A 115,343-nucleotide genomic window follows, 5' to 3' on the forward strand; every position below is an offset into this window, starting at 1 on the left:
CTCAACGGCAGCAACTGCACGTGGGTTTGCCGTAGCGGGCAGCTGTCGAGGGAGCCGAAGGGTTTCTTGGAGGCTGCGGCGGCGTCGAGGATGGCCGGGTGTTGCTTCATGGCCGCCACCTTCTGATGGCACCTCTGATTGCGACGGGATGGGCCGCGATAGGCATTCACATGTCCTCGTGTCTTTTCAGACACAGGACTTTGCATGGGTCAGCAGATTGCTACAGTCGGGCGAATCGCTTTTGTGTGTAGGACGTATCCGGGAAGCCGGATCAGGAGGCGATGACAGTCACAGAGAAAAAGGCAGGCTGGCCTGTTATCGCAGAGTAGCCTGCCGACGTTCGGGATTATTGGCCTTTGCTTCAGATCTGACCCTTGGCCTGCTGCTCCAGGTGCACCTGCAATTGCGGGTCAATTTTCAGCGCAGCGGCCAGTTCGTCCAGATAGTTGCGTTCGGCGTCCTGTTGGTCGTCCACCAGAATCACGCTGACCAGATACATTTCGGCGGCTACGGCCGGGTCGCCGTTGGCCGCCTGCGCGACTTCGCTCGCATCCAGCGGTTTGGCGACTTCAGCGTTAAACCATTGCTGCAATCCTGGATCATCGGTGTGTTTGCCAATCTCTTCATCGATCATTTGCCGTTCCCGGGCGTCGATCTCACCGTCAGCCTTGGCTGCCGCGATCAGCGCCCGCAGCACAGCATGCCCGTGCTCCTCGACTTCGGGCCCGGCCAGCAGATTTGCGGTTGGCGGAATCTGCTGCGGGGCCGCCGATGCCTGGCTGCGTTGCCAGGCCTGATACGCCTGGAACGCCATCATCCCCAGCGAGGCCAGTGCCGCATAATTGGTGCCCCCGGAACGGCTTTGCGTACCGCCGCCACCGAGTGCCCCGCCCAGTGCGCCGCCCAATCCACCGCCGCCACCGCCGCCAAGCAAGCCACCCAGCAATCCACCCAAACCACCCAGCCCGCCGGACTGCGCGCCACTGGCCCCTGTGCTCGCGCCGCCGCCCAACAGGCTACCGAGCAAGCCGCCCAATCCACCCAGACCCGCGCCAGCCGAGGCGCCACTTTGTTGTCCCGCCGAGGCCTGGCCCCGCAGCAGTTGTTCGAGCAAATCGCTGGTGTTCATGATCTTGTCCTCAGGCATTGGCAATAACTGCGTCAGGCAACGATAGACCGCCGCAGCCATCGCGCCAGCACCGTCTGGCTGACGCCGACTGCCGCTGGCGGATTTCGCCGAGGTATTTTTTGTGCGGCCAGCTAAGATTCAAAGGAGGTGAACCTTATCCCGGCAAAACCGGTCGATAGCAGCAACCCCGACCCGGTTGGCCGGCGCCCTTTTTGCCCAAGGGTGATAACCGGCTTGCTTCATTTATCTGGAGAACGCCCCTGTGATATCGACCGTACACATCGCCAGGCTCAAAGCATGGGGCGCCCATGGTTTTACCGCGACCGGCGTGGTCACCGCATTTCTGGCAACCCTCGCCCTGCTGGAGAACCAGCCGACCCATTGCCTGATGTGGCTGGGCGTGGCATTGATCGTCGACGGGCTCGACGGGGCGCTGGCGCGCAAGGTCAACGTGCAATCGGTGCTGCCGAGTTTCGACGGTTCGATCCTCGATCTGGTCATCGACTACCTGACCTACGTGTTCATCCCGGCGCTGTTTATCTATCGCTACATTCCCCTGCCCGACTACACCCTGCTGCTGAGCGTGTCGCTGATTCTGGTGTCATCGCTGTTCTGCTTCTGCAACGTCAACATGAAGAGCAAGGACAACTACTTCGTCGGCTTCCCCGCCGCGTGGAACGTGGTTGCGCTGTGCCTGTACATCATCAATCCGGGACCGTGGATCACCTTGCTGACCATCATTGGCCTGGCGCTGCTGACCGTTACCCGCATGAAGTTTCTCCACCCGTTCCGCGTACGCCGGTTCATGCCGATCAACATCGCGGTGACGGCGATCTGGCTGCTGTGCAGCTTGTCGCTGGTGCTCAATCACCCGGTGATCAATCCGCTGGTGATGGGTTTGTGGCTGCTGATGTCGGCTTACTTCCTCGGCATCTGCGTCTGGCGCACGGCGCTGGAATGGTTTGATCGGGCGCATTTGAAATAGCGCCAGCCCGGGCAAGCGCGAATACCTGTGGGAGCTGGCTAGCCAGCGATTTCGGACTGACAGTCGACATCGTTTTGACAGGACGGCCGCCATCGCTGGCAAGCCAGCTCCCACAGGGTTTGGCATTGTTCCGACATTCAGCGTTTGGTTATGACCACCTCCAGATACTCGCTCGGCACCACCAGCGACTTCTCTCCCACCCGGTTCGAGCGGTTCAGCAGATCCGCCAGATCACTCTCCAGCGCCTGCCCGCTTTCCGGCGGCAATGCCGCGAAGGCTTTGTGCACCGGCCCGTACCAATGGCGAAAGATGTCGATGAAATGCGCCGCCGAGCGATAGCGGAAGTTGAACGTGCGGCGGGTGACCTGCAGCAGGAACTGGCGTTCGTCGAAGTGGCTGTGCAGCCAAGCTTCAGTGCCCCAGTTCGACGGCGGCTGAGCCACGGCGGGCGGAGGTACATGGCGCCCGAGAACTTTGAACATCTGGCCGACGAAGCCTTCCGGCGTCCAGTTCGCCAGGCCGATCCGCCCGCCCCGCCGACAGACCCGCGCCAGTTCCGCCGCAGCCGTGGCCTGATCCGGGGCGAACATCACACCGAAGGTCGACAGCACCGCGTCGTAACTCTCGTCGGCGAACGGTAACGCTTCGGCATCGGCGACCTGAAACATCACGTCCAGATGCTCGGCCCGCGCCCGGTCCTGTCCGCGTTCCAGCAGCGCCGCGACATAGTCGGTGGAAGTGACCAGACAACCGCGCCGCGCCGCCGCCAGCGTGGCATTGCCGTTGCCGGCGGCGACGTCCAGCACCTCTTCATCGCAACGCAGGTCGCAGGCCTCGGCAAGATTTTCGCCGACGATCTGCAAGGTCGTACCGATCACTGCGTAATCGCCGCTGGCCCAGGCGACTTTCTGACGCTCTTTCAGGCCCGTCAGATCAATGGGCGTGCTCATCAATCGTGCTCCGCAGCAGGTTGGGGACTGGCCCACTCGCCCCACTATCGCGCCGAGGGTCGACGGCGTCCCGGTCAATCGTCCGAAGCACCGTCAAAACAGCGACCGGGCCGATGAGCGGCAGGATTTTGTAAAGCCCTCGAAACACTGTCGGGATTGCCATGGGCGGGGGCAATCGGCTCTTATGCCTTCCCGTCTTCCGCGAATGGACTCCCACAATGTCCCTGCGTCTCGAATGGCTCGTCGATCACCTGCAGCACAGCGACAACTACGCCGAATGGATTCACCGGCAATTCGCCTATGAATACGCCGAGCAACCCCTGGCCGAATGGCAACACGAGTTCGCTGCCGGCCAGCGCAATGGCGACTGGTCGTGCCTGATTGCGCTGGACGGTGAGCGTTTGCTCGGCGGTGCAGCGCTGGCCCGGGCGGATCTGGCGCTGCGCCCGGATCTCGGCCCGTGGCTGGCCTGCGTATACGTCAGCCCCGAAGCCCGTGGTCAGGGTCTGGCCGAGCGGTTGATCGAAGGCATCAGCGAGGAAGCGAAACGACGCGGCTTCGCGCGTTTCTATCTGCATACCCAGAACAAACAGGACTACTACGCCAAGCGCGGCTGGACACTGCTCGAGGGTTTTCGCGCCTGGGACAACGAGCAATGGCTGATGGTGCGCGACCTGTGAGCGGGCGGCGACTGGCGCTGAACGGCGGGATGGAGCATCACAAATCCCCTGTGGGAGCGGGCTTGCTCGCGAATGCGCTGTGTCAGTCAACTAATAGGCTGCTGACACAGCGCATTCGCGAGCAAGCCCGCTCCCACAGGGGGATTGTGTGAGTCACAAAATCGGCAGCTTGTCCCGGCACGGCTAGACTGGTTAATGACCCAGTCGAGGGGGAATGCAGGACGACGTCAGCTGTGCCCTGCCCACTTCTGTGACCACCGCCCTGCGGCCCATGCCTCGACAATGTTTTGCCATCGGACGGTGATCCTGTATCAGGAGCACTCGTGATGGACGAAACAAGACTCAACGCCTTCATGGGCAAACTGGTCAACGACATGGGCGGCGCCGCGATGCTGGCGAACGTCATCGTTGGCGAAGAACTCGGGCTGTACCGGGCAATGGCCGACAGTCAGCCGATCACCCCGCAAGCCCTCGCCGAAAAAACCACCTGCAACCCGCGGCTGGTGCGCGAATGGCTCAGCGCCCATGCCGCCTCCGGCTACATGGAACATCACGATGGCCAGTTTCGTCTGCCGGAAGAACAGGCACTGGCGCTGGCCGTTGAAGACTCGCCGGTCTACGTCGCCGGCGGACTCGGCGTGGTGGCGTCGTTTTTCCATGACAAGGACAAACTGGTCAAAGCCATGCGCGGCAACGGCGCTTTGCCTTGGGGCGATCATCACCCGTGCATGTTCACCGGCACCGAGCGCTTTTTTCGCCCCGGCTACAAAGGGCACCTGATCGCTGAATGGTTGCCGGCGCTGGACGGCGTGATCGCCAAGCTGGAAAACGGCGCCAAAGTTGCCGACGTCGGCTGCGGCCACGGCGCCTCGACGGTGATCATGGCCCAGGCGTTTCCCAACTCGCGCTTTGTCGGTTTCGACTACCACGCGCCGTCGATCACCGTCGCCAACCAGCGCGCCGAAGAAGGTGGTGTCAGCGGGCGGGCGCAATTCTTTCAGAGCACCGCCAAAAGTTACCCCGGCAGCGACTACGACCTGATCTGCTACTTCGACTGCCTGCACGACATGGGCGACCCGGTCGGCGCTGCGCGGCATGCCTTTGAATCGCTCAAGGACGATGGCACGGTGTTGCTGGTCGAGCCGTTTGCCAACGACGCGCTGGACGACAACATCAACCCGGTCGGACGGCTGTTTTACGCGGCCTCGACCTTTATCTGCACACCGAACTCGCTGTCCCAGGAAGTCGGCCTCGGGCTCGGCGCACAGGCCGGTGAAATGCGTTTGCGCAAGGTATTTGCCGAGGCCGGGTTCAAGCACTTTCGCCGGGCCACGCAGACGCCGTTCAATCTGATTCTGGAGGCGCGCAAATAAGCACTGACCAGACCTGAACCTGTGGCGAGGGCGCGGGCTCTCGTCACGGCGTCAGTCCTTGCGGCGCACGCCATTCTGGCTAAAAACGAATAAGAACTGCGCCCCTTATACCTGTCATAAATGACAGTATCGCCACCTGTAGCGACTTCCTAGAATGGTTTTCCGCCACCGGAACCCCCCTCATCTGACAGGAAGCACGCCCATGGACACGCTCACGCAGGCTCCCAAAGGAGCAATGACAGCAAAAATCAAGGATCAACCAGAGTTCATTGCCAACCAGCCAATTGAGGTTCAGCGCACTGAGAAGCACTGGCGGATAGACGCGCATCATCAATCTGAGACCGGCAATCGAAGCCTGTACTTTCTGGTTCCGTTGAGCCTGCCTGACAACGGTGACAAGCGAATCTATGCACTCAGCACCAGCGATAATCCGGATCACGCGCTGATCTACTACTTTGGCCAGGACTACTTCATTCCTTCGCGCAGCGGAACTTTGTCGATTCAGTACAACGCGGACAGTCAGCAAATGCTTGCCACGTTTGATTTCACGGGACAATTTGGAGGGTTTGAACTGGACGTGAGTGACGGACACTTTGACCTGGAAGGCATTGACCCAACGGTCGTCAACACTGCCCAATCGTTCACTGCCGACCTCGCTGAAGTGGCGCCCTCGAAATTTCTTGCCGACACGGTAAACGTCGCCAAAACCGAAGGCCACATTGCAATGGCCGCCGATCAAATCACCTGGGAAATCCTTCCTCCCCGACTTCAGCAGGTCAGGCTGTTCATCGATCATGGAATCGGCCAGGGCGAGCATCGTTTCGGCAAATCCGACGATCCTGTGCGAGCCTCCTACATCACCAGTGGCGGGGCTGACTCCGGCATTTATCTTGCGACTGCCGGGACGCTCACACTGACCGAGAATCCGTCTACCGATCGCTTGCTCGGAGAGCTGAAATTTGAAGGTGAGTACGGCGACAAGGTGGTTACTCTGACCAAGGGAGTTATCGACTACACAAAGGCATAGCGACTTGAGTCACCGCTGGCCTGGCAAGTGCCTGTTATCGGGGCGCTGGCGCTCTCGCCACCGAGTCGGTGCTAACCTGCAAGGCACTCACCTGCCCCGGAGCGCTGACCATGCTCGACAGCCCGATTCGCGAACACTTCGCTACCTTGCACCAGGCCATGGCCGACGGTGATTTCCTGGTGCTGACCGGTGCCGGTATCAGCACGCCGTCGGGCATTCCGGATTACCGCGACAGCGAGGGTGTGCGCCGTGGCCGGCAGCCGATGATGTATCAGGAATTTCTCGCCGCCCCGGAATCACGTCGTCGCTACTGGGCGCGGGCTATGCTCGGCTGGCCGCGGGTGCGTCAGGCGCAGCCGAATGCGGCGCATCAAGCGCTGGCCGATTTGCAGCGCCGGGGACTGATCAGCGCCTTGATCACGCAGAACGTCGACACCCTGCACGATCAGGCCGGCAGTCACGATGTGATCGAGTTGCACGGCAGCCTGCACCGGGTGCTGTGCCTGGATTGCGGCCAGCGCAGCGCACGTGACCAGATTCAGCAACGCATGGTCGAGCAGAATCCGTATCTGGCCGGGGTCGATGCGGTGCAGGCGCCGGACGGCGATACGCTGCTCGATCCGGCCTTCGAAGCACGCTTTCGGACCCCGCAGTGCCCGTATTGCGCCGGTGAGCGGATGAAGCCGGACGTGGTGTTCTTCGGCGAGAACGTGGCGCAACCGACAGCGGCGCGGGCCATGGCGGCGGCGGAAAATGCTGCAGGGTTGCTGGTGGTGGGTTCGTCGCTGATGGCCTATTCGGCGTTTCGTCTGTGCCGGGTAATCGCCGATCGGGGCAAGCCGTTGCTGGCGATCAACCTCGGCAAGACCCGCGCCGATGATCTGCTGGATCTGAAGATCGAGGCGTCATGCGAGCAACTGCTGCCGCTGCTGGTGCAACGCTTGACTTCCTGAATGCCGAAAATCCCCTGTAGGAGCTGCCGAAGGCTGCGATCTTTTGACTTTGTTTTTTAGAAGCAAGATCAAAAGATCGCAGCCTTCGGCAGCTCCTACAGGGATGGGATCGCAGTTCAGTGTTCAGTGTTCAGTGTTCAGTGTTCAGTGTTCAGTGTTCAGTGTTCAGTGTTCAGTGTTCAGTGTTCAGTGTTCAGCTTTGAGGATATCGAACAGTGCCTGCGCCGCTGCCGACAGTTCATTACCCGGCTCCGTGAGTACACCAATCGCCCGCTCCACCGAATCATTCAGGGTCAGGCAACAGGCGCCCAGTTCCAGCATCTGCTCGGCACACAACGCCGGCACCGCACTGACCCCCAGCCCGCTGGCGACCATGCGTCCGACCGTTGCCAGTTGATGGCTTTCGAATTCCACCGGCAGTTTCAGGCCCCGGGCCTGCAAGTGCTCCTCGAGCATCACCCGCACCGTCGACGGCCGTTGCAGGGTGATGAACGGTTGCTGCAGCAAGGTCTGCCAGTCGATTTCGCTAAGCCCGGCCAGCGTTGAATCCTGTGGCACCACGGCGACAAAGCGGTCCATGTACAGCGGGGTAAACGTCAGCGAGGTGTTTTGCATCGGCTCGAAGGCCACGCCCAGTTCCACTTGGCGGTCGCGGACCATTTCCAGCACTTGTTCGTTGATCACGTCGTTGACCGTGACGTTGACGTTCGGATAGCGCGCGCGGAACGTCTTGAGGATCGGCGGCAGCAGGTTGCCGGCAAACGACGGCATCGCCGCCAGCGTCACCCGCCCGCGTTGCAGGCTGAAGCGCTGGCGCATTTCGTCTTCGGCGTTGTCCCAGTCGGCGATCAGGCGCCGCGCCAGCGGCAGCAGTGATTCGCCCTCGGCGGTCAGTGCCACGTTGCGCGTGTTGCGGCTGAACAGCCGCCCGCCAAGGCCCTCTTCCAGCGCCTTGATCGTCAGGCTCAGCGCCGATTGCGACAGGTGCAGACGCTCACAGGCCACGGCGAAGCTCAGGCTCTGCGCCACAGCGAGAAAGGCGCGGATCTGTTTGATGGTCATACTTTATACCCTACCGTTTCAACGTCGTACCCACTGTAGGAGCTGCCGCAGGCTGCGATCTTTTGATCTTGATCTTAAAAACAACATCAAAAGATCGCAGCCTGCGGCAGCTCCTACACAGAGTAACAACCAACACTGTTGAGTTTTATCTATCAATCAACCTTAAAAATCAACTTAACAAATATATCCTCCAGCGCGACACTCCAGTCATTCGGCTAGCCAGCCGCCCGACAAACAATAAAAGAGGTGCATATGGCAGGTTTCGACAAGCGCGTGAGTTCCTACGAGGAAGCTCTGGCCGGTCTTGAAGACGGCATGACCGTGATCGCCGGCGGCTTCGGCCTGTGCGGCATCCCGGAAAACCTGATCGCCGAGATCAAGCGCAAGGGCACCCGCGACCTCACCGTGGTCTCCAACAACTGCGGCGTCGACGGTTTCGGCCTCGGTGTGCTGCTGACCGACCGCCAGATCAGCAAGGTGATTGCCTCTTACGTCGGCGAAAACAAACTGTTCGAAGAGCAACTGCTCAAGGGCGACATCGAAGTCATCCTGACCCCGCAAGGCACCCTCGCCGAGAAAATGCGCGCAGGCGGCGCCGGCATCCCGGCCTTCTTCACCGCCACCGGCGTCGGCACCCCGGTCGCCGAAGGCAAGGAAGTGCGTGAATTCAACGGGCGCAAGTACCTGATGGAAGAATCCATCACCGGCGATTTCGCCATCGTCAAAGGCTGGAAAGCCGACCATTTCGGTAACGTCATCTACCGCCACACCGCGCAGAACTTCAACCCGCTGGCCGCCACCGCCGGCAAGATCACCGTGGTCGAAGTCGAAGAAATCGTCGAGCCTGGCGAACTGGATCCGTCGCAGATCCACACCCCCGGCATCTACGTCGACCGGGTCATTTGCGGCACGTTCGAAAAGCGCATCGAACAGCGCACCATCCGCAAATAATTCAGGCTGACGGAGAATAAAAACATGGCACTTACCCGCGAACAAATGGCTCAGCGCGTCGCCCGCGAAATGCAGGACGGCTACTACGTGAACCTCGGCATCGGCATTCCGACCCTGGTCGCCAACTACATTCCCGAAGGCATGGAAGTCATGCTGCAATCGGAAAACGGTCTGCTCGGCATGGGGCCTTTTCCGACTGAAGAAACCATCGACGCCGACATGATCAACGCCGGCAAACAGACGGTGACCGCGCGCATCGGCGCATCGATTTTCAACTCCGCCGAATCCTTCGCGATGATTCGCGGTGGCCATGTCGACCTGACCGTGCTCGGCGCGTTCGAAGTCGACGTCGAAGGCAACATCGCCTCGTGGATGATTCCCGGCAAACTGGTCAAGGGCATGGGCGGCGCGATGGACCTGGTGGCCGGTGCCGACAACATCATCGTGATCATGACCCACGCGTCCAAGGACGGTGAGTCCAAGCTGTTGGCCAAGTGCAGCCTGCCGCTGACCGGCGCCGGGTGCATCAAGCGCGTGCTGACCGACCTCGCCTATCTGGAAATCGAAAATGGCGCTTTTGTCCTCAAGGAACGCGCACCTGGCGTCAGCGTCGAGGAAATCGTCGCCAAAACCGCTGGTAAACTGATCGTCCCGGATCACGTACCGGAAATGCAGTTCGCTGCCCAGTGAGGAATTCGAAAATGCAAGACGTCGTAATTGTTGCCGCCACCCGCACCGCGATCGGCAGTTTCCAGGGTTCGCTGGCCTCGGTGTCCGCCGTTGATCTGGGCGCTGCGGTGATTCGCCAGTTGCTCGAGCAGACCGGCCTGGACGGTGCACAGGTCGATGAAGTGATCATGGGCCAGGTGCTGACCGCCGGCGCCGGCCAGAACCCGGCGCGTCAGGCGGCGATCAAGGCCGGCCTGCCCCACGCCGTGCCCGCCATGACCCTGAACAAGGTCTGCGGCTCGGGCCTGAAAGCCCTGCACCTGGGCGCGCAAGCGATCCGTTGCGGCGATGCCGAGGTGATCATCGCCGGTGGTCAGGAGAACATGAGCCTGTCCAACTACGTGATGCCGGGCGCCCGCACCGGTCTGCGCATGGGTCACGCGCAAATCGTCGACACCATGATCAGCGATGGCCTGTGGGATGCGTTCAACGATTACCACATGGGCATCACTGCCGAGAATCTGGTCGATAAATATGCGATCAGCCGCGAGCAGCAGGACGCCTTCGCCGCCGCTTCACAGCGCAAAGCTGCCGCAGCGATCGAAGCCGGACGCTTTGTCGATGAGATCACCCCGATCCTGATCCCGCAGCGCAAAGGTGACCCGGTAGCGTTCAAGGTCGACGAACAACCGCGCGGCGACACCACCGCCGAATCGCTGGCGAAACTGCGTCCGGCGTTCAAGAAGGATGGCAGCGTCACTGCCGGCAACGCATCGTCGCTGAACGACGGCGCCGCGGCGGTGATCCTGATGAGCGCAGAGAAAGCCAAGGCCCTGGGCCTGCCGGTGCTGGCAAAAATCGCGGCCTACGCCAACGCAGGTGTAGACCCGGCGATCATGGGCATCGGCCCGGTCTCGGCCACCCGTCGCTGCCTCGACAAGGCAGGCTGGAATATCGGCCAACTGGACCTGATCGAAGCCAACGAAGCTTTCGCTGCGCAATCGCTGGCAGTGGCCAAGGATCTGCAATGGGATCTGGACAAGGTCAACGTCAACGGCGGCGCCATCGCTCTCGGTCACCCGATCGGCGCGTCGGGTTGCCGGGTGCTGGTGACGCTGCTGCACGAGATGATCAAGCGTGATGCGAAGAAAGGTCTGGCGACCCTGTGCATCGGCGGCGGTCAGGGTGTGGCGCTGGCGCTGGAACGCGCTTAACCCAAGAGTTCGCAGCGGGCGGTGGATCCACGACATCCGCTGCTCGCTGGCAACAAAAAACCCGGTGTGACTTGCGTTGCACCGGGTGTTTTTTTGTCCTTTGAAATTTGCAGTGAATGTTCCTCCCTCTTCGCGAGCAAGCCCGCTCCCACAGGGGAATGCATTCCAGGGTGGGAGCGGGCTTGCTCGCGAAGGGGCCAACTCAGGCAACAGAAAAACCAGGCTCACACCGCCATCTGCAGAATCAACCACGCATTCGCCCCACTGATCACCGCAAACAAGCCCCACGCCAACACCCGGGTCGGCAGCCGATTCACGAACGGCCCCATCAGTTGCTTGTCGCTGGTCATGCGAATCAACGGGTACAGCGCAAACGGCAGTTGCAGGCTCAACACCACCTGACTCAACACCAGCAACTTGCCCACCGCGTTATCGCCCATCAGCCACACGCCGATGAACGCCGGGATCAACGCCAGTCCGCGAGTGATCACACGCCGCTGCCAGCAGGGAATCCGCAGGTTCAGATAACCCTCCATGATTACCTGCCCGGCGATGGTCCCGGTGAACGTCGAACTCTGCCCCGACGCCAGCAACGCGACGCCGAACAGCACACTGGCCAGCGCGCCGCCGACCAGCGGGTCGAGCAGGTGATAGGCGTCCTGGATGTCGACCACGTCGGTGTGCCCGGATTGGTGGAACGCAGCCGCTGCCAGAATCAGAATCGCCGCGTTGACCAGCAGCGCCAATGCCAGCGAACCGATGGTGTCGATGCGCGCCAGATTCACCGCGTCCTGCTTGCTGGCGAGGTCTGTGCCGATCATCCGCGTCTGCACAATCGAGGTGTGCAGGTAGAGGTTATGCGGCATCACCGTGGCGCCGAGGATGCCGATCGCCAGATACAACGGCGCGGCATCGCTGATTGCCGAGAGCGACGGTTTGAACCCGGCGAACACGTCCGGCCAGTAGGGTTTGATCAGCACCAGTTCGACGAAGAAACACACGCCGATGGTCGCCACCAGCACCAGCATGATCGCCTCGAGTCGACGGAAACCACGGTTCTGCAGAGCCAGCACCAGCAGCGTGTCGAAGGCGGTCAGGGCGATGCCGAAGGTCAGCGAACAACCGAGCAGCAAGTGAAAAGCCAGCGCGCAACCGAGCACTTCGGCCAGATCGGTGGCGATGATCGAGATTTCCGCCAGCACCCATTGCAGGCGTGCGGCCGGCGTGCTGTAACGCTCGCGGGACAATTGCGCCAGATCGCGACCGGTGGCGATGCCCAGCCGCGAGCACAGGCATTGCACGACCATCCCCGCCAGACTCGCCAGCAACACCACAAACAATAGGCTGTAACCAAAACGCGAACCGGCCTCGATGGCGGTCGCCCAATTGCCCGGGTCCATGTAGCCGATCGACACCAGCAAACCAGGCCCGGCAAAACGCAACGCGCGTTTGAAAAACGACGCGCGGGGATCGACTTCCACACTGCCGGCCACTTCTGGCGGGCAGAACGGCGCGGTGGCGATTTTGGGTAAGCTGAATTTCACGCACACATCCAGAAACAAGTCGGAAAGACGCAGCTTAGACGTTTCAGTTGAACCCTTGAAGAGCAAAAGATCGCAGCCTTCGGCAGCTCCTACATTGAAATGCGTACCTTGTAGGAGCTGCCGCAGGCTGCGATCTCTTGATCTTAACGACCCACACCGAGTAACTGCTGACGCAACTCGGGATTGCGCGTACGCGGATCCAGCCAGATATCAAAAAACGCCCGAGCAAATCGCGGATCATCAATCTCATGCTGCAGTTGCTGACCGACAAAAAACCGCGCGCCCTGCCCCGGCAAATACACGCCAGTAATCCGCGTACCGGGCTGCACGTCGATAAACGATTGCTGCATCTGCGCTTGCCACTTGGCCAGTTGCGCAGGACTGACGCCCGAGCCGGACAGCCGTTTGATTTCATCGACGCTGGCCTGCACCAGATCATCCCGGGAGATCTTGCGCCGGTAGATCAGTTCCAGCGCGAAGGGCTGTTCGGTCGACAACGGGCGTGCCGCGCTCCACAACCGAGCGTTGTAGACGTCGAAGCCGAACACACTGAAATCGCCGCTGCCGATGATTTGCGCGCCGGGCACGGCGTCCTGCCAATTGGCCCAGGTCGGCGTGAGTAACAACGCCCACAAACCGATGCCACAGCACCCGCGCAGCAACTTCGATGGTTTGCTCATGGCAGCAGCAACTCCCGGTTAAACCCTGATAGCCAGAGCATAGCGGATATCCGCACGAGGCTTTGTATACAAGAATTGTCGATCAATGCGCCAATCGGTTACCTTGGCCACTTCCCTCCCGGAGGCCTCCCGTGTGCTGATCCTCAAACTGCTGCTGATCCCCGGTTTTCTGCTGCTGATTTCCCTCGCCGGCAAGCGCTGGGGGCCAAGCGTCGCCGGTTGGCTGTCGGGGTTGCCGGTGGTGGTAGGGCCGATTCTGTTGTTCCTCGCCATCGAACAGGGGCCGCAGTTTGCCGCGCAGTCGGCGGTCGCGGCGCTGTCGGCGATGTTCGCCATGATTGCGTTCTGCGTCACCTATGCGCAGGTGGCGCAACGGGCGAACTGGCCATGGGCGCTGACGGTTTCACTGTCGGTGTGGGCGCTGTTGGCGCTGGGGTTGTCGCTGATTCCGCCGTCGCTGCCGTTCTCGATCGCTGCGGCGGCGACTGCCCTGCTGGCGGCGCCGCACCTGTTTCCCCACGTGCAGCCGGTGTTGAAGGGCCCGGCGCCGAAGTCGGACAAACTGATCTGGCGAATGCTTGCCGGCGCGGCGCTGACCCTGCTGGTGACCATGCTCGCGAGTACCGTGGGCGAGCGCTGGAGCGGTTTGCTCGCGGTGTTCCCGGTGCTCGGCAGCGTAATGGCGGTGTTCTCTCAGCAGACTCGCGGCCCGGCGTTTACCGCGGCACTGTTGCGGGCGACGGCGATCGGCATGTACTCGTTTTCGGCATTTTGCCTGGTGTCGGCGCTGACCCTGCCAGGCATGGGCCTCAGCGGATTCATCGCCGGTGTCGCGGTGTCGGTGGCCATGCTCGGGGTCACCCGCAAACTGCTGGCCCGACCAGCTCCATTCAAAAATCCACAACCCCAAGGCTGAAACAGCCAGACAAACCGCGCTGGAATGCCAGGCATGCTCCATGGGATCATCGCCGCCCTGGCGCGACCATCCCTCGGAGATTCACATGTCATTGCTCAGCAAGAAAGCCGTCGTCCTGTTGCTGGCGGCGGTCGCCGGTTTCGGCGCCCTCAATGCCCAGGCGGCCAAGCCCAAGGAAAAGGCCTCGACCAACAACGTGTCGATGCTCGACGGCAAGTTCAGCTTTGTCCTGCCCAAGGGTTTCACCGCCGACCCGCTGCCGGCCGGACCGACCGGTGCCAAGGGCACGATGTACACCAATCAGGCGACCAAGACTGTGGTCATCGCCGCCGAAAACCAAATCGCCGGTGGCGCCAGCGTGAAGGACAACGACAACGAATTTCTCGATGGCAGCCTGGCGAGTTTCATTGATGATCAACGCAAGGCTCTGCCGGATTTCAACAAGCTCAGCGAAAAAAGCCTGACCCAGAAAAGCAGCGGCCTCGGTGTGCGTCAGGTCGACAGCACCGCCACTCAGGGCGGCGGCCAGACACTCAACACCACCCTGCTCGCCGCCTCCGGCAAGCGCATGGCGCTGGTCCAGGTGATTTCCCGGGCCAGCGACAAGAGCGGTCACGATGCGCTGGTGAAAACCATCCTCAAGGACAAGTGATCGTCACGGATTGAGCTGCTGCAGCCAGGCATTCAGGTCGCGAAGCTCGGCCGCGCTGATGCTGTGGCCGACGCCGGGATAGGCGTGAAACTCGGGTTTGTAGCCAAGTTTTTGCAGCAGCGCATTGGCCGCGGTGCCATCGCGGTACGGCACCCGATCATCGGCGGTGCCGTGGCCGATGAAGATCTTCAGCGGCAACGGTTGCTGCTCGGCCTTGAGCTCGGTTTTCAACACCGGCAACAGGCGTCCGCTCAACGCGGCGATGCCGCCAACCGCCACCGGCGGCCGCAAGCCCACCTCGTAGGTCATCATCGCGCCTTGGCTGAAGCCGATCAGATACACCTTGTCCGGGCTGGCGTGATACTTCTGCGCCGCCTGCGCGACAAACTCCCGCAACTTCTGGCCGCTGGCCTGCAGATCATCGGTCTCGCCGTTGTAGGCCCCTTCGCCTTTCTTGCGAAACCACTGGAAACGCCCTTCGCCCAACGCCAGCGGCGCCTGCACCGACAGGTAGTTGTACTGCGCCGGCAGCTGAAACTTCATGCCGATCAGATCGGCCTCGTTACTGCCGTAGCCGTGCAGGAAAATCACCAGTGGCCGGGTGTTCGCGTCAGGGTGAACCTGTTCGATGTACTTCAGCGGCAAGTCGCTTTGCAGCGTGGTCTGCGCGTGAACAGCGCTGGACGCCAGCAGGGTTAACAGGGCAAACGCCTTCAACATAAAGCCTTCCTTCACAGGGTGTCGGGTTCGTCGGTGGAGCCTAACAGGCTTAACCTGCCTCACCCAGACCTGTAGGAGCTGCCGCAGGCTGCGATCTTTTGACTTTGACTTTTAAAAGCAAGATCAAAAGATCGCAGCCTTCGGCAGCTCCTACAGGGGGGGTGAGGTCTGGATTCAGTCGTTGATCAGCTTGCCCACTCGAATCGGCTCACGCCCCGCCACCTTGGCCTGCCATATCCCCGGCTGGGTGTAACGCCCACGATCAATCGCGAACAGCACGCCGCTGGTGCCGGCGCGGACGGTGGTGAGCCGGTCATTCAACGGATCCACCACCTCGAACAGCGCATCGCCCTTCTCGACCCACTCCCCGGCATTGCGCAGGAAGCTGACCACACCATGGTGCGGCGCGAACAGGTATTCGGTGCCTTCGAAGGGCATGCCTTCGCAGCACTCGGCCGGTGCCACTGGCCATTCGCCGCTGATGAAGCCCTGCTCGGCGAGAAAACCGAGAATCGCTGCGCAATTGGCCTGCGCCTGATCGACCCGGGTGTCGCCCATGCTGCCCAGTTCCAGGGTGGTGGCAAGATTCGCCGGAGGAATTGCCGCGTCCGGGAACGCCCGCGCCAGGCGCAGCCACGGTGACGAGCACGACTCGTCAAACGAACTGCCACCGGAGTCTTCACACAACAGCGCCACGCCAGCCTTCAGTCGCGCTGCCAGCGATTGCCAGCGCGGCCAGTGCTGCGGCAGTGCGTAAATGTGAATCGCCGCTTCAAAATCGCAATGCAGATCAAGGGTAATGTCGGCGTCGCAGGCATGGCGCAGCAGCAAGCGGTGCAGCGCTTCCAGTTGCGAAGCCGGGGCTGGCAGCTCATCGAGCACCTGGCCCATGGTCTGGCGGATCAAGGCGATGTTGGCCGCGGCATCGCTGCCCAATTGCTCGCCGATTCGCGCCGCCACTGGCGCGCTGAGTTCGACAAACGAGCGGTTGAAATTTTTCCCGCTGCCCAGCTCGAAGCGCCCCATGTGGCTGCCTTGCAGGTGCTGGTCGAGACCAATCGGGTTGGCCACCGGCACCAACTCGATCACGCCTTGCAGGCGGCCGTCCTGTTCCAGCGCGTTGAGGCGTTGCTTGAGTTCCCAGGCAGTGCGCATACCCGGCAGTTCGTCGGCGTGCAGGCTGGCCTGGATGTACACCTTGCGGCTGCCCGTGCCGTAACGAAAGACGCTGAGGGAGCGTTCGCTGCCCAAGTGGCTCCAGGGCAGGACATGGTCGATGCGTTGCATGGGTAACTCCTGAAAATTGAATCGGCGAAAATCCCCTGTGGGAGCGGGCTTGCTCGCGAAGGCGGTGTATCCGTCAATGATTGTGTTGAATGTTATACCGCCTTCGCGAGCAAGCCCGCTCCCACAGGGGGTCTTTGTCTTCAGGGGGAGAGCACAAAAAAAGTGGCCACCGCATGCACGGGGCCACTTTTTTCTACAGCGTATTAATGACCGTACACGTCAAAGTCGAAGTACTTGTCCTGGACTTTCTTGTACTCGCCATTGGCGCGGATTTCGGTGATGGCTTTGTTGAATTTCTCCGCCAGTTCGGTATCGCCCTTGCGCACGGCAATCCCGGCACCGCCGCCGAAGTACTTGGCGTCTTCGTAGGTCGGGCCGACGAATTCGAAGCCCTTGCCGGCGTCGGTCTTCAGGAAACCGTCGCTGAGGTTGACCGAGTCGGCCAGCATCGCGTCGAGACGACCGGATTTCATGTCGAGGTTGGCTTCCTGTTGCGAGCCGTAGCGCACCACTTCAAACCCGGCGTCCTTGGCCATGTCGGTGGCATAGCGGTCGTGGGTACTGGCGCGCAGCACGCCGACTTTCTTGCCCTTGAGCTCGGTCAGCGGGTCTTTGACACCGGAGCCTTCCTTCATCACGAAGCGCGCCGGGGTGTGGTAGTACTTGATGGTGAAATCGACGTTTTTCTTGCGGTCGTCAGTGATGGTCATCGAGGACAGGATCGCGTCGATCTTCTTCACTTTGAGTGCCGGGATCAGGCCATCGAATTCCTGCTCGACCCACACGCATTTGACGTCCATCTGCTTGCACAGGGCGTCACCGATATCGACGTCGAACCCGGTGAGTTTGCCGTCAGCGGTTTTCATCGAAAATGGCGGGTAAGCGGCTTCGATCCCCAGACGAATCGGTTTGGCGTCTTCGGCCACGGCGGTCAGGGACAACATCGACAGTGCCAGGGCACCGAACATCACTAGCTTCTTCATTTATTACTCCTGTGTGCGGAGGCTTTTATTGGCAGCTTTCGATTGGGCGTTCGGTCATGGCCATTTAGCGGCAAAAAACCGAAGTGGCCGGCAGTCTATGGCGGCGCGCACAGGGTAAATTGTGTTTAAGCGACAAATACTTACAGAAAATCGGCGACACCGTTGACCGGGATCAACGCTGCGCCGACATGGTGCAAAGGCTGTAGGACAAACCCTCGAAAAGGGTACCTATTACTCATGTAGGAGCTGCCGCAGGCTGCGATCTTTTGCTCTTTAAAAGTCAAAAGATCGCAGCCTGCGGCAGCTCCTACAAAAGCATTTCAGCATTCGCAGGCGATGGGGCTTTGGGCGGGTTGTTTAAAGCTCAGCGAAAAGCCTTCATCCAGCCATCCGGTCACGCCGCCGATCATCTCCTTGACCGGGTACCCCAAAGCCGCCAGTTTCACCGCTGCCTTGTTGGCGCCGTTGCAGTGCGGGCCGGCGCAATAGACCACGAACAGCGTGTTCTTCGAGTACTGCGCCAGGCCTTCGGCAGTCAGCAAGCGATTCGGGATGTTGATCGCGCCCGGTACATGGCCACGCTCGAACGCCAGCGGGCCGCGTACATCGACCAGGACAAAGTCGACTGTACCTGCCTCCTGGCTGCTGAAGACGTCGGAACAATCGGTCTCGAAGGTCAGACGGTTGCTGAAATGCATCAAGGCAATCGCTGATGGTGCGGCAGGAATTTCGCGAACCAGGCTGGTCATGCTGTTTAGCTCCTACATCTGTTGGGGTGTGAACAGACTTTATCGGGCCAGCCCTTGGCGCTACAGTGGCGGGCAAGACACTCACCGGGAATTTTCCGCCAAATGCCTGACTCACCTGGATTGGTCGCGATTCTGGCCTACGATGGCCTCTGTACCTTCGAGTTCGGCATCGCCGTGGAGATTTTCGGCCTGCCCCGGCCGGAGTTCGATTTCCCGTGGTACGAGCACCGCATCGTCGCCGTCGATCAAGGGCCGATGCGTGCCATGGGCGGGATTCAGGTCCTGGCCGACGGCGGCCTGGAGCTGCTGGCGCAGGCGCGCACCATCATCATTCCCGGTTGGCGTGACCGCGCGGCCCCGGTGCCGCCAGCATTGCTCACGGCATTGCGACAGGCCCACGCCCAGGGTGCACGGCTGCTGTCGATCTGCTCCGGGGTGTTCGTGCTGGCGGCCAGTGGCTTGCTCGACGGTCACGGCGCAACCACCCACTGGCGCTACACCGAGGAACTGGCGCGGCGCTTTCCGGCGATTGCGGTGGACCCGGATGTGCTTTACATCGACTCCGGCCAGTTGATCACCTCGGCAGGCAGCGCCGCCGGGATCGACGCCTGCCTGCATCTGGTGGCGCGGGACTTCGGCACTCAGGTTGCCAACGCGGTGGCCCGGCGTCTGGTGATGTCGCCACAACGCACCGGCGGCCAGGCGCAGTTCATTCCCACGCCGGTCAGCCCGACGCCGCGCAATGACTTGTCGCGGGTGATGCAGTGGGCCCGCGAACGCCTGCACCAACCGCTGGAAGTGCGTGATCTGGCCAGCGAAGCGGCCATGAGCGAGCGGACCTTTCTGCGGCGCTTTACCGAGGCCAGCGGGCAATCGCCCAAGGCGTGGCTGCAACACGAGCGACTGGCCCGGGCGCGGGAACTGCTGGAGAGCACCGCGCACAACACCGAGCAGATCGCCGAACGCTGCGGTTATCGCTCGGTGGAAAGTTTTCGCGTGGCGTTTCGCAGCGTGGTCGGGGTACCGCCGTCGGTGTATCGGGAGCGGTTTGGGCGTGGGGTCACAGCCATTTCCTGATGGTTACCTTGGGGACGCTATCGCTGGCAAGCCAGCTCCCTCAGTTTTTGCGTCGTACACACAACTTAATTCAACCCGAAAACCTGTGGGAGCGGGCTTGCCCGCGATGAGGCCCGAACCGACACCCGACGACTCAGGGCTTGCGCAACAGATAGGTATCCATGATCCACCCATGCTCGGCCCGCGCCGCCTTGCGCACCCGCTCGATCTCAGCCGCCACATCCTTGAGCTTGCCGCTGATCAGGATCTCATCCGGCGTGCCCAGGTACGCGCCCCAGTAAATCTCGGTCTGCTGATCCGCCACATGGTGGTAGGAATCTTCAGCGTCGAGCATCACCACCAGGCTATCCGTGTCACTCACCTGCCCCGCTGCCAGCCGTCGGCCGGTGGTGATTTCGATTGAGCGCCCGATGTTGTTCAGCGGCACCTTGTGCTGCGCCGCCAGCGCCTGAACGCTGGTAATCCCGGGGATCACCTCAAACTCGAATGCACAACGGCCCGAAGCCAGAATCGCCTGCAGGATACGAAGGGTGCTGTCGTACAGCGCCGGATCGCCCCACACCAGAAAACCGCCGCACTCCCCGTCAGCCAATTCTTCATTGATCAGCCGCTCGAAGGTTTGCTGCTTGGCGCGGTTCAGATCATCAACCGCGCGGGTGTAGTCCACGTCGCCACGCTCGCGTTCCGGGCTGTGGGCTTCGGCGAAGCGGTACGCAGGATCGGTGATGTAGCGCGCACAGATGTCGCGCCGCAGATCAATCAGCTTGTCCTTGCTCTGGCCTTTATCCAGCAGAAAGAACACGTCCACCTGATTCAGCGCCTTCACCGCCTGCATCGTGATGTAGTCGGGATTTCCGGCGCCGATGCCAATGACCAGCAGTCGTTTCATCACAGTGCTCCCGCAAGATCGATACCCGGCAAGCGTAGCCGCCAGATGCCGTTGAACCGCAGTTCAACCACTGCCAGCGGTTCAACATCAATCGCGTTGAACGCTGCACCCTGCACCACCTGCATCAATGCTGCGCGCAGCACGAAGGGGTGAGTGATGGCGACGATATGCCCCGGCACCCCTTGCAGGCTGGTCAGCCACGCCGCCACGCGTTCGCCCAATTGCCTCACCGACTCGCCTCCATGGGGCGCTGCCTGCGGATCATTGATCCATGCCTGCAAGGCCTCGGCCTCGCGCACTTGCAAATCCTTGATCGCTTGCCCGTGCCAGCGCCCCATATCGCAATCGCGCAGCGCTTCGTCCACTTGCGGCGTCGCGCCGAACCATTCGGCAGTCTGTCGAGTACGCAATTCCGGCCCGCACAGCAAACGGCTGGCGCTGGCGAATGGTGAGGCCAATGCACCGAGCGCCAACGGCGGGTTTTCAACAGGCTCGTTCGTAGGAAAACGCGCCAATTTCTGTGCGACGGTTCGAGCGTGGCAAATCAAAGTCAAACGGGTGGATTGCACTGTATTGCCCTCGATGAACATCAGGTAAATCGGCGGCAAACGGCCGGTCTTTGGGCAATTGTGCCGTAAACCGGGCGTTGCAGGGGATCCCGCCACGTTCTCGCCCGACGCAGTGAAGGTGAGAAAAACGGCAATGTCTGACACGCCTATGAGCAATGGACTACAAGATGCAACGACATCTGTGTAGGCCTTATTCCACCGGGCTCTCACGTTATTTAAACGCTGAATCGCTACTGCTAAAAATTCACTAGACATGTAACCTGAGTTACATAAATACTGTTTTAACGGATTGTGAAACGAATTCAACACCCCCCCTTTCATCCAGCAGGAGCCCGGATGCCCCCTCTCAGAGACCTGATCACCGATCCCGGCCTGGAACTGACGCCGTCTGAGCGCAAAGTGATTCGCGCCCTGCTCGACCAGTATCCACGCAACGGCCTGGGTCCGATGGCGCGTCTGGCCGAACACGCCGGCGTCAGCGATCCGACCATCGTGCGGCTGGTGAAAAAGCTCGGATTTGGCGGTTATGCCGAGTTTCAGGACGCCCTGCTCAGCGACATGGACCACCGTCTGCGTTCGCCGCGCACCCTGTTGCAGCCGCGCTCGCACCTGAACAAGGACGATGCCTGGGGCCATTACCTGGCAGACAGCCAGCGTTTGCTGGCGGAAGCCCAGGCCCTGACGCAACCTGAAGACGTGCGCATTCTGCTCGAATGGCTGCTCGACACCCGGCACCAGATCTACTGCTTCGGCGGCCGTTTCAGCAGCCTGATGGCCAACTACCTGCTCAATCACTTGCGCCTGCTGCGACCCGGCTGCTTTGCTCTGGACGACAACGCGCAACTGCCCGACCGCCTGTTCGATCTGCAACGCCAGGATGTGGTGCTGCTGTTCGACTATCGGCGCTACCAGTCCCAGGCCCTGCGCGTTGCCTCGGCGGCGAAGCGCAACAACGCACGGGTGGTGTTGTTCACTGACATCTATGCCTCGCCGCTGCGCGAACTCGCCGACCTGATCATCAGCGCCCCGGTGGAATCGGCCTCGCCGTTCGACACCATGGTGCCGGCGCTGGCCCAGGTCGAGGCACTGATTGCCTGCCTGACCCTGCGCAGCCCCGATCTGGCCGATCGCCTGGAAGGCATCGACGCCCTGCGCAACGACTTCAACACCCACCTGCTGGAGGATAAATAAGGATGTTCAGTCTTCCCCACCGCTCGCCGCGGGACTTGCCGTTTGTCACCGACCACACCGCGTTGTTGCTGGTGGATATGCAGCGTGCCTGGCTCGAACCGCAGTTCGACCCGCACCTCAACGGCCCGGACGCCGAGTATTTCCTGACCCGCGCGCACATGCAGGTGGTGCCCAACCAGCGCCGCTTGCTCAGCGCCTTTCGCGAAGCGCGGCAGAACGTGCTGCACACGATTATCGAGAGCCTGACCGCCGACGGTCGCGACCGCTCGCTCGATCACAAACTGTCAGACATGCACCTGCCCAAGGGCAGCACCCAGGCGCGGATCATCGACGACCTGACGCCAGTGGAAAACGAGATCGTGTTGCCGAAAACCTCGTCCGGGGTGTTCAACTCGACCAACATCGATTACGTCCTGCGCAACCTCGAAACCCGCCACCTGATCATCGCCGGCATCGTCACTGACCAGTGCGTCGACATGGCCGTGCGCGATGCCGCCGACCGTGGCTATCTGGTGACGCTGGTCGAAGACGCCTGCGCCACCTACACCCCGGCGCGGCATGACGCCTGCCTGAACGCAATCAAGGGTTACTGCTGGATCACCGACACGCAAACCGTGCTCGGTCGTTTGCAGGAGATGCGCCCATGAGCGAGCGCCTGACGCCGTTGCCGATGACCACCATCGTCACCACCGACCTGATCGGCATCACCCGTGGCCGCTCGTTTCCCACCGATCAACTGGAGCATTATCAAGCGGCCGGTTGCGGCTGGGTCCCGGCCAACAGCGCACTGACGCCCCAAGACATCATCGCCTCGAGCAACCCGTGGGGCGCGTACGGCGATTTGCGGTTGATCCCTGATCTGGCCAGTCGCGTGACGGTCGGTAATGGCCCGGACGCCACAGCGCCAGCGCTGGACTTCATCCATGGCGATATCCGCGAGACCGATGGCCGGCCGTGGAGCGCCTGCCCGCGCACGTTGTTACGCGATGAAATCGAGCGCTATCGCGACGACCTCGGCTTGCAGGTCAACGCGGCGTTCGAACACGAATTCAACCTGCATGCCGGTTTTGCCGAGCATTTGGCGTTTTCCCTCGAAGCCCAGCGTCAGGGTGCCGAGTTCGGCGGCTGGCTGCTCAGCGCACTGCGCGCCGGCGGTGTCGAGCCAGAGATGTTCCTGCCCGAATACGGCAAGCACCAATACGAAATCACCTGTCGCCCGACCCTCGGCGTGGCGGCGGCGGATCGTGCGGTCAACGTGCGCGAGATCACCCGCGAGATCGCCCGGCAAATGGGCGTCGACGTCAGCTTCGCACCGAAAACCAAGGCCGACGCGGTGTGCAACGGTGTGCACCTGCACGTCAGCCTGCTCGACCTGCAAGGTCTGCCGCTGCTCTACGACGCCGGCACCAGCAACGGCCTGTCGACCCTCGGCCAGCATTGGGCCGCGGGGATTCTGCATTACATGCCGGCGCTATGTGCGTTCACCGCGCCGACGCCAGTGTCTTACGAGCGCCTGCAACCGCATCACTGGAGCGCGTCTTACGCCTGTCTGGGGCAGCAGAATCGTGAAGCGGCGCTGCGCATCTGCCCGACCGTGAGCCTGGGCGGCAAATCCGTGGCGGCGCAGTACAACCTGGAATTCCGCGCCATGGACGCCACCGCCTCGCCGCACCTGGCGATGGCCGCGCTGCTGATCGCCGGACGGCTGGGCATCGAACAGCGTCTGGCGCTGAACGCGATCACTGACGAAGTGCCCGATTCACTCAACGACGAGCAACGCAAGGCCCGGGGCATCGTTGCCCTGCCCGCCTCGCTGGCCCAGGCGCTGGATTGCCTGCGTGACAGTGCAGCCTTCAATCAATGGCTGCCCAAGCCGTTGCTCGACACTTACCACGCCCTTAAAACCGAGGAACTGGCGCTGACGGAACAGCTCTCGCCCGCTGACCTGTGTGAGCACTATGCACGCCTGTACTGAATCCGCCGAGCTGGGGTTGTACACCCGCCCGGTCTACAACCTGAGCCGCGAAGATTCATCGCATCCGTTGATCCTGGTGTGCGAGCATGCCAGCCGCTATATCCCCGAGGCCCTGAACAATCTGGGCCTGGACGATGCAGCCGCCGGCGAGCACATCGCCTGGGACATCGGCGCACTGCAACTGGCTGAGAAGCTTTCGGAAAAACTCGGCGCGACACTGTTGAGCGCCAACTATTCACGGCTGCTGATCGACCTCAATCGGCCCCGGCATGCCCCCGACAGCATTCCGGCACAGAGCGAGATTTATCAGGTGCCCGGTAACCGCGATCTGGACGAAGCCACTCGCGAATACCGGCGCCAGACGCTGTTCAAACCGTTTCACGCCCGACTGCAGACCCTGATCGACCAGCGCGTCGCACAAGGCCAAGCGGTACGGGTGGTAGGAATTCATAGTTTTACCCCGGTGTATTACGGCCAGCCGCGTCCGCTGGAAGTCGGCGTGCTGTTTGGTCAGTCCAAAAAGTACGCGCAGCGGGTGATCGACGGCCTGGCTGAGCACCCGCTGAAAGTCGCGGGCAACCAGCCGTACCGGATTGATCCGCTGGGCGACATGACCGTGCCGGTGCATGGCGACGCCCGAGGACTGGAATCGGTGTTGATCGAGGTGCGCAACGATCTGCTGCGCACCCCGGAGGCGGTATCGCTGTGGGCCGAGCGCCTGGCGCCACTGCTGTAACGGATGCTGTAGAAGACTGCTGACGCGGTAAACGATGGACCGATATAACAACTAAAAAATCTTCGATAGGCTGACAAGGAGTTGCGCTTGATGGAAATAGAAGAGTTCGGCTACAAACAGGAGTTGAAACGTAGCCTGACACTGACCGACCTGGTGGTGTACGGGATGATCTTCATGATCCCCATCGCCCCGTTTGGCGTGTATGGCTACGTCAATGCCGAGGCGCCCGGGATGGTGCCGCTGGCCTACATCATCGGCATGGTCGCGATGCTGTTCACCGCGCTCAGCTACGGCAGCATGGCCAAGGCGTTTCCGATTGCCGGTTCGGTGTATTCCTACGCGCAACGCGGCCTCAATCAACACGTCGGGTTCATCGCCGGCTGGCTGATGCTGCTCGACTACCTGCTGATTCCGCCGCTGCTCTACGTATACGCGGCGATGGCCCTCAACCATTTGTACCCGGACATTCCGAAGGTCGGCTTCATTCTGGCGTTCCTGGTCAGCGCCACCTTCGTCAACCTGCGCGGCATCACCTTCACCGCGCGGATGAACATCATTTTCCTCCTGGCACAGTTGGTGGTGCTGGGGATCTTCCTGTTCTACGCCTGGAACGCCCTGCACAACGGCGGCGGCAATGGCGAGCTGACCCTGGCGCCGCTGTATCACCCGGAAACATTCAACTTCGCCCTGCTGATGCAAGCGGTGTCGATTGCCGTGCTGTCGTTCCTCGGCTTCGACGCGATCTCCACCCTCGCCGAAGAAATCAAGGGTGATCCGGGCAAAAGCGTCGGCCGGGCGGCGCTGATCACCCTGCTGGTGATGGGCGTGATTTTCGTCGTACAGACCTGGATCGCCACCGATCTGGCCGCCGGCATGGGCTTCAAGTCCGCCGACACCGCGTTCTATGAAATCGCCGAAATCGCCGCCGGCAGCTGGCTGGCGACGCTGACCGGCGTGGCGACCGCGCTGGCCTGGGGCGTCGCAGTGGCGATCACTTCGCAAGCCGCCGTGTCGCGCCTGCTGTTCGGCATGGCCCGTGACGGCAAGTTGCCGAAAGTCCTGGCCAAGGTGCACCCGAAACACAACACCCCGTACCTGAGCATTTATCTGGTGGCGGTGCTGTCGCTGGTGATCTGCTACCTGTTCATCAATTCGGTCGACACCCTGACCTCGCTGGTCAACTTCGGTGCCCTCAGCGGTTTCATGCTGCTGCACCTGACCGTGATCAACTACTACTGGCGTCGGCAGAAGTCCGGTCAGGTTGTGCGCCATCTGATCTGCCCGGTGATCGGCTTCATCATCGTCGCCGCCATCATGTACAACATGGGCGTCGATGCGCAGAAACTCGGCCTGATCTGGATCGCCCTGGGCCTGGTGTACCTGTTCTTCCTGAACAAGCTCGGCGCCAGCACCGCGCTGCCTGACCCGAGCAATGGCTGACAAGAAAAAGAGCGGCGTCTGACAACAAATCAGGCGACCGCCGCTTTAAAGCGTGGCAACCGACAGTGATAGTCAGGTTCGGTGGGGATCACCGGACCCTTTGATACAGGAGTGCATCCATGCTGGTCTTACGCCCAGTCGAGCCAACCGACCTGCCGCAATTGCAGCAACTGGCCCGCGACAGCCTGGTCGGCGTCACGTCGCTGCCGGACGACAGCGAGCGCCTGCGCGACAAAATCGCCGGTTCCTGCGCCTCGTTCGACAGCGACATTCAGGCGCAAGGCCCGGAGAACTACTTTTTCGTGCTGGAAGACCTCGACGCGCAGCGGCTGGTCGGCTGTTCCGAGATCCTCGCCACTGCCGGGTTCAACGAACCGTTCTACAGCCTGCGCAACCGCCACTTCACCAGTGCCTCGCGGGAGCTGAATATCGAACACGGGGTGCCGGCACTGTCGTTGTGTCACGACCTCAACGACCACACCCTGCTACGTGGTTTTCACATCGACGACGCGCTGGTGCGCAGCGCCTCTTCCGAATTGCTGTCGCGGGCGCGGCTGCTGTTCATCGCCGCCCACCCACCACGTTTTGCTGATGCGGTGATCACCGAAATCGTCGGCTACAGCGACGAGAACGGCCATTCGCCGTTCTGGGATGCGCTGGGCAAACATTTCTTCGACCTGCCCTACGTCGAGGCCGAGCGCCTGTGCGGCCTGCAAAGCCGCTCGTTCCTCGCCGAACTGATGCCGCAATACCCGATCTACGTGCCGATGCTGCCCGTGGCGGCACAGCAATGCATCGGCCGGATTCACCCGGATGGCCAGGAGGCCTTCGACATCCTCGAACGTGAAGGTTTCGAAACCAACAGCTACATTGATCTGTTCGATGCCGGCCCGACCCTGTATGCGCGCACCGCGAACATCCGTTCGATCGCCCGCAGCCACACCGCCACCGTGCGCCAGCAAGCGCAGATCGACGCGCGGGGCCGTTATCTGTTGAGCAACGACGCACTGCACGGTTTCCGGGCCATCGTCGCCGAACTGGATTACCAGCCCGATCAACCGCTGTCCCTCACGCCGGCCCTGTGCGCGGCGCTGCAGGTCACCGAAGGCAGCACGATCAGGCTGATAGCCCTGTGAGCCGCACCCGGTTGCACACCCACCGACAGTGCCCGAACAGGCGCGTACAAGGAGTTACCGCATGATCGTCCGTCCGGTCAAAGTCAGCGACCTGTCAGCGCTGATGACCCTGGTGCAACAGGCCGGCCCGGGGTTCACCACCCTGCCGGCCAATGAAGATCGCCTTGCCCATCGGGTGCGCTGGGCTCAGCGCGCCTTCGCCGGACAGGTGGAACGGGCCGATGCCGATTATCTGTTCGTGCTCGAAGACGATGACCTGCGAGTGGTCGGCGTCAGCGCCATGACCGGCGCGGTGGGCCTGCGCGAACCTTGGTACAACTACCGGGTCGGTCTGACCGTGAGTTCGGCGCCGGATCTCGGCATTTCACGGCAGATCCCCACACTGTTTCTCAACAACGAACTGACGGGGCAGTCGGAACTGTGTTCGCTGTTTCTGCATCCCGAACACCGTCATGGCAGCAATGGCCGGTTGCTGTCGCTTGGGCGGCTGTTGTTCGTGGCGGAATTCCCGCAATTGTTTGGCGAGAAGATGATCGCCGAACTGCGCGGCAGTGCCGATGAACTGGGCTGCTCACCGTTCTGGGACAGCCTGGGTCGGCATTTTTTCAAGATGGACTTCAGCCACGCCGACCACTTGTCGGGTCTGGGCAACAAATCATTCATCGCCGAACTGATGCCGCGCCAGCCGTTGTACACCTGCATGCTCACCGAGCAGGCGCAAGCGGTGATCGGCCAACCGCACCCCAATACCGAGCCGGCGCTGAAGATCCTGCGCGAAGAAGGGTTTGTGCATAAGGGCTACATCGACATCTTTGACGGCGGGCCGGTGATCGAAGCGCCGATCGGCAACATTCGCACCGTGCGCGACAGCCAGGCGTTGACCCTGAGCCTTGGCACACCGGACGATCAGGCGCCGTTGTGGCTGATTCATAACCGTCGCCTGGAAAACTGCCGTATCACCGTGGCCGCCGGTCGTCAGGTCGGCAATACCCTGGTGGTCGACCGCATCACCGCCAAGCGCCTGCAACTGCAACCGGGCAATTCGGTACGCGCCGCATTGCTGCCCAGGCAACAGCAACAGGCGGTAGCGGCCTGATAGCCGGTGTTGCCAGTGGAAATCCGCTGCTTACAGATGAAACCTTTCAGCCGCTGAATCCGTGATCAACGCCTTACTCGCAAATTCGTCATGAACCTTGACCCATTCGCGTGATAGCCTTTTCACTCTTCGGCGTTGACACCTTTGCTCAAGCCGTTCCATTCCTTTGTATTGGTGGAACTCGTATGACCAGGCTTTCCCATCAAGATTTGCGCCGTAACTTCCGTCAATTGCTGGCTTCCGACACTTGCTACCACACCGCCTCGGTGTTTGATCCGATGTCCGCGCGCATTGCGGCGGACCTGGGTTTCGAAGTGGGGATCCTTGGCGGCTCCGTGGCCTCGTTGCAGGTGCTGGGCGCCCCCGACTTTGCCCTGATCACCCTCAGCGAGTTCGCCGAACAGGCTACCCGCATCGGCCGCGTCGCGCAGTTGCCGGTGATCGCCGACGCCGACCACGGCTACGGCAACGCCCTCAACGTGATGCGCACTATCGTTGAACTGGAACGCGCCGGTGTCGCCGCCCTGACCATCGAAGACACCCTGCTGCCGGCGCAATTCGGCCGCAAATCCACCGACCTGATCTCGGTGGCCGAAGGCGTCGGCAAGATCCGCGCAGCGCTGGAAGCCCGGGTCGATTCGGAAATGGCAATCATCGCCCGCACCAACGCCGGGATCCTGCCGAATCAGGAAATCATCAGCCGCACCAAGCAATATCAGGCCGCCGGTGCCGATGGGATCTGCATGGTCGGCGTGCAGGACTTCGATCAGCTGGAGCAAATTGCCGAGCACCTGAGCGTGCCGCTGATGCTGGTCACCTACGGCAACCCGGCACTGCGCGACGACAAGCGCCTGGCCGAACTCGGCGTGCGCGTGACCATCGACGGCCACGGCGCGTACTTCGCCGCGATCAAGGCCACCTACGACAGCCTGCGCGAACAACGGCAGATCTTCACCCAGGCCTCGGACCTGAGCGCCACGGAACTCACGCACACCTACACCCAGCCTGAGGATTACATTCTCTGGGCGAAGGAATACATGAGCGTGAAGGAATGATTGCTCTCTGATCCGAGGAGCCTCGGGCCACTCTAAAGATGGCCGGTAGACGCAATGTCACCGGCCAGCTGTGAACTAATCGCCGTCAACGCCCACCAAACGATACACACCCACAAACAAATACCAACATTTAACAACAACTACTAAGTTGATATTAACTATCGCCTGCCTATAATCGCCAACCGTTAAACAGCAAAACCCTTAACACCCGAACATCAAAATTAAACTTATATGCCGAGCAATATTCCGCTCAACTCACGACAAGGATTCGCCATGAAAACCGTTACTGCCAACTGGCAAACAACTCCTCTGCTGCGCGCAGAAACCAAAGTAATCAACATGCCAACCAAGTCCACCCACGCGGCCAACTGCCCGGGCTGGGACGGCCTGCGATTTAACGTCGGCAACCTTCACGAGATCAAGAAACTCCGTACGCTGCCCGCTCAGGCTTAACACCGGCGCTGTACCGCAGATGTCGGCGCTCAGGCAACTTCAGCGCTGACATCTGCTTAATAAAAAAAAACAACAAGCCCTGATTATTCCGCCTGTTCAAGTATTCGCAAACGTACATTTGACAGCACAAAAACAAAGCGACTTCCCATGATAAAAAACCTGCTCAACCCAGACTTGAAGCCTGACCAGCTTATTACCTGCATCAAGACAACAAACATGGGGAACGAAGTAAAGCGACTGGCCGACCAATTATCCGAACCGACAGTAGATACCGAGAATTTGTCCCGTCACGCCGCGATCATGAAAGCCACGAACCTCCACACTGGAACATTGACGTTATATTGCAACAAAGATGGAAACATCAGCCTCAAGGCACCTGATTACGCACCCGCGCCTGAGCAGTTCTATTCCGTACCCGGAAACAGCGTTTTGTTCGCCATCAACGGGCAATCGTATTCCATTCAGCTTTATCGGCTGGACGGTGAGTATCTGACTCGTGCAGAGCAGGTGGTCGTGGACGCCGAAAATCCGTTGTTCATCGACGGCAGCAAAACGCTGTACGACAGCAATCCCGAAGGAAACGGGCACCCGGCGTTTATCGGCAGCATCAATCTGCCCGATAGAACCGCAGATATCAGTGTGTTCGACCCTCTCTCATTGCGCAAAATCGGCTGGTTCCCTCATGACGACAGCGCCGCGCGCTTTCTGGTGAGTCTTGAATTGCTTGAAGCGGCACAGGATCCCGGAGCCTGCAAAGTGGCCCAGGAGTTGATTTATCACTATCACCCTGCTGTCGCCTGGAAGGCCTTTCAGATGATCAGCAGAACGGATCGACAGACCGCACTCAATTGCGCCCCGCTGTTGAGAAACCTGCAAGACAGTCGCCTGAACCATTTACTCGACCAGTGTGAGGCGGCATGAAACTGCAGACATTTATTGAGCGTATGGCGACTTACGACCTGCAGACGGACAGTTCAAGGGTCGTGGAAGATCTGCGTCAACTGGCGACTAACCGCACGTTGTTGAGCGAGTACCTCTACACCACGATTCAACAGGACGGTTTCAGTACCAAAAACAGGCTTTACGGGGCCTATGCATTTGTCCTGCACTCCAACGATCTGTTTACCGTTCGCCTGGGTTTCTGGTCGCCGGTTACGTCACGGGATGAAAGGGAAACCTTTATCTACGACCTCAACCACAGCCATGACTTCGAGCTCTATTGCGTGGGTTACAGCGGTGACGGCTACACCACCGTTTCGCGAGAAATTCTGAATCAGGCGCCGCTGCAGGCTGGCAGAAGGCCCGAGTTCGGCGAAGAACGAATCCTTAAACTTATTCCGGGTGAAGTGCTGCACATGCTTCCACTAAAGGAAGTACACAAACAGCTACCCCCTGAAACGATGTCCGCCTCGCTGAGTTTGCTTATTCATCCTCCGCAGGCAGCCAAAACCGAAGAAGCCTGGTGCTTCGACGACAACCTGGTGCCGACTTATCCCGGCATCGCCCGCCAAGAGACAGCGCTCTATGACAGCCTGCTGTCCCGGCTACAACATGAGCAGACTTCACTGCTTACTCAATCAGAAAGGAAATCTGCATGAACAAGCCACTCGATAACTGGAACCACACCCCACTGCTGCACGCCGGCGCCAACGTCATCAACACACCGGTTGCAACCGCTGTGGCATCGCCATGTGCAGGCATCATTCCACGTTACAACGTGGGCAACATTCACGAAATCAAGCAGTTCTGGAACATGCCGCAAGCCGCTTGATTCTTGCTGGCCCGGCGCACTATGAGTGTCAAAAATGAGTGCGTCAGCCGGCGTGACGCCATCGCGAGCAGGCTCACGCCTACAGTGGATCGGTGTCGAACACCAATGCTGTGTGCGCTGAAGATCCCCGGTGGGAGCGGGCTTGCTCGCGAAAGCGTCAGTTGCAGCACCGCCCCACCGCGGGAGTCAGCGCTTGGCCAGCTCCATGATCATCCGCGACAGCAGATAAATCCGTGGCGTCACGCTGGCCACTTCGGCGTACTCCTCAGGCGTGTGAATATTGCCGCCGACAATCCCGAAACCATCCAGCGTCGGCGTGCCCACGCCGGCTGACAGGCTGGCATCCGCCGCCCCACCACTGCCCTCCTCGGTCAACTTGCGGCCGATCTCGCCGTAAATCCCCTGAGCCATGGCCATCAAGCGATCCGACTCCGCCGTCTGCGGCATCGGTGGCAACCCGCGCTTGAGGCTGGTGGTCACTTCGGTTTCCGCGATCAGCTTGTCCTGCGACACCCGCGCGAGGTCTTTCTCGATCCGGTCGAATTCTTCCGGCACGGCGGCGCGCACGTCAGCCTTGGCGCTGGCGTGATCCGGAATCACGTTAGTGCGATCGCCGGCCTGGAGCACGGTGAAGTTGATAGTGGTTTTCTTCGCCTCGTCGCCGAGTTTTCCCAGCTGCAGAATCTGGTGCGCCGCTTCCATCGCCGCGTTACGCCCCAGTTCCGGCGCAACCCCGGCGTGCGCCGCCTTGCCTTTGACCTCGACCAGTGCCGTCGCGCTGCCCTTGCGCCACACCACCAGACCATCGGCCGGACGCCCCGGTTCGAGGTTGAGGGTCACATCGTGCGCCTTGGCGGTTTGCTTGATCAGGTCGGTGGCGACGTCCGAGCCGGTTTCTTCGCTGGCATCGAGCAGGAAGGTGATTTGCGCGTAGTCCTTGAAGTCGAGGTTCTTCAGAATTTTCAGCGCGTAGATCCCGGCGACGATGCCGCCCTTGTCATCCATCACCCCCGGCCCGTAGGCGCGGCCGTCCTTGATGCGGAACGGGCGCTCGGCGGCAGAACCTTCCTTGAATACCGTGTCCATGTGCGCCATCAAGAGGATTTTCGCCTTGCCGGTGCCCTTGAAGGTGGCCAGCACGTGATTGGATTTTTCCGGGGTGTTGGGCACCAGTTCGATGGTCGCGCCAAGCTTTTTCAGCTCGTCGATGGCGATCTCGCTGACTTGCTTCAGGCCCGGTTCATAACCGGAACCGGAGTCGATGTTGACCAGGCGTTCCAGCAGTTTCAGGGCTTCGGGCTGATACTGCTCGGCATCGGCCAGCACTTGCTTGTGTGGTTCGGCGAGGGCGCCGGCGGCGCTGAAGGCGAGAGACAGGCCGAGGCTGGCAGCCAGCAGTGAGCGGGGGAATGAGAACGTCATGAATCGATCCTTGTTTCGCGTCGGGGGGACTCAAACCGTACCTGACATCGACGCAAGGCTCTATACCGGATGCGACATCTCTGCGGCCGACACCGAACACCTGTAGGCCTTCGCCTGCTGGCGATGGCGGAGTGTCAGCCGACATCAATGCCACTGACCGAACGCCTTCGCGAGCAAGCCCGCTCCCACAGGGGACGGCGGTGATAGATCAGACCGAATCGAGCAGTTCCTGCTTCGGCAGATCGTCACTGTTGCAGATCACCCGATTGCGCCCGCTCGCCTTGGCCTCATACAGCGCCTGATCCGCATCATTGAGCCAACGGGTTGCGTCGCCATGCGCCGGATCATAGGCCGCCAGACCGATGCTCAGGCTGACCTTGAGCGCCGGGTTCTGCTCGTAACCTAAAGTGGCGAACCGTTCGCGCAAGGCTTCCATCGCCTGCGCGGCATTGAACAGCGGCAGGTCTGGCAGGATCACGCAGAACTCGTCGCCACCGTAACGCCCGGCGACGTCCGCCGCGCGCAGGTTCTGTTTGAGCATTTTGCTCAACTGGCGCAGCACGATGTCACCTGCGACGTGACCGTAGGTATCGTTGATCGCCTTGAAGTGGTCGATGTCGATCAAGGCAATCGCCGCGCCCTGCTTCTGCCGAAGGCAATGTTGAAAGGCAATTTCCAGTTGATCCTTCCAGGCGCCGTGATTGAGCAGCCCGGTAAGGCTGTCGGTGCGGCTCAGGGCCAGTAGTTCACGTTTGTGCAGGCCCAGCGTGTAGGCCTGACGAAAGCAGATCCAGCCCAGCGCCAGCGGGTACAGCATCAGCAACGGCAGGCACGCATACAACTGCAAGGGCGAGGTTGGCGGAATAAACGCCGGAGCGAAAACCACCAGGCCGACGCCGACCCCGAGGATCTGCGCCGCCATGCCGGCGGCGAGAAAACGCAAACCGCCGATGGCGACGTTATTCATCGCCATCATTGAAATGGTGGTGGCACTGGGCAGCGGATTGAACTGCATGGCGGCGACCCAAAAGCCGCCCATAAATGCGTCGACCAGCAGATTGCGATGTTCAGCGTGGTAAGGAACGCGGGAGCGACGAGCCCATTGAAACGCCAGATGCGGCCAGAGCAGGCCGTTGAACAGCATCAGCGCCCAGACCCACAGCGGCGGGACGAGCGGGTACATCGCCGCGCTCACACACAAAAGCCCCAGCACCAGCCCGAGGGTTCGCGATGTATAAAGCCTCCTGGCCAATGAAAGTCCCTTTCCCCCCTTGTTTCGCATAAGGGCCTCGACCACTCAACGGAACCTGCACACACCGTCAGACCGATGTGCAGGAAGTCTAACAGGCAGCCGTTAAATAGCCATCGCCGGCCAGCCACCCGCCTGCACTTATCCCACTGTGGGAGCGGGCTTGCTCGCGAAAGCGGTCGTCCAGTAAACATCCCTGTGTCTGACACTCCGCTTTCGTCGGAACGCAGCCGGAGCAAACCCGCTCCCACCCGGCAAATTTTTAGCTATACCTGAAAGGACGAAAACGGAAAAACAACTATAAGAAGGAGGCCCATGCAGACCTACCGAGTGTTGATCATCGGCAGCGGTTTTGGCGGCCAATGTGCAGCGGTCAACTTGCTCAAGGCCGGAATCGACGATTTTCGCCTGCTGGAAAGAAGGGACTTCTTCGGCGGCACCTGGTGCCAGAACACCTACCCCGGCGCGGCGGTGGATGTGCCATCGCCGCTGTACTCGCTGTCCTTCGCGCCGTACCGCTGGACGCAGATGTTCGCCGCCCAGGCCGAACTGCATCGCTACACCGAGCACGTCATCGAGCGCTTCGGCCTGCGCGAGCGCGTGGAGCTGCAAACCAACGTCGAACGCATCGAATGGGATGACGCCGAAAAGCGCTGGGCGGTGCACACCAGCAAAGGAATTTTCTACGCGCAGTTCGTGATCAACGCCTCCGGGCCGTTGAGCCAACCGGTGATCCCGCCCTTCCCCGGCCTGAATCGCTTTCAGGGCAAGACTTTTCATACCAACAATTGGGATCACGGCTACGACTACCGCGGTAAACGTGTGGCCATCGTCGGCAGCGGCGCCAGTGCCGCACAGGTGATTCCGGCGATTGCCCCTAAGGTCGCGCAGTTGCACGTGTTTCAGCGCACGCCGCATTGGGTGCTGCCGCGCGCTGATCGCACGTTCGGGCCTTTCCAGCGCTGGCTGCTGGGCGTGAAACCGGCCTACAAGCTGCTGCGCTGGCTGCTTTACTGGCAATTCGAAACGCGGGTCATCGCCTTCAAATATTCCAGACCGGCGATTCATTTGGTCCAGCGCCAGGCCCTGCGTTTTCTCAAGCAACAGGTGCCGGATCCAGTATTGCGCGCAAAACTCACCCCGGACTTCACCATCGGTTGCAAGCGCATCCTGCTTTCCAGCACCTATTACCCGGCGCTGACCCGGCCCAACGTCACGCTGCACAGCCGCGAACAGGGCATCGCCGCGCTCGAAGAAACCGGCATCGTCACTCAGGACGGCCAACACATCGACGTTGACCTGATTGTCTGGTCGACCGGCTATGACGCCACCGACGGCGTGGTCTCCTACCCGGTGACCGGCAAGCACGGCGTGCAGCTCAAGGATGTCTGGAGCGAGTATCCGCGCGCCTATCTGGGCACCAGCCTGCCGGACTTTCCCAACCTGTTTATCGTCACCGGGCCCAACACCGGCATCGGGCATACCTCGGCGCTGTTCATCATCGAAGCGCAGATGAACTACATCCTCGACTGCATCCACACCCTGCAAGCCAAAGACCTGCGCAGCATCGAAGTGCGCCCCGAGGCGGAACGTACCTACACTGCAATGATCCACCGGGAGATGGAGCGCACGGTATGGAAGTCCGGCGGCTGTCACAGTTGGTATCAGAGCAAGAGCGGTCATGTGATCGCGATATTTCCGGGCTTCAGTTTCAGCTACTACCGATTGACCCGGGCGCTGAAACCGGCTGACCACATTCTGTCTTGAACACGTAAAAGGAAGACGTCGATGCTTGTGCTGTTTGTCGCTCTCGCGGTTTTCGTGGCCTGGAGCTGGTTGAGTTACCCGGCGGTCGGGCATTGGCTGTATGACCTGAGCACGGCGCTCGAGGCCAAGTTGTACAAGTTGCACAAAATCGAGGTGCCGATTGCCGAAATGACCGTCTCGACCTGGCAGGGCGGCCCTTATGAAGCGGCCAGCGCGATCCTGATGCTGCACGGTTACAGCGCCGAGAAAAATCTGTGGCTGCGCTTCGCCAGGCACTTTGTCCGCCAGTACCGGGTGATCATCCCGGATATCGCCGGCCACGGTGAAACCGGGTTCAAGGCCGGTGGCGGCTACAACATTGCGCTGCAGGCCAAGCGCATGATTCAGCTGCTCGACGTCTGCGGCGTGGAGAAAGTCCACGTGATCGGCAACTCGATGGGCGGCTACATCGCGGCATGGCTGGCCGCGACTTACCCGGAGCGGATCGCCTCGGTGGCACTGATCGACCCGGCCGGCGTTACTGCACCGCAAGCCAGTGACATGGAGCGCCATCTGGCCCGTGGGCATAACCCGTTTCTGATCAATTCGCGGGAAGAGTTCCGCCAGTTTTACGCAATGACCATGGCCTCGCCACCGTGGGTGCCCGGGCTGGTGCTGGACGCCATCGCCCAGCGATACGAACGTCAGCGTGATGAACTGGAAGAGATCTTCCGCGATTTCCGCTCCAGCCCGCCGATGGAGCCGAAACTGGCCGAGATCAAATGCCCGGCGCTGCTGCTGTGGGGGCGCAAGGATCGTTTGATCGACGTCAGCAGCGTGCCGATCTGGAGCAAGGGCATCGCCAATCTGCGGGTCGAGGTGTGGGACGGCGTCGGGCACATGCCGATGGTCGAACAACCGGGGAACACCGCGCGGTTGTATCGGGAGTTTCTGGGAAACCAGCGATGAAACCCACAGCAGTCCTTGTGGCGAGGGAGCTTGCTCCCGCTGGGGCGCGAAGCGGCCCTGATCCAGCGAATGCGACTTGCCTGCCTCGCCACGGTATCGATGTCAGGTCTGCTGCGCAGCCCAGCGGGAGCAAGCTCCCTCGCCACAAAAAGCCCTTTTGGCGACAAAGATTCGGAAGATCGAAATGAACATTCTCTACGACGAACGCCTCGACGGCCCGCTACCGGAGGTGAACAAGGCGCAACTGCTCAAGACCCTGCAACAAGCCCTGCCGGATCTCGACATTCTCTGGCGCGAAGACGAACTCAAACCTTACGAATGCGACGGCCTCTCCGCCTACCGCACCACGCCAATGCTGGTCGCCCTGCCCCGGCGTCTCGATCAGGTGCAGACCTTGCTCAAACTCTGCCATCAACACAATGTGCCGGTGGTTGCCCGGGGTGCCGGCACCGGGTTGTCGGGCGGTGCGCTGCCGCTGGAAAAAGGTCTGTTGCTGGTGATGGCGCGGTTCAACAACATCCTGCACATCGACCCGGCGGCTCGTACCGCACGGGTTCAGCCCGGCGTGCGCAATCTGGCGATCTCCCAGGCAGCCGCGCCGTTCGGCCTGTATTACGCGCCGGACCCGTCGTCGCAGATTGCCTGCTCGATCGGCGGCAACGTCGCGGAAAACGCCGGTGGCGTGCATTGCCTGAAGTACGGACTGACCGTGCACAACCTGCTGAAAATCGAAGTGCTGAGCATCGAAGGCGAACGCCTGACGTTGGGCAGCGACGCCCTCGATGCGCCGGGTTTCGATTTGCTGGCGCTGTTCACCGGCTCCGAAGGTTTGCTGGGGATCATCACTGAAGTCACGGTCAAACTGCTGCCCAAACCACAGGTCGCGAAAGTGCTGCTGGCCAGTTTCGACTCGGTCGAAAAGGCTGGTCGCGCGGTGGCCGAGATCATCGCCGCAGGGATCATTCCCGGTGGCCTGGAGATGATGGATAACCTGGCGATCTGCGCCGCCGAAGACTTCATCCACGCCGGTTACCCGGTCGATGCCGAGGCAATCCTGTTGTGCGAACTGGATGGCGTCGAAGCCGATGTCCACGACGATTGCCTGCGGGTGCGCGAGGTCATGCTCCAGGCCGGCGCCAGCGAAGTGCGTCAGGCCCGCGATGAAGCCGAGCGCGTGCGCTTCTGGGCCGGGCGCAAAAACGCCTTTCCGGCCATCGGCCGCTTGTCGCCGGACTACTACTGCATGGACGGCACCATCCCGCGCCGCGAACTGCCCGGCGTGCTGCGAGGCATCGCCCGCCTCGGCGCCGAGTACGGCTTGCGCGTGGCCAACGTGTTCCATGCCGGCGACGGCAACATGCACCCGCTGATCCTGTTCGACGCCAACCAGCCCGGCGAACTGCAGCGGGCCGAAGCGCTGGGCGGGAAGATTCTGGAGTTGTGCGTGCAGGTCGGCGGCAGCATCACCGGTGAGCACGGCGTCGGCCGCGAGAAAATCAATCAGATGTGCGCGCAGTTCAACAGCGCTGAACTGAGCCTGTTCCACGCGGTAAAAGCCGCGTTCGACCCGCAAGGCTTGTTGAATCCCGGCAAGAACATCCCGACCCTGCATCGCTGCGCCGAATTCGGTGCGATGCACATTCACGCCGGGCAACTGCCGTTCCCCGAACTGGAGCGCTTCTGATGGCTGACGTCGACGCCAGCGGCGCGCTGCTCGATCAGGTCAACGAGGCCCGGGCCAACGCCACGCCGTTGAAAATTCAGGGCGGCAACAGCAAGGCGTTTCTCGGCCGCGAGGTGGCCGGTGAAGTGCTCGATGTCCGCGCGCATCGCGGCATCGTGCGCTATGAACCGACCGAACTGGTGGTCAGCGTGCGCGCCGGCACACCGTTGCGCGAGTTGCTGGCGGCGCTCGACGCGGCCGGGCAGATGCTGCCCTGCGAGCCGCCGGTCTTCGGCGACAGCGCCACGGTGGGCGGGATGATCGTCAGCGGACTGTCCGGGCCACGGCGGCCATGGTCAGGTTCGGTGCGCGATTTCGTCCTCGGCACCCGGGTCATCACCGGCCTTGGTCAACACCTGCGGTTCGGTGGCGAGGTGATGAAAAACGTCGCCGGCTACGACCTTTCACGGCTGTTGACCGGCAGTTTCGGCTGCCTTGGCGTGCTGACTGAGGTCTCGCTGAAAGTCCTGCCGAAACCACGTCGATGCCTGAGCATCCGCCTCGATATCGATTGCGCGCGGGCGCTGACCAGACTGGCCGAGTGGGGCCAGCAGCCGTTGCCGATCAGCGGTGCCTGCCATGACGGGCAAAGCCTCTATCTGCGCCTTGAAGGCGGCGAAGGCTCGGTCACCGCCGCTCACCAACGACTCGGCGGCGAACCGCTGGACTCGACGTTCTGGCGCGACTTGAACGAGCAACGCCTGAGCTTTTTCGACGAAGGCCTGCCGCTGTGGCGCCTGTCGCTGCCGAACAATCTCGGGCCGCAGGATTTGCCCGGCCAGCAACTGATCGACTGGGCTGGCGCGCAACGCTGGCTGAAATCCGATCATGAGCACATTCAAATCCTCGCCCAGGAAATCGGCGGGCACGCCACCTGCTTTACCCATGGCGCCAGCGACACACCGTTTCAACCGCTAGCCCCGGCGCTCATGCGTTATCACCGGCAACTCAAGGCGCAACTCGACCCGCAAGGGCTGTTCAACCCCGGCCGGATGTACGCGGAGTTCTAGCCATGCAAACTACCCTCAGCGAACAATCCCGACGTCTGCCGCGTGCCGCCGAGGCGGAAAAAATTCTCCGCACCTGCGTGCACTGTGGCTTTTGCAACGCTACCTGCCCGACTTATCAATTGCTCGGTGATGAACTCGACGGGCCGCGCGGGCGCATCTATCTGATCAAGCAAGTGCTCGAAGGCGCACCCGCTACCGCGCAGACGCAACTGCATCTGGATCGCTGCCTGTCCTGCCGCAATTGCGAAACCACCTGCCCTTCCGGGGTCGATTATCACAACCTGCTGGATATCGGCCGGGCGGTGGTCGATCAAGCGGTGCCACGCCCCGCTGCCCAGCGCTTGTTGCGCGAGGGCTTGCGCGCACTGGCGCCGAATCCCAGAGTGTTCAAGGGTTTGCTGCGGGTCGGCACGACATTCCGCCCGTTGCTGCCGCGCCTGTTCGAAAGCAAGTTGCCGCAGCGCTCGCCAGTGTCCGGCACGCGCCCGGCTCCGCGCCATGCACGACGGGTGCTGCTGCTCGAAGGCTGTGTGCAACCGGGCCTGTCGCCGAACACCAACGATGCGACGGCGCGGGTGCTTGATCGGCTGGGCATCAGCGTCACTCCGGTGGCCGAGGCCGGTTGCTGTGGCGCGCTGGACTATCACCTCGACGCCCAGGCCAAAGGCCTCGACCGCGCACGGCAGAACATCGACGCCTGGTGGCCGTATCTGGAAAACGGTGCCGAGGCGATCGTGCAGACGGCCAGCGGTTGCGGCGCGTTCATCAAGGATTACGGGCATCTGCTGGCGCAGGATCCGCGCTACGCCGACAAGGCGCGGCAGATCAGCGAACGAACGCTGGATCTGGTGCAGGTGCTCGCGCAAGAACCACTGGAAAAAATCTGTACCGCCGCCCAACGCCGAATCGCCGTGCATTGCCCCTGCACCCTGCAACATGCGCTGAAACTCGGCGGCGCGGTGGAAGCGCTGCTGGCCCGGCTGGGCTTCAACCTCACGGCGGTGCCGGACGGGCATTTGTGCTGTGGTTCGGCCGGTACCTATTCGCTGACGCAACCGACCCTTGCCCGACAACTGCGCGACAACCGCCTCAACGCCTTGGAGAGCGATCGCCCGGACCTGATCGTCACCTCCAACATCGGCTGCCAGAATCATCTGGCCGGCGCTGGGCGAACGCAGGTTTTGCACTGGATCGAACTGGTGGATCAGTCGTTGGCAGAATGAAGTTCGTAGGATTCTTCGTTTGCCGCCGTCCGCGAAGGCTGCGATCTTTTCCTCCATCCTTTACGTGACCGTGGCAGGAATTTTTTTCATGACCGTGCAGCCTTTCGTCAGCCCTGACTTGATCCGCCAACGCTTCTCCAAAGCGATGTCCGACATGTACCGCGAAGAAGTGCCGTTGTACGGCGCGCTGATGGAACTGGTGGAACAGACCAATCGCGAAGTGCTCGCGGCTCAGCCGGACATCGCACGGCAGCTCGAAAGCACCGGCGAAATCGAGCGGCTGGACATGGAGCGCCACGGTGCCATCCGCGTCGGTACGGCCAAAGAGCTGGCAACCCTTGCGCGCCTGTTCGCGGTGATGGGCATGCAACCGGTGGGTTATTACGACCTGACCCCGGCGGGTGTGCCGGTGCACTCCACGGCGTTTCGCGCGGTGCATGAAACGGCGCTGCAGGTCAGTCCGTTTCGGGTGTTCACCTCGTTGTTGCGCCTGGAACTGATCGAGGATCCCGAGCTGCGCGCTTTCGCCGAATCGGTGTTGAACCGGCGTTCGATCTTTACCCCTACGGCATTGCGCCTGATCGAGCAGGCTGAGTCAGCTGGTGGGCTGAATGAGGATGACGCGGCGCAATTCGTCCTACAGGCACTGGAGACCTTTCGCTGGCATCACAGCGCAACCGTCACCGCCGCGCAGTACCAGACTCTTAGCGCCCAGCACCGTTTGATCGCCGATGTGGTCGCGTTTAAGGGCCCGCACATCAATCACCTGACCCCGCGCACTCTGGACATCGACAGGGTTCAGGCACAAATGCCGCTGCATGGCATCACCCCGAAAGCGGTGATCGAAGGCCCGCCGCGCCGGCAATGTCCGATCCTCCTGCGTCAGACCAGTTTCAAGGCGCTCGACGAACCGATTGCCTTCTCCGATCAGACTGATACCCACGGCAACCACAGCGCGCGTTTCGGCGAGATCGAACAACGCGGTGCGGCGCTGACCCCCAAAGGCCGGGCGCTGTACGACCGTTTGCTGAATGCCGCGCGTGATGAACTCGGCGATTTCCCCAACGAAGGCAACGCCGCACACTACAACGCGCTGATGACTCAGCACTTTGGCGAATTTCCTGACAGCGTCGATGGCATGCGTGAACAGGGGCTGGCGTACTTTCGCTATTTCCCTACGGAAAAAGGCTTGGCGGCGGGTAGCCTCAAGTCGGCATCGCTGGAAGATTTGCTCCGCGATGGCCATGTGAAAGCTGAACCGTTGGTGTACGAAGATTTCCTGCCGGTGAGTGCGGCGGGGATTTTTCAGTCGAATCTTGGGGATGCTGCGCAGACGCACTATGGCGAACACTCCAACCGCCAGGCGTTTGAACAGGCCTTGGGCCGCGCGACGATTGATGAGCTGGGGTTGTATGCCGAGACGCAGCGGCGTTCGATTGAGGAGTGTCTGGCAACTCTTTCGCGCTGAAAGATTAAAAGATCGCAGCCTGCGGCAGCTCCTACAGATGGAACATATTTCCATGTAGGAGCTGCCGCAGGCTGCGATCTTTTGCTTTTCTTCTAGCGCAACCGCGACAACAGCGCGAACGCCGTCTCCTCGGACGACGCCGGATTCTGCCCCGTCAGCAGCAACCCGTCTTCACGGGTATAGCTCGACCAATCGGCGCCCTTGGAGAAAATCCCGCCCTTGGCCTTGAGCTCATCCTCCACCAGAAACGGCACCACGTTGGTCAGCCCTACCGCCTCCTCTTCGCTGTTGGTGAAACCGGTCACCTGCTTACCGTTGACCAACGGCTGACCGTCCGCACCTTTGACATGGCGCAGCACACCGGGCGCGTGACATACCGCTGCAACTGGTTTGCCACTGTTGTAAAACGCTTCGATCAACGCAATCGAATGGCGGTCTTCGGCCAGATCCCACAGCGGGCCGTGGCCGCCGGGATAGAACACGGCATCGAAATCCGCAGCCTTCACCGCTTCCAGCCTGGCCGTGGAGGACAGTGCTGACTGGGCGGCGGAGTCCTTGCGAAAGCGCGCGGTCGCGGCGGTCTGCGCGTCTGGCTCGTCACTCTTCGGGTCCAGCGGTGGCTGGCCGCCCTTGGGCGAGGCCAGCGTCAGTTGTGCGCCGGCATCCTTGAACACGTAATAGGGCGCGGCGAACTCTTCCAGCCAAAAGCCGGTTTTCTTGCCGGTATCACCCAGTTGATCGTGGGACGTTAAAACCATCAGGATTTTCATGTCGCTCTCACTCGCTGTGGGGAAGGTGCGGACGCCGTTGGCGCGGTCGTGAGTGATTGACCGTCGCGCAAGCCGGATCGTTTCAACCGCCCGACGCTGGCCCATGGCCTTACTGCGCAACTTCTTGCGCACTTGTTCGGCCCAAAAGTGCTGGACATCGCGCTGCAGGCTTTGAGATACGCGGCCTGCAGCCGAGTGCGCAACTTCTTGCGCAGTACTGCGCAAGAAGTTGCGCACTTTCCACTTCGATTCAGCACAAAACATCGGCAAAACCGCTGACCAGAGCTGTTTCACCCCCGGTTTCCGGGACTTTCGGCAAAGCTGGCACGCTCCTTGATAACAGTCAGGCACCCACCGGGCGATTCCGCCTCCCGGGCACCCTAAATTTATCCGCAAGGAGAGCACCCCATGGCAACACCAGCGTACATGTCGGTTACCGGCGAAAAACAAGGCCTGATCACTGCAGGCGCTTTCACCGCTGACTCCGTTGGCAACACCTACCAGGAAGGCCACGAAGACCAGGTTATGGTTCAGGCTTTCAGCCACGACGTGATCATCCCGCGTGACCCACAATCCGGTCAGCCAACCGGTCAGCGCGTTCACAAGCCAGTTGTGATCACCAAGGTCTACGACAAGGCTTCGCCTCTGCTGCAAGCCGCTCTGACCTCCGGCGAGCGCATGAGCGAAATCGTTATCCAGTGGTTCCGTACTTCGGCTCAAGGTACTCAAGAGCACTACTACACCACCAAACTGGAAGACGCGATCATCGTCGCCATCAACAACAAAATGCACAACTGCCAGGATCCAGGCAACTCGCACTTCACCCACCTGGAAGAAGTGCAGTTCACCTACCGCAAAATCACCTGGACCCACGAAGTATCCGGTACTTCGGGTTCCGATGACTGGCGTGCTCCAGTCGTTTAATTACGGCTGATCGTTACAAGCATCGACCAGCCCTGCTGGTCGATGTTGTTTACGCCCCTCCAGAATTTCGCGTGCGTTGAACCGCCTGGCGGTTGTCGACGAGCGCCGCTGTACAGCACGAGGAACAAGGGATGTTCGCGCCGGCCAATGAAACCCACTTTGCCCTGACCATCGAAGGGCTCTCCGCCGACTTTCAGGTATTTACCCTGACCGGCCGGGAAGCCATCAGCCAGCCTTTTGTGTTCGAGGTGGAGCTGGTCAGTGAGCAGCCGTCGCTGGACCTCGAAACCCTGCTGCACAAACCGGCCTTCCTGCAGCTGTCGCCCGATGGCAGCGGCATTCACGGCCAGATCTACCGCGCCGCGCAAGGTGACTCGGGCAAACGCCTGACCCGTTATTCGGTGACCCTGCGCCCGCAATTGTCGTACTTGGCGCACCGCGTCAACCAACGCATCTTCCAGAACCTCACGGTGCCGAAAATCATCGGCATGGTCCTCGAAGAGCACGGCATCCAGAGCAACGCCTACGAATTCAAGACCGGTTCGATCTATCCCGAGCGCATCTACTGCGTGCAATACGATGAATCGGACCTGCATTTCATCCAGCGCCTGTGCGAGGAAGAAGGTATTCACTACCACTTCCAGCACAGCGCTACAGCGCACAGGCTCGTCTTCGGCGATGACCAGACTGTATTCCCGAAACTCAAGCCTGTGGCCTACCAACAAGACTCCGGCATGGTCGCCAGCGACCCGGTGATCAAGCGTTTCGACCTGCGCCTGGAAACCCGCACCAGCCGCACCACGCGCCGCGATTACGATTTCGAAAAACCGCGCCTGACGCTGGAAAGCGAAAACCGCGGCGACGCCCTGCCCGACCTCGAAGACTACGACTACCCAGGCCGTTTCATCGACCGCGAGCGCGGCAAACACCTGGCCAAACGTGCCCTCGAACGCCACCGCAGCGACTTCCAGCTCGCCGAAGGCAAGAGCGACCAGCCGCTGCTGGTCAGCGGCCATTTCCTCGCCTTGACCGAGCACCCGAAGGCCAAGTGGAACGACCTGTGGCTGCTGACCGAAGTCCTGCACGAAGGCAAACAGCCGCAAGTGCTGGAAGAATCGGTGACCAGCGACACCACCGCACTCAAAGACGATTTCCATCAGGGCTATCGCAACCGCTTCCAGGCGACCCCGTGGGACGTGCCGAACCGTCCACCACTGCGCCACCCGAAACCGCGCATCCTCGGCAGCCAGAGCGCCGTGGTCACCGGCCCGAAAGGTGAAGAGATCCACTGCGACCAGTACGGTCGGGTCAAAGTGCAATTCCACTGGGACCGCGAAGGCCAGGCCGATGACAAGACCAGTTGCTGGCTGCGTGTCTCCAGCGCCTGGGCCGGCGCCCAGTACGGCGGCATCGCCATCCCGCGCATCGGTATGGAAGTGCTGGTGACCTTCCTTGAAGGCGACCCCGATCAACCACTGATCAGCGGCTGCCTGTACCACAAGGAAAACACCGTCCCGTACGATCTGCCGGCGAACAAGACCCGTAGCACCTTCAAGACCCTGAGCTCGATGGGCGGCGGCGGTTACAACGAACTACGCATCGAAGACAAGAAAGGTCAGGAGCAGATCTTCCTCCACGCCCAGCGCGACTGGGACGAGAACATCGAGCACGACCAGAAGATCCGCGTCGGCAACGAACGCCACGACACCGTCGAGCAGAACAGCTACACGGAATTCAAGGCCGAAGAACACCACACCGTCTACGCCGACCGCAAAGTCGAAGCCCGCGCCAACGACAACCTGACCGTGGGCGTCAACCAGCACATCAAGATCGGCACCGGCCAGTTCATCGACGCCGGTCAGGAAATCCACCTCAGCAGCGGCATGAAAGTGGTGCTCGAAGCCGGCGCCGAGCTGACCCTGGTCGGCGGCGGCAGCTTCATCAAGATCGACGCCGGCGGCGTGACCATGAGCGGCCCGGTGATCAACATCAACTCCGGCGGCAGCCCCGGCAGCGGCACCGGCGCCGCCCCGCTGATGCCCGGCGTGCTGAAACAAGCCGACGCCGACAAGGCCGGCCAGGTCCTGACCCCGGCCCAGATCAACACCCTCAAACGTAACGCGCCGTTCTGCGAAGAATGCGAAAAATGCAAGGCAGGTGCCTGTGCCATCTGATCGACTGACACCCAAGGACTGGCTGGCACAACAGCCGCTGCAAACCGGCGAGCGCCTGTACCTGATCATCAGCGCAGCAAGCGATGCCGACGCGCTGAAAACCCTGTACCTGACCGAACCCACCGCGCAACTGCTGCCGATCTGGGGCGGCACGCCCTACTCCACCTGGCAACCGGTAATGCCCTACGTCACCGAACTCAAACCGAACTCGGCATTCCTGCCGTGGATCGCCGAAACCGACGCCCTCGACTGGGGCTGGCTGGCGGTCTCACGCGCGGAACCGAACGATGTGTTCGAGCATCTGCGCAGCTTGACTCAGGTGAAGATGCCGGACGGGACCGAGGTGTTTTTCCGGTTCTGGGATGGGCGGCATATCTACCCGATTCTGAAGGGGCTTGGGGAGAAGGCTGGGGAAGTAATGCCGGTGTTTGAGCGGTATTTGATTAATGGGCAGACGCTGGAGGTTGGGACGCGGGTGTTGCCGAAGGTGAAGGATTGGCCGTGGTGGGAGGTGCCGAAGGATTTGCTGGATGGGTTGACGGCGGAAAATCCGTCGACCGTCATCGGCAATATGTTGCAGTGGCTGCAAGAAGAACATGCTGATCTGTATTTCTCCTTCCCCGAATCAAACCTGAAACAAAAAGTGGCGCGGTTCGTAAAACGCACGCCACTCACGGAAGAAAATTTTACCGGGCTGTTGAAGGCCTATCTGGAAAAAGAGGTGGTGGTATGACCCCATTGGATACGATCGCTCATGTCACCGCTAAACAGCCTGACTTCAACACGCTCATTGCCGAGTTCAAGAATTGCCTGAAAAGTTACCGTTCCACTGCCCGCGTCATTCCTGGCCTGGAAATGGAGCAGCAATTTCAAGTTGGGGACGAGGTTAAAAAACCCGTCGCGGCGGACAGCAAGAACAAAGCCGTGTATTTCGCTACCTGTCCCGAGAATGGAAAACTCACGCTGATTCATAGTTTCGAATCGGCGCGTTTTGTGCCGATTGGCAACACGCCAGTAGTCCTGACTCCCGTCGATGCGAAGAACAACCCTGTGGCAGGGGAAGTCGTGCGCAAAACCATCGGGGCAACCGGAATTGAAGTCGTCAGTGATCTGAAGCCTCGCCAGCTGTACCGGATTAGCTTTTTCCCTGGCCTGACCAGCGCAGACAACGATCGACTGTTCAAATCCTACGACGACGTCATCGGCGATCTAAGCAAGTGGTTGTCTTCAGAATGGACAACCACTTGCCTGCCGTTGTGGAAAGAACATAACGACGCTTCGATCGCTGGGCGCTTCTGGCAGCAGTTGCAATCCGAATTGGATGGTTTCTGGAAATTCGTCATGGGTATCTGGGGCGATATCAAATCGCTATTTCATCTGGTGACTCACCCTCGCGAGAACTATGAAACGCTCAAAAAATTCTTCACCGACGAAAATATCAAGAAGATCTATAACGCTTCCACGGAAGCACTTCGAACCAGTTTTCTGATCGCAAGTGATGAGCCGTTGCTGTGGGTTTATGTCTCTGCCGTTTGGACGTGGGTGTCGATGCTGCCGCCGCAGACCCGCACAGAAGTGCTGGCGAGGTTGAAGTCGGAAATACTCTATATCGTGCTGGGGATCATTTTCACAGGTGGATTGGGCGTTGCATTGCGCGCCGGAGCTAAAACGGTCAAGGGCACGTTACAAGCGCAAAAAGCGATCAACATGGTTGAGAAAGTCACCGCCAAGCTCATCGAAATCAGCAGGATTCGCTCCAAAGCCCATGCGGATGCAGCCGCTTCATTGAGGTTTCACGGCAACGGTGTCACCAATTCAGGCAAAAAAGCAGTGGCTACTGTCGCTGATCATACGCCTGCACAAACAGCCACCGCTCCGAAGCGCCCCTCTCCCACGACAGGAGGGAAAGTCGAAAACGACGCGCAAATCCACGCACGAAACAAAACCCAGAACGAAACCCGCCTCGAGCAGCAGGAGAAGGTTGAAAACGCGCCCGCCCAGTCCAAGAACCAAGCTGATCAACCCGCTCAGTGTGCCAACAAAACCTGCACTAACGGTGACCCCGTTTCCATGGTCACCGGTGAAGAACTGCTCACCCTCACCGACGGTGAGCTGGGCGGCCTGTTACCGCTGGAGTGGACCCGTCTCTACCGCAGCAGCGCCGTCGAAATCGATAGCCGCATGGGGCCCGGCTGGAGCCACTCGTTATCTCATAGTCTGCAAATCGATGTTGACGGTGTGCTGTGGACAGACAACGAAAACCGCCAGACCCGCTTCCCAGTACCGACCGAACAACGACCGGCCATCACGAATAGCCTCGCTCAAGCAGCGATTTTTCTGGGAGATGCACCCGGTGAATTGATTCTGACGCAGGCCGGGGCGAAACCGCGTTTCTATCATTTCCGTGCGAACCGGCTGACCACCATCAGTGATTCGTATGAAAACCAGGTGCACATCACCTATGACATGGTCGGGCGCATTCAGCGCATCGACAATGGCGCCGGCCGGGCTTTACTGCTGCGCTACGACGACCGCCATATCGTTGCGGTGGATCAACAGCAACAACGCTCGGAATATGACGACTCCGGAAAACGTCAGGACCCGTGGTTGACCCTGCAGACGTTGGTCTCATACGAATACAACGCTCGACATCAATTGGTATCGGCGACTAATGCCGCTGGCGAAACCGAACACTACCGCTACAACGAGCAGCACGTGATTCTTGAGCGGCAACTGGCCGGCGGTGCTAGCTTCTTCTGGGAATGGGAGCGCGAAGGCAAACTGTCCCGTTGCGTCCGGCACTGGACAAACTACTCGCCATTGGAAACACGCTATGAGTGGGACGATAACGGCACGGTTACAGTTCACAACGGCGATGGCAGTGAACAGGTTTATGTACACGACGAAAATGCACGTCTGATCAGCGAAACCGCTCCGAATGGAGCAGAAACTCACAAAGCCTACGACGACCAGGGCCGCTTGATCGCTGTAAAAGACCCAATGGGCGCCATCACCGAGTATCAGTACAACAATGCTGGCCGGTTGCTGGCCGTGATTCCCCCAGAAGACGAGCCTACGCGTTACAACTATTACAACGGCCAACTGATCGAGGTCAGACGAGGCAAAGGTCGCTGGCAGTACGACTACAACCCACAAGGCGACATCACCCAGCAAATTGATCCGCACGGCAATGAAACCCAGTACAGCTATGACCGTCAGGGCCGACTGCTGCAAATTCGTCACCCCGATGGCAGCCGCCATCAATTAGGTTGGAACAACCTCGGTCAATTGCTCGAAGAACGTCTGCCGGACGGTGGCCAACGCAAGTACCGCTACGACGCCTTGGGCCGGCTGATTACCCGGCAAGACGAATTCAGCGCCATCACTCATTACCAATGGGATGCTGTTGATCGCCTGACCCAAGTCACCCTGCCCGGAGGCGCCACGCGCGCCTTTACTTACAACCCTTACGGTCGCGTAACCGCCGAACGCGATGAACTCGGACGCATCACCCGTTATGAATACGCTGACAACCTGCATCTGGTCAGCCGCCGTATCAACCCGGACGGCAGCCAACTGCGCTATCGCTACGACAACGCAGGTCTGTTGCTCACTGAAATCAAGAACGAACGCGGCGAGCAATACCACCTCGATTACTACGCCAACGGCCTGATCCAGCAAGAAACTGGCTTCGACGGCCGCCGCACGGCGTATGAGTACGACCTCAACGGTCAATTGCTAAAGAAAACCGAGTTCGGCGATGACGGCAGTGAACTGGTCAGCGAGTACCAGCGCGACACCGCAGGCCGCCTGCTGGTAAAGACCCTGCCCGACGGCAAAGAAATCCACTACAGCTACGACGCCCTAGGTCGCCTGGTCAACGTCGACGACGGTAACTGGCCGCTTGCCTACGAATATGACGTGCAGGACCGCTTGATCACCGAGCACCAGGGCTGGGGCACCACCCGGTACGAATACGACAGCGTCGGTCAATTGAGTCACTGCCGCCTGCCCGATGGCAGTATGCTCGATTACCGTCACCTGTCCGGTGGACGTCTGAGCAGCATCGATCTCAACGGTTCTCGCCTGACCTCTCACCAGTTCAGCGCCGGTCGCGAGCAGCAACGCCAGCAAGGCCTGCTGCTCAGCCAATATCAGTACGATGAACAGGGCCGACTACAAGCACACAGCGTCAACCAGCGTGACAAAAACCTCTTCCAGCGTCGTTACAACTACGACGCCAACGGCAACCTCGCCGGCGTCGACGACAGCCGCAAAGGCAACCGCAGCTATCACTACGATCCACTGGATCGCTTGATCAGCGTACGCGGTGCAACCCCGGAAAGTTTTGCCCACGACCCGGCGGGTAACCTACTGGGTCAGAACAACGAAGGCACGGCAAACCTCGCCAACGTCAAAGGTAACCGCCTGCTCATGCAAGGCGACCGCCATTATGACTACGACGCTTACGGTAACCTGATCCGTGAACGTCGCGGCACAGGCCAGAAACTCGTCACCGAGTACCGCTACGACTGCCAGCACCGCCTCGTCGGCGTCAGCCTGCCGGGCGGCAGTACTGCGAGTTACAAGTACGACGCCTTCGGCCGCCGCATCGAAAAAACCGTCGACGGTCACACCACCGAATTCCTGTGGCAAGGCGAGCGGCTGATCGCCGAAAACGCAGAAAACCGCTACCGCAGTTACATCTATGAGCCTGGCAGCTTCCGCCCACTGGCGATGCTCGATGGTGAAGGCCCGCGCAAGGCCACGCCGTTTTACTACCAACTCGACCACCTTGGTACACCGCAAGAACTCACCGACTACAGCGGTGAGATCATGTGGTCGGCGAAATACCGTGCGTACGGCAATCTGGTAGCGCTGGACGTCAGTGAAATCGATAACCCACTGCGGTTCCAAGGTCAGTATTTCGACGCAGAGACAGGGTTACATTACAACCGGCACCGCTACTACAATCCGGGCACTGGACGGTTTTTGACGCCTGATCCGATTAAGCTTGCAGGTGGGCTGAACAGTTACCAGTACGTGCCTAACCCTACGGGGTGGGTGGATCCTTTGGGCCTGAATAACGAGTGCCTTAAAAGCACATCCCAATCGTCAGGAAAGGTCGAAAGTCCGCCGGAAAAGGTGAAAGTAGATGAAGGGCAGCCAACACCAATTAATATCGATACAGGAACGGCGAACGCCTTTGTCTCGCAGAACTCGCCTATCAGGCATGGTCTGAAAGCCGAAGTCCAAGGCAAACAGATGGTTATGACTGAAACAGCTGCTGGAGAATTTAAAAACATCACAAGTAAAATTGCTGGCCCCCAAGAAAAAGCTCGGGCTGAACGTTTCATGGAAAAAGTGAAGATCATTCCAGACGACCCCTCCGAAAGGGCAATCAAGTTAACCACAACCAAAAAAGTCGGCGAAAACGATAAAATAATTTTTGGTACTGGAGATAAAATCGGTGCTAAAACAATGACATCGGATGCCAAATTTGTTCGAGGAGCATCCAGTCAAGGCGTTGATTTTGATGTCCACATTCACGACCCAGTACCTTTGAAAGGAGAGTAAAAGGTGAAGACAAAAAGTGATTTAGATGAGTCCTTATTAGATGCTTTTCACATGTTGAAACAGGCTTACCCAGAAGGTATATCCGCCCCAGACTACTTTCCTGTACTGACTCTTCTTTATGAGTATTTTTCTGATAGAAATCTAGCCTCCTTGATTTCAGAAATTAACAAGACCGATTCAGATTTAGTCATAAACGACATCTACGCATCTGTCAGCACACAGAAACCCAGTGAACAAGCAGTAGACTCTGTCAGAAAAAAATTAGAACCATTCAATTTTCACTCCATCTGTGTAGATGATTAAGAAATAAGAGAACTGACAGGTATATTTTATATACCCATGACGATAAAACTAACCTCTTGTCTCTTTTTCGCTTCTCAGCGCCACAGACACGCAAACAAAAGAGAACCGAGCGTAGGTGACAGTTTTTTCTTACAAAAATAAATCTGTCACTTTTCTGGTTCTGGCCCCAGACAGCAAAAATTCATCCGTCTACCATTTCCGCTTTAACAGCAAAGGCGCACTCTGATCGCCATCAGCGACAGCTATGGCAATCGACTGCACGTTACACGCGACATCCACGGTCGCATCAAACGTCTCGACAATGGCGCAGGTCGTGCCCTGCTTCTGCGCTACGACCGCAAACACATCATCGCGGTCGACTACCAGCAGTTTCTGCCTGCGGACAATCTTGAAGACGCCTGGAACACCGTGCAGACGCTGGTCACCTACAGCTACGACGCCCAGCATCGCCTGATCGAAGCGAAGAACGCCGCCGGCGAAGCCGAGCGCTATCGCTACAACGATCAGCACGTGATTCTGGAGCGGCAACTGGCAGGCGGCGCGGCCTTCTACTGGGAGTGGGAGAACGAAGGCAAACTGTCTCGCTGCATCCGTCACTGGGCCAACTTCTCGCAGATGGAAGCGCATTACGCTTGGGACGATAAAGGCAGCGTAACGGTAACCAACGCCGATGGCAGCGAAGAGGTCTACACCCACGACGACCAGGCGCGACTGATCAGCAAGATCGACCCGGACGGCAATGCCACGCTGTACAGCTACGACGCCCAGGGTCGCCTGCTGGAGATCCGCCACCCCGACGGCAGCCGCCATCAACTCGGCTGGAACAACCTCGGCCAGTTACTCGAAGAGCGCCTGCCGGACGGCGGTCAACGCAAGTATCGCTACGACGCACTTGGCCGGCAAATCACCCGTCAGGATGAATTCGGCGCGATTACTCAATATCAATGGGACGCCGTCGATCGCCTGACCCAAGTCACCCTGCCAGGCGGAGCCTCTCGCGCATTCACCTACAACCCGTATGGCCGGGTCACCGCCGAACGCGACGAGTTCGGCCGTATCACCCGCTACGAATACGCCGACAACCTGCACTTGGTCAGCCGCCGCATCAATCCGGACGGCAGCCAACTGCGCTACCGCTACGACAGCTCACGTCTGTTGCTCACCGACATCGAAAACGAGCGCGGCGAACATTACCATCTCGATTACTACTCGAACGGCCTGATCCAACAGGAAACCGGCTTAGACGGCCAGTTGCTGAAGAAAACCGAATTCGGCGATGACGGCAGCGAACTCGTTACCGAATACCAGCGCGATACCGCTGGCCGTCTGCTGGTAAAAACCCTCGCCGATGGCGAAGAAATTCACTACAGCTACGACGCCCTCGGTCGTCTGGTAAACGTCGACGACGGCCATTGGCCGCTCGCCTACAAGTACGACCTGCAAGACCGCCTCATCGAAGAACACCAAGGCTGGGGCACCCTGCGCTACGAGTACGACAGCGTTGGCCAGCTTAGCCACTGCCGCCTCCCGGATGGCAGCAAACTCGACTACCGTCACCTGTCCGGCGGACGCCTGAGCAGCATCGACCTCAACGGCTCACGTCTGACCGCTCACCAGTTCAGCGCCGGTCGCGAACAACAGCGCCAGCAAGGCCTGCTGCTCAGCCAATACCAATACGACGAACAAGGCCGCCTGCAAGCCCACACTGTCGGCCAGCGTGATAAAAACCTGTTCCAGCGTCGCTATAACTACGACGCCAACGGCAACCTCGCCGGCATCGATGACAGCCGCAAGGGCAATCGCAGCTACCATTACGACCCACTCGATCGGCTCATCAGCGTGCGTGGCGCCACACCGGAAAGCTTCGCCCACGACCCGGCGGGTAACCTGCTGGGTCAGAACAACGAAGGCACGGCCAACCTCGCCAATGTCAAAGGCAACCGCCTGCTGATGCAGGGCGACCGTCATTACGACTATGACGCCTATGGCAACCTGATCCGCGAACGTCGCGGCACCGGCCAGAAACTCGTCACTGAATACCGCTACGACTGCCAGCACCGTCTCATTGGCGTCAGCCTGCCGAGTGGCAGCACCGCGTCGTACAAATACGACGCTTTCGGCCGACGCATCGAAAAAATCGTTGACGGCCAGACCACCGAGTTTCTGTGGCAAGGCGAACGACTGATCGCTGAAAGCGCCGAAAACCGCTACCGCAGCTACATCTATGAGCCCGGCAGCTTCCGTCCACTGGTGATGCTCGATGGCGAAGGTCCGCGCAAAGCCACGCCGTTTTACTACCAACTCGATCATCTGGGCACACCGCAGGAACTCACCGACTACAGTGGCGAGATCATGTGGTCGGCCAAGTACCGCGCCTACGGTAACCTCGCGGCGCTGGACGTCAGCGAGATCGATAATCCGCTGCGCTTCCAGGGTCAGTATTTCGACGCCGAGACAGGGTTACATTACAACCGGCACCGCTACTACAATCCTGGGACTGGACGGTTTTTGACACCGGATCCGATCAAGCTTGCGGGTGGTTTGAATAGCTACCAGTACGTGCCTAACCCTACGGGTTGGGTGGATCCGTTGGGGTTAGCAAGTAAAGAGTGTGATGAGCCAGAACCCTATGACAACTCTGCTCATAACGCCGCCAAATACGAAGCCATGAAACGTGACCTTAGAACGACTGAGGCTGCTAACCCCTTAGTCGAAAGCTTGCGGGCCACTGGTGATCTTCCCCCAAACTACGTTACTAAAGCTCAGGCAACACAAAGCGGATGGAAAAAAGGTAAAGCAGTCAACAATAGCGTTCCTGGTGGGCAGCTAGGCGGGGATGTTTTCTATAATGATACAAACGTACTTCCATCAGCCCCTGGCCGAACCTGGTATGAAGCTGACGTCGGTCTCAATAATACGATGTCTCGAAGCAATCAGCCTGGAACCAGATTGCTCTACTCAGATGACGGACTACTTTACATCACTAGCGATCACTACGAAACTGTCACCCCTATTGGAAAGTGGAAGTAAATCAAAATGATAATTGAGTTTGATGGATTATCCATCTCATCCGAGCAAGAATTCCATAAGCGCATAGCATCTGCTTTTTCCGTTACACAATATTATGGAAACAACCTCAATGCTCTGTGGGACCTGCTCAGCACCGACGTAGAACGTCCAATTGAATTAATTTGGACGAACTCAAAACATTCAGAAGAACGAATGGGTGATGCATATAAAAAAATCTTAACCATTCTTGATCGAGTAAAAAGTCAAGATGAAAGCTTTGGACTGGAGGAGAAATTCAGCTACCAACTGAAATAGAGAAAGCAAACCATGAAAAAAATTGGCAGTTTCGTCTTTTATCGCTGAAAAATAAACTGCCTTTTTTTCCGAATAAATGGCGAACAACAAAGGATAACCTGAACCACTCATTTAGCATGACTAAATACAGTGGCACGTTTTGGCGTCGAGGGCACCTGCCACAAAGGTGACAGACTTATTATTAATAGATGACCCAAAAGGCATTAAAAATGGATTCGTCCTTTTTGTTTACTAAAAGAGGGTGAAAACTCACTTACGCACTTTAAAAAAGAATAATTATGAAACATTTTATACTTGCGACTCAGGAATTAAATTATGCGAGCAACCCGAGTGCAAACTTTCGGCTGACTTTGTGAGTTTCACACTCGTTTCGGCATCTTTGCAGGACATATGGTCAACTTGGAAAAAATCAGCCACTCTCTGTCACCGGAATGGCCTACAACAATAAAGTGGCGGACTGTTGGCTACTCGTTGGAAGATCAAAAAATCCAAGAAATTCGTCTACGCAAGGACATTGAATCGACTCTAGCCACCAATGGAATACTCAAAAAAATGCAAAAACAAAAATATACTCTTACTTAGACCCGACTAACACTCATGAAAACAAATTCGAGCCAGACTAACTAACACAATACAGAAATACTTTTCTAATTCTAAAAAAAGCATCCCAGACACATACCTGCTCTTCGACCAACTAAGTGACAACGACAAAGCCGTCACTTCAAAAAGCATTTTTAATTTTATGATGTTTGACAAAGAGACACTTATCGTCCGATTCCTAGAAAGCGACACTCATTCAACCTTACAGCTTATTGCACCAGCAGAAAAATCAAACAAAATAAAATTAATACTTGAAAATCTAGAAATCAGAAAAATCAAACACACCGAACTCTACAAAACAATAAACAACCTTCAACATTAACACCCAGAACAAAAACCCTGTTTACTTTCAAAAACAAATGGGGCAGATTTACTTTCAGGCTTGCTCCCCTTGCGATTCAAAAAGGATTGAAAATAAACACGTTACTCTTGTTCCATTTCAATCTACGACTAATTTAAACCCTTATACAGGCAAAGCACCTGGTAGAGACCACTAAATTATCTTGAGCAACCTAACATGTGGACATCATCAATATCGAACAAAAAGCAGTGGACGTCTATTTTCGGAGAAACATATTCCCCCTCAAGCATGCGTACGTCATACGTAATGCTGGACGGAAACTCTATATGCATAAAATTATCCAGCAAAATAGAGCAAGCAGCCCCTAAAAAGTGGCTGGCAAAGAATTACAACGAGTATGAGTTTCAGCTCTACATAGTAGACATAGAAAATTTTAATGTAGAGAATTTCAACTTCAGCGGCACCACCACCTTAACAATCGAAGGAAAATCCTCAGACTACAAAGTCACAATTAAATTTGAAAATAACTGTGCAGTCACATGCCAAGCAAAAAATATTAGTATAGCCAATATTACAGCATACAATAATGACGGCGCAGTGTAGCGCAATGCGCTCACTGACACTTTTATAGAAATCAGTGCATTCAGACACTACCGACGATGTCGGGAACAGATCACAGTTTCTTATTACATAGATGTGATTATCTCACAACCTAAACGCTTTCATAAATCTGGCTCGTGAGCTCCTTGGTTCTAGGCAGAAACTATACCCATTACTTTGCGGCCCTTCGGTTTACATGAGCACCCATGAATAAACATCAAATCACACTCACCAATAACTGGACCGCCACCTTCGAAAACAACGGTGAGTTCCGCATGGGAGCCGAAGGCTGGAGCTTGCTCCTGCAAGGACCTGACGGCAGAAATATCAGTTACTTCGCGGACCAGATCATTTTGGTCAACGATGACGACGGCACCCAGGCTAATTCGTGCATTCGTCTATCCAGCGACGGTGTCTACGGTTATTTGAGTACAGCCGTTGACAGCTGCTGGGTGATCGATTTCTCGCGGTGCATGATCGCCCCGCACCGAGTGAGCATCCGTCACTACCATGACGCCTATGACGAAAGCGTGGCAGTTTACGAACAACCGGCCTTCAAGCGTGCGAGGCAATACATCAGTGTGGTTGAAAGGAACATCTATCTGACCTTCCCGCTGACCAAAGATGAAGACTTCCCCACGGTATGGGAAGAGTATCTATCCATACGCAAACGCCAACTGGAGGAGCTCTATTTCAGAAACTGATCAGTGGGCGCCAATATCATCGTAGCTATTTTTTCGCCCTACCCGATCAACTCGTCCATCACCTCATACTTAACCACCACCCGATTCCGATACAACCTAACCCTCTCCACCAACTCCCCCACCTGCCCCTTCTCCCGCACTTCCCGCCAGATCTCATTCTCCCGATACACCCGCTCTCCCTCCCGCACAAACCGGTGCCCTTCCTGAAACACGTGATACCGATACTCCCGCACCCGATCGCACAACAATTCCCCCTCCAGCTGCGTTTCCCCCACATTCAACTTCAACTGAAAAGTCCGATCCGTCGGGTTGTGCAGTACCAGGTCAACGTAGTTGTAGAAAATCGCCGCTCCGGAGCCGAATGGCAGCACCCGCCCCTCATCCGGGAATGGATCGAAGCTGTGGTTGGAGCGCTCGACCACGACCAGCGGTGAGTGAATTGCCATCCAGTGGATCAGGTTGCTCAGTTGGCAGATTCCGCCGCCGACACCCCTTCGTGCTTCGCCGAAGGACAGTTCCATACCTTCGACGTAGCCGCGTTTGCGGGTTGGGCGGCCGACGAGGCGGCAGAAGGAGAAGTGTTCGCCGGGGGCGATGATGAGGCCGTCGATGGCGGCGACGGCGAGTTTGAGGTTGATGACTTTGTTGTGTTGCAGGGCGAGGTCGGAGTCGCCGAGTTTGCGGATGAGTTTCGAGGTGTGTTTGAGGTAGCGGAATGGCAGACGGTCAGCGCCGGCCACAAGGCGCGAATAGCGTTTGCTGGAGCAACGCCAGGCGATCTGGCGGCACAGTCTTTTTTGCCAGACGCGCAGCCAGTACAGGGCCGGGTGGTAGAGGGAAAGTGGTTTCATCCGTGAGGCGACGGCAGGTGCCGTTTCTTCCTTGAAGCATCTGAGGGGCGCGCAGTTTAGCCTGTGGGACGGCTTGCGTCGTGCGCGAGATCGTGTCCCGACACACTTGGAATTGCTTGCTGAACGGCGAATTAAGCTTCAACTAAGCTTGCGTCGCTAGCATCCCGGCCCGAGAGACACCTGTCGCCGATCAACCGCGGATGAGCTTCCCGAATGAGCCAGTTTGATTTACCAGCCGTTACGCAGCCGAATTTCAGTCTTGTATTGGTAAATTACAAAACCCCGGACATCACCCGGATGTGCCTGGAGTTGTTGCGTCAGCATGTTCAGGCGCAGCGCATTCCGGTTTGGGTGGTGGACAATGATTCTGCCGACGCCAGTCTGGATTACTTGCGCTCGCTGGACTGGATCAAGCTGATCGAACGCCCCTCCCCCGGCAAAGAAGCGGGACATATTGCACATGGCAAGGCGCTGGATATGGCGCTGGAAGAAGTTGAAACCGACTATCTGTTTCTGCTGCACACCGACACCTTTGTCTACGACAAGGAAGTCTTTGCGATGATGTTGCGTGAGTGCACAACGTCTGCGGATATCGCCGCAGTCGGGTGTGTCGAGCAAATCGACCGTGGGATTGTCAGAGACACCTGGCGGTTAACTTCGCGCTTTTGCAAACACTATATTCGCCGGGCGAAAACTTCATTAGGTTTGCGCAGTAAAGAACCAAAACCTTATCGGGAAACTCACCTCAAGAGTTTCTGCACCTTATGGAACGCCAAGTTGATGAAGTCTCGCGGACTGCACTTTTGCATGGATGATCGGGTGCCCGGTTATACCCTTCAGGATCGGATGGTCGCTCTGGGCTATGGCATCAAGCTGTTGTCGCCACGCAAGATTTTCCGCTATCTGGATCACATCCAGGCAGGAACCGTCGCCGCTGCCGGCACGTACGGCAAAAACCACCGCAGGACCAAGATGTATGAAGCCACCCTCAAACGCTTCGAGGGGCAGGCATCGGCATAATCGCGAACACAAAAAAAGGGCGACTGCAAAGTCGCCATTTTTTTATCTGAAATTGTATACATCCGCTCCGAGGAGGTGTTCGCCCAGTGTAATGGCCTGGCAATCCATGCACCGGTAAAGAGCCCTGACACTGGGCGAACGGGAAGGATTTTAATAGAAGTTGGCGCATATGTCGTCATACATAAAGGTAAATTTTATGTACGAAAAAGTTAATAGATATTTATCGACGAAATCCTTTCGCGAAACTTTCAGAGCACGGTTTGACTTCATTCAGATGATTGTTCTCATACAATAATCTGTACAAGAACAATCATTCTGTAGAGTTAATACTCAGCTTTCATGCTGACTGGTCACTTTTAATACATCGGTATAAGTGACAACTACGCTTTGCCCGACTTTCAGATCTTTCAGCTTGGCTTGGATTTCAGGCTTTTTTACGTCGAGGACTTTCGACTGGCCCGCCGGGTTTTCCAGGGTGACCTGATTTGTCTTCAAATCAATTTTGGTGATTTTCAGTTGCACCTGAATCTGCCGGTAGGCCTCGCCGCCCGGGTTTTCAGTGCCGGGAGCGTTGCGCAACTCGCCGCTACGCTCGACAGTGCCAGGCAGACCTTTATCCACGTCGGTATCGAGGTAAGCCGCCACGGAACGCTGCACTTCGACTTTGACCAGGTCACCGACCTTGAGGTTGGCGAGGTTTTTCGCCTTGTCGCTGAGCTGAACGTGAACCTGACGACCTTCGGCGCCTTCCAGCACGACCTGATGGTTGGCGGCATCGACGGCCAGCACTTTGGTGGTGACCTGATCGGCCTCGACGGTGGCAGACAGCGGAATATCGGCCGCCATGGCGCCGAAGCTGGTGGCGGACAGAACGGTTGCGAGGGTGATGGCCTTGGCCAGAGCGTGAAGCTTCATAAGCGGTACTTTCCCTGTAATGAATGGCAGCACCCGGCGCCAACTCAGGGTCGGCGGCGGATGTGCCATTGAGCATAGACGCTGTTCAGGGCTTGGCTTTCGTTTCTGATGCGGCAGTCTCCTGCGCGGTGGATTCGCCGCTGGCGGTGCCCTTGCCGCTGTCCTCGCGCTGTTTAGGGTCGGTTGGGCGCAAGGCGTCGTTGTCACGCTCGGTTTCTCCCGGTGGCCGGGGTTCGTCGGGATGTTCGCTGGGGGATACGGGGTTCATGGTGGTTCTCCTCAGGCTTCAGGGTCATCCAGTTCATTGGCGACGTTCACCGCGGGCGAATCCTTGTGCAGGTCATCGGCCTTGGCACGCAGGATCTGCCACTGCTCCAGATCGATCGCGCCCTGGCCGAGCAGGTCGTCGGCGATGCGTTGCAGGTCGAAGTAGTGAGCGTCGGGGGATTGCTGCCAGTAGGTCTGATCGTCAAACAGGCGCTGCCAGGTGGTGAGGTCTGGGGGTTGCAGGTCGTCGCTCATGCTCAATCCTCCACGGGTATAACTTTGTAGAGGCTGCGCAATGAAACGGAGTTCAACCCAATCCCTGTAGGAGCTGCCGAAGGCTGCGATCTTTTGACTTTGATTTTTTTAAAACAGGATCAAAAGATCGCAGCCTTCGGCAGCTCCTACAGGGATTGCAATCAAGCAGTCAGTACCCGGTCATTTCCAGATAGCCGCGCCCGCCATGGCTGCCACTGATCCGCACCGGCCCTTCCCAGTAAGGGATGCGCAGGTTCATCCACGCCTTGGGGTTGAGCGCGTCGAGGCTGATGTCGAGGTGTTTGTCGGGAATGCTGATCGACCAGCGTATCGGCATCGTGTGTCCGGCAACTTTTGCGGTGTCCTTGGGTGTGAGTCTGATCTGCTCGCCGTGCAGGGTTTCGGTCCGGCCGTCGGCGCGGATCCAGGTACCGGTCAGGTACGGCGCACCCTCAGTTTGCCGGGTGCGAAACAGCATCAGCGATTCACCGCTGTCCAGGTGCAGGGAAAACCAGTCCCACCCGGTCTGATTGGCCGCCAGCGGCTGGCTGCTCCACTCACGGTCCAGCCACGCCGGGCCGCTGACGGTGTAGGCCTGGCCATCGATTTGCAGGGTACCGCTGGCCTGAAAAAACGGCTGACTGTAGTAATACGAGGCCTGGCCCTGTTCGGATTTGCGGCTGAAACCGTTGTCACCCTGCAACACCAGCGGCCGACTGGAGGTGAGGTGCAATTGATAGCTGAAGGCTTTGTCTCGAGCACTGAGTTGCAGATCGGTCAGCGGATCCTGCGCCTGACTGGCCAAGCGCCAATCATCGATCCACGCTTCGAACGGCGCCACGTTCACCCCGGCCTGCCCCACTCCGCCCCGGGCATAGCGCTCGGCGGCGTGATGCGCGGTGGCTGAAGTCACGGCGGCATGCCCGAGCCAGATCGTCTGGTTGGCCCAGCCCGCCTGTTGCGCCAGCGGTTTCAAGGCGCTGCGAAACAGCGTCCATTGCACGCCGAAATCATTGCCCTGTTGATCCTTGAGGTTGGCGGTGACGTACCACCATTCGATACGAAAACCATCATGCGCGCCGTGATCCGCCGGGAAGCTGAATACCCGCCCCGGAGCCACCGGTGTGAACTGCGCGGCTTGATCCCCCAGCCCGGCAAAACCCTTTTGCTCGGGCTGCGGTTGATCACAGCCAACCAGCAGCAGCGCCAGACACAGCGCAGCGAGGTTAATCCTCATGGGCAAACGTCCTCAGCAAATCCGCCGGCTGTGTGCGGTACAACGAATACAGCGGCCACGCCGAGGCCAACAGCGTCGCCAGCAACGCCAGCCCGAGCAACTGCAAAAGTTGCAGCGGAAATACCCGCAGCGGCAGACGCCAACCAAACGCCTGCACGTTGATCACCGCATCCAGACACCAGGCCAACGCGATCCCCAACGGCAACGCCAGCACCAGCGTCAGCAGCGCCAACAGCCAGGTCTGCCCGAGGTTGAGCAGCATCAACTGGCGGCGCGTCACGCCCAATGCCCACAGCGGCGCCAGCTGTCCGAGGCGGCTCTGGCTCTGGGTCAGCAGGCTGATGAACAGCGCCACACCGGCCACCGCCAACGTCAGGCTGTTCAGCGCGGCGGTGGCGGCGAAGGTACGCTCGAACACTTGCACCGACCAACCCTTGAGCCGCGCCTGATCGACGATGCGGCTGTCATCGAGCTGAAAGCGCGTTTGCAGCGTGGTCAAAAACGGCGGGATGTCGGGCGGTGCGATGCGCAGGTTGAAACGGTTCGGTGTCAGTGACGGCCACAGCCGCAGCAGATGATTGCTGTTGACCAGCACGTGGCCCTTGGGATTGCCGTAGTCGGCGTAGATCCCGACGATCCGCGGGGACCACGCCCCGCCCGGCGTCGGCAGGCTCAGGTGATCACCCGCGCGCACCTTCAGGCGTCGTGCCAATTGTTCGCTGAGCATCACCGCATCGTCCGTCGCCAGGTGCGCCCACGGATCGCCGGCAATCGCCTCGAGCAACGGCCAGTGTTGGCGGTAATAAGGATGATCGATCACGCCGAACACATCCGCCGGCCAGCCTTGCAGGGTGACTGTCACTTGCCAGTTGGGCAGCACCGCACTGACGTTCGGCTGTTGTTTCAGCCAGACGTACATCTCGCGCGACTGCGCCGGATTGACCGGGTTGAGGTACAGCTCGGCACTGAGGCGTTGTTCCAGCCAGTCGTCGAAGGTCTGGCGAAAACCGGCGGTCATGCTGCCCGCGCCGATGTTCGCCGACAGCGCCAGCAGCAACGCCATCAGCGCCAGACTGAGTGCCGGCAGTTGCTGGCGGCAGTCGGCGAGAAACCATTGACCGAGCACCGAGCGACTGCGCCCGAGCAAGGGCTTGAGCACCGCGCTGAGCACCACCGGCAACGCCAGCGCGGCACCGAGCAACAACCCGGCCATCAACACGAATCCGCTACCGAGGCTATCACCGAACAGCAGCGCCAACAGTGCGATCAGGCCCAGCACCGCCGCCAGCCAACCCTGACGTCGCAACCAGCGCGCATGTTGCTGATGCCAGGCCTGCGGATCCGCCACCGCCAACAGCGGCAAACGTGCCGCACGCAGCAGACTGTTGGCACCGGCGAGCAACGCGCCGAACAGGCTCAAACCGATTCCGCTGAACCACCACCACGGGCTCAGGCGCAACTGCCCCGCCACTTCCGCGCCGTACAGACCACGCAGGCTGGCGGCGACATCCGGCAGCAGCACGCTCGCCAGCCAGTAACCGCTGATGACCCCGAACACCCCGCCAACCAACGCCAGCACACCGAGTTCGACGATCAGACAGCCGATCAACATCCGCGCACTGACCCCGCAGGCACGCAACGTGCGCAGCAGGCCACGACGCTGTTCCAGCGCCAGACCGATGGCCGCGTGCACGATGAACAGCCCGACCAGAAACGAGAGAAAGCCCAAGGCATCGAGGTTGAGGTGAAAGCTCTCGGTCAGGCGCGAAAGATTGTTTTCCTCGGCGCTGCTTTTAAGCTGCAACCGACCATTGAACGCGGGCGGTAGCTCGGCATGAAAGTCCTTCGGCAGTAACAGCCGCGACAGTTGCCCGGGCTGTTCAAGCAGGGTTTGTGCGACACCGATGTCCACCAGCAGCATGCCCGGTGCCATGTCCTTTTGCGCGTGCAGCGGCGGCAGGGTCTGGCCGTTAGCGGTCTGTGGCGTGGCGCCTTCGCTGAGGTTCAAGGCCTGCAATGTCTCAGGCGCAATCCACGTAATGCCCGGCGGCGAGAAGAACTCGATGATGCGCTCGATCGGCATCGCCTGCCCGGCCACCGCAGAGTCCGTCGGCAGCGACACCGGTTCGATGCCCATCAGTTGCAGACGCTGGTCCTGATGATCCTTGAGCATCAGCCGGCCTTGCAGCAGCGGCGAGACTGGCCAGCCTGCGCGGCGCAGATCGACAAACCACTGTTGGCTGAATGTCGCACCGCTCGGCGCGCCGAGGCTGGCCTGCGGTTCGCCGCCGATCATCTGACTGGCGCGAGCGTAACTGTCGCGGGCCTGACTGTTCAGCGCCTCGACCCCGGTCAGCAGGCTGGTTGCCAGCCACAACCCGGTCAGCACACTGAAAAACTGCACCGGATGCCGCCGCCAGTGGCTGAGCAGCGCACGCAGGGTTTGCCAGAATACGTTCACGTCAGGCGGCCACTGGACAACACCACCCGTTGCGCCAGACGCGCCGCCACGCGTGGGCTGTGGGTGACCATCAGCAGTGTGGTCGGTGTGTCGTCGAGCAGCTCCAGCAACAGGCGCAGCACTTCATCACTGGTGGCTTCGTCAAGGCTGCCGGTGGGTTCGTCGGCCAGCAGCAATTTCGGTCGTGACGCCAGTGCTCGGGCCAGCGCAACCCGTTGCTGTTGGCCGCCCGACAGTTGTTCGGGATAACGCTTGAGCAAATCGCCCAGACCCAGACGCAGCACCAGATGCGCCTGCCAGTGCGGTTCATGCCGGCCGGCCAGACGCGCCTGAAACGCCAGATTGTCCTCGACCCGCAGGCTGCCGATCAGGTTGAACTGCTGGAACACCAGACCGATTTCAGTGCGCCGCCAGTCGGCCAGTTGCGCTTCGTTCATCTGTTCCAGCCGATGCTCGCCACTGTGGATACTGCCGCGATCCACCTTGTCGAGGCCGGCGATCAGGTGCAGCAGGGTGCTCTTGCCACTGCCGGATTCGCCCATCAGCGCCAGACTGCTGCCGGCTTCGAGCGTCAGGTCGACGCCTTGCAGCACCGGGAGCGGGCCTTGCGGGGTGAGGTAACTTTTGAAGACGCCTTGAACCTGAAGCATGCCGCCATCCGTTGGGTCAGTGTGGGGCAAGGATAGCGGATAGCGGCCTCAGCAGATCAGTGGTGTTTGCACTGGTCTCATCGCTGGCAAGCCAGCTCCCACAGGGATTGAGGTTGCTCACGAATACTGGACTCACCATCAAACACTGTGGGAGGCCTCTTCAGATCATTGGTGTTTGAACTGGCCTCATCGCTTGCAGGAAAGCTCCTACAGGGGTTGAGGTTGTCTACAAATACCGGGTTCACCCTGAAACATTGTGGGAGCTGGCTTGCCAGCGATGAGGCCAGTGAATCCGGCACAAATCTCACTCCCCCGCCGCCACACTGGTCGCCGCCTGCCCCGGCGTAACAATCGTGTTCAGATCAATGTGCTTCCACTCAGGTTTGGCCCCCAACCGCGCATTGAAGCGGTAGTTGAAGGTGAAGTCGTCCGCGGTCGGCAGCGTCAGCGGTTTGCCATACACCGCTTCTATTCCCGCCAGGTCGTAACCCATCAACTGCAACAGCGTCGGGAAGATGTTGTAGTGGCTGGAGCGATCCTTGTTCTGCGGTAATGCCTGCGCCCAATCCGGGCCGTGCACCTGATCGCCCTGAATCACCACCAGCGGCACCAACCCTTCTTCCTCCACCGGATCGCCGCCGCAGTGGGTATTGAGCCCGGGGTTGCCGCGCTCATGCAGATCCTGACCGTGATCGGAGGTGTAGATCAGCAGCGCATTGTGCAAATTGGCCTGGGCAAACACCCGGGCGAAGAACTCGCCGACATTCCACAGCACGGTGTTTTTGTAGGCGTTGCGGTACAGCACCCAGTCATCCGGCTGACCGTTGAAACCGTCACGCTTGCCGGTGTCGGCCACTTCGGTGAACTGCCCGCGCGGCAGCGTCGGGCGATACGCCATAAAGGCGTCGGGGTATTTGTCGTGCACCGGGAAATGCGCGCCGACCTTGTTGATCACCACCAGCTCCGGTTGATCATCGTTGAGCAGTTCGATCAGCTTCGCGGCGGCAGCCATGTCGCGGTCACGCACACTGGTCTGGTCAAACTGGACGAATTCGTCGATGTCCTTTTTCTCGGTATCGGTCATCAGGTTCTGCAAATTGCCCGCGGTGCGCTGGGCGTCGATGTACACCGTGCGCAACCCGGCCTTTTTCGCGTACTGCCAGATCGACGGCAGCGTGCTGTTGATCCGCATGTAATCGGCGCGGGTCCCGCCGTAGCGCAGGGTGACGTTGGTGTCGGCGCTGCAATTGGCAATCGACGCGGCGTAGCCGTAGTTGAAGATGTCGACGCCGGTTTGCGCCTGCTTGAGGTTGCTGGGCACACCGAACGGCGCGTTGATGTCCAGGTAATTGCCGGAGATGCTTTCGTCGATGATCAGCACGATGTCGTGATTGACCGCGGCTGTGCTGCGCGCCAGGGTCACCGGCTCACGCGGGCCGACGGTGTTGTGCAGCGCTTCATAGGCGAACAGGTTCAGATAAGCCAGCGGCGTGTACATGATCGGCAAACCGCGCGCGCCCTCGCCCGCCCGCAGGAACAACACCGCACTCAACAGCAGCACGCCACACACCGGCGCCGCCACGCGCAACGCATTGGGCACCACCAGTGCATGACGCGGCTTGAGACCGATGCCGAACAGCAACAGCAGCCCGCTGAGGGCGCCATGAACGATCGCGTCGCGATACTGATAGGCGGCCTCCTGGATGAAGCCGCCGGAGTACATCAGCGAGACAAAGCTGCTATAGCTCAGGTAATCCGCGGTGACGCGGGTATAGACATCGAAAAATACCGCCGAGACAAACAGTGTTATTGCGAATAAGTGGCGAATGAGAGTCTGACGAATATAAGCCGTTAGATATAACGCTAAAGTTAGCGCCAAAAACATCGCGCCAAAAAGAAGTACAGCAAAACCGCCACCGATAGCATTTAACCGATCAATGTAATATTCGGAATAAAGCAGCAAATAAACAATTAAAAGTAATTCTTTGGCATATCTGAACATGGCGATACCGCTCGCGCAAAACGACAGGGAGTCAAAGGTTTGTCGGTCAGAACCTGACACTAGCACCCAGCCATCAAAGCGCAAGAATTGACTGTTTTCTTTAGAAAGCGTCAAAAAACCGGTGACTCAAATCTGACACACACCCAACGCTAGAAGCCTTTAAATTAAAGACTTACAACCGTTTATCGCTTATTTGGAATCTGAACAAATCTGTAAAAAAACAACAAATCCAATCGCAGCAATGACTTGATGGCCAATCGCCAAAAAGCGCTCAAGTGTTATACAGGTGCAACATGTCATTTTGCTGACACGCTTTCCAAACCCTGCGCTATACCCCTTTTACAGTCTTCTTCCGAACTTCTTCTTTTCGCTCTATCGAGGGTGCGCAGATGGACGTGAGCGTATTTGGCACCGGCTATGTCGGATTAATTCAAGCCGCCGCACTTGCAGATGTAGGGCATCGGGTTTTATGTGTCGATATTGACCCCAACAAGATCAAGCAACTGCAACAAGCTGTGCCACCTATTAGTGAGCCAGGTCTTTCCAGCACCCTTGAAGAAAACATCAAGGCCGGGCGCTTGCTCTTTAGCACCCAGGCCAGCGACGCGGTGGAGCATGCCGAGCTGATTTTCATCGCCGTGGGCACCCCGGCCGATGAGGATGGCTCCGCCGACCTGACCCATGTGCTCAACGTCGCCCGGCAGATCGCCTCGCACATGGAGGCCGATCGCACCCTGATCATCAAGTCCACGGTGCCGGTCGGCACGGCGGACCAGGTCGCCGCCAAGGCCAACGAAGAGTTGCAGCGCCGTGGCCGCAGCAGCCTCAAGGTGCGCGTGGTGTCCAACCCCGAATTTCTCAAGGAAGGCAGCGCGCTCGCCGATTGCATGCGGCCGGACCGGATCATCGTCGGCACCCGCGATGACACCGCTCGCGAGCAGATGAGCGAGTTGTACGCGCCGTTCTGCCGCAACCACGAAAAACTGATGTTCATGGACAATCGCAGCGCCGAGCTGACCAAATACGCGGCCAACGCGATGCTCGCCACGCGCATCAGTTTCATGAACGAACTGGCCAACCTCACCGAACTGCTCGGCGCCGACATCGAAGCGGTGCGCAAAGGCATCGGCTCCGACCCACGCATCGGCTACCACTTCATCTACCCCGGCTGCGGCTTTGGTGGCTCGTGCTTTCCCAAGGATCTGCGCGCCCTGCTGCACACCGCCGAACACAACGGCATGCCGCTGAAACTGCTGCGTAGCGTCACCGACGTCAACGACAGCCAGCGGCACATCCTCTTCAGCAAACTCAAGGCGCAGTTTCCGCAGGGTCTGGCCGGCAAGTCGATTGCGATCTGGGGCCTGGCGTTCAAACCCAATACCGATGACATGCGCGAAGCCCCCAGCCGCTACCTGATGGACGCGCTGTGGGCCGAAGGCGCCAGCGTGCAAGCCTACGATCCGGAAGCCATGTCCGAATGCCGGCGCCTGTACGGCTATCGCAACGACCTGCACCTGTGCGCCACCCGCGACGACACCCTGGAAGACGCCGATGCGCTGGTGATCTGCACCGAGTGGAAAAATTTTCGCGTAGTGGATTTCGAGCTGCTGGCGAGCAAGCTGCGCTCGAAGGTGATTGTCGACGGGCGCAACCTTTACAACCCGGAACACGTGGCCGCCGCCGGCCTGCACTACAGCGGCATCGGCTTGCGCCACATCGCTCCGGAAGGACTGCGCCCATGAAAATCCTGGTCACCGGCGCAGCCGGCTTCATTGGCGCTCATTGCGTGTTGCGACTGATGCGCGACGGACATGCGGTGGTCGGCCTGGACAATTTCAACGGCTACTACGACCCGCAGCTGAAACACGATCGGGTGCAATGGGTGCGTGATCAGGTCGGGCATTTTCCGCTGGCGCGGATTGATCTGGCCGATGCCGCCGCGATTGAAGCACTGTTTGTCCGCGAGCAACCGCAAGTGGTGATCCACCTCGCGGCGCAGGCCGGGGTGCGCTACTCGCTGGAAAACCCGAAGGCCTACCTCGACAGCAACCTCTGCGGCTTCCTGAATATTCTCGAAGGCTGCCGGCACCATCCGGTGGAGCACCTGATCTACGCCTCGTCGAGCTCGGTCTACGGTGCCAACCAGCACACGCCTTACTCGGTGCATGACGGGGTCAATCACCCGCTGTCGCTGTATGCCGCAACCAAAAAAGCCAACGAGCTGATGGCCCACAGTTACAGCCACCTGTTCGGCATTCCCAGCACCGGCCTGCGCTTTTTCACCGTGTACGGGCCATGGGGTCGGCCCGACATGTCGCCGATCCAGTTCGCCCGCGCGATCACCGAAGGCACGCCGCTGAAACTGTTCAACTACGGCGAGCACCAGCGCGATTTCACCTACATCGACGACATCGTCGAAAGCATCGCGCGCCTCACCGGCCATCCGCCGCACAACCATCCGGAATGGGACCGCGAACACCCCGACGCCGGCAGCAGCATGGCGCCGTGGTGCCTGTTCAACATCGGCGGCCACCACCCGGTGGAGCTGAAAACCTACCTGGCGCTGATGGAAAAACACCTCGGCCAGAAAGCCATTGTCGAGCTCTTGCCCCTGCAACCGGGCGATGTGCTCAACACCTGTGCCGAGACCGATGATCTGGCCCAGGCCACCGGGTTCCAGCCCCGGATCGAGCTGGATGAAGGACTGGGGCGTTTCATCGCCTGGTTTCGCGACTACTACCCCACAGCCTGTCACCCACGCGCCGCTCGCGGCTGAACATCAGCGGAGGACCCCATGACTGGACATGAACAAGGTGTACCGATCAATCAGATGCGCCGCGACAAGCGCATGGATCCCGAGCACCGAATGCGCCTCGATAGCGCCATCCACAGGCAGGGCCGTGGCTGGTTGACCGGCCGTGACGGTGGCCGGCCGTGGACGCTGTCACGCACCAACCGGGTGCTGGCCTGCTTCGGTGCGCTGCTGATTCTGGTGGTGTTTTCGCCGCTGCTGCTGGGCCTGGCACTGGCGATCAAGTTCACCAGCCCGGGGCCGGTGATGTTCGTGCAGAAACGCACCGGTTATCGCGGCCGCACCTTCGGCATGTTCAAGTTCCGCACCATGGTCTGCAACGCCGAAGAACTGAAGGAATCGCTGCGCCACCTCAACAAGCACGGGGTCGACGCCATCGACTTCAAGATCGACAAGGATCCACGCATCACCGGCATCGGCGGTTTTCTGCGGCGTACCAGCCTCGACGAACTGCCCAACCTGTTCAATGTGGTGAGCGGTGACATGCGCCTGGTCGGCCCGCGTCCGACCTCGTTCAACGCCTACCGCTACAAGGACAGCCACCTCGCGCGCCTGAGCATCTACCCCGGCATGACCGGCCTCTGGCAGATCTCCGGGCGCAGCAACATCGACTTCGACCAGCGCGTTGAGTTGGACCTCAGCTATATCGCCGAGCAAAGCCTTTTGCTTGATCTGAAGATCCTGTTGAAAACCCCCTTCAAAGTATTCAGCGGCCACGGAGCAAGCTAATGGACGGTTCAACCAACAAAAGCCTGAGCATTGCCAACCCCAGCGAATCGAACCTGATTTCGACCGTGCTGGATCTGGATCTGCGGATCCTGTTCCTGACCGCCGCCAACCCCGGCGCCGGCACCACCACCAGCGCGTTGGCACTGGCCAGCCAACTGGCGCAGATGAGCAGCGGCCAGGTGCTGCTGGTCGACGCCAGCCAGTCGGCGAGCAACCTCACCCAGCAATTGAACCTGGGCAAGGAGCGCGGCTTGCGCGACCTGCTGTTCAACCCGGACAACCCGCCGCTGTTGCAGGACTGCGTGGTGCAGGTGTCGAGCCTGCCGTTCCATGTCCTGCCCAATGGCCGGCCGATCCGCACGCTGGAGCACTTGACCGCCGAGCGTCTGGGGCCGTTGCTCGATCAACTGGGCAGCCAGTACCGCTTCGTGGTGATCGACGGCGACGCGGTGTATTCCGCCGCCGACACGCTGGTGCTCGCCACTCAGGTCGATGGCGTGGTGTTCGTGGTCCGCGCCGAGGACACGCGCTGGGAAGTCGCCCAGGCCGCCGTGCAACGCCTGACCCAGGCCGGGGCGAAAGTGGTCGGCAGCGTGTTCAACCGGCGCAAGTACTACATGCCCAAGTGGCTCTACAAAAACCTGTAAGCAAACGCGAAGGATGACGCCATGAACGCCAAGATACTTGTTCTGCTGATGCTGCCGCTTGCAGGCTGCTCCAGCACTTCCGAAACCCAGAACATGCCGGTGAACATTCTCACCGCCACCCCGGCCAACGCCCAGGCCACCGACATGCCGAAGGTCGAACAGACCCTGCGTCCGCAAGACGTGCTGGATGTGATCTTCCACATCAGCACCAGTGGTTCGGACGCCTACCGCGTGCAATCGGGTGACCAGATCGGCCTCAACTTCACGGCGGCCAGCCAGCTCAACGGCAACCAGCTGGTGCTGCCTGACGGCACCATCAACCTGCCGGGCGCCAACACCTCGGTGAAAATCGCCGGGCTGACCAGTGACGAGGCGCGCGAAGAAATCCAGCGTGCCTACCAGCGCAAACAGCTGTTCCAGCCCAACCGCAATCAGCTGACGGTGCAGATCATCAGCCCGCTGACCAACGAGCAGAACCTCAAAAGCGCGCTCAACCACCCGGCCACCGGCATGAGCCGCGAGATCACCGTGGGCACCGATGGCTATGCGAGTTTCCCGGAAATCGGCGCCGTGCCGCTGCAAGGCATGACCGTCAATCAACTGGAAACCTTCCTCAACCAGAAGTACGCGCAACTGCCGGGACGGATGAGCGTCGATGTGCTGCTCAAATCCACCGCCGGCAACGAGATCTACGTGCTCGGCGAAGTCGGCCAACCGGGTTCCTACCCGATTCGCCGGCCGGTCTCGGTGCTTGAAGCGCTGACCCTGGCGCGCGGCACCAACGTCAAGGCGCGCCTGGATTCGGTGGTGATCATGCGCCGCAACGGCAACCAGGTGCAGGCCGTGCACTACGACGTGGAAAAAGCCTTGTCGGGCGACGCGTCGCAGATCGCCTACCTGCAACCGGACGACATGCTGTTTGTGCCGAAAACCAAACTGGCGAGTGCCGGTGAACTGGCCCGGCAACTGGCAGACGTGGTGCTGTTCCAGGGCGTGGGCTTCAGCTTCGGCTACCGCGTCGACAACAAAGACAGTAACAACAACTGACTCTCAGGTGACCGATCATGAATCCAAAGGAAAACTACCTGCATGAGTTCTTCAGGATCTTCTTCGCCAACAAGCAATTGGTGAAACGGGTCTTCCTGATCTTTGCAGTCATCGCGTTGCTGCTGCCGCTGGTGCTCAAACAGAGCTTCGATATCACCGCCCAGGTGATCGTGCAGTCGAAAAAACTCTCCCAGGGTGACGCCACCACGTCACTGACCGTCGATAACGCCACCTTCATTCCGCCGTCGCTGGCGGACATGGAAACAGAAAGCAACATCCTCCGCTCGCCGGCGCTGATCCGCCAGACCATCAGCGAGCTGCGCGACAAGGGCGAGTACAACCCACCGGTGGGCATCTTCGCCAAACTGGTGAGCGACCCGTTCCGGCGCTACGTTTCCTCGCCGCTGCGTGAGTACCTGATCAATCCTTTGCGCAACATGCTCGGGCTGCAAACCGATCCGGTGCGTGACACCGTGCTCGACGGCCTCACTCAACAGGCCCTCGACAGCCTGAAGATCGAGACCCTGCCCGGCTCCAACGTGATCTCGATCGTCTACAGCTTCCCCGATCCGCATCAGGGCACGACCTTTGTCGCCACCCTGCTGCAAAACTATCTGGGCAGCCGTCAGGCGCTGCAATCAATCGACCTGCCGCAATCCTTCTACGAAACCAAAAAGCACCTGTATCAGGTGCGTCTCGATGGGCTGGAAGGCAATCGCCAGGCGCTGCTGGAAAGTGTCGGTTCGTCCGATCCGAAGGAAGAGATCACCTTCCGCCTGAACGCGATCAACACCGAAGAGCAAGCCCTGAACCTGTACCAGGATCGCCTGCTGCAGAGCCAGCGCTGGCTCGAATACCTGAAAACCGCGCTGGCCGCCGCCAGCACCAACAAGCTCAACGACTACACCTTCCCCTACACCTTCACCACCACCGTCGACAACGTGGCGTTCGAGGATCGGGAAGTCAAACAGTTGGGCGAGCAACTTACCACCCAGGTCAGCCGCTACATGAATGACCTCGCGGTATTCCAGCCCGGCAGCGAGCCGATGCTGCTCACCCGCGAACAGATCGCCCGCACCCGTCAGCAATTCCTCAAAGTGGTGAGCAACCGCATTCAGGAGCGCACCAACGACCTGGCCGTGGTGCAACAGGTGATCGATCAGAAAACCGCGCGCATCGCCGACTTCAAGAACCGCATCCACACTTTGCAGCAGACCCAGAGCAAGCTGCGGCAGATGGACACCGAAATCGACGCACTGCACACGGCGTTCTCGACCTACGCGCAACGCTTCGCCGAAAGCAGCACTGCCGGTTCGCTCAACGATGATCTGTCGAACGCCAAAGTCCTCAGCCCGCCATTTGAACCCACCGAGCCGGCGTTTCCCAAACCGCTGCTGATCATTCCGTTCGGGCTGTTCACCGGTCTGCTACTGGCGATTGCTCTGGTGTATGTGCGGGAGTTCTTCGATCACCGCTTCAAACATCCGGCGCAAATCACCCACGAACTGGGTCTGCCGGTATTGCTGGTGATCAACGACGAAAACGTGCTGCCACGCAATCCGCACAAGAACTGGACCGTGCCAAGTTTCGTGCACTGGGTGCGCAATTGAACACGCTGTCCACCCCGCATGCCGCGCTGCCGATCATTCATTTGCTCAGCAGCGGCGGCTTCTATGGGGCCGAGCGCATGTTGCTCGATCACTGCCTGGCGACACCGGGGCAGCACCAGGTGCTGTTTCTCGATGCGCCGCCAGCATTGATCGCGCGCTTTCGAGAGGCCGGGGTGGACTGTCGTGGCTGCGCCGGACCGGGGGAGTTGTTACGTCACCTGCGTGCCCGGCGCAGTGAGCAGCCGCTGATCAACACCCACAACTTCAAAGGGCTGTTGTTCGGTTGGGTCGCGGCGACGCTGTTGCGCTTGCCGCTGGTCATCACCCAACACGGCTTCACCCCGCGCAGCCGCAAGCAGAAGTTCTACACCTGGCTGAGTCTGCAGTTGTGCCGCACCGCGTCGGTGGATCGGGTGGTGTGCGTGGCCGAAAGCATCGCCGTGCTGCATCGTCAGGCCAGCGTGCGGGCGGAAAAACTGCAGGTGATTCCCAACGGTTTACCGGCCGCTGTGGCACTGGTCAGCAACGTAGACCGCCAGCGCTGGCTCGCCGGTTACGTCGGACGCCTGAGCAGCGAGAAAGGCCCGGATCTGTTTCTCGATGCGCTGATTCCGCTGTGTCACCAGCATCCGCAACTGGACGCGGTGATGCTCGGTGACGGCCCGGAACGTGAAGCGCTGCAAACACGCATCGACGCCGCCGGATTGACCCAACGGATTCGCCTGCCCGGTTACCAGACCGCCATGCAGCCGTGGTGGCAACAACTGGATGCGCTGGTCATCAGCTCGCGCACTGAAGGCACGCCGATGATTCTGCTGGAAGCGATGCAGGCCGGCGTGCCGGTGGTGGCGTTCGCCGTCGGCGGTATACCCGATGTGCTCGAACACCGGCATAACGGCCTGCTGGTGACACCCGCCGACAGCGCCGACCTTGCCCGTCAACTGGACAACCTGCTGAGCGAGCGCAACCTGGCCCGGCACTTGTGCGACAACGCAAAGCGTACGCAACAGGATCGCTACGACCTCAAGGCCCTGGCCGAACGCTGGTCGCAGCTGTACATCCGCACGGCACGGGAGGCACGCACATGATTTTCCCGCTCTCGATCGTCACTCTGCTCGGTCTGGTGTGCATCGCTTTGCTCGCCAGTCCTTATCCGTTTCTGGCACCCGGTGCGGTCATTGCCTTGGTGGGTTTTTCGGTGCTGTACCGCAAGCCGACCTGGGGCCTGTTGGGCATCGCTGCGCTGGTGCCGTTCGAAGGCTTCTTCAAGGACAGTTCGCTGTCCGGGAGCAAACTGATCGGTGCTTCGCTGGCGGTGATCCTGATGCTGCAACTGGCGATGCATCAGATTCCCTCCGACCGTTTGCGCAGCAATATCTGGCGGTTTCTCCTGTGGTTCCTGGTTGTGTATTTCCTCAGCCTGCTCAACACCGATGACCTGGGCATGTCGCTGGGGCATCTGCGTGAGCTGAGCGTCGGCCTGATCCTGTTTGTCATCACCCTGTTGATCGGCCGCGAACTGAACCTCGACCTGTTCGCCCGTCTGGTGACCCTGAGCGTCAGTGCCACCTGCGCGATGGCGATGTTCTCGACCAAGTTCCAGGATCAGGGCCGCGCCGCCGGGCTGCTCGAAGACCCCAACGCCTTCGCCCTGCTGATCGCCTTCGCCATTCCGCTGGGCCTGCTGCTGGTGATTCGTGGGCCGAACCTGCTGCATCGGTTGTTCTGGGGCGCTTGCTGCCTGCTGTTGCTCGGCGGCATGACCAAGACCGAATCGCGCTCCGGGCTGGTGGTGGTGGCCTTGAGTCTGTTGATCGGCTGCTGGCACTACCGCGCGCAACTGACCCGGATTCGCCCACGGCACCTGGGGTTCGCCATGCTCGGCGCAGCCATCGTGATTCCGCTGGCGATCTACGCGATGCCCGCCGGTTACCTCGCACGCATTCAGTCCCTGAGCGTATTGACCGCCGGGGCCAAGGGTCACGACGACGAATCCCTCGGCCGGCGCGCCTCGTACATCGTGGTCGGCGGGCAGATGATCCGCGAGAACCCATTGCTCGGTTCCGGCCCCGGCACCTTCCCGCTGCACTATGCCACCACCGGTTACGCCAAGGCGTTTTCCGCCAACCGCAAGATCGGTGACCTGTACCGCCGTGCGCACAACACCTACCTGGAAATCTTCAGTGAACTGGGGATTCCCGCCGGCCTGCTGTTCGTCGGCATGCTTGGCCTCGGCCTGTACAACCTGATCCGCGCCCGCGCTGCGTGGATGCTGCGGCGCGACTGGCATCAGGCAGACCTGATGACGCACCTCGGCGTGAGCTTCCTGTCGCTGACCCTGTTCCTGATGTTCCTCAGCGCGCCGAACCAGAAATACCTGTGGATCATGCTTGCGCTGACCAGCGTGCTGCGCCTCAAGGCCGAGCAAGCGCCACTGACCGAGGCCAGAACATGAGCCGGATCAGCATCATCATCCCGATGTACAACGAGGCCCGGCACATTGGCCGCACGCTGCTGGCCGCGCAAAAAGCCGCACATGCGGCCAATGTCGACTGCGAGTTGATCGTGGTCGATAACGGCTCGAACGATGACGGCCCGCACATCGCCCGCCAGTTCGGCGCGCAGGTGCTGGTGCTGCCGGGCCTGTTGATCGGTGCGCTGCGCAATCGCGGTGCACTGCTGGGGGGTGGTGACTGGATTGCGTTCATCGACGCTGACGTCGAAATGCCCGAAGACTGGCTCAAGTCTCTGTTCGAAATGGAAGCCAGTGGTCAGTCCGACGTATTTGGTCTGGATCTGCACACCCCCGCCGCCGCGCCGTGGTACGCCGCCGCCTGGCAACGACGCACGCTGCGGCCATCGAGTCAGCCCTCGCACAGCGTGGACTGGCTGCCCAGCGCCAACCTGCTGATGCGCCGGCGCTGGTTCGACAAGGTCGGCGGTTTCAACGAACACCTGCGCACTGGTGAAGATAAAGAGTTCACCCTGCGTCTGAACGAACAAGGTGCGCGGCTGCTCTCGGTGAACAGCAGCGTGGCCCTGCACTGGGGCTACGAGATGAACTGGCGCGAGTGGATGGGCAAGGAAATGTGGCGTCAGGGCAGCCATCTGCAACTGCTGCGCACCCACGGTTTCAGCCTGCGCCTGCTGCGTTTTCCGCTGCTCTCGCTCGGCGCGTGGCTGCTCGACTTGCTGGCGATTTCCGCACTGCTCAACGGTTTCCCGCACCACGCGGCCGTCATGGTGATGCTGACCACGATACCAGCGCTGGTGCTGAGCATTCGCCAGAGTTCACGCCATCACGACCTGGGCCTGACCCTGCAACTGTGGAGCCTGCACTGGGTGCGTCTGCACCTGGCCGGGGCGGCGTTCATTCTCAGTCTGTGTCATTGGAACGCCAGGAGGCCTGCCCGTGGCTGAATTCATTTTCTGGCTGTGCCTGCTGCTGCCGGTGTACGCCTACCTCGGCTACCCGCTGCTATTGACCGTGCTGGCGCCGCTGTTTCCGGCCTGGCGCCACAGCCCGGCGCCGCCGCTGAACATCAGCATCGTGATCGCCGCGCACAATGAGGCGCGGCACATCGAGCACAAGTTGCGCACACTGCTGGCGCAGGACTATCAGCCGGCCACGCTGCAGATCATTCTCGCCAGCGATGGCTCGACCGACGACACCGTGGCCTGTGCGCACAAGGTGATCGATTCGCGCATCACCGTGCTCGATCTGCCGCGCCAGGGCAAAGCGGCAACGCTGAACGCCGGCGTGGCGCTGGCGACCGGCGAGATTCTGGTGTTCACCGATGCCGACAATCAGTGGTCGCGGGAAACCCTCGGCTACCTGCTCGCGCCCCTCAGTGACCCGAATGTCGGCGCCTGCGCCGGGCACATGGTGATTCCGGTGACCGGCGGTGGCCTGAGCGTCGGCGACAGTCTGTACCGGCATTACGAAGGCTGGCTGCGCCGGGTCGAGAACCGCACCGGCTGCATGGTCTCGGCCGACGGCGCCCTGCTCGCCCTGCGCCGCGAGCTGTTCCAGAGCGTGCCGGCGGAGGTCAACGATGACTTCTTTCTCAGCACCTGTGCACCGGTGGCATTCAAGCGCATTGTGTACGTGCCCGAGGCGCAAGTGATCGACCACGGCGTGGACGAAGCGGACAAACAATTCCGCCGCCGTCAACGCGTCACCGTCGGTGGCCTGCAAAGCCTCGCCCAGCGCAGTGAGCTGCTCAACCCACTCAAACATGGCCTGTATTCGATTGCGCTGATCAGCCACAAGCTGATCCGGCGCCTGGCACCGATCCTCCTGCTGCCGTTGCTGCTGAGCAATTTCTGGCTGTGGGACGACCACGGTTTCTATCGACTGGCCCTGATCGCCCAACTGTTCGGCTACGCCGTGGCGATTGCCGGACTGCTGGATTCACAACACCGGTTACCCAAACCGTTCCGCCTGGCGGCTTTCCTGCTGGTGACACTGGCAGGCATGAGCATCGGCCTGTGGCAATTCCTGCGCGGCCACCGTTACGCCCAGTGGAACCCTGAACAAAACCGTTGAGAGGACCGAAGCCATGGCGATCAAACAATTAATAAAACGCACCAGTGGCTGGCTTTACCTCAATTCGCCCGTGGGACGAAACCAGTTGCACGGGGCCGGGGTGATCCTGATGCTGCACCGGGTGCTGGCCAACGACCGCGCCGCCGACCTGCCGCACCGCAATGAACTGTGCGTCGGCCCCAAAGCGTTCGAACACCTGCTGGTGTGGCTGCGCCGGCATTTCGATTGCGTGTCGCTGATGGACATCCTGACGCCCACCGCACTGCGCAGCGAGCGCCCGCAAGTGGCGCTGACCTTCGACGACGGCTGGCGCGACAACGCGGTCAACGCCTTCCCGCTGCTGCAAAAACACCAGGTGCCGGCGAGCATTTTCCTCTCCACCGATTTCATCGGCAGCCGCCAGCGCTTCTGGTGGGAAAGCCTCGGCGAAACCCTGTGGGGCAGCCACGGCGAAAAGGCCCGCATGCACTTGATCGAATGCCTGCACGTGATCCACCACCCGGTGCCGGTGCTGGTCGATGACATCGACGTCGATCGGCGCAGCCTGTCGCTGCTGCATTACCTGCAAAGCCTGAAAAACCTTGAGCCGGCGATGCTCGAACGCCTCACCGACGAATGCCCGCCCGAAGCGCAGCCGCAAGCGCTGGACTGGCATCAGGTGCGCGCGCTGGAAGCCTCGGGGCTGGTGCGCTTCGGCCCGCACGGCGCCAGCCACGCGATCCTCACCGAACTGGACGATGTGCGCCTGAGCGAAGAAATCAGTCGCAGCCGTGATGCCTTGCACAACGGCTGCAACCGGCCGTTGCCGGTGTATTGCTACCCCAACGGCAACAACGACGAGCGGGTGCGCAAGCAGATTGCCGCGCACGATTATCCGTTCGCCCTCGGAACCGGCACCGGCATCTATCGCGGCGCAGGCGACCCGCTGAACCTGCCGCGTTTCGGCGTCAGCCAGCGTACCGCACGTAATCCGGAGCTGCTGTCGTGGCGCATCTTCCGTGGCAACCGCCCATGAGCCGCAGCCACTACCTCAGGCACCTGGCGCTGAGCATGGGCACCAAGCTCGCGATGATCGCCCTGCGCCTGCTGCGCAACGTGTTGCTGGCGCGGATCCTCGGGCCGAGTGAACGCGGGTTGTTTGCGCTGCTCAGCACCTTGCCCGACCTGATCAGCGCCGCCACCAGTGGCGGGTTGAACTCGGCCGTGGGTTATCAGGCTGCCAAGCAACGGCCGATGGGCCTGCTGCTGAGTCAGGTGCTGGTGTTCGGTTGCATGCTCGCCGGTCTGCTGACCTTGCTGGTGGTGGCGCTGGTGCGTGAATTCGGCAGTGACCTGGATGTCACGGTGCAGCTCGGTCTGTTGGCCTGGCTGTTGCTGCTGGCGGTGCCGCTGACGGTGCTGAAAAGCGGCCTGCTGACCCTGCACAACGCCTCCGGCGGCGTGGTCGCGTTCAATGCCTTGCGCCTGACCGAATCACTGGCGCCGCTGCTGCTGTTTCTCGCGCTGTTCTGGATGTGGAAAAGCGCGGCGCTGGAAGCGGCGCTGATCAGCTGGCTGGCCGGGATCAGCCTGGTGGTGCTGGCCGGTTGGGTCTGGCTCAAACGGGCGCAACCGCTGCAACTGCAATGGGATCGCGCCAGCCAGAACGAACTGCTGCGCTACAGTGCACGCAGCCATCCGGACCTGCTGTTCCAGCAAGTGATTCTGCGCTCGGATTACCTGTTCATCGGCGCCCTGCTCGGCAGCACCGCGCTGGGTCATTACGCCATGGCCAGCGCCGCCGCCGAACTGCTGCTGATCGTTCCGGAAGCGGTGACCACGCCGCTGATGAAACGCCTGCTGCAACAGGACGAAGGCATGGACAAGGTCACCCCGCTGGCCCTGCGTCTGACCGCCACGGTGATGCTCGGCGCGTGCCTGACGATGGCGCTGATCGGCAACTGGTTGATCGTCACCCTGTTCGGCATCGCCTACCAACCGGCGTATCCCGCGCTGCTCGCCTTGCTGCCGGGGCTGCTCGGCCTGTGCTACGCAAGCATCCTGCGTCTGGACCTGCTGGGGAAAAACCGCCCCGGCACGGTGTCGCTGCTGATGGGGCTCGGCGCCCTGCTCAACCTGGCGCTGAACCTGGTGTTGATTCCGGCCTACGGCATCGTCGGCGCGGCGGCGGCGTCGTCGATTGCCTATCTGGCCGTCACCGTGGCGATGCTGGTGTTGTACTGCCGTTTGAGCGGCGTGGCGTTCTGGCAAACCCTGATCATCCTGCCCAGCGACATCACGCCGATGTGGCAAATGCTGCAACGGAAGGCCGCATGAAAGGCCTGGTCCTGCTGCTCGGTCTCGGCCTGTCGCTGGACGCCTTTGCCGCGTCGATGCGCTGGGGCGAGATCCGCGACGGCAGCCTGTACCTGCAAACCGATCGCCCGGACACCGTGACCGTGCGCTGGACCCCGGCGTGGCAGGCCGATGCCAACGAAGAGCATCTGTACCTGCTCGACGGCCAGGGCAAATTGCAGGGCGAGCGCTTGATCAGGGCCAGCGAAACCCGTGGCACTCAGAGCTGGCCGTTACTGCCCGGCGCGGCCAGTTATCGTTTGGAAATTCCCGGCTACAGCTTTCGCAATTATCGGGTCGAACACGACGACCGTACCGTGGCGCTGTTCGAGCCGGCCAAAGTGCATTTCAGCGCGCAGACGCAGAATGGCGACGAGTTGTATTTCAAGGTCGCGCCGGGGGAACACGCGGTGCTCGCCGGCAAGTTTCACGGCGGGGTCAACGCGCTGCAGGCACAACGGGTGGGCGATGACCGGGCGCTGACACTGGCGCTCAAACCCTATCGCGCCTATTGGCAGTTCGATCAACTGGCGTTGCCGGTCAGCGAGCGCGAGCAGGTCTGGCGCCTGCGCTTGCAAGGCAGCGGCAAAGCGGCGTTCTGGCTCGACGGCACGGCCAATCGGTTTGCGCAGAATCCGCAGCAACTCAAACCCGTGCGCGAAGAAACCGGCCAGATCCACCTGACTCTGCACGACAAAATCCTCGGGCGCACGCCGGACCTGGGCATCGCCCTGCCCTACGTGATGCCGCCCGCCGCCAGCCATGCCGTGCTGGACGCGCTGAAACCGACCGCCGCCAGCTACTACAGTTTTGTCGATGTCACGGCGAAGAATCCGCACTTCGAGGATGCGTTCCGCGAGGTTTATCAGGAGCGCTTCGGCATCCGTCAGGACATCACCCTGCTCGCCGGCAGCCAGCGTCAGGCTGACTTGCGCGCCGATGTGCAAAGCAATGGCGGGCTCGACGCGTGGCTGGCCAGCACCCGCGCCTTGGGCGGCAAAGGCACGCACTACATCGGATTCGCCGACGAGCCGAACCTCAACTATTCGAGCTTCGAGCAATACCGGGCGATTTTCACCAGCATGGCCAGACAGGTGCGCAGCGATCCGGCGAATGCCAAGGCCGGCGTGCGCATCGCCATGCCGGCCAGTTCACGGCTGGTCAATGGGCCGTTCGCCGACAACGCGGCAGACAAGCGCGGCATCGACTGGGCGCGGCGCTTGCTCGGCGAGTCCGCCGAGCAGATCGACGCGCTGGCGTGGCACGAATGGATGATCCGCGACCTGCTCGCCACCCGCGTCTACCGCGACAGCGTGCGCCGCGCCGCCGAACTGGTCGGCCTCGACGCCCACGGCCAGCCGCGCAAAGCCTTGCTGCTGGATCAGACCAACCTGTCCAGTGGCTCCAGCCTCAGTCCTTACGATCAGGAGACCCATTACGCCTCGCTGTGGTGGGCCTCGGTGGTGATCAATGCCTCGCAGGACGGTTTGCTGACGATGCTCAACTGGTTTCAGGCCGCCGATGAACCGCAGTACCCCAAGGGCATGATCCGGGTTTTGGGCGCCGAGCGATTCGAGCTGAAACCGGTGGGTCTGGCCCAGCAGTTCATCGCGCAACACTGGCTGCACCAGGTGCTGTGGCTGGAGAACGATGGCTTTGAAGTCGATGTGCTGGCGATGGCCGGCGACGAGCAGCGGGGCCTGCTCGGTGTGAATAAAGGCACGCGTTTGCAGCGTGTCGACCTGAGTGGCGCCAGGTGCCCGCTGAACAACGGTGCGTTGCGTTACTTCGGCGCGGACAACCGCAGCCGCGACGCGCCGTTTGCCTGTCGCGCCGGACGCGTCAGCTTCGAGTTGCCAGGGGAAACCCTGTTCGCCCTGAGCTGGAGCGCGTCATGAACCCCAATTTCAGACAATGCATGGCGAAAACAAAATTGTGGCGAGGGAGCTTGCTCCCGCTGGGCTGCGAAGCGGCCCCAATACTTGCGACCCCATTGGCGACTGCTGCGCAGCCGAGCGGGAGCAAGCTCCCTCGCCACAGTCGTTCGCCCTGCGATATCGCCGGAGTACAGAACATGGGTACCGTCAGCAAACTCAGCGAACACATCAAACAAAAAGGCCTGCGCGCCACCCTCGGCAAGGCGTGGAAGCACTACGTGTTTTTCCATCAGGAACTGCTGTGGATGGAGCGCGATCTGGTCAGTCCGGTGCCACCGCACAGCCTCAAACCGTATCCGCCACTGCGAGTGGTAAAAATCACCGCCGACAACGCCAGCGCCTTCGCCCGCTACTTCGGCGACCGTGTCGGGACCATGGCCGAGTTGGCCAACGAAGGGCACACCGGGCACATGCACCTGGACGATCAGGGCGATGCCGTGGCCTTCATCTGGGGCAGCGCGCGGGACTATTTCGACCGGCATTACTACGGCTGCATGTTCCCGGTGAAACCCGGCGAATTCTTCGAATTCGGCGGCGAGCTGACCCGTTCCTACTGGGGCACCGAACTCTCGGTCGACCTGCAACTGGAACTGTGGAAAGCCATGGCTGCGCAGGGCTGCGACAAGGTGGTGGACGTCTGCGAGTTCCACAACATCCCGGCGCTGAAACTGCACCTGCGCATGGGTTACACCGAACAAGGCCGGATCATGAACGTCTACACCCTGTTCGGTCGCTGGCGCTTCTACCGCGAAACCCGCTACAGCGGTTCGCGACTGGATGCGCTGCGCAAACCATCCCGTCCACCTGTCACAGCCACGGCGGTCTGAGCCTATGACGGCGCGATTCGAATGGCGCACGTCACTGTGCGCCGCCAACTTCCCGGCAGCCGCCTATGAAGCGCTGCGCCTGCGGGTGACGGACCACACGCCGTTCAACCACCTGGGCTGGTTGTGCGCGGCCGAGCAGGCACTCGATGGGGGTGAGCGCCTGCACATCCTGCTCGGTTGGGAAGCGGACGAATTGCGCCTGTGCCTGCCGCTGGTGGCGGGCCGCGAGCGTTTTGCCGGCGTGCCGTTCCGCGTGCTGCACCACTTGGGCCATCCGCTGGCGGACCGGCTGGCGCTGCTGTCATTACTCAACGGCGAAGACATGCGCGAAGCCTTGCGCCTGATCCGCCGACAGCTGCCGCACGCGCTGCTGCAACTCAACGAATTGTCCGAGCCTGCAGGTGAGGAAAGTGCCCTGACCGAATGGATGGCCCACAGTTCTGCTGGCGAACGCCGTCTCAGTTGCCGGGTGCCGGTGCATCTGATCAGCGAGGCGGATCATCAGGAGGTCTCCGGTGACCCACGCTACAAGCTGCGCCGAGCGCGCAAACGGATTGCCGCGTGTGGCGCCCAGGTACGGCGCATCACTCCCGACGCGCTGAGCATGGCTGTGCTGTTGCGGGCGATCAGCGAAGTCGAAGCGGTGAGCTGGAAAGGTGACGAAGGCGTGGGGATCTTTGCCAGCGAGCGCAGTCGGCAATGGATCGAACGCGCCTTCACCGCCCTCGCCGGCCAGGGCCTGGTGCGGGTGGTGACGCTGGAACTCAACGGGCGTTGCATCAGCTACCGCCTCGGCTTGCTGGAACAGGGCCGACTCTACGATTACAACCTCGCGTTCCTGCCGCAATACGCCGATCTGGGCAGCGGCCGGGTGCTGCTGGAGGAATGGATTCGCTGGGGGCTGGACGAGCACTGGCGCTGGATCGACGCCTCGCGGGTCAGTCTGGAAAACTCCAGCCACCAACTGCACGAACGCATGACCGGACAACTGGAACACTGGCGCTGGAGTTTCTATTCCTGGCGCCCCAGCGGGATGTTGCTGGGGCTGGGATTGCGCCTCTGGCATCGCTTGAAACCGACGGTGCAGCAATGGCGCGCGCGACGTGCGGCCAGACCGGCGCCGGCGCCCACACCTGTCGTCATCACCACGGAGGGCGATCATGCCTCGCCAAGTCATAGTCAACGCTGACGATTTCGGTTTGAGCCCGAACGAAAACGCGACGATCTTCGCCGCGTTTCAGGCCGGGGTCATCAGCTCGGCCACGGCCATGGCCAACATGCCGGCGTTCGAAGCGGCCTGCGCGATGGCCCGGCATCCGTCCTTGCAAGGTCGGATCGGGTTGCACTTCAACCTGACTTACGGGCGACCGTTAAGCGCTCCGATCCTGCGCAGTCGCACCTTCTGCGATGGCCACGGCGTGTTCGACCTCAGCCTGCCTCGGCACAGCCTGTGGCTGAGTCGCGAAGATCGCGACGCGGTGCGTGAAGAGTTGCACGCGCAGTGGCAGCGCTGTGTCGAACATGGCGTGCGGCCGAGCCACATCGACTCGCATCAGCATGTGCACAACATCTGGCCAATCGGTGAACTCGTCGCGCGCTTTGCCGCTCAGCAAGGTGTGCCGATTCGCCTGGCGCGCAACCTGGGACAGAACCTCAGTCTGCCGAAACGCCTGTTCAAAGGTTTGCTCAACTGGCGTTTACAAAGTCTCGCCGGAGCCACGGCGGATTATGTGTGTACCCCGGTAGACCTGCGCAACGACCCTGCGCCGACCGACGGCGTGCTGGAAATCGTTGCCCACCCGAATCAGATCGGGAGCGATTTCGGTGACGCCTATCTCAACCCCGGAGAATCCCTGAGCCGCGTGCTAGAGCAGCGGCTGCCGGGCGTTCCACGGGTTTCCTATGCCGATCTGAACAAGGATTTTCTACGCGGTGCCGCGGCACTCGATTGACCTACATAACTTGCAATACTTTCGAAAATGGCGCTTCGAAACGGCGTTGCAGGTGTGATCTATACCCACAAAAGCACCATCCACCACACCGGGCCTTGGCCACGGAGGGCAACATGAGCGTTATCGAAAAACTGCGCGAACGCATTCGTCAAAAAGGCCTTGGCCGTCTCTTCGCCACCCTATGGAAACGCTATGTGTTCTTCCACTGGGAGCTGCTGTGGATGGAGCGCGATCTGGTCTCCCCGGTGCCGCCGCACAAGCTGCGCCCGTACGAAGGTTTGCGCAAAGTCGATATCACCCAGCTCAACACCGGGGCCTTCGCCAAACACTTCGGCGACCGCGTCGAAACCATGGCCGAACTCGCCGCCGAGGGTCACACCGGGCACATGTACCTCGATGCCGACGGTCATGCAGTGGCGTTCATCTGGGGCAGCATTCGCGACTACCACGACCGTCACTATTACGGCTGCTGGTTTCCGGTCAAACCCGGCGAGTTCTTCGAATTCGGCGGCGAAATGGCCCGGCCGTATTTCGGCACCAGCCTGTCGGTGGACGTGCAGGTTGCACTCTGGGAAGCCATGGCCGCCCAGGGCTGCAACAAAGTCGTCGACGTCTGCGAAACCCACAACATCCCGGCGCTGAAACTGCACATCCGCATGGGCTACCACGAACAGGGCCGCGTCACCCACGTCTACGGCCTGTTCGGCCGCTGGCGCTTCTACCGCGAAAGCCGCTATGACGGCTCACGCCTGGAACCACTGCGCAAACCAGGGCGGCCGGTGGTGAGTGCGGCGGCGCAGGCGTGAATTAATCGTAAAAGTGATGGCGGCCATTCGGCCGCCTTCGCGAGCAGGCTCACTCCTACAGTGGCTTTGTGTACGACACCATTCAACTGTAGGAGTGAGCCTGCTCGCGATAAGGCGCGAAGTCGTTCGCCAGGTTCACATTCAGAAGGGTCAAACGGCCGAAGTTGGTTTTGATTCTTTCAGCCAGACTTGAAACCTTATCGACGCCTTCGCGAGCAAGCCCGCTCCCACAATGGATTTGTGTACGACGCAGATCCAATGTGGGAGCGGGCTTGCTCGCGAAAAGGCCGGTTGCAGCGATGGAAAGCTTCAGGCCTTACTGGCGACCAGGGTGAAGCACAGCGGCATCTGCGCTGGCTGATTCAGGTACTGGTCGTACACCTCTTCCCGGTTCGAGTGCGCATACTCCTTGAAGTGCGCGATGTTCAGGCCGGCGGCGAGGGCGCCGCTGAAGATCGCGCCGAGGGTGTGGACGAACCAGTAGGACTTGGCAGCCTGCTGCTCGACCTTGCCCACGTAGACGATCGGTTCTTCCTGCACGAATGGCTCGGCGCGGAAGTAGGAGCTGGCGAGGCGGTACGGGTCTTCGCCTTCAGGATCGACCATTTCCAGAAACGGATGGGTTTCATAGATCACCAGTTTGCCGCCCGGCTTCAGGGTCAACGCGACATGGCGGAAGAACTCGCCGATGTCGGGCATCCAGTTCAGCACGCCGATGGTGATCAGCGCCACGTCGAAGCGGCTATGCAACGCGGCCGGCAGGTGATGGATATCGCTTTCGATGAATTCGGCGTGGTGCGGCGAGCGCTGGTTCAACTCGCGGGCCTGTTCGAGAAACGCCTCCGATTGATCGACGCCGACCACACTGCGCGCGCCGAGGGCAAACAGCGACAGACTTTCGCGTCCGTTGTTGCAGCCCAGTTGAATCAGCGCTTTACCGTCGACGCCGACCTGTTCCAGCACGCCACGCAAGGTGTCGTCGAGGCAAGAGAAATCAGCTTTTGACACGTCGTTCAGCAGCGCTTGCCATTCCGCTGATTCACGGTGATGGCGAGCGGAATCGTTCCACGCCTGTCGATTGCTGTCGATGGCGGTTTTATTGTTGGGCACTTCCATGGCGCACTCCGGACGATGCTCGTGATTGAGCGGTGTCGAGTGTAGAACGACCCGCTCAGTACGGTTGTTGCGACTTTGTAAGCCACACCGCCGATCCACGTGGGAGCTAGCCTGCTAGCGATAGCGTCGGTACAGCCAACATCTTCATCGCCTGAACCACCGCTATCGCGAGCAGGCTCACTCCTACAGTTCGGAGCGCTTACATTTGGTTGAGGCGTTCACGCAGGAATTCGACCAGCGCCTGCACCGGGCGCGAAGCCTGGCGGTGCTGCGGGTACACCGCCGACAGGGTCAGCGGTTCAGTGCGGAAATCGTCCAGGACCGGCACCAGTCGCCCGTCTTTCAGCGCCGCGCCAACGATGAACGTCGGCAGATAGGTAATCCCCATCCCCTGCACCGCCGCGTCCCTCAGCAACTCGCCATTGTTCACCCGCATGCGCCCGGTAACATTGACCAGCAGCGGCTTGCCCTGCCCCGCGTTGAAGCGCCACTGCACCGAGCGCCCGTGGCCGTACGGCAGGCAGTCGTGGCTATGCAGGTCTTCGGGATTGAGCGGTGTGCCACGTTCGGCCAGATACGCGGGGCTGGCGCAGTACACCCGCTCGATGGCGGCGATACGCCGGGCGATCAGTGTCGAGTCTTCCAGCACACCGATGCGCAGCGCCAGGTCATAACCTTCGCCGAGCAGGTCCACCGGGCGGTCGCTCAAATCCACTTCCACGGTGACCTCGCGATAACGCTGCAGGAACAGCGGCAGCAGACACCCCAGGTGCGCCACGGCAAACGACAGCGGTGCACTGACGCGAATGGTCCCGCGTGGCTCGGCGGTCTGCCCGGCAATGCCCTGCTCGACCTGTTCCACTTCGCCCAGCAGACGCAGCGCCGACTCGTAATAGCTCTGGCCCAGCGGCGTGACGTCGAGGCGTCGGGTGGAACGGTTCAACAAGCGCACACCGAGGCGCTCTTCGAGCTGCATCAAACGGCGGCTGACGAACTGCTTGGACAGGCCCAACTGATCGGCCGCAGCAGTGAAACTGCCGGAGTCCATGACCTGGCAAAAAATACGCATGTCTTCGAACGGGTTCATTGTCACTCTCTGGTAGACAGTCAAACGCTTTATAGCCGCTTTTTCACTTTTCGACAGCTCATTAATCTGTGTTCACGGTTTGAGAACAGCCCGACACAACACCAAAAACTTTCGAAAAAGGAATTGAGCATGAACATCAAAAAGACCCTGACCGCATCCCTTCTCGCCCTCTCCGTCGGCAATGCTTTTGCCGCTGGCAGCCCGGGTGTCGAACACACCACCCAGGCCTTCCTCGAAGCCCTCGCTGCCGGCGGTGGCAAACCGCTTGAGCAACTGAGCCCAAAGGATGCCCGTGCGGTACTGACTGGCGCTCAGGCGTCGGTGAAAGTCGACCTCTCCGGGGTTGAAGTCAGCGACAAGGCAATCAAGGTCGATGGCCAGACGATCAACCTCAAAGTGGTGCGTCCGGCCAAGGTCAAAGGCGAGTTGCCGGTGTTCATGTTTTTCCATGGCGGCGGTTGGGTGTTGGGCGATTACCCGACGCACCAGCGCCTGATTCGCGATCTGGTGGTCGGTTCTGGAGCAGTCGCGGTGTACGTCGATTACACGCCGTCGCCGGAAGCGCAGTACCCGACGGCGATCAACCAGGCCTATGCGGCAACCAAGTGGGTCGCGGAAAACGGCCAGCAGATCGGTGTCGACGGCAAGCGTCTGGCGGTGGCCGGCAACAGCGTCGGCGGCAACATGGCGGCGGTCGTGGCGCTGATGGCCAAAGAAAAGCAGAGCCCGGCCCTGCGTTTCCAACTGCTGATGTGGCCGGTGACCAACGCGCAGTTCGACGACGGCTCTTACCAGCAGTTTGCCGAGGGCCATTTCCTCACCAAGGGCATGATGCAGTGGTTCTGGGACAACTACACCACCAACCCGGCCGAACGCGCACAGATCCACGCCTCGCCGCTGAACGCCAGCAGCGAACAGCTCAAGGGCCTGCCCGCCGCGCTGGTGCAGACCGCCGAGTTCGACGTGTTGCGGGATGAAGGCGAAGGCTACGCGCGGCACCTGGATGCGGCCGGCGTGGCGGTGACCTCGGTGCGCTACAACGGGATGATTCATGACTTTGGCTTGCTTAATCCGCTGAGTCAGATTCCCGAAGTGAAAGCGGCGGTGCGGCAGGCGGCGGCTGAGCTGAAGACGCATCTGAACTGAGGCCCCCTCACTCGCCACACCCGACGGTGTGGCGAGTTTTTCGACCGACCACATTCTGTGGCGAGGGAGCTTGCTCCCGCTGGGCTGCGCAGCGGCCCCAAGTTTTTGTGAGCGCTGCGCACTCAAGCGGGAGCAAGCTCCCTCGCCACAACGGCGCTCATCATCGTGGAGCACATCATGCCCCTCCTCCTCACCCACCCACTGTCCTGGAGCGCCGCCCTGCTGCTGCTCGATGCGCTGCTCTGGCACCTCGCCCCGTTCCAGCACCGCGCACCGAGGGTCGGCATTCGCCTGGCGCTGTTCCTTGGTTTCAGCGCATTGATCATCAACGCCGAGATCAGCCCGTTGCAGGCGCCGTTGTTCGCCGATGACCGGGTGATGCAACTGGGCGCAACAGCGCTGGGGATTATCTGGTGGCTGTACGCCGCGCGAGTGCTGACAGAGGTGGTCGGTCTGGCACTGATGCGGCGCATCGGCCACAGCGGTCGGCTGTTGCAGGATGTGATCGGCGCGCTGGTGTTTCTGGCGGCGATCGTCGCGGCCGCCGGCTATGTGCTGGAACTGCCGGTCAAAGGCTTGCTGGCGACCTCCGGGGTGGTGGCGATCGTCGTCGGTCTGGCGTTGCAAAGCACCTTGAGCGACGTGTTCTCGGGGATCGTGCTCAACACCACCAAGCCGTATCAGGTCGACGATTTCGTGGTGATCGACGGCGTCGAGGGCAAGGTACTCGATATCGACTGGCGCGCCACGCACCTGCTGACCAGTAGCGGCACCCTGGCGGTGGTGCCGAATTCGGTGGCGGCCAAGGCGAAGATCGTCAATCTCAGTCGCCCGAGCAACCTGCACGGCGTCTCGATCAGCATCAAGGTGCCGAATCACATTCGCCCACGGCGAGTGCTCGACGCCCTCGACCGCACTCTGCAAGGCAGCAGCAGTCTGCTGCTCAATCCGCCGCCCAAAGCCGTGTTGAAGGAGGCCGGTGAGGAAATGTCGGAGTATGTCGCCAGCGGTTTCATCAGTGAACTGAGCAAGAAAGGCGAAGTGCGCAATCAACTGTTCGACCTCGCCCACCGGCATCTCGAAGCCGCAGGAATTTCCCGGCATCCGGATGGCGTGATCGCCCCCTCGAGCCGCGCCCGGGCGTTGCTCGATGAAGTGAAAGTCTTTCGCTCGCTGAGCCATGAGGAACGTGATCGCCTCGCCGAATCGATGGTCGCGCAACAGTACGCGGCCGGGCAGGTGGTGCTGGGTCTGGATGAAGTGCCCGACTGTCTGTTTGTCATCGCCACTGGCGTGGTCAGTGCGACCGTGCCCGATGGCAACGGCCAGACCGAGGCCGGGCGCATGGGGCCGAGCGAGGTCATGGGCGAACAGAGCATCCTCGCCGATACCCCGTCGCAAGCGACGTTCACCGCGCTGACCTCGAGCATCATCTACCGTCTCGACAAAACCCTGGCGCGCCAATGCATGGAGCAGCGCAGCGAAGTCGCCCAGGCGTTGAACAAGTTGCAGGCGGTGCGACAGCAGAGCAGTCACCTCGCGCTGATGGCCAAACCGGTGGCGGTGCGCAAGGGTGGTTTTCTCGGCTGGTTGCAGAAACATTAAAAGCAAAGATCGCAGCCTGCGGCAGCTCCTACATTGGAACGCGTTCCTCTGTAGGAGCTGCCGCAGGCTGCGATTTTTTGATCTTCTTACTTGGCCGTGAACTTGGTGTAGCTGTTGATCAGGTTGCGGTAGTTCGGCAGGCGCTCGGACAGCAGATGCGCCAGACCTTCCATGTCGTTGCGCCAGTCACCCTGCAGCTCGCACGCCACCGAGAACCAGTTCAACAGCTGCGCACCGGCTGCCGACATCCGCGCCCACGCCGCTTGCTGCACGGTGGTGTTGAAGGTGCCGGAAGAATCGGTGACCACGAACACGTCATAACCTTCGGCAATGGCCGACAGGGTCGGGAATGCCACGCACACATCAGTCACCACACCGGCGATGATCAGTTGCTTGCGACCGGTAGCCTTGATCGCCTTGACGAAGTCTTCGTTGTCCCAGGCGTTGATCTGGCCCGGGCGCTGAATGAACGGTGCATCGGGGAATTGCTCACGCAGCTCAGGCACGATCGGGCCGTTGGGACCGGCGTCGAAACTGGTGGTGAGGATGGTCGGCAGCTTGAAGAACTTGGCGATGTCGCCCAGCGCCAGCACGTTGTTCTTGAACTCGTTGGGGGTGAAATCCTGCACCAGCGAAATCAGACCGGTCTGGTGATCAACCAGCAGCACGACCGCATCATCTTTGTTCAGACGCTTGTAAGGAACGCTCATGGGGAAACTCCTCGGTGGATGGTTGTTGCGGGAGGCGCCGTGCCGGTTGGCCGGCGCTTTTTTGTAGGGATCAGAACGCGAAACAGGAACAGCCGAACGCGCCCCAGAAACCGGCGAAGTCACTGACCGGTGCGGTCGACAGTCGAGCCTTTTCATGGCTGTGCGAGTGCACTGCGCAGGCACCGACGCACTGGTGCACTTGCGCCTGCAACGGCGAGTTCGGGCGCCAATGGCCCGGTACCTTGACCACCGGCGACCAGTCCGGGAGCACGGGGATCGAGCGTGGGCCGAGGTCTTCAAAGTCGCCGGCGGCGTAGACGATCTTGCCGCCGACCACGGTCAGCACCGACTCGATCCACTTGATTGCTTCTTCCTCGACATGGAAGAAGTCCGCGCTCAGCGCCGCCAGATCCGCCAGTTGCCCGACCTTGATCTGGCCCTTGTTGCCCTGCTCGGAGGAGAACCAGGCGCTGCCGTGGGTGAACAGTTCCAGCGCGGTAGTGCGTGGCAGACCTTCTTCGTACAAGGCCAGACCACCGACGGTGCGGCCGCTGACCATCCAGTACAGCGAGGTCCACGGGTTGTAGCTGGACACCCGCGTGGCATCGGTGCCGGCGCCTACTGGCACGCCTTCGGCAAGCATGCGTTTGATCGGCGGCGTGGCTTCGGCGGCTTTCGCGCCGTAGCGGTCGACGAAATATTCGCCCTGGAACGCCATGCGATCCTGAATCGCGATACCGCCGCCCAGCGCCCTCACCCGCTCGATGTTCTGCGGGGTGATGGTTTCGGCGTGGTCGAAGAACCACGGCAAGCCATTGAACGGAATGTCGCGATTGACCTTCTCGAACACGTCGAGCATGCGGCTGATCGATTCGTTGTACGTGGCGTGCAAACGGAACGGCCAGCGCTGCTCGACCAGATGGCGCACCACCGGTTCCAGTTCCTGTTCCATGGTCTGCGGCAGGTCCGGACGCGGTTCGAGGAAGTCTTCGAAGTCGGCGGCGGAAAACACCAGCATCTCGCCGGCACCGTTGTGCCGCAGGTAATCATCGCCCTGGTGCAACTTGACGCTGCCGGTCCAGTTCTGGAAATCGCTGAGCTCTTCTTTCGGTTTCTGGGTGAACAGGTTGTAGGCGATGCGCACGGTCAACTGGTCGTCCTTGGCCAGTTGTTCGATCACCTGATAGTCGTCGGGATAGTTCTGGAAACCACCGCCGGCATCGATCGCGCTGGTCAGACCGAGGCGATTGAGTTCGCGCATGAACTGCCGGGTCGAGTTGACTTGATACTCCAGCGGCAGCTTCGGCCCCTTGGCCAGCGTCGAGTACAGAATCATCGCGTTGGGTTTTGCCACCAGCATCCCGGTCGGATTGCCGTTGGCATCACGCACGATCTCGCCACCCGGCGGGTTCGGCGTGTCGCGGGTGTAACCGGCAACCCGCAGTGCGGCGCGGTTGAGCAGCGCGCGGTCGTACAGGTGCAGAACGAACACCGGGGTGTCCGGCGCCGCCTGGTTGAGTTCTTCGAGGGTCGGCATGCGTTTTTCGGCGAACTGGAATTCGTTCCAGCCACCGACCACGCGCACCCACTGCGGGGTCGGCGTGCGGTCGGCCTGCTCCTTGAGCATGCGCAGCGCATCGGCCAGCGACGGCACGCCTTCCCAACGCAGTTCGAGGTTGTAGTTGAGGCCGCCACGGATCAGGTGCAGGTGCGAGTCGTTGAGACCGGGGATCACGCAGCGCCCGTGCAAGTCGATCACTTGCGTGGCCGAACCGCGCAGGGCCATGGCCTGGGTGTCGTTACCGACGACGACAAAGCGGCCGTCCTTGATCGCCACGGCACTGGCCAGCGGCTTGCTGCGGTCTACGGTATGAAATTGGCCATTGAACAGAATCAGATCGGCGTTCATCGCAGTTCCTTTCGAGAGAAATGAATGGGTTTCAGCGTGACGGCTGTTTGGCGGGCTCGAGGTGAGCATGGGCCTGACCGGCTTCCAGCCACGGCGCGAACAACCGGGTCACGCGGGGCATGAACACGTACACCACCGACAGGACGATGGTCAGGGTGATCAGGAACGTGGCGACCACGTAATTGGAAAGCAGCGGATGCAGCTTGAGCAGCGGCCCCCAGATCAGCGGCACCAGCAGCGTATGCGGCAGAATCACCAGCAGGGTGATCACCGCTTGTTTCCAGCGCGGCGGCGGCTTGGCGGCATCGGCCAGCGGCGCGAACCAGAATTCGTTGACCGGCGCGACTTCGGTCTGGTCTCCATCGGCGAGCATCGGCGCTGCTTCATCCACCAACGCCTGACGCTGCGGCGACTCCAGCCACAGCTGCATGGCCTCGGTGGAGCAAAAGCGCAGGACGCAGGTGTATGTGTCGAGGCCGGCCAGTTTGCCGCGCACCACATCGACCCCGAGGTGACCGTCGCGCTGCCCGGCGACCCGGACGATGTTGCGCAACCACGCCTCGTAAGGCTGTTCAAACCCGGCCTTGACCCGGTGCTTGACGATCAGGGTCACGGTTTCACCGCCCCCCGGTGCTTTTGGACTCAGGGCTTCAGGCATAACGCAGCACTCCGGGCAGACGGACATTGAGCGCCAGCCGTCCCGGCCCGGCGATAAACACAGTGGCGAACAGGATCAACAGCAACCAGCCGAACTGCCCCTCGGCCACACTCCATTGCGGATGCACGACCAGCAGCGGCACCAGCAGAACAAAGAGAATAGGCAAGCAGGCCAATCGCGCCAGCACCCCGCCGACGATCAGTAGCGGACACAGGACTTCGGCGAAGATCGCCAGGCAGAGGGTGAGGTGCGCGCCGAGGTGAAACGGGTCTTCGATCTGCTGCAATTGCGCGTTGAAGTTCAGCAGCTTGGGCAAGCCATGCACCCACAGCAGAAACAATCCGCCGCTGACCCGCAGAAACAGCAAACCGGCGTCGCGCGCCCGTTCATCCTTTTGCACAGCGTTCATGAGCTCACCCTTTAATGCTTATCGGGGTGAATCATGCTCGTCGCCGGCGGAGAAAAATTGGACATATGTGCTGTAGGCGCTGTCGCAGGCTGCGAGCTTTTGATCCTGTTTTTAAATCAACATCAAAAGATCGCAGCCTGCGGCAGCGCCTACAGGGAGCGTGCGCGCAGCATTAATTGAGTTGATAGGACAGCTGACGGAACAGTGGGCCCTGCACCGCATCGCTGTTGCCTCCGCCCTCTGGCAGACCTGCGGTGATCAAACGGCGGTCGAGCGTCAGGAAAGCAAACGCTTGGGCGTTGCCGGTTATCGACCTGACGCCGCTCAGTTGATTGGCCACAGAACGGGTATCGCCGCCCCACACCGGGTTGCCAAACGCTTCGGCCGTGCCGTCTGCATAGAGCACCGCATAGGCACCATTGGTGCTGGCGATTTGCATGACGTCCGTACGTCGGGCCACCGAAGCCGGAACCAGCCCGCCCTGGGCCGAATCGCCCCATGTGTCGATTTGATGGTTATCCAGGCGGACCGCAAAACCATAGCCGCCGCCGATGATTTCGATGACGTTGGTATAAGCGGCAATCCGCCCAGGCACCACTCCCCCCGCCTCCGGATTGCCCCAGGCGACGACACGGCGATCGGCGAGCAGTGCGGCAAATGCCGATCCGGAGCTGATCACTTCGACAATGTCGTTGAGTCGGGCAATCTCGGGCGGCACCGTGCCGCCCGACACCCCTTCGCCCCAGCCGACGACGGTGCCATTGGCTCTCAAGGCCACGCACGCATTGTGATTGCAGGTCACGGCGCTGACGTCGCGCAGTGCCGCGATCCCGGTGGGTAGGCTGCCGCCAAATCGGGAGTCGCCCCAAGCCACGATCTGCCCGTTGGTACGCAGCGCCACGAAAGCTGAAACCGTCGCGCCGATGCTGACGATGTCAGCCATCAGCGCGATATCGCCAGGGACCGATCCGCCAAACCGGGCGTCGCCCCAGGCGGCCAGTTGACCGTTGCTGCGCACGACCGCGCCGCCATAACCTCCCGCCGTGACGCTGACCACATCGGTCAGGCCCGCCACCTCGGGAGAAAGGACACCGCCGTAATCGACGTCGCCCCAGGCCTTGACGGTATTGTTGGCGCGCAACAAGGCCATGGCTCGAGACCCACCGACAACATCAATGACATCCCCGAGCCCGCCAATGTCCGCCGGCAAGGTACCGCCATAGCGACCCAGCCCCCAGGCGACCAGACTCCCGGCGTCACGCAGGGCGACAAATGCGGCATGGGCTTCATCCGGGGTGGCAGGATCACCCCAGCCGTTGCCGAACAGATTGGCCCGTTGCAACAACACCTGAAACTGGCCGCTGCCTACCCGAAGCAGACGCCGGGGTTGCCGATCGTCGAAACGCGAGCCACGAAATGACTGACTGTCGCCCTCGTACTGCCAAACGGTTTCCACGGGTTTGAGACTGACCGGATCGAGCGCCGTCAACAGGCGCGAGCTGCCCTTGTTCGACCAGTAACGCATCGTGGTGCCGCGTGAACCGATGACCAGCGGCGCGACCCGGGCCGCAGCCTCCTTGATCACCACGGACAACGGCGGCGACTTATAGGTCTGGCCATTGCGGTACAACAGGTAGAACAACGTGAAGGTTTCACCCCGGTGATTTTCGATGAACTGCTTGTCCACCGGATAATTGGCACGGCTGTTGGCGTTCAGGGCCTTGGCCTCGAATGACGGTACACCGGCTCCGGACGGCTGCTCGAAGAATGGTTGCACCCTGTCTCCCGGCAGAAAGCCCAGCAGTTCGACCTGCAGATTCGCACCGTCGACATTCGCCGGATCATCCGGGTCGTAGACGCCATTGACCGACCGTTGAAACCGAGGCTGTTGCAGATCCGGCCGCGCTTCTCCCACCACTTGCGCCAGGGCGGAACTGGCAATGCCGATCCGCACCCCGCCGCGTACCACTTCATAATTCGACGTCACGGCACTGCCGGGGATTACCCGGTCATAGGGCACTTGCAGGACGCATGGCCGGTTCTGTCCGAACGCATCGGCCTCGATCTCACCGCTGACCTTTACCACTTCATCCGGTTGACCTGGCACTCTGGCGATGTAGATCACATTGATAATATCGCCGGGGCGCATGCGCCTATCGTTGGTGAGCACGATCAGCGACAGGGGATTTCTGTCGAGTTTCGACAAGTCGATGGTTTCCGAGACATCTCCCGATTCGCTGGGAACTTCCCGATAGATCAGGGGCAGGAATCGGGTTCCGTCCAGATTCTCTTCGACGATCTGCGAAGCCGACCAGAGCGCATCAGGATCGACGGTGTTGCCCAATTGGTCGGTGACGGTGTAGGCAAACTCAAGGGTCTTGTCAGGCCGCTGGGGCACGCTGTCCAGAAAAGCCCGAGTGAGGGTGAAACACACGGTGGTAGGCACTGCCGAGCCCGGATAGGGCGGAGGCGCTGCTTGATCCGCGCTGACTCTGAAGGGGGTGGGGAGGCTTTGACCGTTGCATTTGAGTGTGATCAGGTCATAGGCCCGGCAGTACGGATAACGGAAGCAGACCTGAGCGCTGACGAAGTCGGCAGCGACGCCTTTCAGGATCTCTTCGGGTAGCAGCAATTTCAGCTCGGAATGACCCTCGACAAGCGGCTCGGTGTCTTTGAGGCCCGGCCGGATCTTGTTGTACAGCCCGGTCACCGTCGCCGAGGTGGCCATGTTCTGGCTGCCTCGCACGATATCGCAGTAAAGCCCGAAAACGCTGTCGAAGGGCAGCCGCCCGTAGGGGATGCGCATGAACACTGTGGCGTCGACGTCCTCGAAGATGTGACTGTCGAGAATCGCCGTCTCGCCCACCAGTCTCAATCGTATGACATCACCTTTTTCGACCGTTCCGCTCAACGGCGGATCGACTCTCACGGTCGCCTCCACACCACCGGTCCCCGGACTGTGGATGAGCATGGAGACGCCTAGAATTGCGCCAACGACTGGCTCGGTGGCGCCGACTATATTGGGCGGAGATACCTGAAGTACGCCGTTGTTATCAGATTCGGGGGTGTTCATAGGCCGGGCACCTGTGCAGTGTTTAGTGAACAGGTGCCAGCAAACCGCTAAACAGGCCATTGCGCACCTGTCAGATATGACAGGTGCGCCAATATTTAAGACAGACGGTCGATCACTGTAGGGGGAAGTCACCGGCGCCAGCCGGCGCCACTGACAGAATCCCTGGATGGCCGCGATCCGTACGGACGAGCAGCGTCAGGTCGTCGGTATATCCAGCGGCGCCGCCATGAACTGACTGATCCGCGAGCGCAGCCAGCGTTCGGCCGGGTCGTTGTCGTGGACCCCGCTCCAGGCCATCGACAGTTGCGCGGCGTCGATCGGGAACGGCGGATCTTCGGCGCGCAGATTGCAGCCTTCGACCAATGCGCAGGCGGCGTAGTCCGGCACGGTGGCAATCATTTCGGTGCCGGCCAGCAGCGCACGCAACCCGCTGAACTGCGGCACACCAAGCACCACGCGCCGACGGCGGCCGAGCTTGGCCAGGTCCAGGTCGATGTTGCCGCTCAAGTCACCGGAGAACGACACCATCGCGTGCGGGCGCTCGCAGTATTCGTCGAGGGTCAACGGCCCGGGGCGATCATCGCCGCGCAGTACCTTGCAGGGAATGTCGCGCAGTTTCTTGCGCTTGGCGTTGGCCGGCAGATCGGTGGTGTAACTCACACCGACGGAGATTTCCCCGGACGCCAGCAGCGCCGGCATCAACAGATAGTTGGCGCGGCGCACCACCACGACGATGCCCGGCGCCTCTTGCTGAAGCTTGCGCAACAGCGGCGGAAACAGACCGAACTCGGCGTCATCCGACAGGCCGATGCGGAACACATCACAACTGCTCGCCGGGTCGAACTCCTTGGCCCGGCTGACCGCGCCGGAGATCACGTCCATCGCCGGTTGCAGCTCTTGCAGAATCGCCAGCGCACGCGCGGTCGGCTCCATGCTGCGGCCATTGCGCAGCAGCAACGGATCATCGAACAGATCACGCAAACGGCCCAGCGCGGCACTCACCGCCGGTTGACCCATGAACAGTTTTTCGGCGACGCGGGTCAGGTTCTTTTCGAACATCAGCGCTTCGAAAATCACCAGCAGGTTCATGTCGACGCGGCGTAGATCATTACGGTTCATGGGCGGCAATTCCTTCGTTGACCAGTCGCAAGTGCTGAGCACTCTACCCGATCAACGGCGGTTTGCATGCGGTGCCTGCCGGCGAATTAACAACGATTAACTCGTCAGGTTCCGTTTCCCGTCTTAACAATGAAGGCTTCTGCGCAGCGTTGTTTTTTTGCCCCACGACACGGACCTTGGCCATGGCTCATCTACAGCAAACCGTCGCCCTCGCCCCTGCCAGCGAAACCCGCAAGCCGCTCATTGGCGGTCTCAGCCCGCAACGGGAACGGCAGGTCAAAAAATTGATCCTCGAACGCCTCGGAGAAAGTCTCGAAGTGGCCGAGCTGGCACGCGCCTGCTCGCTGTCACGCAGCCATTTCTCCCGGGCGTTCAAGGCCAGCACCGGCCAGGCACCACAGGACTGGATCCGCGAACAGCGTATTGCCCGCGCCAAGCTGCTGATCCGCCACACCGGCCTGAGCCTGACGCAGATCAGCCTGGAATGCGGCTTCTGCGATCAGGCGCATTTCTGTCACATGTTTACTCGCAGCGAAGGGATCAATCCGTTCGCCTGGCGCTGTCAGGTCATGCGTGAAAACAAGGACACCCGGACCCGGCCCATGACCTTTTGAGCGTTGCGCAGGCGCCTGGCGTTGCACTGATGGCCAAACCTGAGGAATATGCTGCGATACCTGGTACCCGACGATCTGCATCTTCACGCAGCGTCCATTTGCCAGGATCGCCGCATCACCGCAGGAGTGTGCTGTTGAGTCTTTCCCCGAATCAGGCCATCGGCTTCGGCCCCTATCGGATCTACACCGGGCAGCGGCTGGTCATGGAGGGTGACCAGCCGCTGCGTCTGGGGCGGCGCGCCATGGATATTCTGCTGATGCTGCTGGCGCAGGCCGGGGAAGTGGTGAGCAAGCAACAACTGCTCGCCGGGGTTTGGCCGGACAGTGTCGTCGAGGACATCAACCTGCGGGTGCACATGGCCGCCCTGCGTAAAGCGCTGGGCGACGGTCAGGCCGGCCAGCGCTATATCATCACCGTGGCGCAACGCGGCTACAGTTTCGTCGCTCCGCTGACGGTGCAGGCCAGCGAACAACGGCGGCTGGAAGCCGCCCCCGGTCGCCACAATTTGCCGTTGCGCCATACCCGGATGATCGGCCGTCAGCCATTGGTGGACAGCCTGATGCAGCAACTGCCGCGACAGCGCTGCATCACCCTGGTCGGCCCCGGCGGAATCGGCAAGACCACCGTCGCTCTGCGCGTCGCCGAGCAGTTGCTCGGACGCTATCGCGATGGCATCCGTCTGCTCGACCTGGCGCCACTCAACGACCCGGCGCTGATCGCCTCGCAACTGGCCACCCTGCTTGATCTGTCAGTGCACGACGGCGAGCCACTGGCGGGGGTGATCAGTGATCTGCGCGGGCGGCAGATGCTGCTGGTGATCGACAACTGCGAGCACCTGATCGATGCCGTGGCGCTGCTCGTCGAGAGCCTGCTGCGCGGTGCGCCGCAGGTGCACGTTCTGGCCACCAGCCGCGAAAGCCTGCGTGCTGAAGGCGAGTTCGTGCAGCGTCTGGAATCCCTCGACTGCCCGCCGGCGACGAGCATTCTCGATCGCGAGCAGGCGATGGCTTTTGCCGCCCTGCAACTGTTTGTCGAGCGGGCCATGGTCGCCCAGGAACACTTTGAATTGAGCGACGCCGACCTGCCGCTAGCGATGGAAATCTGCCGGCGTCTGGACGGGATCCCGCTGGCCCTGGAGCTGGCGGCCGCGCAAGTCGACAGCCTGGGCCTGAGCGGTTTGCTGGAACAATGGCAGGATCATTTGCACCCACTGGCGGCGGGCAACCACCACCGCCATGCGCGGCACCAGACGCTGCAAGCCACGCTGGACTGGAGTTTCAACCTGCTCAGCCCCTGCGAGCAGACCTGCCTGCGCCGCCTCGGGGTGTTTCGCGGCAGCTTCAGCCTGACATCGGCTGCGGCGGTGATCGTCGGTCAGCACATCGATCCCGCACAGGTACTTGCGTCGGTCACGCAACTGGTGGGCAAATCACTGCTGAATGTGGATGTTGGCGATGAAGACGTGTTTTATCGCCTGCTCGACACGACTCGCCATTACGCATTGGAAAAACTCGAACACAGCGGCGAACGTGAGACCCTGCGGGAACGTCACGCCGAGCGGTGTCTGGCGTTGATGGAGCAGGCGCAGACCGAGTGGGAAAACACTCCGACCGTGAAGTGGATCGAGCGCTACGCGCGGAGTCTGGAAGACCTGCGCGCCGCCCTCGACTGGAGCTTGCACGGCGCCGGTTCGCGCCAGCTCGGCATCCGTCTGACGGCGACCTCGGCCGCGTTGTGGCAGGAGCTGTCACTGCTCAAGGAATATGGCTCTCATGTGCGGCAGGCGCTGACCTTGCTCAAAAGCGCCGCACAACCCTGCCCGCGCCTGGAGATTGCCCTGCAACTGGCACTCGGCAGCGCCTGCTACCACACCTGGGGCGGTTCGCCGGAGACCATTGAGGCGTTCACCCGGGCCCACGCACTGGCGCAACAGCAGCAGGATGTCGCCGGGCAATTGCGGGCCATCTCCGGGCATCTGGCGGTGAATCTCAGTTGCGGGCATTACCAGGCGGCCTTGCTGCAAAGCGAGCAGTTCGACCGACTCGGCGGCCACGACGATCCTCTGTTGACGTTGAGCACTCACCGCTTGCGCGTCCTCGCCCTGCACTTTGCCGGCGACCAGCCGCAGGCGCGGATCAGTGCCGAGCAAGTGATCCAGCGCATGGCCCACAGTGGCTATCGCAACCGCTTCACCCACGGTTTTGGCGTGCAGTACGACCAGAGCGTGGCTTCGCTGACCATTCTCGCCCGGGTGTTGTGGCTGCAGGGCTTTCCCGAACAGGCGTGGCGCACCGCCCGGCAGGCGCTGGACATCGCCGTGCAGATCAACCACGGCACCTCGATCTGCTACACCCTGGCATTGGCCAGTTGTCTGATCGCGCATTACAACGGCGATGCCAGAACGGCCCGCGCGCTATTGCAACAGTTGCTGGAGCAGGCGCAGAAGCACTCGGTGCTGCTGTTCTACCGTTGGGGACGGCAATATGCGCAGGTGATTGATGAACCTCTGGCCCAGCCGCTCGCTCCGGCGGACAACGGCCTGATCAAGGAGCTGATGGTCACGCTCGATGCCCGTTGCATCGATGATGCATTGCTGCAGCGCGCACGCCGTGGCGCGGCAGGCTGGAGCACGGCGGAGGTGTTGCGGGCGCAGGCCGAGCGCTTGCTGGCTGATGAGGCGGGTGGTGCGCAGGGACGCCTTGGCGAGCAGGCAGAAGAACTCCTGCAAAACGCTCTCGCCATCGCCCGCGCCCAGGGCGCGCTGGCCTGGGAACTGCGCAGCGCCACATCATTGGCACAACTGTGGCAGCGTCAATCACGCCACCGCGAAGCATTGGACTTGCTGACCCCGATCTACCAGCGCTTCAGCGAAGGCTACGCCACCCCGGACTTGCACAAAGTGCGCTTACTGCTCGACGCGCTGCGTGGTCAGTTGCTCACCCGAGCCTGAGCGTTTCCGCCCGCGGTATCGGGCAGGACGCTGCACGATTTCCCTCAGATCACCGCTGGTTTCCAGCTGCTCCCGGACATAGCAACGAATGATGTTGAGCATCCGGTAGCGCACCGAATCGCCGCCCCGCTCCACTGTCAGCCACGACTTGGCAGCCAGGCGCTGGATGATCGCGGTCAGGTGCGCACCGTCTATCACCCGCAGCGCCGCCTCCTCGTTGAAGGCCATCTTGAACACCGACAGGCGTTGCAACACCTGTTGCTCACTGACCCGCAAATCCTGATAGCTCCAGTCCAGCGCTGCGCTCATGGACTGCAGCCGCGGCACTGCCGTACGCCGGCCATGACTGAGCAGGTGCAGGCCGTGGTCCAGTTGCGTTTGCACCCCGACCAACGCCAGCGCACCGATCTGCGCTGCCGCCAGTTCCAGAGCCAGCGGCACCCCGTCCAGCCGGCGACAGATGTCGCACACGGTTCGCAGATCCTGCTCGCGGAGGTTGAAGTCGTGCTGCCGGGCACGCGCGCGGCTGACCAGCAACTGCACCGCCGAATAGCCCATGAGTTCGTCGACACTGTCCGGCGTCGAGGCCTTGGGGAAGGTCAACGGCGCAATGGCTTGCAGGGTCTCGAGATTGGCTTGCAGCGGTTCGCGACTGGTCACCAGAAGCGCCAGCCGCGGCGCCATCAACAACAGACGCTCCACCAGCGCCCGACACGGTTCACGATGCCGCTCGCTGTTATCCAGCACCAGCAAGACATGGCGCGAGGCCAATGCATCGAGCGAGATGTCGAGTGCCCGCAGCAGTCGCTCAAGCAGCGACGGGGCTTCATCGGAGACGGACAGGTCGATGTACCAGACGCCGTCGCGATAATGCTGCAACAACAACTCGGCCACCCGCAGCGCCACCGTGGATTTACCAATGCCTGCCGGTCCGGTCAGGGTCATCAGACGGCACAGCGGCATTTGTCGCACCAGACTCCCGACCAGCGAATCGCGGCCGATCACCGGGGTCAAGCGGGCGGGCAAGTTGTGTTGCGGTGGCTGCAGGGTTTCGAACAGCACTGGCGCGACGCTGTCGCCGTGTACCGGAGCGATAAAGCGATAACCGCATTGCGGCACATTGACGATGTAACGCTGACCGTTCTCGCCGTCGCCCAACGCCCGGCGCAATGCGGCGATGTGCACCCGCAGGTTGATCTCTTCGACCACACTGTCCGGCCATACCCAGGCGATCAGCTGCTCCTTGCGCACCACCCGACCGGCGCGCTCGACCAGCACCTGCAAAATATCCAGAGCGCGCCCGCCCATGCGCAGGGGCCGATCCCCTTCGAGGATCAGTCGTTGGCGTAGATGAAAAGCATAGGGCCCGAAATACAGGACCGATGCCGTGGGTAAATCCTTGTGGCTGTGCATGCCGTTTTCCAGCACCGGCGCTCGCGGGCAGCATGCCCACAGCGCCCGGCGCCGCTCCCTTCCAAGCGTTGCCGTTTATCTTGGCAGGCGCAGGTGACGGCACAACCTCCGTTCGGAGCGCAACACGGACATCCGGATGCCCCGGACGGACACAAGCGCTCTAGCTGAACTGTTCGCGGTACTGCGCCGGGGTCAGACCGAGCTTTTCGGCAAACAGAAAACGCATGTGGCGCACACTGCCGAAACCACTTTTGTAGGCCACGGTCTTCAGCGGCAGCTCAGTGGTTTCCAGCAGATTACGCGCGCAATCGATGCGCGCGTTTTGCAGAAACTCCATCGGCGTCATGTTCACATCGCGGGCGAACAGCCGTGCAAAGTGCCGCGTACTCATGTTCGCCAGACCGGCCATGCGCTCGACGGTAAAGGCTTCGTCGAGGTGTTCCAGCACATGGTTCTGGACCCGGGTGATCGCGGTTTCCTGTGGTGAGACCGCCGCCATCAACGGACTGAACTGCGCTTGTCCGCCCTGACGTTTCATCACCACCAGCAGCACCTTGGCCACGTCTTGGGCGACTTTTTTCCCGTGATCCCGGGCGACCACGGCCAACGCCAGATCAATGCCGGCGGTCACGCCTCCCGAGGTGATCAGATTGCGGTCTTCGGTGTAGATCCGGTCAGTTTCCACCTGCGCCTGAGGGAAGGCCTTGATCAGCCGTTCGGTGTAGTTCCAGTGCGTGGTCACCCGATAACCGTCGAGCAGCCCGGCGTGGCCAAGGACAAAGGCCCCGGTGCAGATCGAACCGTAGCAACCGACCTGCCCCACCGCGCGTCGCAGCCAGGCGAGCAGCGCCGGGTGTCTTTCGTTGTAGGCACCGGGACCACCCGGCACCAGCAGCAGGTCGCAGGCCTGAGCGGGATCGTCGATATGGCGGTCAGTCTGCACCTGCACGCCATTGGACGCCCGCAGCATCCCGCGCTCGGTGCCCAGGGTCATCAGTTGGTAATGATCTTCGGGTTTCAGGTAACGATTGGCGACCGAAAACACCTCCATGGGACCGGCCATGTCGAGCAGAAGAAAGTCGGGGAACAGCACCATTGCCACGGTTTTCATGGTGAAAATCACTGAAATGAAAGGAGAGTAAGCAGACCGCGCATTATGGCCAAGTGGCTGGCGAGCGGCGAAAAGAATGCGTGATGCGTGGCGCAAAACTGTCAACCCGAGAGGGACAGTGTTTCAGTTTCAACCTACTTATTGCACGGACCGGTTAACAGTAACCTTCTCCTCACTCGGACGAATCAACGTCCCGCAAGGAGAATTCATCATGCTGACCCTTCGCAAAGCTACCGACCGCGGCCTCGCCAATCATGGCTGGTTGAAGTCCTTCCACACCTTTTCCTTCGCCAGCTACCGCGATCCGCGCGAGCAGGGTTTCTCTGACCTGCTGGTGATCAACGACGACCGCGTGGCCGCCGGCAAGGGTTTTGGCCAGCACCCGCACCGCGACATGGAAATTTTCTCCTACGTACTTGAAGGCGCGCTGGAGCACAAGGACACCCTGGGCACCGGTTCGGTGATCCGCCCCGGTGACGTGCAACTGATGAGTGCCGGCAGCGGCGTGGCCCACAGCGAGTTCAACCATTCGGCCAGCAAGCCTGTGCACTTTCTGCAGATCTGGATCGTGCCGGAAGTGGCCGGGGCCAAGCCGCGCTACCAGCAGGAGCACTTCAGCGCGCAGAAAAAACGCGGCCGCCTGCAACTGATCATCTCGCCGGACGGCGCTGACGGCTCGTTGAAGGTCCGTCAGGACGCACGGGTTTTCGCCGGCCTGTTTGACGGCCAGGACAGCGCGACGCTGAAACTGCCAGCCAACCGCTATGCCTACGTGCATGTAGCGCGTGGCAGCGTTGAACTCAACGGCGTGCAGTTGCAGGAAGGTGACGGCGTGCGAGTTCGTGAGGAACAAGCGCTGACCTTGAGCAACGGCGTGGATGCCGAAGTGCTGGTGTTTGATCTGCGGCCGCAGGAGTTGCCGCAAATGCCATGAAGCATGGGTTTAACGCCTGCAAAAACGGCCTTCATTTGAAGGCCGTTTTTTATTGCGGTGGTAATGGAGTTGGCAGCATCGACGGTTTTGGTGCGTGAGCATCCTTGCCCGCCTGGACCGCCGCGAGGGTGGTTTGTATAGCTACGTACATGTTGGCTTGATTGGCGTAGTAGGCCCCAACGACGATGGCGACTATTCCAAGCAACTGGACGGCCGTTGCTGCCCAGACGTTGGCCTTGACGGTGGCGCCCTGCCTTGCTGCGTCCTGCGCGCCGTCGGCAATTCTTCGCATCTCTTGCGTAATCAAGTCGTAGCGTTTGTCGCGCTCGACCTGAATGGATAAAAAGCCGTCAATTTTCATTGATACCGCGTCCAGTCGAGCATCCATTCGTGTCTCGATGGTCTCGATCCTGGCGTTGAACTCTTCTCGACTGATGGCGCCCATGACTTGCTTACCCTGATCTTTACCCGTTATGTCACTGCTTTGAAAATGACTGAATTCCCTGGCTTCCAATTCGACACCTTTATCGGGCTACCGATACCGTCCGTGGTATGTCACTCCAGTGCAAGCGTGCGGCCTCGCACCAGCCTTTGGGAACGATAGCCCCCGGTCCTTCGGCCTACAAGCCAGCGGATTCTGCGTCCGGCGTAGGCCATTTCGTCAGACCTTGTGAGTTCGCCGAGAAAACGCGCCTTACTCGTTTTCCGACGCGAACACCTCGACGATCTGCTCGATCACGGCCCTCACCCGCGCGGTATGACGCAGGTCCGCATGGGTCACCAGCCACACTTCGTACGGCTGCGGCCGGGTACGCTGCGGCCAGAGCCGCACCAGACCGTCGCGCTCGCCCATGTACAGCGGGATTTCTCCTACACCAATACCCGCCGCAATCGAGCGACGCATCAACAGGCTGGAACCCAGGCTGGCGACAATTCGCCCACGGCTGATCGGCTCCCCCACCAGGTTCAGGTCCCGGTTGCTCTGCAGATACGGCTGATAAACCACCAGATCATGCCCGGCGAAAGCACTGCCGAACTCAGGCTCGCCGTTGGCATCGACGTAGGCCTTTGAAGCAAACAATCCCGTTGGCCAGCGCGCGATGCGTCGGGCGATCAGGTCCGGATTGTCGGGCCGGGTGTTGCGTACGGCGATGTCCGCCTCACGCTTGGCCAGACTGAGGATCTGCGTAGAGGCGTCCAGCTGCACGCGCACGTCCGGGTGCACTTCATGCAACCGGGCGATGGCCGGGATCAGGAAGTCAATGGCCAGCGAATCGGTGGTGCTGACCCGCACCGTACCGGTCAGGCGATCATCCAAGCCCTGGATCTGCCGCTCAAGCTCCAGTGCCGAATGTTCCATTTTCTCCACGGACCTGAGCGCGGCCTCACCTACCGCCGTTAGCGCGTAACCTTCGGAAGTGCGCAGGAACAACGTCGCGCTGAGGGATTTTTCCAGCGCGGTAATTCGCCGTCCGACGGTGGCCTGATCCACCCCCAGCACTCGCGCGGCCCCGCGCAATGTCGACTCGCGGCAGATCGCGAGAAACACCCGAGCGTCATCCCAATTCATCTGTTCCCCTACTGATGCAGATTTGCATCACCATGCCGCCAAATCGCTGCGCTAAAGCAGCAACAATAGCCGATATCCTCATCCCGTTCTCAAGCCTGAAATGCTTTTGCAGGGAATCATTGGCGCCCCTCTGAACTCCCACCTACAGACCTCTTACGCAACAGGACCGGATATGACACTGCCCAGCGAACTGACCCGTATCGAAATCACTCAACCGGGTGGCCCCGAAGTATTGCAGGCCAAACGCGTAACCCTGCCCGTCGCCGCTGCCGGCGAAGTACTGATCCGTGTGCATGCCGCCGGGATCAATCGTCCCGACGCTCTGCAACGGGCCGGCAAATACCCGATGAAGCCGGGCATGAATCCGATCCCCGGCCTGGAAGTGGCCGGCGAAATCGTGGCGCTGGGTGCCGGTGTCAGTCAGTTTGCCGTGGGGGACAAGGTCTGCGCGCTGACCAACGGTGGCGGTTACGCCGAATACTGCACTGTCCCGGCCGGGCAAACCCTGCCGATCCCCGATGGTCTGGATTGGGTGCAGGCGGCCGCCATCCCGGAAACATTCTTTACCGTGTGGGCCAACCTGTTCGGCCTCGGCAACGCTCAGCGTGGCCAGCGCGTGTTGATCCACGGCGGTACCAGCGGCATCGGCACCACCGCGTTGATGCTCTGCCGCGAATTCGGCATCGAAGCCTTCGCCACCGCCGGCAGTGCCGATAAATGCGCGGCAATCAGCAAATTGGGTGGGCAGCCGATCAATTATCGCGAGCAGGATTTCGCCACGGTCATCGCCGAAAAAACTGCAGACCAAGGGGTGAACGCGATTCTCGACATCATGGGCGCCTCGTATCTCAACGGTAATGTCAGCGCGCTGGCGATGGATGGCCGGCTGGTGATGCTCGGCTTTCTCGGCGGCGGCAAGGCCAACGACATCGACCTGCTGGCGATCATGGCCAAGCGTGCGGTGATCACCGGATCCTTGCTACGAGCGCGCACCGCTGAGGAAAAGGCCGAAATCGCCGAACAGTTGCGCGAACACGTGTGGCCGGTACTCGCGGCCGGACGCTGCCTGCCAATCATCGACAAGGTCTACTCGCTGAACGACGCGGCCCAGGCACATGCGCGCATGGAAGGTGGCGACCACATCGGCAAAATTGTCCTGCGGGTGGATTGAGCCGCAGCATTTTGTAATCGTTGCGGGTACACGGTGGTCGAAAAAATCACGCGCAGACCAAGCCTTCTGGTAAAAAGCCTTCTTTGTCTGCGCTGTGGTGAACCGTTTAATGTTCCTTTCCTTCATGACTCGTTTGCGTCGCCGCCGTCTGGCGTTCGCCTGCATGGCTGCGCTGATCATTGGCGTGCCGACGAGTTGTGCGGTGCTCGAACACACCGAGCGCAAACTGCTGTTTCGCATCGAGCCGGGTACCGCCGGCTGGTATCACGGCTTGCCGGGCAGCGTGCAGGAACTCGACTTGCAGCCCAAGAGCTTCAAGGCCGGGCAGAACATTCATGCCTGGTGGTGGCCGGCAGAACGCGCGAATGCCCCGGCAATCCTTTATCTGCATGGCGTGCGCTGGAACCTTACCGGGCAGTTATTCCGCATCGAGCAACTGCGTGCGGCAGGTTATTCGGTACTGGCGATCGATTACCGTGGTTTCGGCCAGAGCAAGGGTGATCTGCCTTCGGAAAGCAGCGTGTACGAAGATGCCCGTGTGGCATGGGAACGCTTCAAACTGCTGCAGCCAGATCCGAGCAAACGCCTGATTTACGGTCATTCACTAGGGGGTGCCGTGGCCATTGATCTGGCGGCCGAACTTGGCCAGGACGCCGCGCGGGACCATACCCCGCTGCCGGTCAAGGGCCTGGTGATCGAGTCCACCTTTACCTCTCTCGCGGATGTGGCCGCGGCAGTGGCCAACACCTCGCTGCCGGTGCGCTGGCTGCTGTCGCAGAAATTCGATTCCATCGACAAGATCGCCGAGATTCACATGCCATTGCTGGTGGTACACGGCATGGCTGACGCATTCGTGCCGCCGCGCTTCAGCGAGCAGCTGTTCAACGCCGCCCAACAACCGAAACGACTGCTGTTGGTGCCGGGTGCCACCCACAACAACAGCATGGCGCTGGGCGGGCAGAATTATCGCAAGGCGATCGACGCGCTGATGCAATCCAAACCCGCGCCGCGCGTGGCCGGCCCCGCAGTGGTACGCAGCGCGCAGGACTCCTAGCGATAGCCGCGAGCCTGCAGATCGAACAGCTTGGCGTAGTGCCCGTTGGCGGCGATCAGGCTGTGGTGATCGCCTTGCTCCAGTATCCGCCCTGCCTCCAGCACCATGATCTGATCGGCATTGCGCACACTGGAAAAACGATGGGAGATCAGCAGGGTCATGCGCCCTTCGGTGTGCTGGCTGAAATGCTCGAACACTGCCGCTTCCGCTGCCGGATCCAGCGCCGAGGTCGGTTCATCGAGAATCAGGATATCGGCATCGCGGCGCATGTAAGCCCGGGACAGGGCAATCTTCTGCCATTGCCCGCCCGACAACTCCTGACCGCCAGCAAACCAGCGGCCCAGTTGCGTTGCATAGCCACGGTCGAGCCCTTCGATGAACGGCGCGGCCATGCCTTCGGCCGCGGCGGCCTGCCAGCGCGATTCTTCATTGAACGCCGAGGTATCGCCCACGCCGATGTTTTCACCCACGGTGAACTGGTAGCGAATGTAGTCCTGAAAAATCACGCCGATACGCCGGCGCAATGTGTTCTCTTCCCAATCCTGCAAATCGCTGCCATCGAGCAGAATCCGTCCCTGATCCGGCCGATACAGGCGGGTCAGCAACTTGATCAGCGTGGTCTTGCCTGAGCCGTTCTCCCCCACCAGCGCCACGCTCTTGCCCGGCACCAGGTGCAGGTCGATACCTTCCAATGCTGCACGGCTAGCCCCCGGATAGCGGAAACCGACGTTTTCAAAACGCAGGCCATCACCCGGTTGCGCGCCGACCGTGAGATGACCGGAATCGGCGAGCACCGGTTCGGCCAGATACTCATACAGGCTCGACAGATACAAGCCGTCCTCGTACAAACCGCTGATCGCACTCAGGCTGCTGCTGACCGCACTCTGGCCCTGCTTGAACAACACCAGGTACATGGTCATCTGACCGAGGCTGATATTGCCGTGCACGGCGTCGATCACCACCCAGGCGTAAGCCAGATAGAACGCCCCGGTGCCAAGCAGGCCGAGACCGAAGCCCCAGCCATCGCGACGCAATGTCAGGCGCCGATCCTCGGCATAGAGTCTGGCGAAGGTGTCCCGATAACGCTGCAACAGCAACGGCGCAAAGCCGAACAGCTTGACCTCTTTGATGTAGGCCTCGTGGGACAACAAGGTTTCGATGTAACTTTGCTGCCGACTCTCCGGGGCCCGGCGGGTGAACAAGCGGAAAGCATCGCCGGAAAAATGCGCCTCGGCAAAAAATACCGGCAACGCGCCGATCACCAGTAACAGCAGCGCCCACGGCGAGAAATGCACCAGCAGCACACCGAAGCTGATCAGCATGATCAGGTTCTGGATCAACCCAAGCGATTTCATCACCAGCGCCAGCGGCCGGGTCGAGGCTTCGCGGCGTACGCGCACCAGTTTGTCGTAGAACTCGGAGTTTTCGAACTGCACCAGCGACAGTGTCTGCGCCTTCTCGAGAATCAGCGTGTTGACCTTCTGCCCCAACTGCACCCGCAACAGCGACTGCTGCACCGACAACGCCCGTTGCGTACCGGACAACAGCGCCAGCACGCCCGCCTCCATCAGCACATAACGCAACACCGGCCACAGCGGCGCATCGCCTTGCTGCGCGTGCAACTGCATCGCCGTCACCACCGCATCGACAATGCGCTGCCCCAGCCAAGCGGCCAGCGCAGGCAATACACCGGCGATCAAAGTTGCCAGCACCAGGCCCAGAAACAATCCGCGTGATGTCGCCCAGACTAAGAGCAAGGCGCGCCGGGCCTGATCTAACAGGGTATTGAAGCGGGAAATCAAAGGCATGGCGGATCAAGCTCGATAGGCAGTACAGGGTGTCATGGTACTCCGCAGGTTTTATCCGTGCTGAAGCGCGGTGTTTTCAGAAGAAAAACATCTGGAAAAACTCTGCCCATTGCGGCGTCCAATGCTTTGCTATGGTTTAACCGCCTTTCGTGGAACCCGACGAAAATCGCCTCTCTCCGCGCCTACTGCCAGGAACGCCATCATGAGAATCAATCCCTACCTGATCTTCAACGGCAACTGCCGCGAGGCTTTCACCTTTTACGAACAAGCCTTGCAGGGCAAACTCGAAGCAATGATGACCTACGGCGAAACACCCGCCGCCGATCACGTACCGAAAGAACACCACAACCTCGTCAACCATACCTGCCTGAAGGTTGGCGACCAGATGATCATGGCCTCGGACACCACCCCTGATCGGCCAACCGGGGGCATGAGCGGATGCTCGATTTCCATCAACGTCGACAGCATCGCCGAAGCCGAGCGAGTGTTTAATGCGCTGGCCAAGGACGCTCGCGTCGACATGCCGCTGCAAACCACATTCTGGGCCGCCCGTTTCGGCATGCTGGTCGATCGCTTTGGTGTGGCGTGGATGGTCAATTGCGAGACTGACCAGTGATGCTGATGTTTCGTCAGGCATGAAAAAGCCCAACCTCTTCAGGTTGGGCTTTGGGGTTTATCGCTGGGCCAGTTCATGCCGCACGCATTGTTCGTAATAGGTCTGCTTGACCGCCGCCGGCTTGAGCCTGGAGGTGCTGTTGTAAGTCTGCTCGGTAATGCCCATCGCCGTCATGCGCATCCACGGTTGCTGGAACTTGCGCACCTGCAACTGCTTGCGCGCGCCGTACAACGAGATCCCCGACAGCTTCGACTGCTGCGCCCCGGCAGCGATGTCCGAGCCCCAGGTACAGGCGAAACGATGACTCTTGCTCAACTCCTTCGCTTCAATGGCCGAAGCGAAGGCAGCCAGGGAAAGCGTTGCAACGGTTATGACAATCGTCCGCATATAGCCAACCTAACCTTTTGAAAAAAGGCGAGTTTGCCGGGGAAGACCAAATCTGGGGGCCAGCAAATTGCCGCTTTTCCGAGATTGACCTGTGCCTGCGCCGTGATCAGCGGATACTGCGGACCTCAACCCGCAGACGCTCGGCGCCCTCCTCCGAACATTCGATATTCACCGGCAAGAAGCGCTCGATCACCGCGATGTTGCTGTGCAGATGCTCGGTCACTCTTGGGGTAGTGAATGATCCGCCACCGGCCAGCGCCATCGGCAGCAGCAACTGGTCGGCGAGGTGTTCCGCCACAGCAGCGTCACTGCGCAACCAGTCTGTCGCCTGATTGATTGCGCTATCAGCGACCTTCTCCGCCCGTAACAACACTTGGCCAAAGGCACTGAAGACTTCCGTGACCTGCTCGAACACGTACTCCAGCAACAACACATTACCGGGGCCACGCGCCGGATCGAGCGTGATCGGATGCAATGTTTCCGATGACCAGTTCAGGCGTTTGGCCACCCTATTCAGTTCTCGCTCGGCGACAGTCCGTGCGAGCCCCGCAGTCAGCGCCATTGCCTGATGCGACAGCAACGCCCCGCGCTCACACAGATCAAGTCGCGTCAGTTGCGACGGCTGCACCGTGACGTCGATCTCACCACCACCGGCCGGGACGAAGCCGTGACGCAACAGATCCAGCTCAATGCCGGCCCCCATGCGTCGCATCAGCGGCAACCAACTGCGCGTGAGGAAATCGGCAGGCGGCGCCAATGGATTATGCGTGCCGCCGCTGATCCGCACGCGACTTGTGCCCGGCGCCTGCAACAGCGCCGGCAGCAGTGTCTGTAGCACCAACGTGCAACTCCCGGCTGTGCCGATCGCAAACTGGTAATCACCCGAACGAATCGTTCCCGGCTCGAAATACAGCTCCTGCGAGCCCAGCTCCGCTCCCGCGATCCGCGCGCCGCAGACTTCGGCGGCCGCCATCACTGCCGTCAAATGCTGACGCAACAATCCCGGCCGACTGCGGCGGGCGCGAATCTGTTTGATGCGAAACGCCTGGCCCGTCACCATCGACAGGCTCAGCGCGCTGCGCAACACCTGACCGCCGCCAATCGCGCCGTCCAGTTCAATCACTTGCTGTTCCATTTCAATCCTTACGCGTACAACCCGACGGTGTCCCTGAGGTAGTCATCCAGTCGTCGCGAGTCTTCCTGAGTTCTGAGTAATGTCGGCGCATCGCGCTCGAGTTCGGCAGCGATGAACCTGTGCAGCGCCGGGCGACGCGGACCATAGGTGCTCTTGTCGGCATTGCGTTTAAGTGCCAGCAGTTCGTCGACTTCAGCCAGCAGTGCACGGTCGTCGACCGTGGTCAGCAGGTCGGCGAAGGTCATCGGTGGACGCCCCCGGCCCTGATCGATCCAGCGCACCGCCAGCAAGGGCCGCAGCACGTAGAAGTACTTCTTGAACCGCACACTGTCGCCTTGCAGGTACTGGCGAAAGTTGTTTTTCGCCATCGACAGATAGTGATTGCGGGCTGCTGGCGGGCTGTAGAACGCTTCGGCCAGTTCACGCAGTTGCGCAACCTGTGCGCTTTCGCTGCGGTACACCAATGGCGAGTCGAGCCACTCCAGCAGCGTCGGGTTGGATTTGCGCAACAACCCGAGGGTCTTGCGCAGTTCCCAGCCGCTGACGTCCAGTTCATCGTCCAATGGCCGCTCGATCACAGCGCGCGGCGTGTCGACCTGAACGAACCACTGCGGTTTTTCCACGTACACGAATCGTACGTCGTAATCGCTGTCGGTCGAGGCAAAGCCCCAGGCCCGACTGCCGGACTCACAGGCGTACAGCACTGTGACGTTGCGCTCGCGCTCTATACGCGCCAACTCTTCCAGCACCCGCGCACGCATCGTGTCGCACAGCGGGTGGCGTTCTGCAAATTCCATGACTGCTGATCCTTTTATCCTTTGACGCACACCACTTGCCGCA

104 protein-coding genes (1 of these 104 running past the window's edge) are annotated in these 115,343 nt (G+C 60.6%); 65 read left to right on the top strand and 39 right to left on the bottom strand.

Features of this window, described 5'->3' with window-relative positions; all coding sequences use genetic code 11:
* Positions 1-361: 361 nt before the first annotated feature.
* On the bottom strand, positions 362-1,129 hold the full coding sequence (locus ACIOUG_RS07190; RefSeq protein ID WP_401063809.1) for a tellurite resistance TerB family protein: 768 nt from the start codon (positions 1,127-1,129) through the stop codon (positions 362-364).
* A gap of 262 nt (positions 1,130-1,391) precedes the next feature.
* Here ACIOUG_RS07190 and pcsA point away from each other — a divergent pair, with 262 nt between their 5' ends.
* Positions 1,392-2,114 (top strand): phosphatidylcholine synthase, encoded by a 723-nt coding sequence (pcsA, locus tag ACIOUG_RS07195; RefSeq protein WP_401063812.1) that lies wholly within the window; start codon positions 1,392-1,394, stop codon positions 2,112-2,114.
* 137 nt (positions 2,115-2,251) lie between these two features.
* Here pcsA and ACIOUG_RS07200 read toward each other — a convergent pair whose 3' ends face one another.
* Positions 2,252-3,064 (bottom strand): class I SAM-dependent methyltransferase, encoded by an 813-nt coding sequence (locus ACIOUG_RS07200; RefSeq protein ID WP_401063814.1) that lies wholly within the window; start codon positions 3,062-3,064, stop codon positions 2,252-2,254.
* A 218-nt stretch (positions 3,065-3,282) separates the two neighbouring features.
* On the opposite strand from ACIOUG_RS07200, the gene ACIOUG_RS07205 reads away from it, so the two are divergent.
* The 4 genes from ACIOUG_RS07205 (at position 3,283) to ACIOUG_RS07220 (ending at position 7,097) form a co-directional block, all read left to right on the top strand.
* Positions 3,283-3,744, top strand: coding sequence for a GNAT family N-acetyltransferase (locus ACIOUG_RS07205; RefSeq protein WP_401063817.1), 462 nt, complete (start codon positions 3,283-3,285; stop codon positions 3,742-3,744).
* A gap of 326 nt (positions 3,745-4,070) precedes the next feature.
* The gene (locus ACIOUG_RS07210) at positions 4,071-5,117 is read left to right on the top strand and encodes a class I SAM-dependent methyltransferase (RefSeq protein WP_401063819.1); all 1,047 of its coding nucleotides are present in this window, start codon (positions 4,071-4,073) and stop codon (positions 5,115-5,117) included.
* Between the two features lie 202 nt (positions 5,118-5,319).
* Complete coding sequence (locus tag ACIOUG_RS07215; RefSeq protein WP_401063821.1) at positions 5,320-6,144, top strand: hypothetical protein; 825 nt, start codon at positions 5,320-5,322, stop codon at positions 6,142-6,144.
* 110 nt (positions 6,145-6,254) lie between these two features.
* Positions 6,255-7,097: an NAD-dependent protein deacetylase gene (locus ACIOUG_RS07220; protein ID WP_401063823.1), complete on the top strand. Its 843-nt coding sequence runs from the start codon at positions 6,255-6,257 to the stop codon at positions 7,095-7,097.
* Between the two features lie 186 nt (positions 7,098-7,283).
* Here ACIOUG_RS07220 and ACIOUG_RS07225 read toward each other — a convergent pair whose 3' ends face one another.
* Complete coding sequence (locus ACIOUG_RS07225; RefSeq protein WP_401063826.1) at positions 7,284-8,159, bottom strand: LysR substrate-binding domain-containing protein; 876 nt, start codon at positions 8,157-8,159, stop codon at positions 7,284-7,286.
* A gap of 252 nt (positions 8,160-8,411) precedes the next feature.
* On the opposite strand from ACIOUG_RS07225, the gene ACIOUG_RS07230 reads away from it, so the two are divergent.
* Genes ACIOUG_RS07230 through ACIOUG_RS07240 form a run of 3 tightly spaced genes read left to right on the top strand, consistent with a single transcriptional unit; the run spans position 8,412 to position 10,993 of the window.
* Complete coding sequence (locus tag ACIOUG_RS07230; protein WP_003226174.1) at positions 8,412-9,110, top strand: CoA transferase subunit A; 699 nt, start codon at positions 8,412-8,414, stop codon at positions 9,108-9,110.
* A 24-nt stretch (positions 9,111-9,134) separates the two neighbouring features.
* The gene (locus ACIOUG_RS07235) at positions 9,135-9,800 is read left to right on the top strand and encodes a CoA transferase subunit B (protein ID WP_016774134.1); all 666 of its coding nucleotides are present in this window, start codon (positions 9,135-9,137) and stop codon (positions 9,798-9,800) included.
* Between the two features lie 11 nt (positions 9,801-9,811).
* Positions 9,812-10,993 carry an acetyl-CoA C-acetyltransferase gene (locus tag ACIOUG_RS07240; protein ID WP_007968788.1) on the top strand — a complete coding sequence of 394 codons (1,182 nt, stop codon included), beginning with the start codon at positions 9,812-9,814 and terminating at the stop codon, positions 10,991-10,993.
* Positions 10,994-11,217: 224 nt separating this feature from the next.
* On the opposite strand, the gene ACIOUG_RS07245 is transcribed toward ACIOUG_RS07240, so the two are convergent.
* Both ACIOUG_RS07245 and ACIOUG_RS07250 read right to left on the bottom strand, forming a co-directional pair.
* Positions 11,218-12,537, bottom strand: coding sequence for an Nramp family divalent metal transporter (locus ACIOUG_RS07245; RefSeq protein ID WP_401063829.1), 1,320 nt, complete (start codon positions 12,535-12,537; stop codon positions 11,218-11,220).
* Positions 12,538-12,680: 143 nt separating this feature from the next.
* Positions 12,681-13,217, bottom strand: coding sequence for a chalcone isomerase family protein (locus tag ACIOUG_RS07250; protein ID WP_401063832.1), 537 nt, complete (start codon positions 13,215-13,217; stop codon positions 12,681-12,683).
* Between the two features lie 133 nt (positions 13,218-13,350).
* Between ACIOUG_RS07250 and ACIOUG_RS07255 the strand changes: the two genes are divergently transcribed.
* Positions 13,351-14,133 carry a hypothetical protein gene (locus tag ACIOUG_RS07255; RefSeq protein WP_401063834.1) on the top strand — a complete coding sequence of 261 codons (783 nt, stop codon included), beginning with the start codon at positions 13,351-13,353 and terminating at the stop codon, positions 14,131-14,133.
* Between the two features lie 85 nt (positions 14,134-14,218).
* Positions 14,219-14,785 carry a hypothetical protein gene (locus ACIOUG_RS07260; protein ID WP_401063837.1) on the top strand — a complete coding sequence of 189 codons (567 nt, stop codon included), beginning with the start codon at positions 14,219-14,221 and terminating at the stop codon, positions 14,783-14,785.
* 3 nt (positions 14,786-14,788) lie between these two features.
* Here ACIOUG_RS07260 and ACIOUG_RS07265 read toward each other — a convergent pair whose 3' ends face one another.
* The 4 genes from ACIOUG_RS07265 to ACIOUG_RS07280 form a co-directional block, all read right to left on the bottom strand.
* Positions 14,789-15,505, bottom strand: a complete 717-nt coding sequence (locus ACIOUG_RS07265) for an alpha/beta hydrolase (RefSeq protein WP_401063840.1) — start codon at positions 15,503-15,505, stop codon at positions 14,789-14,791.
* A 174-nt stretch (positions 15,506-15,679) separates the two neighbouring features.
* Entirely contained in the window at positions 15,680-16,792 is a 1,113-nt protein-coding gene (locus ACIOUG_RS07270) for a succinylglutamate desuccinylase/aspartoacylase family protein (protein ID WP_401063843.1), read from the bottom strand.
* Between the two features lie 203 nt (positions 16,793-16,995).
* Positions 16,996-17,775, bottom strand: coding sequence for an ABC transporter substrate-binding protein (locus ACIOUG_RS07275; protein ID WP_003226194.1), 780 nt, complete (start codon positions 17,773-17,775; stop codon positions 16,996-16,998).
* Positions 17,776-18,095: 320 nt separating this feature from the next.
* Positions 18,096-18,524: a rhodanese-like domain-containing protein gene (locus ACIOUG_RS07280; RefSeq protein WP_401063845.1), complete on the bottom strand. Its 429-nt coding sequence runs from the start codon at positions 18,522-18,524 to the stop codon at positions 18,096-18,098.
* 102 nt (positions 18,525-18,626) lie between these two features.
* Here ACIOUG_RS07280 and ftrA point away from each other — a divergent pair, with 102 nt between their 5' ends.
* The gene (gene ftrA, locus ACIOUG_RS07285; protein WP_401063847.1) at positions 18,627-19,601 is read left to right on the top strand and encodes a transcriptional regulator FtrA; all 975 of its coding nucleotides are present in this window, start codon (positions 18,627-18,629) and stop codon (positions 19,599-19,601) included.
* A gap of 133 nt (positions 19,602-19,734) precedes the next feature.
* On the opposite strand, the gene cobF is transcribed toward ftrA, so the two are convergent.
* Both cobF and ACIOUG_RS07295 read right to left on the bottom strand, forming a co-directional pair.
* Positions 19,735-20,490, bottom strand: coding sequence for a precorrin-6A synthase (deacetylating) (cobF, locus tag ACIOUG_RS07290; protein ID WP_401063850.1), 756 nt, complete (start codon positions 20,488-20,490; stop codon positions 19,735-19,737).
* The gene (locus ACIOUG_RS07295) at positions 20,490-21,059 is read right to left on the bottom strand and encodes a histidine phosphatase family protein (RefSeq protein WP_401064030.1); all 570 of its coding nucleotides are present in this window, start codon (positions 21,057-21,059) and stop codon (positions 20,490-20,492) included. The genes cobF and ACIOUG_RS07295 overlap by 1 nt, the downstream gene beginning before the upstream one ends.
* A 336-nt stretch (positions 21,060-21,395) precedes the next feature.
* Here ACIOUG_RS07295 and ACIOUG_RS07300 point away from each other — a divergent pair, with 336 nt between their 5' ends.
* The 12 genes from ACIOUG_RS07300 (at position 21,396) to ACIOUG_RS07355 (ending at position 31,912) form a co-directional block, all read left to right on the top strand.
* Entirely contained in the window at positions 21,396-22,250 is an 855-nt protein-coding gene (locus ACIOUG_RS07300) for a MurR/RpiR family transcriptional regulator (RefSeq protein ID WP_401063852.1), read from the top strand.
* Positions 22,251-22,252: 2 nt separating this feature from the next.
* Positions 22,253-22,897 (top strand): isochorismatase family cysteine hydrolase, encoded by a 645-nt coding sequence (locus ACIOUG_RS07305; protein WP_007968761.1) that lies wholly within the window; start codon positions 22,253-22,255, stop codon positions 22,895-22,897.
* Positions 22,894-24,225, top strand: a complete 1,332-nt coding sequence (locus tag ACIOUG_RS07310; RefSeq protein WP_401063855.1) for a glutamine synthetase — start codon at positions 22,894-22,896, stop codon at positions 24,223-24,225. Before ACIOUG_RS07305 ends, ACIOUG_RS07310 begins: the two co-directional genes overlap by 4 nt.
* Positions 24,209-24,961, top strand: coding sequence for an N-formylglutamate amidohydrolase (locus tag ACIOUG_RS07315; protein WP_401063858.1), 753 nt, complete (start codon positions 24,209-24,211; stop codon positions 24,959-24,961). The genes ACIOUG_RS07310 and ACIOUG_RS07315 overlap by 17 nt, the downstream gene beginning before the upstream one ends.
* A 90-nt stretch (positions 24,962-25,051) precedes the next feature.
* The gene (locus ACIOUG_RS07320) at positions 25,052-26,401 is read left to right on the top strand and encodes an APC family permease (protein ID WP_401063859.1); all 1,350 of its coding nucleotides are present in this window, start codon (positions 25,052-25,054) and stop codon (positions 26,399-26,401) included.
* A gap of 119 nt (positions 26,402-26,520) precedes the next feature.
* Entirely contained in the window at positions 26,521-27,537 is a 1,017-nt protein-coding gene (locus ACIOUG_RS07325) for an arginine N-succinyltransferase (protein ID WP_401063862.1), read from the top strand.
* A 61-nt stretch (positions 27,538-27,598) separates the two neighbouring features.
* Complete coding sequence (astA, locus tag ACIOUG_RS07330; protein WP_401063864.1) at positions 27,599-28,633, top strand: arginine N-succinyltransferase; 1,035 nt, start codon at positions 27,599-27,601, stop codon at positions 28,631-28,633.
* A 185-nt stretch (positions 28,634-28,818) separates the two neighbouring features.
* A complete protein-coding gene (locus tag ACIOUG_RS07335; RefSeq protein WP_003226214.1) occupies positions 28,819-29,688 on the top strand; it encodes an oxaloacetate decarboxylase in 870 nt (289 codons plus the stop codon).
* A gap of 273 nt (positions 29,689-29,961) precedes the next feature.
* Positions 29,962-30,141, top strand: a complete 180-nt coding sequence (locus ACIOUG_RS07340) for a hypothetical protein (protein WP_401063866.1) — start codon at positions 29,962-29,964, stop codon at positions 30,139-30,141.
* Between the two features lie 147 nt (positions 30,142-30,288).
* The gene (locus tag ACIOUG_RS07345; protein ID WP_401063868.1) at positions 30,289-31,062 is read left to right on the top strand and encodes a hypothetical protein; all 774 of its coding nucleotides are present in this window, start codon (positions 30,289-30,291) and stop codon (positions 31,060-31,062) included.
* On the top strand, positions 31,059-31,739 hold the full coding sequence (locus tag ACIOUG_RS07350; RefSeq protein ID WP_401063870.1) for a transposase: 681 nt from the start codon (positions 31,059-31,061) through the stop codon (positions 31,737-31,739). Before ACIOUG_RS07345 ends, ACIOUG_RS07350 begins: the two co-directional genes overlap by 4 nt.
* Entirely contained in the window at positions 31,736-31,912 is a 177-nt protein-coding gene (locus ACIOUG_RS07355) for a hypothetical protein (RefSeq protein WP_401063872.1), read from the top strand. Before ACIOUG_RS07350 ends, ACIOUG_RS07355 begins: the two co-directional genes overlap by 4 nt.
* A gap of 186 nt (positions 31,913-32,098) precedes the next feature.
* On the opposite strand, the gene ACIOUG_RS07360 is transcribed toward ACIOUG_RS07355, so the two are convergent.
* Positions 32,099-33,334 (bottom strand): M20/M25/M40 family metallo-hydrolase, encoded by a 1,236-nt coding sequence (locus tag ACIOUG_RS07360; RefSeq protein ID WP_401063874.1) that lies wholly within the window; start codon positions 33,332-33,334, stop codon positions 32,099-32,101.
* Between the two features lie 208 nt (positions 33,335-33,542).
* Entirely contained in the window at positions 33,543-34,616 is a 1,074-nt protein-coding gene (locus tag ACIOUG_RS07365; protein ID WP_401063877.1) for a diguanylate cyclase, read from the bottom strand.
* 282 nt (positions 34,617-34,898) lie between these two features.
* Here ACIOUG_RS07365 and ACIOUG_RS07370 point away from each other — a divergent pair, with 282 nt between their 5' ends.
* From ACIOUG_RS07370 to ACIOUG_RS07395, 6 genes are all read left to right on the top strand, one after another.
* Positions 34,899-36,350: a flavin-containing monooxygenase gene (locus ACIOUG_RS07370; RefSeq protein ID WP_401063878.1), complete on the top strand. Its 1,452-nt coding sequence runs from the start codon at positions 34,899-34,901 to the stop codon at positions 36,348-36,350.
* A 21-nt stretch (positions 36,351-36,371) separates the two neighbouring features.
* Positions 36,372-37,298 (top strand): alpha/beta fold hydrolase, encoded by a 927-nt coding sequence (locus ACIOUG_RS07375; protein ID WP_401063880.1) that lies wholly within the window; start codon positions 36,372-36,374, stop codon positions 37,296-37,298.
* Between the two features lie 184 nt (positions 37,299-37,482).
* On the top strand, positions 37,483-38,982 hold the full coding sequence (gene glcD / locus ACIOUG_RS07380; protein WP_401063882.1) for a glycolate oxidase subunit GlcD: 1,500 nt from the start codon (positions 37,483-37,485) through the stop codon (positions 38,980-38,982).
* Positions 38,982-40,031 carry a glycolate oxidase subunit GlcE gene (gene glcE / locus ACIOUG_RS07385; RefSeq protein ID WP_401063885.1) on the top strand — a complete coding sequence of 350 codons (1,050 nt, stop codon included), beginning with the start codon at positions 38,982-38,984 and terminating at the stop codon, positions 40,029-40,031. Before glcD ends, glcE begins: the two co-directional genes overlap by 1 nt.
* 2 nt (positions 40,032-40,033) lie before the next feature.
* A complete protein-coding gene (gene glcF / locus ACIOUG_RS07390) occupies positions 40,034-41,254 on the top strand; it encodes a glycolate oxidase subunit GlcF (protein WP_401063888.1) in 1,221 nt (406 codons plus the stop codon).
* Positions 41,255-41,342: 88 nt separating this feature from the next.
* A complete protein-coding gene (locus ACIOUG_RS07395) occupies positions 41,343-42,722 on the top strand; it encodes a VOC family protein (RefSeq protein WP_401063890.1) in 1,380 nt (459 codons plus the stop codon).
* Positions 42,723-42,814: 92 nt separating this feature from the next.
* On the opposite strand, the gene ACIOUG_RS07400 is transcribed toward ACIOUG_RS07395, so the two are convergent.
* Positions 42,815-43,492 carry a type 1 glutamine amidotransferase domain-containing protein gene (locus tag ACIOUG_RS07400; protein WP_401063893.1) on the bottom strand — a complete coding sequence of 226 codons (678 nt, stop codon included), beginning with the start codon at positions 43,490-43,492 and terminating at the stop codon, positions 42,815-42,817.
* Between the two features lie 408 nt (positions 43,493-43,900).
* On the opposite strand from ACIOUG_RS07400, the gene ACIOUG_RS07405 reads away from it, so the two are divergent.
* The 9 genes from ACIOUG_RS07405 (at position 43,901) to ACIOUG_RS07445 (ending at position 57,999) form a co-directional block, all read left to right on the top strand.
* Entirely contained in the window at positions 43,901-44,416 is a 516-nt protein-coding gene (locus ACIOUG_RS07405; protein WP_007919523.1) for an Hcp family type VI secretion system effector, read from the top strand.
* A gap of 131 nt (positions 44,417-44,547) precedes the next feature.
* Complete coding sequence (gene tssI, locus ACIOUG_RS07410) at positions 44,548-46,590, top strand: type VI secretion system tip protein TssI/VgrG (RefSeq protein ID WP_401063895.1); 2,043 nt, start codon at positions 44,548-44,550, stop codon at positions 46,588-46,590.
* Positions 46,580-47,323, top strand: coding sequence for a DUF4123 domain-containing protein (locus tag ACIOUG_RS07415; protein WP_401063898.1), 744 nt, complete (start codon positions 46,580-46,582; stop codon positions 47,321-47,323). The genes tssI and ACIOUG_RS07415 overlap by 11 nt, the downstream gene beginning before the upstream one ends.
* Positions 47,320-52,167, top strand: coding sequence for a DUF1308 domain-containing protein (locus ACIOUG_RS07420; RefSeq protein WP_401063901.1), 4,848 nt, complete (start codon positions 47,320-47,322; stop codon positions 52,165-52,167). Before ACIOUG_RS07415 ends, ACIOUG_RS07420 begins: the two co-directional genes overlap by 4 nt.
* Positions 52,168-52,170: 3 nt before the next feature.
* Complete coding sequence (locus ACIOUG_RS07425; RefSeq protein ID WP_103367665.1) at positions 52,171-52,470, top strand: DUF3349 domain-containing protein; 300 nt, start codon at positions 52,171-52,173, stop codon at positions 52,468-52,470.
* Positions 52,471-52,878: 408 nt separating this feature from the next.
* On the top strand, positions 52,879-55,500 hold the full coding sequence (locus tag ACIOUG_RS07430; RefSeq protein WP_401063904.1) for an RHS repeat-associated core domain-containing protein: 2,622 nt from the start codon (positions 52,879-52,881) through the stop codon (positions 55,498-55,500).
* A 6-nt stretch (positions 55,501-55,506) separates the two neighbouring features.
* Positions 55,507-55,794: a barstar family protein gene (locus ACIOUG_RS07435; protein ID WP_401063906.1), complete on the top strand. Its 288-nt coding sequence runs from the start codon at positions 55,507-55,509 to the stop codon at positions 55,792-55,794.
* A 1,117-nt stretch (positions 55,795-56,911) separates the two neighbouring features.
* A complete protein-coding gene (locus ACIOUG_RS07440) occupies positions 56,912-57,298 on the top strand; it encodes an Imm50 family immunity protein (RefSeq protein ID WP_401063909.1) in 387 nt (128 codons plus the stop codon).
* Positions 57,299-57,501: 203 nt separating this feature from the next.
* The gene (locus tag ACIOUG_RS07445; protein ID WP_401063912.1) at positions 57,502-57,999 is read left to right on the top strand and encodes a hypothetical protein; all 498 of its coding nucleotides are present in this window, start codon (positions 57,502-57,504) and stop codon (positions 57,997-57,999) included.
* Between the two features lie 38 nt (positions 58,000-58,037).
* Here ACIOUG_RS07445 and ACIOUG_RS07450 read toward each other — a convergent pair whose 3' ends face one another.
* The gene (locus tag ACIOUG_RS07450) at positions 58,038-58,850 is read right to left on the bottom strand and encodes a VanW family protein (protein ID WP_401063915.1); all 813 of its coding nucleotides are present in this window, start codon (positions 58,848-58,850) and stop codon (positions 58,038-58,040) included.
* Between the two features lie 213 nt (positions 58,851-59,063).
* Between ACIOUG_RS07450 and ACIOUG_RS07455 the strand changes: the two genes are divergently transcribed.
* Positions 59,064-59,870: a glycosyltransferase family 2 protein gene (locus tag ACIOUG_RS07455; protein WP_401063917.1), complete on the top strand. Its 807-nt coding sequence runs from the start codon at positions 59,064-59,066 to the stop codon at positions 59,868-59,870.
* 330 nt (positions 59,871-60,200) lie between these two features.
* On the opposite strand, the gene ACIOUG_RS07460 is transcribed toward ACIOUG_RS07455, so the two are convergent.
* From ACIOUG_RS07460 to ACIOUG_RS07490, 7 genes are all read right to left on the bottom strand, one after another.
* Entirely contained in the window at positions 60,201-60,785 is a 585-nt protein-coding gene (locus ACIOUG_RS07460) for a hypothetical protein (RefSeq protein ID WP_401063920.1), read from the bottom strand.
* A gap of 85 nt (positions 60,786-60,870) precedes the next feature.
* Entirely contained in the window at positions 60,871-61,053 is a 183-nt protein-coding gene (locus ACIOUG_RS07465; protein WP_401063923.1) for a hypothetical protein, read from the bottom strand.
* Positions 61,054-61,064: 11 nt separating this feature from the next.
* Positions 61,065-61,307: a hypothetical protein gene (locus ACIOUG_RS07470; RefSeq protein WP_007961359.1), complete on the bottom strand. Its 243-nt coding sequence runs from the start codon at positions 61,305-61,307 to the stop codon at positions 61,065-61,067.
* Between the two features lie 169 nt (positions 61,308-61,476).
* Complete coding sequence (locus ACIOUG_RS07475; RefSeq protein WP_401063926.1) at positions 61,477-62,544, bottom strand: lipocalin-like domain-containing protein; 1,068 nt, start codon at positions 62,542-62,544, stop codon at positions 61,477-61,479.
* Complete coding sequence (locus tag ACIOUG_RS07480) at positions 62,534-65,005, bottom strand: ABC transporter permease (protein WP_401063928.1); 2,472 nt, start codon at positions 65,003-65,005, stop codon at positions 62,534-62,536. The genes ACIOUG_RS07475 and ACIOUG_RS07480 overlap by 11 nt, the downstream gene beginning before the upstream one ends.
* Complete coding sequence (locus ACIOUG_RS07485) at positions 65,002-65,655, bottom strand: ABC transporter ATP-binding protein (RefSeq protein WP_401063929.1); 654 nt, start codon at positions 65,653-65,655, stop codon at positions 65,002-65,004. Before ACIOUG_RS07485 ends, ACIOUG_RS07480 begins: the two co-directional genes overlap by 4 nt.
* A gap of 304 nt (positions 65,656-65,959) precedes the next feature.
* Positions 65,960-67,657, bottom strand: coding sequence for a sulfatase-like hydrolase/transferase (locus tag ACIOUG_RS07490; protein ID WP_401063932.1), 1,698 nt, complete (start codon positions 67,655-67,657; stop codon positions 65,960-65,962).
* A 389-nt stretch (positions 67,658-68,046) separates the two neighbouring features.
* On the opposite strand from ACIOUG_RS07490, the gene ACIOUG_RS07495 reads away from it, so the two are divergent.
* The 18 genes from ACIOUG_RS07495 to ACIOUG_RS07580 all read left to right on the top strand — a co-directional run bounded on the left by ACIOUG_RS07495 (position 68,047) and on the right by ACIOUG_RS07580 (position 86,907).
* Entirely contained in the window at positions 68,047-69,399 is a 1,353-nt protein-coding gene (locus tag ACIOUG_RS07495; protein ID WP_401063935.1) for a UDP-glucose dehydrogenase family protein, read from the top strand.
* Positions 69,396-70,433, top strand: a complete 1,038-nt coding sequence (locus ACIOUG_RS07500) for an NAD-dependent epimerase (protein WP_401063937.1) — start codon at positions 69,396-69,398, stop codon at positions 70,431-70,433. The genes ACIOUG_RS07495 and ACIOUG_RS07500 overlap by 4 nt, the downstream gene beginning before the upstream one ends.
* Before the next feature lie 28 nt (positions 70,434-70,461).
* Positions 70,462-70,569, top strand: a complete 108-nt coding sequence (locus ACIOUG_RS07505; RefSeq protein WP_227698836.1) for an ESPR-type extended signal peptide-containing protein — start codon at positions 70,462-70,464, stop codon at positions 70,567-70,569.
* Positions 70,524-71,198: a sugar transferase gene (locus tag ACIOUG_RS07510; RefSeq protein WP_401063940.1), complete on the top strand. Its 675-nt coding sequence runs from the start codon at positions 70,524-70,526 to the stop codon at positions 71,196-71,198. The genes ACIOUG_RS07505 and ACIOUG_RS07510 overlap by 46 nt, the downstream gene beginning before the upstream one ends.
* Positions 71,198-71,845: a CpsD/CapB family tyrosine-protein kinase gene (locus ACIOUG_RS07515; RefSeq protein ID WP_401063942.1), complete on the top strand. Its 648-nt coding sequence runs from the start codon at positions 71,198-71,200 to the stop codon at positions 71,843-71,845. The genes ACIOUG_RS07510 and ACIOUG_RS07515 overlap by 1 nt, the downstream gene beginning before the upstream one ends.
* Before the next feature lie 21 nt (positions 71,846-71,866).
* Positions 71,867-72,892, top strand: a complete 1,026-nt coding sequence (locus tag ACIOUG_RS07520) for a polysaccharide biosynthesis/export family protein (RefSeq protein ID WP_401063944.1) — start codon at positions 71,867-71,869, stop codon at positions 72,890-72,892.
* Positions 72,893-72,909: 17 nt separating this feature from the next.
* Complete coding sequence (locus tag ACIOUG_RS07525) at positions 72,910-74,502, top strand: GumC family protein (protein ID WP_401063946.1); 1,593 nt, start codon at positions 72,910-72,912, stop codon at positions 74,500-74,502.
* Positions 74,499-75,590 (top strand): glycosyltransferase family 4 protein, encoded by a 1,092-nt coding sequence (locus ACIOUG_RS07530; protein ID WP_401063948.1) that lies wholly within the window; start codon positions 74,499-74,501, stop codon positions 75,588-75,590. The genes ACIOUG_RS07525 and ACIOUG_RS07530 overlap by 4 nt, the downstream gene beginning before the upstream one ends.
* Positions 75,587-76,957: an O-antigen ligase family protein gene (locus ACIOUG_RS07535; protein ID WP_401063949.1), complete on the top strand. Its 1,371-nt coding sequence runs from the start codon at positions 75,587-75,589 to the stop codon at positions 76,955-76,957. The genes ACIOUG_RS07530 and ACIOUG_RS07535 overlap by 4 nt, the downstream gene beginning before the upstream one ends.
* A complete protein-coding gene (locus ACIOUG_RS07540) occupies positions 76,954-77,922 on the top strand; it encodes a glycosyltransferase family 2 protein (protein WP_401063952.1) in 969 nt (322 codons plus the stop codon). Before ACIOUG_RS07535 ends, ACIOUG_RS07540 begins: the two co-directional genes overlap by 4 nt.
* A complete protein-coding gene (locus ACIOUG_RS07545; RefSeq protein ID WP_401063955.1) occupies positions 77,915-79,051 on the top strand; it encodes a glycosyltransferase family 2 protein in 1,137 nt (378 codons plus the stop codon). The genes ACIOUG_RS07540 and ACIOUG_RS07545 overlap by 8 nt, the downstream gene beginning before the upstream one ends.
* Before the next feature lie 13 nt (positions 79,052-79,064).
* The gene (locus ACIOUG_RS07550) at positions 79,065-80,066 is read left to right on the top strand and encodes a polysaccharide deacetylase family protein (RefSeq protein WP_401063957.1); all 1,002 of its coding nucleotides are present in this window, start codon (positions 79,065-79,067) and stop codon (positions 80,064-80,066) included.
* The gene (locus ACIOUG_RS07555; RefSeq protein WP_401063960.1) at positions 80,063-81,367 is read left to right on the top strand and encodes a lipopolysaccharide biosynthesis protein; all 1,305 of its coding nucleotides are present in this window, start codon (positions 80,063-80,065) and stop codon (positions 81,365-81,367) included. Before ACIOUG_RS07550 ends, ACIOUG_RS07555 begins: the two co-directional genes overlap by 4 nt.
* The gene (locus ACIOUG_RS07560; protein ID WP_401063962.1) at positions 81,364-83,283 is read left to right on the top strand and encodes a hypothetical protein; all 1,920 of its coding nucleotides are present in this window, start codon (positions 81,364-81,366) and stop codon (positions 83,281-83,283) included. The genes ACIOUG_RS07555 and ACIOUG_RS07560 overlap by 4 nt, the downstream gene beginning before the upstream one ends.
* A 176-nt stretch (positions 83,284-83,459) precedes the next feature.
* Positions 83,460-84,149, top strand: a complete 690-nt coding sequence (locus tag ACIOUG_RS07565; protein WP_401063965.1) for a GNAT family N-acetyltransferase — start codon at positions 83,460-83,462, stop codon at positions 84,147-84,149.
* A 4-nt stretch (positions 84,150-84,153) separates the two neighbouring features.
* The gene (locus tag ACIOUG_RS07570) at positions 84,154-85,338 is read left to right on the top strand and encodes a GNAT family N-acetyltransferase (protein WP_401063968.1); all 1,185 of its coding nucleotides are present in this window, start codon (positions 84,154-84,156) and stop codon (positions 85,336-85,338) included.
* The gene (locus tag ACIOUG_RS07575) at positions 85,310-86,101 is read left to right on the top strand and encodes a ChbG/HpnK family deacetylase (protein WP_401063969.1); all 792 of its coding nucleotides are present in this window, start codon (positions 85,310-85,312) and stop codon (positions 86,099-86,101) included. Before ACIOUG_RS07570 ends, ACIOUG_RS07575 begins: the two co-directional genes overlap by 29 nt.
* Positions 86,102-86,214: 113 nt before the next feature.
* Positions 86,215-86,907 carry a GNAT family N-acetyltransferase gene (locus ACIOUG_RS07580; RefSeq protein WP_401063972.1) on the top strand — a complete coding sequence of 231 codons (693 nt, stop codon included), beginning with the start codon at positions 86,215-86,217 and terminating at the stop codon, positions 86,905-86,907.
* A gap of 309 nt (positions 86,908-87,216) precedes the next feature.
* On the opposite strand, the gene ACIOUG_RS07585 is transcribed toward ACIOUG_RS07580, so the two are convergent.
* Both ACIOUG_RS07585 and ACIOUG_RS07590 read right to left on the bottom strand, forming a co-directional pair.
* Positions 87,217-88,023, bottom strand: a complete 807-nt coding sequence (locus ACIOUG_RS07585) for a class I SAM-dependent methyltransferase (protein WP_401063975.1) — start codon at positions 88,021-88,023, stop codon at positions 87,217-87,219.
* Positions 88,024-88,222: 199 nt separating this feature from the next.
* A complete protein-coding gene (locus tag ACIOUG_RS07590) occupies positions 88,223-89,110 on the bottom strand; it encodes a LysR family transcriptional regulator (protein WP_401063976.1) in 888 nt (295 codons plus the stop codon).
* Between the two features lie 129 nt (positions 89,111-89,239).
* Here ACIOUG_RS07590 and ACIOUG_RS07595 point away from each other — a divergent pair, with 129 nt between their 5' ends.
* Positions 89,240-90,256: an alpha/beta hydrolase gene (locus tag ACIOUG_RS07595; RefSeq protein WP_401063979.1), complete on the top strand. Its 1,017-nt coding sequence runs from the start codon at positions 89,240-89,242 to the stop codon at positions 90,254-90,256.
* Positions 90,257-90,433: 177 nt separating this feature from the next.
* On the top strand, positions 90,434-91,861 hold the full coding sequence (locus ACIOUG_RS07600; RefSeq protein WP_401063981.1) for a mechanosensitive ion channel domain-containing protein: 1,428 nt from the start codon (positions 90,434-90,436) through the stop codon (positions 91,859-91,861).
* A gap of 86 nt (positions 91,862-91,947) precedes the next feature.
* Here the strand turns inward: ACIOUG_RS07600 and ycaC are convergent, their stop codons facing one another.
* From ycaC to ACIOUG_RS07630, 6 genes are all read right to left on the bottom strand, one after another.
* A complete protein-coding gene (ycaC, locus tag ACIOUG_RS07605) occupies positions 91,948-92,571 on the bottom strand; it encodes an isochorismate family cysteine hydrolase YcaC (RefSeq protein WP_025111237.1) in 624 nt (207 codons plus the stop codon).
* A gap of 70 nt (positions 92,572-92,641) precedes the next feature.
* Positions 92,642-94,480, bottom strand: coding sequence for an amidohydrolase (locus tag ACIOUG_RS07610; protein WP_401063984.1), 1,839 nt, complete (start codon positions 94,478-94,480; stop codon positions 92,642-92,644).
* A gap of 31 nt (positions 94,481-94,511) precedes the next feature.
* Positions 94,512-95,138 (bottom strand): antibiotic biosynthesis monooxygenase, encoded by a 627-nt coding sequence (locus ACIOUG_RS07615; RefSeq protein WP_401063985.1) that lies wholly within the window; start codon positions 95,136-95,138, stop codon positions 94,512-94,514.
* On the bottom strand, positions 95,131-95,547 hold the full coding sequence (locus ACIOUG_RS07620) for a DoxX family protein (protein ID WP_401063986.1): 417 nt from the start codon (positions 95,545-95,547) through the stop codon (positions 95,131-95,133). Before ACIOUG_RS07620 ends, ACIOUG_RS07615 begins: the two co-directional genes overlap by 8 nt.
* A 172-nt stretch (positions 95,548-95,719) precedes the next feature.
* Positions 95,720-98,620: an RCC1 domain-containing protein gene (locus ACIOUG_RS07625; RefSeq protein ID WP_401063989.1), complete on the bottom strand. Its 2,901-nt coding sequence runs from the start codon at positions 98,618-98,620 to the stop codon at positions 95,720-95,722.
* Positions 98,621-98,815: 195 nt separating this feature from the next.
* The gene (locus ACIOUG_RS07630; RefSeq protein WP_401063991.1) at positions 98,816-99,739 is read right to left on the bottom strand and encodes a LysR substrate-binding domain-containing protein; all 924 of its coding nucleotides are present in this window, start codon (positions 99,737-99,739) and stop codon (positions 98,816-98,818) included.
* Between the two features lie 182 nt (positions 99,740-99,921).
* Here ACIOUG_RS07630 and ACIOUG_RS07635 point away from each other — a divergent pair, with 182 nt between their 5' ends.
* Together ACIOUG_RS07635 and ACIOUG_RS07640 are read left to right on the top strand one after the other, a co-directional pair.
* Entirely contained in the window at positions 99,922-100,353 is a 432-nt protein-coding gene (locus ACIOUG_RS07635) for a helix-turn-helix domain-containing protein (protein WP_401063994.1), read from the top strand.
* A 134-nt stretch (positions 100,354-100,487) separates the two neighbouring features.
* Positions 100,488-103,304 carry an ATP-binding protein gene (locus ACIOUG_RS07640; protein ID WP_401063996.1) on the top strand — a complete coding sequence of 939 codons (2,817 nt, stop codon included), beginning with the start codon at positions 100,488-100,490 and terminating at the stop codon, positions 103,302-103,304.
* Here the strand turns inward: ACIOUG_RS07640 and ACIOUG_RS07645 are convergent.
* Entirely contained in the window at positions 103,260-104,717 is a 1,458-nt protein-coding gene (locus tag ACIOUG_RS07645; protein ID WP_401063997.1) for an ATP-binding protein, read from the bottom strand. The two genes, ACIOUG_RS07640 and ACIOUG_RS07645, sit on opposite strands and share 45 nt — an antisense overlap.
* A 160-nt stretch (positions 104,718-104,877) precedes the next feature.
* Entirely contained in the window at positions 104,878-105,828 is a 951-nt protein-coding gene (locus tag ACIOUG_RS07650; RefSeq protein WP_401063999.1) for a GlxA family transcriptional regulator, read from the bottom strand.
* Positions 105,829-106,039: 211 nt separating this feature from the next.
* On the opposite strand from ACIOUG_RS07650, the gene ACIOUG_RS07655 reads away from it, so the two are divergent.
* Positions 106,040-106,762 (top strand): pirin family protein, encoded by a 723-nt coding sequence (locus ACIOUG_RS07655; protein ID WP_401064001.1) that lies wholly within the window; start codon positions 106,040-106,042, stop codon positions 106,760-106,762.
* Positions 106,763-106,811: 49 nt separating this feature from the next.
* Here the strand turns inward: ACIOUG_RS07655 and ACIOUG_RS07660 are convergent, their stop codons facing one another.
* On the bottom strand, positions 106,812-107,276 hold the full coding sequence (locus tag ACIOUG_RS07660) for a hypothetical protein (RefSeq protein WP_401064003.1): 465 nt from the start codon (positions 107,274-107,276) through the stop codon (positions 106,812-106,814).
* A gap of 180 nt (positions 107,277-107,456) precedes the next feature.
* The gene (locus tag ACIOUG_RS07665) at positions 107,457-108,332 is read right to left on the bottom strand and encodes a LysR family transcriptional regulator (protein ID WP_401064005.1); all 876 of its coding nucleotides are present in this window, start codon (positions 108,330-108,332) and stop codon (positions 107,457-107,459) included.
* 172 nt (positions 108,333-108,504) lie between these two features.
* Between ACIOUG_RS07665 and ACIOUG_RS07670 the strand changes: the two genes are divergently transcribed.
* Together ACIOUG_RS07670 and ACIOUG_RS07675 are read left to right on the top strand one after the other, a co-directional pair.
* The gene (locus ACIOUG_RS07670; RefSeq protein WP_401064007.1) at positions 108,505-109,503 is read left to right on the top strand and encodes an NAD(P)H-quinone oxidoreductase; all 999 of its coding nucleotides are present in this window, start codon (positions 108,505-108,507) and stop codon (positions 109,501-109,503) included.
* A gap of 109 nt (positions 109,504-109,612) precedes the next feature.
* On the top strand, positions 109,613-110,557 hold the full coding sequence (locus ACIOUG_RS07675; RefSeq protein WP_401064009.1) for an alpha/beta hydrolase: 945 nt from the start codon (positions 109,613-109,615) through the stop codon (positions 110,555-110,557).
* On the opposite strand, the gene ACIOUG_RS07680 is transcribed toward ACIOUG_RS07675, so the two are convergent.
* Entirely contained in the window at positions 110,554-112,365 is a 1,812-nt protein-coding gene (locus tag ACIOUG_RS07680) for an ABC transporter ATP-binding protein (RefSeq protein WP_401064011.1), read from the bottom strand. The genes ACIOUG_RS07675 and ACIOUG_RS07680 overlap by 4 nt on opposite strands.
* A 202-nt stretch (positions 112,366-112,567) precedes the next feature.
* Here ACIOUG_RS07680 and ACIOUG_RS07685 point away from each other — a divergent pair, with 202 nt between their 5' ends.
* Complete coding sequence (locus tag ACIOUG_RS07685) at positions 112,568-112,981, top strand: VOC family protein (protein WP_401064013.1); 414 nt, start codon at positions 112,568-112,570, stop codon at positions 112,979-112,981.
* Positions 112,982-113,038: 57 nt separating this feature from the next.
* On the opposite strand, the gene ACIOUG_RS07690 is transcribed toward ACIOUG_RS07685, so the two are convergent.
* From ACIOUG_RS07690 to ACIOUG_RS07705, 4 genes are all read right to left on the bottom strand, one after another.
* Entirely contained in the window at positions 113,039-113,368 is a 330-nt protein-coding gene (locus tag ACIOUG_RS07690; protein ID WP_003226343.1) for a hypothetical protein, read from the bottom strand.
* A gap of 106 nt (positions 113,369-113,474) precedes the next feature.
* Complete coding sequence (rtcA, locus tag ACIOUG_RS07695; protein ID WP_401064014.1) at positions 113,475-114,503, bottom strand: RNA 3'-terminal phosphate cyclase; 1,029 nt, start codon at positions 114,501-114,503, stop codon at positions 113,475-113,477.
* 8 nt (positions 114,504-114,511) lie between these two features.
* Entirely contained in the window at positions 114,512-115,300 is a 789-nt protein-coding gene (locus ACIOUG_RS07700) for a nucleotidyltransferase domain-containing protein (protein ID WP_401064016.1), read from the bottom strand.
* 14 nt (positions 115,301-115,314) lie between these two features.
* Positions 115,315-115,343: the 3' end of an RtcB family protein gene (locus ACIOUG_RS07705; RefSeq protein WP_401064018.1), read on the bottom strand. The gene runs 1,198 nt beyond the window's last position; only the last 29 of its 1,227 coding nucleotides appear in the window; its start codon lies off the right edge, out of view; its stop codon occupies positions 115,315-115,317.

Origin of the sequence: Pseudomonas sp. NPDC087803, from assembly GCF_044742995.1 — a bacterium.
In the GTDB taxonomy this organism is placed as follows: domain Bacteria; phylum Pseudomonadota; class Gammaproteobacteria; order Pseudomonadales; family Pseudomonadaceae; genus Aquipseudomonas.

What these genes read in the sequence shown, in the direction of transcription:
- ACIOUG_RS07405 (WP_007919523.1), top strand. Translation starts at nt 43,901, where the DNA reads ATGGCAACACCAGCGTACATGTCGGTTACCGGCGAAAAACAAGGCCTG.
- ACIOUG_RS07240 (WP_007968788.1), top strand. Translation starts at nt 9,812, where the DNA reads ATGCAAGACGTCGTAATTGTTGCCGCCACCCGCACCGCGATCGGCAGT.
- ACIOUG_RS07320 (WP_401063859.1), top strand. Translation starts at nt 25,052, where the DNA reads ATGGAAATAGAAGAGTTCGGCTACAAACAGGAGTTGAAACGTAGCCTG.
- ACIOUG_RS07435 (WP_401063906.1), top strand. Translation starts at nt 55,507, where the DNA reads ATGATAATTGAGTTTGATGGATTATCCATCTCATCCGAGCAAGAATTC.
- astA (WP_401063864.1), top strand. Translation starts at nt 27,599, where the DNA reads ATGATCGTCCGTCCGGTCAAAGTCAGCGACCTGTCAGCGCTGATGACC.
- ACIOUG_RS07555 (WP_401063960.1), top strand. Translation starts at nt 80,063, where the DNA reads ATGAGCCGCAGCCACTACCTCAGGCACCTGGCGCTGAGCATGGGCACC.
- ACIOUG_RS07540 (WP_401063952.1), top strand. Translation starts at nt 76,954, where the DNA reads ATGAGCCGGATCAGCATCATCATCCCGATGTACAACGAGGCCCGGCAC.
- glcF (WP_401063888.1), top strand. Translation starts at nt 40,034, where the DNA reads ATGCAAACTACCCTCAGCGAACAATCCCGACGTCTGCCGCGTGCCGCC.
- ACIOUG_RS07460 (WP_401063920.1), bottom strand. Translation starts at nt 60,785, where the DNA reads ATGAAGCTTCACGCTCTGGCCAAGGCCATCACCCTCGCAACCGTTCTG.
- ACIOUG_RS07570 (WP_401063968.1), top strand. Translation starts at nt 84,154, where the DNA reads ATGACGGCGCGATTCGAATGGCGCACGTCACTGTGCGCCGCCAACTTC.
- ACIOUG_RS07685 (WP_401064013.1), top strand. Translation starts at nt 112,568, where the DNA reads ATGAGAATCAATCCCTACCTGATCTTCAACGGCAACTGCCGCGAGGCT.
- ACIOUG_RS07315 (WP_401063858.1), top strand. Translation starts at nt 24,209, where the DNA reads ATGCACGCCTGTACTGAATCCGCCGAGCTGGGGTTGTACACCCGCCCG.
- ACIOUG_RS07395 (WP_401063890.1), top strand. Translation starts at nt 41,343, where the DNA reads ATGACCGTGCAGCCTTTCGTCAGCCCTGACTTGATCCGCCAACGCTTC.
- ACIOUG_RS07420 (WP_401063901.1), top strand. Translation starts at nt 47,320, where the DNA reads ATGACCCCATTGGATACGATCGCTCATGTCACCGCTAAACAGCCTGAC.
- ACIOUG_RS07525 (WP_401063946.1), top strand. Translation starts at nt 72,910, where the DNA reads ATGAATCCAAAGGAAAACTACCTGCATGAGTTCTTCAGGATCTTCTTC.
- ACIOUG_RS07600 (WP_401063981.1), top strand. Translation starts at nt 90,434, where the DNA reads ATGCCCCTCCTCCTCACCCACCCACTGTCCTGGAGCGCCGCCCTGCTG.
- ACIOUG_RS07680 (WP_401064011.1), bottom strand. Translation starts at nt 112,365, where the DNA reads ATGCCTTTGATTTCCCGCTTCAATACCCTGTTAGATCAGGCCCGGCGC.
- ACIOUG_RS07465 (WP_401063923.1), bottom strand. Translation starts at nt 61,053, where the DNA reads ATGAACCCCGTATCCCCCAGCGAACATCCCGACGAACCCCGGCCACCG.
- ACIOUG_RS07265 (WP_401063840.1), bottom strand. Translation starts at nt 15,505, where the DNA reads ATGTTGAAGGCGTTTGCCCTGTTAACCCTGCTGGCGTCCAGCGCTGTT.
- ACIOUG_RS07225 (WP_401063826.1), bottom strand. Translation starts at nt 8,159, where the DNA reads ATGACCATCAAACAGATCCGCGCCTTTCTCGCTGTGGCGCAGAGCCTG.
- ACIOUG_RS07565 (WP_401063965.1), top strand. Translation starts at nt 83,460, where the DNA reads ATGGGTACCGTCAGCAAACTCAGCGAACACATCAAACAAAAAGGCCTG.
- ACIOUG_RS07590 (WP_401063976.1), bottom strand. Translation starts at nt 89,110, where the DNA reads ATGAACCCGTTCGAAGACATGCGTATTTTTTGCCAGGTCATGGACTCC.
- ACIOUG_RS07450 (WP_401063915.1), bottom strand. Translation starts at nt 58,850, where the DNA reads ATGAAACCACTTTCCCTCTACCACCCGGCCCTGTACTGGCTGCGCGTC.
- tssI (WP_401063895.1), top strand. Translation starts at nt 44,548, where the DNA reads ATGTTCGCGCCGGCCAATGAAACCCACTTTGCCCTGACCATCGAAGGG.
- ACIOUG_RS07595 (WP_401063979.1), top strand. Translation starts at nt 89,240, where the DNA reads ATGAACATCAAAAAGACCCTGACCGCATCCCTTCTCGCCCTCTCCGTC.
- ftrA (WP_401063847.1), top strand. Translation starts at nt 18,627, where the DNA reads ATGCCTGACTCACCTGGATTGGTCGCGATTCTGGCCTACGATGGCCTC.
- ACIOUG_RS07575 (WP_401063969.1), top strand. Translation starts at nt 85,310, where the DNA reads ATGCCTCGCCAAGTCATAGTCAACGCTGACGATTTCGGTTTGAGCCCG.
- ACIOUG_RS07620 (WP_401063986.1), bottom strand. Translation starts at nt 95,547, where the DNA reads ATGAACGCTGTGCAAAAGGATGAACGGGCGCGCGACGCCGGTTTGCTG.
- ACIOUG_RS07355 (WP_401063872.1), top strand. Translation starts at nt 31,736, where the DNA reads ATGAACAAGCCACTCGATAACTGGAACCACACCCCACTGCTGCACGCC.
- ACIOUG_RS07585 (WP_401063975.1), bottom strand. Translation starts at nt 88,023, where the DNA reads ATGGAAGTGCCCAACAATAAAACCGCCATCGACAGCAATCGACAGGCG.
- ACIOUG_RS07190 (WP_401063809.1), bottom strand. Translation starts at nt 1,129, where the DNA reads ATGAACACCAGCGATTTGCTCGAACAACTGCTGCGGGGCCAGGCCTCG.
- ACIOUG_RS07340 (WP_401063866.1), top strand. Translation starts at nt 29,962, where the DNA reads ATGAAAACCGTTACTGCCAACTGGCAAACAACTCCTCTGCTGCGCGCA.
- ACIOUG_RS07665 (WP_401064005.1), bottom strand. Translation starts at nt 108,332, where the DNA reads ATGAATTGGGATGACGCTCGGGTGTTTCTCGCGATCTGCCGCGAGTCG.
- ACIOUG_RS07610 (WP_401063984.1), bottom strand. Translation starts at nt 94,480, where the DNA reads ATGAACGCCGATCTGATTCTGTTCAATGGCCAATTTCATACCGTAGAC.
- ACIOUG_RS07475 (WP_401063926.1), bottom strand. Translation starts at nt 62,544, where the DNA reads ATGAGGATTAACCTCGCTGCGCTGTGTCTGGCGCTGCTGCTGGTTGGC.
- ACIOUG_RS07490 (WP_401063932.1), bottom strand. Translation starts at nt 67,657, where the DNA reads ATGTTCAGATATGCCAAAGAATTACTTTTAATTGTTTATTTGCTGCTT.
- ACIOUG_RS07520 (WP_401063944.1), top strand. Translation starts at nt 71,867, where the DNA reads ATGAACGCCAAGATACTTGTTCTGCTGATGCTGCCGCTTGCAGGCTGC.
- ACIOUG_RS07655 (WP_401064001.1), top strand. Translation starts at nt 106,040, where the DNA reads ATGCTGACCCTTCGCAAAGCTACCGACCGCGGCCTCGCCAATCATGGC.
- ACIOUG_RS07445 (WP_401063912.1), top strand. Translation starts at nt 57,502, where the DNA reads ATGAATAAACATCAAATCACACTCACCAATAACTGGACCGCCACCTTC.
- ACIOUG_RS07205 (WP_401063817.1), top strand. Translation starts at nt 3,283, where the DNA reads ATGTCCCTGCGTCTCGAATGGCTCGTCGATCACCTGCAGCACAGCGAC.
- ACIOUG_RS07485 (WP_401063929.1), bottom strand. Translation starts at nt 65,655, where the DNA reads ATGCTTCAGGTTCAAGGCGTCTTCAAAAGTTACCTCACCCCGCAAGGC.
- ACIOUG_RS07235 (WP_016774134.1), top strand. Translation starts at nt 9,135, where the DNA reads ATGGCACTTACCCGCGAACAAATGGCTCAGCGCGTCGCCCGCGAAATG.
- ACIOUG_RS07670 (WP_401064007.1), top strand. Translation starts at nt 108,505, where the DNA reads ATGACACTGCCCAGCGAACTGACCCGTATCGAAATCACTCAACCGGGT.
- ACIOUG_RS07690 (WP_003226343.1), bottom strand. Translation starts at nt 113,368, where the DNA reads ATGCGGACGATTGTCATAACCGTTGCAACGCTTTCCCTGGCTGCCTTC.
- glcE (WP_401063885.1), top strand. Translation starts at nt 38,982, where the DNA reads ATGGCTGACGTCGACGCCAGCGGCGCGCTGCTCGATCAGGTCAACGAG.
- ACIOUG_RS07495 (WP_401063935.1), top strand. Translation starts at nt 68,047, where the DNA reads ATGGACGTGAGCGTATTTGGCACCGGCTATGTCGGATTAATTCAAGCC.
- ACIOUG_RS07360 (WP_401063874.1), bottom strand. Translation starts at nt 33,334, where the DNA reads ATGACGTTCTCATTCCCCCGCTCACTGCTGGCTGCCAGCCTCGGCCTG.
- ACIOUG_RS07365 (WP_401063877.1), bottom strand. Translation starts at nt 34,616, where the DNA reads ATGCGAAACAAGGGGGGAAAGGGACTTTCATTGGCCAGGAGGCTTTAT.
- ACIOUG_RS07675 (WP_401064009.1), top strand. Translation starts at nt 109,613, where the DNA reads ATGTTCCTTTCCTTCATGACTCGTTTGCGTCGCCGCCGTCTGGCGTTC.
- ACIOUG_RS07535 (WP_401063949.1), top strand. Translation starts at nt 75,587, where the DNA reads ATGATTTTCCCGCTCTCGATCGTCACTCTGCTCGGTCTGGTGTGCATC.
- ACIOUG_RS07230 (WP_003226174.1), top strand. Translation starts at nt 8,412, where the DNA reads ATGGCAGGTTTCGACAAGCGCGTGAGTTCCTACGAGGAAGCTCTGGCC.
- ACIOUG_RS07630 (WP_401063991.1), bottom strand. Translation starts at nt 99,739, where the DNA reads ATGAACCGTAATGATCTACGCCGCGTCGACATGAACCTGCTGGTGATT.
- ACIOUG_RS07510 (WP_401063940.1), top strand. Translation starts at nt 70,524, where the DNA reads ATGCGCCTCGATAGCGCCATCCACAGGCAGGGCCGTGGCTGGTTGACC.
- cobF (WP_401063850.1), bottom strand. Translation starts at nt 20,490, where the DNA reads ATGAAACGACTGCTGGTCATTGGCATCGGCGCCGGAAATCCCGACTAC.
- rtcA (WP_401064014.1), bottom strand. Translation starts at nt 114,503, where the DNA reads ATGGAACAGCAAGTGATTGAACTGGACGGCGCGATTGGCGGCGGTCAG.
- ACIOUG_RS07250 (WP_401063832.1), bottom strand. Translation starts at nt 13,217, where the DNA reads ATGAGCAAACCATCGAAGTTGCTGCGCGGGTGCTGTGGCATCGGTTTG.
- ACIOUG_RS07345 (WP_401063868.1), top strand. Translation starts at nt 30,289, where the DNA reads ATGATAAAAAACCTGCTCAACCCAGACTTGAAGCCTGACCAGCTTATT.
- ACIOUG_RS07310 (WP_401063855.1), top strand. Translation starts at nt 22,894, where the DNA reads ATGAGCGAGCGCCTGACGCCGTTGCCGATGACCACCATCGTCACCACC.
- ACIOUG_RS07335 (WP_003226214.1), top strand. Translation starts at nt 28,819, where the DNA reads ATGACCAGGCTTTCCCATCAAGATTTGCGCCGTAACTTCCGTCAATTG.
- ACIOUG_RS07400 (WP_401063893.1), bottom strand. Translation starts at nt 43,492, where the DNA reads ATGAAAATCCTGATGGTTTTAACGTCCCACGATCAACTGGGTGATACC.
- ACIOUG_RS07215 (WP_401063821.1), top strand. Translation starts at nt 5,320, where the DNA reads ATGGACACGCTCACGCAGGCTCCCAAAGGAGCAATGACAGCAAAAATC.
- ACIOUG_RS07455 (WP_401063917.1), top strand. Translation starts at nt 59,064, where the DNA reads ATGAGCCAGTTTGATTTACCAGCCGTTACGCAGCCGAATTTCAGTCTT.
- ACIOUG_RS07275 (WP_003226194.1), bottom strand. Translation starts at nt 17,775, where the DNA reads ATGAAGAAGCTAGTGATGTTCGGTGCCCTGGCACTGTCGATGTTGTCC.
- ACIOUG_RS07200 (WP_401063814.1), bottom strand. Translation starts at nt 3,064, where the DNA reads ATGAGCACGCCCATTGATCTGACGGGCCTGAAAGAGCGTCAGAAAGTC.
- ACIOUG_RS07625 (WP_401063989.1), bottom strand. Translation starts at nt 98,620, where the DNA reads ATGAACACCCCCGAATCTGATAACAACGGCGTACTTCAGGTATCTCCG.
- ACIOUG_RS07325 (WP_401063862.1), top strand. Translation starts at nt 26,521, where the DNA reads ATGCTGGTCTTACGCCCAGTCGAGCCAACCGACCTGCCGCAATTGCAG.
- ACIOUG_RS07550 (WP_401063957.1), top strand. Translation starts at nt 79,065, where the DNA reads ATGGCGATCAAACAATTAATAAAACGCACCAGTGGCTGGCTTTACCTC.
- ACIOUG_RS07260 (WP_401063837.1), top strand. Translation starts at nt 14,219, where the DNA reads ATGTCATTGCTCAGCAAGAAAGCCGTCGTCCTGTTGCTGGCGGCGGTC.
- glcD (WP_401063882.1), top strand. Translation starts at nt 37,483, where the DNA reads ATGAACATTCTCTACGACGAACGCCTCGACGGCCCGCTACCGGAGGTG.
- ACIOUG_RS07370 (WP_401063878.1), top strand. Translation starts at nt 34,899, where the DNA reads ATGCAGACCTACCGAGTGTTGATCATCGGCAGCGGTTTTGGCGGCCAA.
- ycaC (WP_025111237.1), bottom strand. Translation starts at nt 92,571, where the DNA reads ATGAGCGTTCCTTACAAGCGTCTGAACAAAGATGATGCGGTCGTGCTG.
- ACIOUG_RS07440 (WP_401063909.1), top strand. Translation starts at nt 56,912, where the DNA reads ATGTGGACATCATCAATATCGAACAAAAAGCAGTGGACGTCTATTTTC.
- ACIOUG_RS07280 (WP_401063845.1), bottom strand. Translation starts at nt 18,524, where the DNA reads ATGACCAGCCTGGTTCGCGAAATTCCTGCCGCACCATCAGCGATTGCC.
- ACIOUG_RS07300 (WP_401063852.1), top strand. Translation starts at nt 21,396, where the DNA reads ATGCCCCCTCTCAGAGACCTGATCACCGATCCCGGCCTGGAACTGACG.
- ACIOUG_RS07270 (WP_401063843.1), bottom strand. Translation starts at nt 16,792, where the DNA reads ATGCAACGCATCGACCATGTCCTGCCCTGGAGCCACTTGGGCAGCGAA.
- ACIOUG_RS07560 (WP_401063962.1), top strand. Translation starts at nt 81,364, where the DNA reads ATGAAAGGCCTGGTCCTGCTGCTCGGTCTCGGCCTGTCGCTGGACGCC.
- ACIOUG_RS07210 (WP_401063819.1), top strand. Translation starts at nt 4,071, where the DNA reads ATGGACGAAACAAGACTCAACGCCTTCATGGGCAAACTGGTCAACGAC.
- ACIOUG_RS07635 (WP_401063994.1), top strand. Translation starts at nt 99,922, where the DNA reads ATGGCTCATCTACAGCAAACCGTCGCCCTCGCCCCTGCCAGCGAAACC.
- ACIOUG_RS07500 (WP_401063937.1), top strand. Translation starts at nt 69,396, where the DNA reads ATGAAAATCCTGGTCACCGGCGCAGCCGGCTTCATTGGCGCTCATTGC.
- ACIOUG_RS07700 (WP_401064016.1), bottom strand. Translation starts at nt 115,300, where the DNA reads ATGGAATTTGCAGAACGCCACCCGCTGTGCGACACGATGCGTGCGCGG.
- ACIOUG_RS07645 (WP_401063997.1), bottom strand. Translation starts at nt 104,717, where the DNA reads ATGCACAGCCACAAGGATTTACCCACGGCATCGGTCCTGTATTTCGGG.
- ACIOUG_RS07505 (WP_227698836.1), top strand. Translation starts at nt 70,462, where the DNA reads ATGAACAAGGTGTACCGATCAATCAGATGCGCCGCGACAAGCGCATGG.
- ACIOUG_RS07350 (WP_401063870.1), top strand. Translation starts at nt 31,059, where the DNA reads ATGAAACTGCAGACATTTATTGAGCGTATGGCGACTTACGACCTGCAG.
- ACIOUG_RS07615 (WP_401063985.1), bottom strand. Translation starts at nt 95,138, where the DNA reads ATGCCTGAAGCCCTGAGTCCAAAAGCACCGGGGGGCGGTGAAACCGTG.
- ACIOUG_RS07220 (WP_401063823.1), top strand. Translation starts at nt 6,255, where the DNA reads ATGCTCGACAGCCCGATTCGCGAACACTTCGCTACCTTGCACCAGGCC.
- ACIOUG_RS07650 (WP_401063999.1), bottom strand. Translation starts at nt 105,828, where the DNA reads ATGAAAACCGTGGCAATGGTGCTGTTCCCCGACTTTCTTCTGCTCGAC.
- ACIOUG_RS07580 (WP_401063972.1), top strand. Translation starts at nt 86,215, where the DNA reads ATGAGCGTTATCGAAAAACTGCGCGAACGCATTCGTCAAAAAGGCCTT.
- ACIOUG_RS07515 (WP_401063942.1), top strand. Translation starts at nt 71,198, where the DNA reads ATGGACGGTTCAACCAACAAAAGCCTGAGCATTGCCAACCCCAGCGAA.
- ACIOUG_RS07470 (WP_007961359.1), bottom strand. Translation starts at nt 61,307, where the DNA reads ATGAGCGACGACCTGCAACCCCCAGACCTCACCACCTGGCAGCGCCTG.
- ACIOUG_RS07305 (WP_007968761.1), top strand. Translation starts at nt 22,253, where the DNA reads ATGTTCAGTCTTCCCCACCGCTCGCCGCGGGACTTGCCGTTTGTCACC.
- ACIOUG_RS07375 (WP_401063880.1), top strand. Translation starts at nt 36,372, where the DNA reads ATGCTTGTGCTGTTTGTCGCTCTCGCGGTTTTCGTGGCCTGGAGCTGG.